Source organism: Variovorax sp. GW531-E2 (genome assembly GCF_059423125.1).
In genome coordinates this window covers 57672-167878 of the sequence record NZ_JBWKXQ010000006.1, presented here as the reverse complement: position 1 = coordinate 167878, position 110207 = coordinate 57672, and the positions used below count along the sequence as shown (strand labels likewise).

Annotated in this window: 106 protein-coding genes, 6 tRNA genes and 1 pseudogene (2 of these 113 cut by a window edge); 63 read left to right on the top strand and 50 right to left on the bottom strand. The window is 67.1% G+C overall.

The features are described 5' to 3' along the window. The 15 genes in view from AC07XP_RS06525 to AC07XP_RS06455 are tightly spaced (at most 57 nt apart) and all read left to right on the top strand, a layout consistent with a single transcriptional unit that may run on beyond the window. On the top strand, nt 1–611 hold the 3' portion of the coding sequence (locus AC07XP_RS06525) for an SDR family oxidoreductase (protein WP_095746378.1). The gene continues 124 nt to the left of window position 1, outside the view; 611 of the gene's 735 nt are visible here — the last part of the coding sequence; its start codon lies beyond the left edge, outside the window; the stop codon is at nt 609–611. Between the two features lie 57 nt (nt 612–668). Next, complete coding sequence (locus AC07XP_RS06520) at nt 669–1835, top strand: ABC transporter substrate-binding protein (protein ID WP_495264152.1); 1167 nt, start codon at nt 669–671, stop codon at nt 1833–1835. 37 nt (nt 1836–1872) lie between these two features. Next, nucleotides 1873–4329 (top strand): penicillin acylase family protein, encoded by a 2457-nt coding sequence (locus tag AC07XP_RS06515; RefSeq protein ID WP_495264151.1) that lies wholly within the window; start codon nt 1873–1875, stop codon nt 4327–4329. A 43-nt stretch (nt 4330–4372) separates the two neighbouring features. Further along, entirely contained in the window at nt 4373–5515 is a 1143-nt protein-coding gene (locus tag AC07XP_RS06510) for an ABC transporter substrate-binding protein (protein ID WP_062474995.1), read from the top strand. Between the two features lie 26 nt (nt 5516–5541). After that, entirely contained in the window at nt 5542–6861 is a 1320-nt protein-coding gene (locus AC07XP_RS06505; protein WP_495264150.1) for an aromatic ring-hydroxylating dioxygenase subunit alpha, read from the top strand. Continuing rightward, a complete protein-coding gene (locus tag AC07XP_RS06500; protein ID WP_495264149.1) occupies nt 6858–7322 on the top strand; it encodes an aromatic-ring-hydroxylating dioxygenase subunit beta in 465 nt (154 codons plus the stop codon). The genes AC07XP_RS06505 and AC07XP_RS06500 overlap by 4 nt, the downstream gene beginning before the upstream one ends. Before the next feature lie 39 nt (nt 7323–7361). Further along, on the top strand, nt 7362–8525 hold the full coding sequence (locus AC07XP_RS06495; protein WP_095746374.1) for an ABC transporter substrate-binding protein: 1164 nt from the start codon (nt 7362–7364) through the stop codon (nt 8523–8525). Between the two features lie 55 nt (nt 8526–8580). Then, entirely contained in the window at nt 8581–9636 is a 1056-nt protein-coding gene (locus AC07XP_RS06490) for a branched-chain amino acid ABC transporter permease (RefSeq protein WP_070062349.1), read from the top strand. Beyond that, nucleotides 9633–11420 (top strand): branched-chain amino acid ABC transporter ATP-binding protein/permease, encoded by a 1788-nt coding sequence (locus tag AC07XP_RS06485; protein ID WP_495264148.1) that lies wholly within the window; start codon nt 9633–9635, stop codon nt 11418–11420. Before AC07XP_RS06490 ends, AC07XP_RS06485 begins: the two co-directional genes overlap by 4 nt. Next, nucleotides 11417–12148, top strand: coding sequence for an ABC transporter ATP-binding protein (locus tag AC07XP_RS06480; protein ID WP_495264147.1), 732 nt, complete (start codon nt 11417–11419; stop codon nt 12146–12148). Before AC07XP_RS06485 ends, AC07XP_RS06480 begins: the two co-directional genes overlap by 4 nt. Beyond that, complete coding sequence (locus AC07XP_RS06475) at nt 12138–13724, top strand: ATP-dependent acyl-CoA ligase (RefSeq protein ID WP_495264146.1); 1587 nt, start codon at nt 12138–12140, stop codon at nt 13722–13724. The genes AC07XP_RS06480 and AC07XP_RS06475 overlap by 11 nt, the downstream gene beginning before the upstream one ends. A gap of 5 nt (nt 13725–13729) precedes the next feature. After that, nucleotides 13730–14479: an SDR family NAD(P)-dependent oxidoreductase gene (locus AC07XP_RS06470; RefSeq protein WP_495264145.1), complete on the top strand. Its 750-nt coding sequence runs from the start codon at nt 13730–13732 to the stop codon at nt 14477–14479. 53 nt (nt 14480–14532) lie between these two features. Further along, nucleotides 14533–15309 carry an SDR family NAD(P)-dependent oxidoreductase gene (locus AC07XP_RS06465; protein WP_070062353.1) on the top strand — a complete coding sequence of 259 codons (777 nt, stop codon included), beginning with the start codon at nt 14533–14535 and terminating at the stop codon, nt 15307–15309. Beyond that, nucleotides 15306–15839, top strand: coding sequence for a MarR family winged helix-turn-helix transcriptional regulator (locus tag AC07XP_RS06460; RefSeq protein WP_062473285.1), 534 nt, complete (start codon nt 15306–15308; stop codon nt 15837–15839). Before AC07XP_RS06465 ends, AC07XP_RS06460 begins: the two co-directional genes overlap by 4 nt. Then, entirely contained in the window at nt 15836–16303 is a 468-nt protein-coding gene (locus AC07XP_RS06455) for an acyl-CoA thioesterase (RefSeq protein WP_495264144.1), read from the top strand. Before AC07XP_RS06460 ends, AC07XP_RS06455 begins: the two co-directional genes overlap by 4 nt. Nucleotides 16304–16309: 6 nt before the next feature. Here AC07XP_RS06455 and AC07XP_RS06450 read toward each other — a convergent pair whose 3' ends face one another. Continuing rightward, a complete protein-coding gene (locus tag AC07XP_RS06450; RefSeq protein ID WP_495264143.1) occupies nt 16310–16726 on the bottom strand; it encodes a hypothetical protein in 417 nt (138 codons plus the stop codon). Nucleotides 16727–16729: 3 nt separating this feature from the next. Further along, nucleotides 16730–17059: a hypothetical protein gene (locus AC07XP_RS06445; protein ID WP_307694730.1), complete on the bottom strand. Its 330-nt coding sequence runs from the start codon at nt 17057–17059 to the stop codon at nt 16730–16732. Nucleotides 17060–17343: 284 nt separating this feature from the next. Between AC07XP_RS06445 and AC07XP_RS06440 the strand changes: the two genes are divergently transcribed. The 4 genes from AC07XP_RS06440 (at nt 17344) to AC07XP_RS06425 (ending at nt 18490) form a co-directional block, all read left to right on the top strand. Continuing rightward, a tRNA-Pro gene (locus AC07XP_RS06440) sits at nt 17344–17420 on the top strand. Nucleotides 17421–17561: 141 nt separating this feature from the next. Beyond that, nucleotides 17562–17774 carry a short-chain dehydrogenase gene (locus AC07XP_RS06435; protein ID WP_495264142.1) on the top strand — a complete coding sequence of 71 codons (213 nt, stop codon included), beginning with the start codon at nt 17562–17564 and terminating at the stop codon, nt 17772–17774. A gap of 35 nt (nt 17775–17809) precedes the next feature. Next, a tRNA-His gene (locus AC07XP_RS06430) sits at nt 17810–17883 on the top strand. 43 nt (nt 17884–17926) lie between these two features. Further along, entirely contained in the window at nt 17927–18490 is a 564-nt protein-coding gene (locus AC07XP_RS06425) for an HNH endonuclease (protein ID WP_062473294.1), read from the top strand. Nucleotides 18491–18618: 128 nt separating this feature from the next. Here AC07XP_RS06425 and AC07XP_RS06420 read toward each other — a convergent pair whose 3' ends face one another. Next, a complete protein-coding gene (locus AC07XP_RS06420) occupies nt 18619–18795 on the bottom strand; it encodes a hypothetical protein (protein WP_157627325.1) in 177 nt (58 codons plus the stop codon). A gap of 109 nt (nt 18796–18904) precedes the next feature. Here AC07XP_RS06420 and AC07XP_RS06415 point away from each other — a divergent pair, with 109 nt between their 5' ends. From AC07XP_RS06415 to AC07XP_RS06405, 3 genes are all read left to right on the top strand, one after another. Beyond that, a complete protein-coding gene (locus AC07XP_RS06415) occupies nt 18905–19318 on the top strand; it encodes a hypothetical protein (protein WP_495264141.1) in 414 nt (137 codons plus the stop codon). A 258-nt stretch (nt 19319–19576) separates the two neighbouring features. Next, nucleotides 19577–19858 carry a hypothetical protein gene (locus AC07XP_RS06410; RefSeq protein ID WP_495264140.1) on the top strand — a complete coding sequence of 94 codons (282 nt, stop codon included), beginning with the start codon at nt 19577–19579 and terminating at the stop codon, nt 19856–19858. A gap of 120 nt (nt 19859–19978) precedes the next feature. Continuing rightward, the gene (locus AC07XP_RS06405; protein ID WP_495264139.1) at nt 19979–21592 is read left to right on the top strand and encodes a DNA cytosine methyltransferase; all 1614 of its coding nucleotides are present in this window, start codon (nt 19979–19981) and stop codon (nt 21590–21592) included. A gap of 254 nt (nt 21593–21846) precedes the next feature. On the opposite strand, the gene AC07XP_RS06400 is transcribed toward AC07XP_RS06405, so the two are convergent. The 12 genes from AC07XP_RS06400 to AC07XP_RS06345 form a co-directional block, all read right to left on the bottom strand. Further along, nucleotides 21847–22305: a very short patch repair endonuclease gene (locus AC07XP_RS06400; protein WP_062473301.1), complete on the bottom strand. Its 459-nt coding sequence runs from the start codon at nt 22303–22305 to the stop codon at nt 21847–21849. A 54-nt stretch (nt 22306–22359) separates the two neighbouring features. Next, the gene (locus AC07XP_RS06395; RefSeq protein ID WP_062473303.1) at nt 22360–24129 is read right to left on the bottom strand and encodes an AIPR family protein; all 1770 of its coding nucleotides are present in this window, start codon (nt 24127–24129) and stop codon (nt 22360–22362) included. Between the two features lie 2 nt (nt 24130–24131). Continuing rightward, nucleotides 24132–25142 (bottom strand): PD-(D/E)XK motif protein, encoded by a 1011-nt coding sequence (locus AC07XP_RS06390; protein WP_495264138.1) that lies wholly within the window; start codon nt 25140–25142, stop codon nt 24132–24134. Beyond that, entirely contained in the window at nt 25126–28050 is a 2925-nt protein-coding gene (locus tag AC07XP_RS06385) for a Z1 domain-containing protein (RefSeq protein WP_495264137.1), read from the bottom strand. The genes AC07XP_RS06390 and AC07XP_RS06385 overlap by 17 nt, the downstream gene beginning before the upstream one ends. Then, nucleotides 28047–29540: an ATP-binding protein gene (locus AC07XP_RS06380; protein WP_495264136.1), complete on the bottom strand. Its 1494-nt coding sequence runs from the start codon at nt 29538–29540 to the stop codon at nt 28047–28049. The genes AC07XP_RS06385 and AC07XP_RS06380 overlap by 4 nt, the downstream gene beginning before the upstream one ends. Beyond that, the gene (locus AC07XP_RS06375; protein ID WP_495264135.1) at nt 29537–31921 is read right to left on the bottom strand and encodes a sigma-70 family RNA polymerase sigma factor; all 2385 of its coding nucleotides are present in this window, start codon (nt 31919–31921) and stop codon (nt 29537–29539) included. Before AC07XP_RS06375 ends, AC07XP_RS06380 begins: the two co-directional genes overlap by 4 nt. 372 nt (nt 31922–32293) lie before the next feature. Further along, nucleotides 32294–32369, bottom strand: a tRNA-Thr gene (locus AC07XP_RS06370). A 25-nt stretch (nt 32370–32394) separates the two neighbouring features. Next, complete coding sequence (locus AC07XP_RS06365; RefSeq protein WP_056571748.1) at nt 32395–33408, bottom strand: class 1 fructose-bisphosphatase; 1014 nt, start codon at nt 33406–33408, stop codon at nt 32395–32397. Nucleotides 33409–33431: 23 nt separating this feature from the next. Beyond that, nucleotides 33432–36131, bottom strand: a complete 2700-nt coding sequence (pepN, locus tag AC07XP_RS06360; protein WP_495264134.1) for an aminopeptidase N — start codon at nt 36129–36131, stop codon at nt 33432–33434. Further along, nucleotides 36115–36804, bottom strand: coding sequence for an HAD family hydrolase (locus tag AC07XP_RS06355; RefSeq protein WP_070062371.1), 690 nt, complete (start codon nt 36802–36804; stop codon nt 36115–36117). Before AC07XP_RS06355 ends, pepN begins: the two co-directional genes overlap by 17 nt. 3 nt (nt 36805–36807) lie before the next feature. Further along, nucleotides 36808–37912 (bottom strand): peptide chain release factor 2 gene (prfB, locus tag AC07XP_RS06350; RefSeq protein ID WP_095950518.1). Its coding sequence is split into 2 segments (ribosomal slippage): nt 36808–37830 and nt 37832–37912, totalling 1104 coding nucleotides; the frame shifts between segments, so codons are not numbered across the junction. A gap of 127 nt (nt 37913–38039) precedes the next feature. Continuing rightward, nucleotides 38040–38864, bottom strand: a complete 825-nt coding sequence (locus AC07XP_RS06345) for a MetQ/NlpA family ABC transporter substrate-binding protein (protein ID WP_062473315.1) — start codon at nt 38862–38864, stop codon at nt 38040–38042. A gap of 236 nt (nt 38865–39100) precedes the next feature. Here AC07XP_RS06345 and AC07XP_RS06340 point away from each other — a divergent pair, with 236 nt between their 5' ends. Genes AC07XP_RS06340 through AC07XP_RS06325 form a run of 4 tightly spaced genes read left to right on the top strand, consistent with a single transcriptional unit; the run spans nt 39101 to nt 41872 of the window. Then, nucleotides 39101–39970 carry a methionine ABC transporter ATP-binding protein gene (locus AC07XP_RS06340; RefSeq protein WP_307694721.1) on the top strand — a complete coding sequence of 290 codons (870 nt, stop codon included), beginning with the start codon at nt 39101–39103 and terminating at the stop codon, nt 39968–39970. Beyond that, nucleotides 39963–40625 (top strand): methionine ABC transporter permease, encoded by a 663-nt coding sequence (locus AC07XP_RS06335; protein WP_062473319.1) that lies wholly within the window; start codon nt 39963–39965, stop codon nt 40623–40625. Before AC07XP_RS06340 ends, AC07XP_RS06335 begins: the two co-directional genes overlap by 8 nt. A gap of 43 nt (nt 40626–40668) precedes the next feature. Further along, on the top strand, nt 40669–41493 hold the full coding sequence (locus AC07XP_RS06330) for a MetQ/NlpA family ABC transporter substrate-binding protein (RefSeq protein WP_070062374.1): 825 nt from the start codon (nt 40669–40671) through the stop codon (nt 41491–41493). Nucleotides 41494–41521: 28 nt separating this feature from the next. After that, nucleotides 41522–41872 carry a hypothetical protein gene (locus AC07XP_RS06325; protein ID WP_495264133.1) on the top strand — a complete coding sequence of 117 codons (351 nt, stop codon included), beginning with the start codon at nt 41522–41524 and terminating at the stop codon, nt 41870–41872. A gap of 42 nt (nt 41873–41914) precedes the next feature. Here AC07XP_RS06325 and AC07XP_RS06320 read toward each other — a convergent pair whose 3' ends face one another. Beyond that, a complete protein-coding gene (locus AC07XP_RS06320; RefSeq protein WP_062473324.1) occupies nt 41915–43216 on the bottom strand; it encodes a D-amino acid dehydrogenase in 1302 nt (433 codons plus the stop codon). 128 nt (nt 43217–43344) lie between these two features. Here AC07XP_RS06320 and AC07XP_RS06315 point away from each other — a divergent pair, with 128 nt between their 5' ends. Genes AC07XP_RS06315 through AC07XP_RS06305 form a run of 3 tightly spaced genes read left to right on the top strand, consistent with a single transcriptional unit; the run spans nt 43345 to nt 44721 of the window. Then, nucleotides 43345–43812 (top strand): Lrp/AsnC ligand binding domain-containing protein, encoded by a 468-nt coding sequence (locus tag AC07XP_RS06315; protein ID WP_062473326.1) that lies wholly within the window; start codon nt 43345–43347, stop codon nt 43810–43812. After that, complete coding sequence (locus AC07XP_RS06310; RefSeq protein WP_495264132.1) at nt 43809–44288, top strand: GNAT family N-acetyltransferase; 480 nt, start codon at nt 43809–43811, stop codon at nt 44286–44288. Before AC07XP_RS06315 ends, AC07XP_RS06310 begins: the two co-directional genes overlap by 4 nt. 31 nt (nt 44289–44319) lie before the next feature. Continuing rightward, nucleotides 44320–44721 (top strand): OsmC family protein, encoded by a 402-nt coding sequence (locus AC07XP_RS06305; protein WP_070062377.1) that lies wholly within the window; start codon nt 44320–44322, stop codon nt 44719–44721. A gap of 13 nt (nt 44722–44734) precedes the next feature. Here the strand turns inward: AC07XP_RS06305 and AC07XP_RS06300 are convergent, their stop codons facing one another. Continuing rightward, on the bottom strand, nt 44735–45088 hold the full coding sequence (locus tag AC07XP_RS06300) for a winged helix-turn-helix transcriptional regulator (protein WP_062473331.1): 354 nt from the start codon (nt 45086–45088) through the stop codon (nt 44735–44737). Between the two features lie 127 nt (nt 45089–45215). Here AC07XP_RS06300 and AC07XP_RS06295 point away from each other — a divergent pair, with 127 nt between their 5' ends. Beyond that, nucleotides 45216–46094: an NAD(P)-dependent oxidoreductase gene (locus AC07XP_RS06295; protein ID WP_095746355.1), complete on the top strand. Its 879-nt coding sequence runs from the start codon at nt 45216–45218 to the stop codon at nt 46092–46094. A 3-nt stretch (nt 46095–46097) separates the two neighbouring features. Here AC07XP_RS06295 and AC07XP_RS06290 read toward each other — a convergent pair whose 3' ends face one another. After that, entirely contained in the window at nt 46098–47288 is a 1191-nt protein-coding gene (locus AC07XP_RS06290; protein ID WP_495264131.1) for an alpha/beta hydrolase, read from the bottom strand. A gap of 115 nt (nt 47289–47403) precedes the next feature. Here AC07XP_RS06290 and AC07XP_RS06285 point away from each other — a divergent pair, with 115 nt between their 5' ends. The 3 genes from AC07XP_RS06285 to lpxO all read left to right on the top strand — a co-directional run bounded on the left by AC07XP_RS06285 (nt 47404) and on the right by lpxO (nt 50505). After that, nucleotides 47404–48087, top strand: a complete 684-nt coding sequence (locus AC07XP_RS06285) for a response regulator (RefSeq protein WP_062473337.1) — start codon at nt 47404–47406, stop codon at nt 48085–48087. After that, on the top strand, nt 48084–49514 hold the full coding sequence (locus AC07XP_RS06280) for a sensor histidine kinase (protein WP_495264130.1): 1431 nt from the start codon (nt 48084–48086) through the stop codon (nt 49512–49514). The genes AC07XP_RS06285 and AC07XP_RS06280 overlap by 4 nt, the downstream gene beginning before the upstream one ends. A gap of 94 nt (nt 49515–49608) precedes the next feature. After that, nucleotides 49609–50505: a lipid A hydroxylase LpxO gene (lpxO, locus tag AC07XP_RS06275; RefSeq protein WP_062473341.1), complete on the top strand. Its 897-nt coding sequence runs from the start codon at nt 49609–49611 to the stop codon at nt 50503–50505. A gap of 10 nt (nt 50506–50515) precedes the next feature. On the opposite strand, the gene AC07XP_RS06270 is transcribed toward lpxO, so the two are convergent. Then, nucleotides 50516–51208: a phosphatase PAP2 family protein gene (locus AC07XP_RS06270; RefSeq protein WP_495264129.1), complete on the bottom strand. Its 693-nt coding sequence runs from the start codon at nt 51206–51208 to the stop codon at nt 50516–50518. A 120-nt stretch (nt 51209–51328) separates the two neighbouring features. Between AC07XP_RS06270 and AC07XP_RS06265 the strand changes: the two genes are divergently transcribed. From AC07XP_RS06265 to AC07XP_RS06255, 3 genes are read left to right on the top strand one after another with little or no spacing between them, the layout of a single operon-like run. Beyond that, complete coding sequence (locus tag AC07XP_RS06265; protein WP_062473345.1) at nt 51329–52009, top strand: response regulator; 681 nt, start codon at nt 51329–51331, stop codon at nt 52007–52009. Further along, nucleotides 52006–53358 carry a sensor histidine kinase gene (locus tag AC07XP_RS06260; protein WP_495264128.1) on the top strand — a complete coding sequence of 451 codons (1353 nt, stop codon included), beginning with the start codon at nt 52006–52008 and terminating at the stop codon, nt 53356–53358. Before AC07XP_RS06265 ends, AC07XP_RS06260 begins: the two co-directional genes overlap by 4 nt. A gap of 16 nt (nt 53359–53374) precedes the next feature. Then, the gene (locus tag AC07XP_RS06255) at nt 53375–53596 is read left to right on the top strand and encodes an oxidoreductase-like domain-containing protein (RefSeq protein WP_095746351.1); all 222 of its coding nucleotides are present in this window, start codon (nt 53375–53377) and stop codon (nt 53594–53596) included. On the opposite strand, the gene AC07XP_RS06250 is transcribed toward AC07XP_RS06255, so the two are convergent. The 11 genes from AC07XP_RS06250 to AC07XP_RS06200 form a co-directional block, all read right to left on the bottom strand. Beyond that, a complete protein-coding gene (locus AC07XP_RS06250) occupies nt 53593–54969 on the bottom strand; it encodes a hypothetical protein (protein WP_495264127.1) in 1377 nt (458 codons plus the stop codon). The genes AC07XP_RS06255 and AC07XP_RS06250 overlap by 4 nt on opposite strands. 64 nt (nt 54970–55033) lie before the next feature. Next, entirely contained in the window at nt 55034–55852 is an 819-nt protein-coding gene (locus AC07XP_RS06245) for an aminoglycoside phosphotransferase family protein (RefSeq protein ID WP_495264126.1), read from the bottom strand. Continuing rightward, entirely contained in the window at nt 55852–56328 is a 477-nt protein-coding gene (locus AC07XP_RS06240) for a nucleoside deaminase (RefSeq protein ID WP_062473350.1), read from the bottom strand. The genes AC07XP_RS06245 and AC07XP_RS06240 overlap by 1 nt, the downstream gene beginning before the upstream one ends. Nucleotides 56329–56339: 11 nt before the next feature. Beyond that, nucleotides 56340–57110: an ABC transporter permease gene (locus tag AC07XP_RS06235; RefSeq protein WP_070062385.1), complete on the bottom strand. Its 771-nt coding sequence runs from the start codon at nt 57108–57110 to the stop codon at nt 56340–56342. A gap of 10 nt (nt 57111–57120) precedes the next feature. Then, nucleotides 57121–57984, bottom strand: a complete 864-nt coding sequence (locus tag AC07XP_RS06230; RefSeq protein ID WP_492745334.1) for an ABC transporter ATP-binding protein — start codon at nt 57982–57984, stop codon at nt 57121–57123. Beyond that, the gene (locus tag AC07XP_RS06225) at nt 57984–59018 is read right to left on the bottom strand and encodes an ABC transporter substrate-binding protein (RefSeq protein ID WP_062473355.1); all 1035 of its coding nucleotides are present in this window, start codon (nt 59016–59018) and stop codon (nt 57984–57986) included. Before AC07XP_RS06225 ends, AC07XP_RS06230 begins: the two co-directional genes overlap by 1 nt. A 155-nt stretch (nt 59019–59173) precedes the next feature. Then, on the bottom strand, nt 59174–60172 hold the full coding sequence (locus tag AC07XP_RS06220) for a TRAP transporter substrate-binding protein (protein WP_095746347.1): 999 nt from the start codon (nt 60170–60172) through the stop codon (nt 59174–59176). 55 nt (nt 60173–60227) lie between these two features. Next, entirely contained in the window at nt 60228–61493 is a 1266-nt protein-coding gene (locus tag AC07XP_RS06215; protein ID WP_062473357.1) for a TRAP transporter large permease, read from the bottom strand. 1 nt (nt 61494) lies between these two features. Continuing rightward, complete coding sequence (locus AC07XP_RS06210) at nt 61495–62112, bottom strand: TRAP transporter small permease (RefSeq protein WP_495264125.1); 618 nt, start codon at nt 62110–62112, stop codon at nt 61495–61497. Between the two features lie 38 nt (nt 62113–62150). After that, nucleotides 62151–63065, bottom strand: coding sequence for a dihydrodipicolinate synthase family protein (locus tag AC07XP_RS06205; protein WP_495264124.1), 915 nt, complete (start codon nt 63063–63065; stop codon nt 62151–62153). A 298-nt stretch (nt 63066–63363) separates the two neighbouring features. Beyond that, entirely contained in the window at nt 63364–64143 is a 780-nt protein-coding gene (locus tag AC07XP_RS06200; RefSeq protein ID WP_495264123.1) for an IclR family transcriptional regulator, read from the bottom strand. Nucleotides 64144–64302: 159 nt separating this feature from the next. On the opposite strand from AC07XP_RS06200, the gene AC07XP_RS06195 reads away from it, so the two are divergent. The 3 genes from AC07XP_RS06195 to AC07XP_RS06185 are packed head-to-tail and all read left to right on the top strand — an operon-like array spanning nt 64303 to nt 67852. Then, a complete protein-coding gene (locus AC07XP_RS06195; RefSeq protein WP_495264122.1) occupies nt 64303–65940 on the top strand; it encodes an OPT/YSL family transporter in 1638 nt (545 codons plus the stop codon). A 57-nt stretch (nt 65941–65997) separates the two neighbouring features. Continuing rightward, nucleotides 65998–67047 carry an S-methyl thiohydantoin desulfurase domain-containing protein gene (locus AC07XP_RS06190; protein ID WP_495264121.1) on the top strand — a complete coding sequence of 350 codons (1050 nt, stop codon included), beginning with the start codon at nt 65998–66000 and terminating at the stop codon, nt 67045–67047. Nucleotides 67048–67060: 13 nt separating this feature from the next. Further along, nucleotides 67061–67852 (top strand): aspartate/glutamate racemase family protein, encoded by a 792-nt coding sequence (locus AC07XP_RS06185; RefSeq protein ID WP_495264120.1) that lies wholly within the window; start codon nt 67061–67063, stop codon nt 67850–67852. 74 nt (nt 67853–67926) lie between these two features. On the opposite strand, the gene AC07XP_RS06180 is transcribed toward AC07XP_RS06185, so the two are convergent. Beyond that, on the bottom strand, nt 67927–70227 hold the full coding sequence (locus tag AC07XP_RS06180) for an NADP-dependent malic enzyme (RefSeq protein ID WP_070062392.1): 2301 nt from the start codon (nt 70225–70227) through the stop codon (nt 67927–67929). A gap of 220 nt (nt 70228–70447) precedes the next feature. On the opposite strand from AC07XP_RS06180, the gene AC07XP_RS06175 reads away from it, so the two are divergent. Further along, nucleotides 70448–71788: an NAD(P)/FAD-dependent oxidoreductase gene (locus AC07XP_RS06175; RefSeq protein ID WP_495264119.1), complete on the top strand. Its 1341-nt coding sequence runs from the start codon at nt 70448–70450 to the stop codon at nt 71786–71788. Between the two features lie 2 nt (nt 71789–71790). On the opposite strand, the gene AC07XP_RS06170 is transcribed toward AC07XP_RS06175, so the two are convergent. From AC07XP_RS06170 to gcl, 3 genes are read right to left on the bottom strand one after another with little or no spacing between them, the layout of a single operon-like run. After that, complete coding sequence (locus tag AC07XP_RS06170) at nt 71791–72702, bottom strand: 2-hydroxy-3-oxopropionate reductase (protein ID WP_062473371.1); 912 nt, start codon at nt 72700–72702, stop codon at nt 71791–71793. A gap of 23 nt (nt 72703–72725) precedes the next feature. After that, nucleotides 72726–73511, bottom strand: a complete 786-nt coding sequence (gene hyi, locus AC07XP_RS06165; RefSeq protein ID WP_495264118.1) for a hydroxypyruvate isomerase — start codon at nt 73509–73511, stop codon at nt 72726–72728. Nucleotides 73512–73528: 17 nt separating this feature from the next. After that, the gene (gene gcl / locus AC07XP_RS06160) at nt 73529–75322 is read right to left on the bottom strand and encodes a glyoxylate carboligase (RefSeq protein ID WP_159273301.1); all 1794 of its coding nucleotides are present in this window, start codon (nt 75320–75322) and stop codon (nt 73529–73531) included. Between the two features lie 111 nt (nt 75323–75433). On the opposite strand from gcl, the gene AC07XP_RS06155 reads away from it, so the two are divergent. Beyond that, a complete protein-coding gene (locus AC07XP_RS06155) occupies nt 75434–76336 on the top strand; it encodes a LysR family transcriptional regulator (RefSeq protein ID WP_159273302.1) in 903 nt (300 codons plus the stop codon). Between the two features lie 155 nt (nt 76337–76491). On the opposite strand, the gene AC07XP_RS06150 is transcribed toward AC07XP_RS06155, so the two are convergent. Together AC07XP_RS06150 and AC07XP_RS06145 are read right to left on the bottom strand one after the other, a co-directional pair. After that, complete coding sequence (locus AC07XP_RS06150; protein ID WP_495264117.1) at nt 76492–77847, bottom strand: LLM class flavin-dependent oxidoreductase; 1356 nt, start codon at nt 77845–77847, stop codon at nt 76492–76494. Continuing rightward, on the bottom strand, nt 77844–78677 hold the full coding sequence (locus AC07XP_RS06145) for a MetQ/NlpA family ABC transporter substrate-binding protein (RefSeq protein ID WP_495264116.1): 834 nt from the start codon (nt 78675–78677) through the stop codon (nt 77844–77846). The genes AC07XP_RS06150 and AC07XP_RS06145 overlap by 4 nt, the downstream gene beginning before the upstream one ends. 132 nt (nt 78678–78809) lie before the next feature. Here AC07XP_RS06145 and AC07XP_RS06140 point away from each other — a divergent pair, with 132 nt between their 5' ends. Then, on the top strand, nt 78810–79511 hold the full coding sequence (locus tag AC07XP_RS06140; protein WP_495264115.1) for an aspartate/glutamate racemase family protein: 702 nt from the start codon (nt 78810–78812) through the stop codon (nt 79509–79511). A 263-nt stretch (nt 79512–79774) separates the two neighbouring features. Here AC07XP_RS06140 and AC07XP_RS06135 read toward each other — a convergent pair whose 3' ends face one another. Next, complete coding sequence (locus AC07XP_RS06135) at nt 79775–80701, bottom strand: alpha/beta fold hydrolase (protein WP_495264114.1); 927 nt, start codon at nt 80699–80701, stop codon at nt 79775–79777. 118 nt (nt 80702–80819) lie between these two features. On the opposite strand from AC07XP_RS06135, the gene AC07XP_RS06130 reads away from it, so the two are divergent. The 4 genes from AC07XP_RS06130 (at nt 80820) to AC07XP_RS06115 (ending at nt 83452) form a co-directional block, all read left to right on the top strand. Next, on the top strand, nt 80820–81881 hold the full coding sequence (locus AC07XP_RS06130; protein WP_495264113.1) for an aldo/keto reductase: 1062 nt from the start codon (nt 80820–80822) through the stop codon (nt 81879–81881). A gap of 9 nt (nt 81882–81890) precedes the next feature. Then, nucleotides 81891–82382: a Cys-tRNA(Pro) deacylase gene (gene ybaK / locus AC07XP_RS06125; RefSeq protein ID WP_139702042.1), complete on the top strand. Its 492-nt coding sequence runs from the start codon at nt 81891–81893 to the stop codon at nt 82380–82382. 73 nt (nt 82383–82455) lie between these two features. Beyond that, a complete protein-coding gene (plsY, locus tag AC07XP_RS06120; RefSeq protein ID WP_062469978.1) occupies nt 82456–83091 on the top strand; it encodes a glycerol-3-phosphate 1-O-acyltransferase PlsY in 636 nt (211 codons plus the stop codon). A 7-nt stretch (nt 83092–83098) separates the two neighbouring features. After that, nucleotides 83099–83452: a RidA family protein gene (locus AC07XP_RS06115; RefSeq protein WP_070062404.1), complete on the top strand. Its 354-nt coding sequence runs from the start codon at nt 83099–83101 to the stop codon at nt 83450–83452. 19 nt (nt 83453–83471) lie between these two features. Here AC07XP_RS06115 and AC07XP_RS06110 read toward each other — a convergent pair whose 3' ends face one another. Together AC07XP_RS06110 and AC07XP_RS06105 are read right to left on the bottom strand one after the other, a co-directional pair. Next, nucleotides 83472–84116, bottom strand: a complete 645-nt coding sequence (locus tag AC07XP_RS06110; RefSeq protein ID WP_495264112.1) for a retropepsin-like aspartic protease family protein — start codon at nt 84114–84116, stop codon at nt 83472–83474. A 7-nt stretch (nt 84117–84123) separates the two neighbouring features. Then, a complete protein-coding gene (locus tag AC07XP_RS06105) occupies nt 84124–84609 on the bottom strand; it encodes a YajQ family cyclic di-GMP-binding protein (protein ID WP_095746332.1) in 486 nt (161 codons plus the stop codon). A 43-nt stretch (nt 84610–84652) separates the two neighbouring features. Here AC07XP_RS06105 and murB point away from each other — a divergent pair, with 43 nt between their 5' ends. Together murB and AC07XP_RS06095 are read left to right on the top strand one after the other, a co-directional pair. Further along, nucleotides 84653–85705, top strand: a complete 1053-nt coding sequence (murB, locus tag AC07XP_RS06100) for a UDP-N-acetylmuramate dehydrogenase (RefSeq protein WP_095746331.1) — start codon at nt 84653–84655, stop codon at nt 85703–85705. Nucleotides 85706–85736: 31 nt separating this feature from the next. Continuing rightward, nucleotides 85737–86570, top strand: a complete 834-nt coding sequence (locus AC07XP_RS06095) for a glycine-rich domain-containing protein (RefSeq protein ID WP_495264111.1) — start codon at nt 85737–85739, stop codon at nt 86568–86570. A 55-nt stretch (nt 86571–86625) separates the two neighbouring features. On the opposite strand, the gene AC07XP_RS06090 is transcribed toward AC07XP_RS06095, so the two are convergent. The 5 genes from AC07XP_RS06090 to AC07XP_RS06070 form a co-directional block, all read right to left on the bottom strand. Further along, nucleotides 86626–88296 carry a discoidin domain-containing protein gene (locus AC07XP_RS06090; protein WP_495264110.1) on the bottom strand — a complete coding sequence of 557 codons (1671 nt, stop codon included), beginning with the start codon at nt 88294–88296 and terminating at the stop codon, nt 86626–86628. Nucleotides 88297–88487: 191 nt separating this feature from the next. Further along, complete coding sequence (gene argG / locus AC07XP_RS06085) at nt 88488–89828, bottom strand: argininosuccinate synthase (RefSeq protein ID WP_495264109.1); 1341 nt, start codon at nt 89826–89828, stop codon at nt 88488–88490. A gap of 15 nt (nt 89829–89843) precedes the next feature. Then, a complete protein-coding gene (ppnP, locus tag AC07XP_RS06080; protein WP_062469962.1) occupies nt 89844–90170 on the bottom strand; it encodes a pyrimidine/purine nucleoside phosphorylase in 327 nt (108 codons plus the stop codon). Between the two features lie 126 nt (nt 90171–90296). Beyond that, nucleotides 90297–90944, bottom strand: a complete 648-nt coding sequence (locus AC07XP_RS06075; RefSeq protein ID WP_062469961.1) for a hypothetical protein — start codon at nt 90942–90944, stop codon at nt 90297–90299. Nucleotides 90945–91002: 58 nt separating this feature from the next. Continuing rightward, on the bottom strand, nt 91003–91356 hold the full coding sequence (locus AC07XP_RS06070) for an ArsC family reductase (protein ID WP_307696008.1): 354 nt from the start codon (nt 91354–91356) through the stop codon (nt 91003–91005). A gap of 36 nt (nt 91357–91392) precedes the next feature. On the opposite strand from AC07XP_RS06070, the gene folC reads away from it, so the two are divergent. The 11 genes from folC to AC07XP_RS06015 all read left to right on the top strand — a co-directional run bounded on the left by folC (nt 91393) and on the right by AC07XP_RS06015 (nt 100176). Next, the gene (folC, locus tag AC07XP_RS06065; protein ID WP_095950847.1) at nt 91393–92700 is read left to right on the top strand and encodes a bifunctional tetrahydrofolate synthase/dihydrofolate synthase; all 1308 of its coding nucleotides are present in this window, start codon (nt 91393–91395) and stop codon (nt 92698–92700) included. 72 nt (nt 92701–92772) lie between these two features. Continuing rightward, nucleotides 92773–93648, top strand: a complete 876-nt coding sequence (locus AC07XP_RS06060) for an SPOR domain-containing protein (RefSeq protein ID WP_495264108.1) — start codon at nt 92773–92775, stop codon at nt 93646–93648. A gap of 35 nt (nt 93649–93683) precedes the next feature. Beyond that, complete coding sequence (locus AC07XP_RS06055; RefSeq protein WP_070062414.1) at nt 93684–94169, top strand: CvpA family protein; 486 nt, start codon at nt 93684–93686, stop codon at nt 94167–94169. Between the two features lie 12 nt (nt 94170–94181). After that, nucleotides 94182–95684 (top strand): amidophosphoribosyltransferase, encoded by a 1503-nt coding sequence (gene purF, locus AC07XP_RS06050; protein ID WP_495264107.1) that lies wholly within the window; start codon nt 94182–94184, stop codon nt 95682–95684. A gap of 21 nt (nt 95685–95705) precedes the next feature. After that, the gene (locus AC07XP_RS06045; RefSeq protein ID WP_495264106.1) at nt 95706–96929 is read left to right on the top strand and encodes an O-succinylhomoserine sulfhydrylase; all 1224 of its coding nucleotides are present in this window, start codon (nt 95706–95708) and stop codon (nt 96927–96929) included. A gap of 11 nt (nt 96930–96940) precedes the next feature. After that, nucleotides 96941–98329 carry a glutamate--tRNA ligase gene (gene gltX, locus AC07XP_RS06040; RefSeq protein ID WP_495264105.1) on the top strand — a complete coding sequence of 463 codons (1389 nt, stop codon included), beginning with the start codon at nt 96941–96943 and terminating at the stop codon, nt 98327–98329. Nucleotides 98330–98365: 36 nt separating this feature from the next. Beyond that, nucleotides 98366–98441 (top strand) — tRNA-Ala (locus AC07XP_RS06035). 51 nt (nt 98442–98492) lie between these two features. Beyond that, nucleotides 98493–98568: transfer RNA gene (locus tag AC07XP_RS06030), tRNA-Glu, on the top strand. A gap of 69 nt (nt 98569–98637) precedes the next feature. Then, nucleotides 98638–98714, top strand: a tRNA-Asp gene (locus AC07XP_RS06025). Between the two features lie 219 nt (nt 98715–98933). Beyond that, nucleotides 98934–99305 (top strand): hypothetical protein, encoded by a 372-nt coding sequence (locus tag AC07XP_RS06020; protein ID WP_070062418.1) that lies wholly within the window; start codon nt 98934–98936, stop codon nt 99303–99305. Nucleotides 99306–99558: 253 nt separating this feature from the next. Further along, nucleotides 99559–100176: a DUF4337 domain-containing protein gene (locus tag AC07XP_RS06015; protein ID WP_495264104.1), complete on the top strand. Its 618-nt coding sequence runs from the start codon at nt 99559–99561 to the stop codon at nt 100174–100176. Here AC07XP_RS06015 and AC07XP_RS06010 read toward each other — a convergent pair. The 5 genes from AC07XP_RS06010 to AC07XP_RS05990 form a co-directional block, all read right to left on the bottom strand. Beyond that, complete coding sequence (locus tag AC07XP_RS06010) at nt 100173–101816, bottom strand: ATP-binding protein (RefSeq protein ID WP_495264103.1); 1644 nt, start codon at nt 101814–101816, stop codon at nt 100173–100175. The genes AC07XP_RS06015 and AC07XP_RS06010 overlap by 4 nt on opposite strands. A 169-nt stretch (nt 101817–101985) precedes the next feature. Further along, on the bottom strand, nt 101986–102249 hold the full coding sequence (locus AC07XP_RS06005) for a hypothetical protein (RefSeq protein WP_495264102.1): 264 nt from the start codon (nt 102247–102249) through the stop codon (nt 101986–101988). A 76-nt stretch (nt 102250–102325) separates the two neighbouring features. Next, on the bottom strand, nt 102326–102841 hold the full coding sequence (locus AC07XP_RS06000; RefSeq protein WP_062469933.1) for a hypothetical protein: 516 nt from the start codon (nt 102839–102841) through the stop codon (nt 102326–102328). Beyond that, nucleotides 102831–103781 (bottom strand): universal stress protein, encoded by a 951-nt coding sequence (locus AC07XP_RS05995; RefSeq protein WP_495264101.1) that lies wholly within the window; start codon nt 103779–103781, stop codon nt 102831–102833. The genes AC07XP_RS06000 and AC07XP_RS05995 overlap by 11 nt, the downstream gene beginning before the upstream one ends. 418 nt (nt 103782–104199) lie before the next feature. Continuing rightward, on the bottom strand, nt 104200–104823 hold the full coding sequence (locus AC07XP_RS05990; protein ID WP_495264100.1) for a TetR/AcrR family transcriptional regulator: 624 nt from the start codon (nt 104821–104823) through the stop codon (nt 104200–104202). A 110-nt stretch (nt 104824–104933) separates the two neighbouring features. On the opposite strand from AC07XP_RS05990, the gene AC07XP_RS05985 reads away from it, so the two are divergent. Then, nucleotides 104934–105743: a siderophore-interacting protein gene (locus AC07XP_RS05985; protein ID WP_495264099.1), complete on the top strand. Its 810-nt coding sequence runs from the start codon at nt 104934–104936 to the stop codon at nt 105741–105743. Nucleotides 105744–105758: 15 nt separating this feature from the next. Here the strand turns inward: AC07XP_RS05985 and AC07XP_RS05980 are convergent, their stop codons facing one another. Beyond that, nucleotides 105759–106769: an AraC family transcriptional regulator gene (locus tag AC07XP_RS05980; RefSeq protein ID WP_495264098.1), complete on the bottom strand. Its 1011-nt coding sequence runs from the start codon at nt 106767–106769 to the stop codon at nt 105759–105761. Nucleotides 106770–106953: 184 nt separating this feature from the next. Between AC07XP_RS05980 and AC07XP_RS05975 the strand changes: the two genes are divergently transcribed. The 3 genes and pseudogenes from AC07XP_RS05975 to AC07XP_RS05965 form a co-directional block, all read left to right on the top strand. After that, complete coding sequence (locus AC07XP_RS05975; protein ID WP_369629700.1) at nt 106954–107748, top strand: SDR family oxidoreductase; 795 nt, start codon at nt 106954–106956, stop codon at nt 107746–107748. Nucleotides 107749–107797: 49 nt separating this feature from the next. Then, nucleotides 107798–109045 (top strand): styrene monooxygenase/indole monooxygenase family protein, encoded by a 1248-nt coding sequence (locus AC07XP_RS05970; protein ID WP_495264097.1) that lies wholly within the window; start codon nt 107798–107800, stop codon nt 109043–109045. Between the two features lie 13 nt (nt 109046–109058). Then, a pseudogene (locus tag AC07XP_RS05965) lies at nt 109059–110207 on the top strand (styrene monooxygenase/indole monooxygenase family protein); its annotated part runs 90 nt beyond the window's last position; the annotation flags it as partial.

The following is a 110207-nucleotide window of genomic DNA, read 5'->3' as shown; positions in this document are numbered from 1 at the left end:
AGATCGATCACCCGAAGATGCACAGCCTCGAGGTCGACCTGGCCGACCGAGCCGCCACCGGCCAGGCCGTGCGCGAACTGGTCGAGCGCTTCGCACCGACCACGATCGTGCACAACGCCGGCGTGATCCGCGCCGCGCTGCTGCCCGACGTGAAGCTCGACGACCTCGATGCGCTGGTCGACCTGCACCTGGGCTGTGCCATCCAGCTCGTGCAGGGCGCGCTGCCCGCGATGCGTGCGCAGCGCTTCGGCCGCGTGGTGCTGCTGTCGTCGCGCGCCGCGCTGGGCCTGGCCACGCGCACCAGCTACTCGGCCACCAAGGCCGGCATGCTGGGCATGGCGCGCACCTGGGCGCTGGAGCTCGCGGCCGACGGCATCACGGTGAACGTGGTGGCGCCGGGCCCGATCCGCACCGACATGTTCTACGACGTGGTCGAGGCCGGCAGCGAGAAGGAGCGCGCGCTCGCGGCCTCGGTGCCCGTCAAGCGCCTGGGCGAATCGGCCGACGTGGCACGCGCCGTGCGTTTCTTCGCCGCGCCCGAGAACAGCTTCGTCACCGGCCAGGTCTTGTATGTCTGCGGCGGCACCAGCGTCGGCAGCCTCGCCCTCTAGTTTTCATTTCAGCGTCCGTTTCGTTCCGTTCAAAAACATCACCTCTGGAGCATCGCCATGAAAGTCCTGAACCGAATTCGCACCCTCGCGGCTGTTGTCGCAGGCCTCGGCGCGCTGAGCGCCGCCAGCGCGTGGGCCGCCGATCTCAAGGTCGGCTTCATCACCTCGCTGTCGGGGCCGGTGTCGTCGCTGGGCATTCCGTACGAAAAGGGCATGAAGGCCGCGCTCGCCTACAAGGCCGACCTGGGCGGCCGCAAGATCCAGCTGGTGCAGCTCGATGACGCGTCCGACCCCACCACGGCCGCGCGCAACGCACGCAAGATGATCGACGAGGACAAGGTCGACGTCATCATCGGCACGGCCGGTTCGCCCGGCGCGCTGGCCATTGCCGGCGTGGCGCGCGAAACCAAGACGCCGCTGATCTCCATCGCCAACGCCAACCTGCCGGGCGAGGAGGGCGCGTGGATGGTCACGCTGCCGCAGCCCGCGCCGCTCATGGTGAGCGCGGTGGTCGAGCGCATGAAGAAGTCGGGCGTGAAGACGGTGGGCTACATCGGCTTCTCCGACGCCTGGGGCGACCTGGTGTACGGCGCACTGCAAAAGAGCGCCGAGCCGGCCGGCATCAAGATCGTGTCGAACGAGCGCTATGCGCGCGGCGACGCTTCGGTGACCGGGCAGGTGCTCAAGATCGTGGCGCTGCGCCCCGACGCGGTGATCACCGGCACCTCGGGCACGCCGGGCGCGCTGCCGTATCTCGCGCTTTCGGAGCGCGGCTACAAGGGCCAGATCTACGGCATGCACGCGCTCATCAACCCCGACTTCGTGCGCGTGGGCGGTGCGTCGGTCGAAGGCCTGCTGGCCCCCACGGGCCCGGTGATCGTGGCCGAGCAGCTGCCCGCTGACAACCCGATCCGCAAGGTGTCGATGGACTTCCGTGCGGCCTACCAGAAGGCCAACGGCGCACCGCCGACCGACGCCTTCTCGGCCTACACCTTCGATGCATGGCTGGTGTACCTGGACGCCGCCCAGCGTGCGCTGGCCACCAAGGCCGAGCCCGGCACGCCGCAGTTCCGCCTGGCGCTGCGCGACGCCATCGTGAGCACCAAGGAGCTGGTGGGCACGCACTCGGTCTACAACTTCAAGCCCACCGAGCGCTACGGCTCGGACGACCGTTCGCGCGTCGTCGTGAAGCTCGAGAAGGGCCAGTGGAAGCTGGTGCCCTGAACGCCCTCGCGTCGATCCGATGAACGCCGCCCACCCCATGCACCCGCTGCTTCGTTCCCTGCGTCGCCGGCGCGCGACCGGCACCGTGCTGTTCGCCGCCGCGCTGCTGGCCGGCTGCGCCGCGACCGCCCCGGGCGGCAGCGGCGAGGTCACCATCAAGCGCGACCGCTACGGCGTGCCGCACGTCTACGCCAGCGACACGCGCGGCCTGTTCCACGGCTTCGGCTATGCCGTCGCCGAAGACCGGCTCTACCAGCTGGAGATGGCGCGGCGCTCGGGCAACGGCAGCGTGGCCGAGGTGCTGGGGGCCGAGTTCGTCGCGACCGACAAGGCCACGCGCTCCAACATCGATCCGGTGTCGATCCGCCGCCAGATCGATGCGCTGAACGCGGACGACCGCGCCATGTTCGAAGGCTACGCCGCGGGCGTCAACGCGCGCATCCGCGACGTGCTGGCCGACCGCGCGAAGTTGATGCCGCGCGAGTTCATCGACAACGGCTTCGAGCCGGCACCGTGGACCGCCGACGACGTGGCCATGGTCTGGATCGGCCTCATCCTCAACCGCTTCTTCGCGGGCACGGCCGAGGTGGCCAACCTCTCGCTGCTCAACCAGCTCAAGGCCGCGCGCGGCGACGTCGCCGGCCTGCAGCTGTACGAGCAGCTGCGCTGGCTCGAAGACCCGACCGCGCCGACCATCGTGCCGCGCGGCAACGCGAACCGGCTGGCGAGCGCCGAGCCCGGCGACGTCGCGCTCGCGCCGGTCTCCGCGCAGGCCGCGGCCGATTTCCGCGCCACGCAGGTCGCCCGCATGGGCCTGGCCGCCACCGAAGGCATGCCGACCGCCAGCAATGCGTGGGTGCTGGGCCCCTCGCGCACCAAGGAAGGCGTGGCCGTTTTGTACAACGGTCCGCAGCAGGGCTTCAACAACCCGTCGTTCGTGCACGGCATCGGCCTGCACGGCGCGGGCTACGACCTCACGGGCCTCACGCCCATCGGCCTGCTGCCGGTGCTGTTCGGCACCAACGGCACCATCGCCTGGGGCTCGACGGTGGGCTCGCTCGACACCAACGACATCTACCAGGAAGAACTGAACCCGGCCAACCGCCACGAATACAAATACGACGGTGCCTACCGCCCGATGACCCGGCGCACCGACGTCATCCGCGTGAAGGGCGCCGCGCCGCAGAGCGTGGACATCTACGCCACGGTGCACGGCTTCGTGCAGAGCTGGGACGTGGACAACGCCCGCGCCTACACCGCGCGCAGCACCTGGCAGGGCCGCGAGGTCGAGACCATGCTCGGCTGGGCGCGTGCCGCACGGGCGCGCGACTGGTCGGGCTTTCTCGCGCAGGGCGAGCGTGTGGCCGCGTCCATCACCTGGTTCTATGCCGACGTGGCGGGCAACATCGGCGCCGTGGGCCTGGGCCGCATGCCGCGCCGCCCGGCCACGCAGGACATCCGCTTTCCCGCGCGCGGCGACGGCAGCATGGAGTGGCAGGGCAGCCTGCCGTTCAGCGCCAACCCGCGCGCCTACAACCCCGCGCAGGGCTACCTCGCGAGCTGGAACAACCAGATCGCCGAAGGCCTGCGCGCGGATGGCGCGAACTTCTCACATGTCGACCGCGTGGCCGAAATCCATGCGCAGCTGCAGGGCACGGCCAAGCTGGGCGCCGACGAGGTCTGGCGCGTGAGCCAGGGCGCGGCATTGGCCGACCTGAACGCGCGCTACTTCGTGCCCCTCATCGTCGACGCGGCCAAGGGCCTGCCGGCCGGCGACCCCGCGCGCCGCGCGGCCGACCTGCTCGCCAACTGGGACCTGAAGAACCGCGTCGCCCCGGGCGGCGAGGTCTACGACAACCGCGCCACCACCGTGCTGCGCGCGTGGCTGGGTGCGATGTCGCGGCGCCTGCTGGCCGACGACCTGCCGCCGGCCGTGTTCGCCACCTACGCCAACCTGGGCTACCCCACGCTCACGCCGCGCGGTTCGCCGGGCAGCGCCCAGCCCGCGGCCGTGGCCAAGCTGCTGTGGAACGCGCTGAGCGGCCCGGCCTCGGGCGTGCCGCAGCGCCACGACTTCTTCAACGGACAAGACCCGCGCACGATGGTGCGCGCGGCGCTGACCGATGCGGTGGGCGAGCTGCGCACCCGCCTCGGGCCCGACATGGCCGCGTGGACCACGCCCGCGGTGCGGCACCGCTTCTCGCGCATCAACGCCATCGGCGTGCCGTGGGCCGGCGCGGGCGACGAGCCCGAGGTCAGCCCCTACATGAACCGCGGCACGCTCAACTACCGCGTCGTGCTGCGCCCGGGCGCGCTCGACATGTGCTCGGTCGCCGCGCCGGGGCAGAGCGGCTTCGTGAGCCCGGCCGGCGTGCGCGACCGCCATTACGCCGACCAGTTGGCGCTGTTCGAGCGCTTCGAATGCAAGCCGGAGCGGCTCACGCCCGCGCAGGTCGACGCCGACCTCGAATCGCGTCGCACCTTGCGCTACTGACCCGTCCCTCGTCCCCATTCCAACCCCCGAAGAGGAAGCTCCCATGAAGAAAATCTCCCGCCTTGGCCTCGCGCTGCTGGCCGCCTTCACCGCCGTCGGTGCGGCGGCGGCAGACCTCAAGATCGGCTTCATCAGCTCGCTCTCGGGGCCGGTCGCGGCGCTGGGCGTGCCCTACGAGAAGGGCATCCGCGCGGCCATCGCCGAGCGGCCCGAGATCGGCGGGCGCAAGGTGCAGCTCATCGTGCTCGACGACGCTTCCGACCCGACCACCGCCGGGCGCAACGCGCGCAAGCTGGTGACGGAAGACAAGGTCGACGTGCTCATCGGCACCTCGGGCGTGCCGGGCGCGATGGCCATCGCCTCGGTGGCGCGCGAGCTCAACACGCCGCTCATCTCGCCCACGCCCGTGACCATTCCGGGCGCGGACGGCGCATGGACCGTCACCGTGTCGCAGCCGTTCCCGCTCATGGTGGCGGGCGTGGTCGAGCGCATGCAGAAGTCGGGCGTGAAGACGGTCGCCTTCATCGGTTTTTCGGACGCGCTGGGCGACCTGGCCTACGACTCGCTCGTGAAGAGCGCCGCCACCGCCGGCATCAAGGTGGTGGCCAACGAGCGCTATGCACGCAGCGATTCCTCGGTGGCCGGGCAGATCCTGAAGATCGTCGCGGCGCGGCCCGACGCGGTGTTCGCGGGCAACTCCGGCACGCCGGGCGCGCTGCCCTACCTGGCACTGGCCGAGCGTGGCTACAAGGGCAAGATCTACGGCACGCACGGCCTCATCAACGCCGACTTCGTGCGCGTGGGCGGCACGGCCATCGACGGCCTGCAGGTGCCCAGCGGCCCGGTGCTGGTGGCCGACCAGCTGCCCGAGAGCAACCCCATCAAGAAGGTCGCGATGGGCTTTCGCGCTGCGTACCAGAAGGCGAACGGCGCGGTGCCCACCGATGCGTTCTCGTCGTACACCTACGACGCCTACCTGCTGCTCGCCGACGCGGCCTCGCGCACCAAGGGCGAGCCCGGCACGCCGCAGTACCGCACGGCGCTGCGCGATGCCATCGTGGGCACGAAGGAGCTGGTGGGCACGCACGGCATCTACACCTTCAAGCCCGACGACCGCTACGGCTCGGACCAGCGCGGCGTCGTGATCGTGCAGATGAACAAGGGCCAGTGGAAGCTCGTTCCCTGACCTCGGTCTAGCCAAAGCCCACCGCCATGACCGCCTACCGCAACCGCCCCGATCTCGTCGCGGCGCTGGTCCGCGACGACCGGGTGCACCGCGACCTGTACCTCAGCGACGAGCTGTTCGCGCTGGAGCAGGAGCGCCTGTTCGCCCGCACCTGGGTCTTCCTGGGCCATGCCAGCCAGGTGCCGGCGGCGGGAGATTTCGTCACGCAGGAGATCGCGGGCCGCCCGCTGCTCATGGTGCGCCAGCCCGACGGCGCGGTGCATGTCATGTACAACCGCTGCGCCCACAAGGGCACGCAGCTGGTGACCGACGAGAGCGGCAACACCGGCCGCTTCTTTCGCTGTCCGTACCACGCGTGGACCTACAAGCTGGACGGCGCGCCACTGGGCCTGCCGCTGAAGAACGGCTACGAGGGCACGCAGCTCAAGGCCTGCGAGTCGGGGCAGGGGCTGTCGGTGGTGAAGCACGTGAAGGTGTACCGCGACTTCGTGTTCGTGCGCTTGTCCGATACCGGTCCCTCGTTCGAGGACTACTTCGGCGACGTGCTGGGCGCGCTCGACAACATGGTCGACCGCTCGCCCGAGGGCAGGCTCACCATGGGCGGTGGCGTGCTGCGCAACATCGTCCATTGCAACTGGAAGATGTACCTGGAGAACATCAACGACACGGTGCACCCGATGTCGACGCACGAGTCGGCCACCAAGGCGGCCGAGGCGCTGTGGGAAGGGCATGCGCCCTCCGACCCCAAGCCGATGGCGATGGAGCAGATCCTGCCCTTCGGCTCGGGCTACGAGTTCTTCGACCAGATGGGCGGGCGCGTGTTCGCCAACGGCCACAGCGTGCTGGGCGTGAACTTCAGCATCCACTCCAACTACGCGCAGCTGCCCGAGTACGAGGCCGCGATGCAGGCCGCGCACGGCGCAGAGCGTGCCGCCGACATCCTGCAGCGCTCGCCGCAGAACTCGGTGCTGTACCCGAGCCTGTCGGTCAAGGGCTCGCCGCAGGCCATCCGCGTGATCCGTCCGCTGGCGGCCGACCGCACGCTCATCGAGGCCTGGAGCTTCCGCGCGGCCGGTGCGCCCGCGCTCTTGTTCGAGCGCGCCATGAGCTACAACCGGCTCGTGTTCTCGCCCATGTCGGTGGTGGCGCACGACGACGTGCACCTGTTCGAGAGCATCCAGAAGGGCTTGCGTGCCGGCGGCAACGAGTGGATCAGCCTGCACCGCAACCACGACCCGGCCGAGACGCAGCAGGCCACGGTGACCACCAACGGCACCAACGAGCTGCTCATGCGCAACCAGTTCCGCGCCTGGGCCCGGGCCATGACGCTGGAGGCGGCGGCATGAACGACCCGCGCGACTTCATCGCCCACGAGGCGGCCCTGCTCGACGCGCGCCGCTTCGACGACTGGCTGGCCCTGTTCGCCGACGACGGCCACTACTGGGTGCCGCTGCTCGGCGCGGCGCAGGCCGATCCGTTCTCGCACAACTCGCTGGCCTATGAAGACCGGCTGCTGCTGCAGCTGCGCGTGGAGCGCCTGAAGAACCCGCGCGCGCATTCGCAGCACCCGGCCAGCCACAGCCAGCATGTGCTGCAGCCCTCGCGCATCGAGGAAGAGGGCGCCGACGACGTGCGCCTGCGCACGCCTTTTCTCTACATCGAGGCGCGCGGCGACGACCAGATCCTGCTGAGCGGCACCGCCCGCCACCACCTCATTCACACCCCCACGGGCTGGTCCATCCGCGAGAAGCGCATCGACCTGCTCAACGCCACGCGCGCGTTGCCCGCGATCCAGTTGTTCATCTGAGTTTCTGTTCCTTCCATCCTTCCTCACTGGAGCTACGACATGAAGAACCTGATGCAGACCTTGACGCGCGGTGCCCTCGCCGCAGCGCTGACCGCCTGTGGTGTGGCGAGCGCACTGGCGGCCGACCTCAAGGTCGGACTCAGCGTGTCACTGTCGGGGCCCAACTCCTCGCTGGGCGTGCCGTATGCCAAGGGCATGCAGGCCGCGCTGGCCTACAAGGGCGAGGTCAACGGCCGCAAGATCCAGCTCGTGGTGCTCGACGACGGCTCCGACCCGACCACGGCCGGGCGCAACGCGCGCAAGCTCATCGAGGACGAGAAGGTCGACGTGCTCATGGGCACCTCGGGCGTGCCGTCGGCCATCGCGATGGCACAGGTGGGCAAGGAGGCGAAGACGCCCATGATCGGCCTCACGCCCATCCTGCTCGACCCCAACGAGAACCCGTGGGTCATGACGGTGGCGCAGCCCACGCAGCTCATGATCGACGCGGTGGTCGAGCGCATGAAGCGCAACAACGTCAAGACCGTGGGCTACATCGGCTTTTCCGACGCCTGGGGCGACCTGGTGTACGAGGCCCTCATGAAGGCCGCGCCGGGCGCCGGCATCAAGGTGGTGAGCAACGAGCGCTACGCACGCGCCGACGCCTCGGTGACCGGCCAGGTGCTGAAGATCGTGGCGCTGCGCCCCGACGCGGTGATGACCGGCGGCGCCGGCACGCCGGGCGCGCTGCCGTTCCTGGCGCTGCAGGAGCGCGGCTTCAAGGGCGGCGTGTACGGCCAGCACGGCCTGATCAACCCCGACTTCGTGCGCGTGGTCGGTGCGGCCGGCCAGAACGCGCTCATGCCCACGGGCCCGGTGATCGTCGCCGAGCAGCTGCCGGCCGACTACCCGACCAAGAAGATCGCGACCGACTTCCGCGCCGTGTTCCAGAAGGTCAACAACGCGCCCACCAGCGACGCCTTCTCGGCCTACTCGTTCGACGGCTGGCTGGTGTTCGTCGATGCCGCTTCGCGCGCCATGAAGAAGGCCGAGCCGGGCACGCCCGAGTTCCGCGTGGCGCTGCGCGACGCCATCTTCAGCACCAAGGAAGTGGTCGGCACGCACGGCGTCTACACCTTCAAGCCCGGCAGCCTGTACGGCGTGGACGAGCGCGCGCGCGTGATCGTCAAGCTCGACAACGGCCAATGGAAGCTCGCCCCTTGAATCTCCCGTTTTTCTTCACGACAACGACAACGATGACTCCGACAGAGGTTTTTCTATGAACTGGGACGTGGCATTGATCCTCGTCACCGACGGCCTGGCCAACGGTGCCGTCTATCTGCTGGCCGGGCTCGGGCTGGTGCTGATCTTCTCGGTCACGCGGGTGGTGTTCGTGCCGTTCGGCGACATCGCGGCCTTTGCCGCGCTGTCGCTGGCGGCCTTCGAAACCGGCCGCGTGCCGCCGACCATCGGCATGGTTGCGGTGCTGGCCGCGCTGGCGCTGGCCACCGAAATCGGCAGCCTGCTGCGGCGCGGCGAGGCCGCGCGCATACCCAAGGCGGTGCTGATGTGGGGCGTGCTGCCCGCCATTCCGTGCGTGCTCGCCTGGCTGGCGGCGCGGCCCGGCGTGCCAGTGGCGGTGCACATCGCGGTGGCCGTGCTGCTGGTGGTGCCCATCGCGCCGCTGCTGGCGCGTGTGGTGTTCCAGCCGATCGCCGACGCCTCGGTGCTGGTGCTGCTGATCGTGTCGCTGGCGCTGCACTTCCTTCTGTCAGGCCTGGGCCTGCTGTTCTTCGGGCCCGAGGGCTCGCGCACCACGCCGCTCACGAGCGCGGTGTTCACGCTGGGCGACGGCTTCACGGTCAGCGGCCAGGTGGTGCTGATGGTGGGGGCGGCCGTGGTGCTGAGCGGGCTGTTCTTCCTGGTGTTCGAGCGCACGGTGGCCGGCAAGGCGCTGCGCGCCACGGCCGTGAACCGCGTGGGCGCGCGGCTGGTCGGCATCCGGCCGGTGCGCACGGCGCTGCTGGCCTACGGCTGCGCCTCGCTGCTGGCGGGGCTCATCGGCGTGCTGATCGCGCCGGTGACCACCATGTACTACGACTCGGGTTTCATCATCGGCCTGAAGGCCTTCGTGGCCGCGATCATCGGCGGGCTCGTGAGCTACCCGATGACGGCCATCGGCGCGCTGGCGGTCGGCGTGGTCGAGAGTTTCGCGTCGTTCTGGAGCGGCGCGCTGAAAGACGTGATCGTGTTCAGCCTGCTGATACCGGTGCTCATGCTGCGCTCCTTCATGGCGGCCCATTCGGAAGAGGAAGAAGACGAGGTGGACCAATGAACGGCAACACCAAACGCATGGCGTGGATCGCGGCGGTGATCGTCGTGCTGGCCCTGGTGCCAGCCGTGGCGGGCAGCTTCACGGTTTCGCTGCTCAACGACATCGGCATAGGCGCGCTGGTGGCGCTGGGCCTCGTGCTGCTCACCGGCGTGGGCGGCGCCACCTCGTTCGGCCAGGCGGCCTTCGTGGGCATCGCGGCCTATGCCACGGCGTGGCTCACGACCGCGCAGGGCCTGTCGCCGTGGCTGGGGCTCTTGTTCGCGCTGCTGCTCACGGGGCTGTCGGCGCTGGCCATCGGCATGCTCACGCTGCGCCTGGGCGGGCACTTCCTGCCGCTGAGCACCATCGCCTGGGGGCTGTCGATCGCGATGCTGTTCGGCAACGTCGATGCGCTCGGGCGCCACACGGGCCTGTCGAACATCCCGGCGCTGCAGATCGGCGGCTGGTCGCTGGCCGATCCGCGCGCGATGTACTACCTGATCTGGGTGGTGGTCGGGCTGGCCTGCCTGTTCAGCCACAACCTGCTGCAGTCGCGCCCCGGCCGCGCGATTCGCGGGCTGCGCGGCGGCGCCACGCTGCTGGCCAGCGTGGGGGCGGATGCCTACCGCGTGCGGCTGTCGCTGTTCGTCACGGCCGCGCTGTTCGCGGGGCTGGCGGGCTGGCTCTATGCGCACATGAACCGCTTCGTGAGCCCGTCGCCCTTCGACGTGCGCATGAGCATCGAGTACCTGCTGATGGCCGTGGCCGGCGGGCTCGGGCAGCTGGCGGGCGCGCTGGTGGGCGCGGCGCTGGTGCTGGTGCTGAAGAACGGCCTGCAGGACGTGCTGCCGATGCTCACGCAGCGCGCCGGCCAGCTGGAGGCCGTGGCCTTCGCGGCGCTGTTCATCCTGCTGCTGCACTTTGCGCGCGGCGGCGTGATGGGTTTGCTGCGGCGCTGGACGCGCCGGCGCGTCGCGCCGCAGGGCGCCTCGCGCTACACCGGTGCGCCGGTCGAGCCGCTGCCGCACCGGCAGCTGCCGGCGCGCGGCACGCAGGTGCTGTCGGTCAACGGCGCCGTGAAACGCTTCGGCGGGCTGGTGGCGGTGAACGACGTGAGCTTCGACGTCAAGGCGGGCGAGATCATCGGCCTCATCGGGCCCAACGGCGCGGGCAAGTCGACCATGTTCAACCTGCTGACCTGCACGCTGCCGATGAGCGCGGGCCAGGTGCGCTTTCTCGAACACGACATCGCCGGCATGCCGCAGCGCGCGGTGGCGCGGCTCGGGCTGGCGCGCACCTTCCAGCACGTGAAGCTGCGCCCGCACATGAGCCTGCTGGACAACGTGGCGCTGGGCGCGCACTCGCGCACGCGCTCGGGCATCCTGAAGGCGGGCCTGCGGCTGGACCGCACGGAAGAAAGCCAGATCCTGCAGGAGGCGCAGCGCCAGCTCGACCGCATCGGCCTGGGCGACCGCGCGCACGAGCTCGCGGGCAGCCTGCCGCTGGGCACGCAGCGCATCCTGGAGATCGCGCGCGCGCTGGCCGCCGACCCTGTGCTGCTGGTGCTCGACGAGCCCGCGGCCGGCCTGCGTCGCAAGGAAAAGATGGCACTCGGTGACCTGCTGCGCAAGCTGCGCGAGGAGGGCGTGACCATCCTGATCGTCGAACACGACATGGACTTCGTGATGAAACTGGTGGACCGTTTGGTGGTGATGAACTTCGGCTCCAAGCTCGTGGAGGGCGTGCCGTCGGCGGTGCGCGCCGACGAGCGTGTGCAGGCGGCTTATCTGGGGAGCGTTGTATGACCGCGATGCTGGAGATTGGCGACCTGCATGTCTCGTACGGGCAGGTCGAGGCCGTGCGCGGCGTGTCGCTCGACGTGCAGCGGGGCCAGATCATCTCGGTGATCGGGCCCAACGGCGCGGGCAAGACCACGCTGCTGGCCGCGGCCATGGGCCTGCTGCCGTGCAAGGGAACGCTGCGCTTCGAAGGTGAAGACCTGCAGGGGCTCGATGTGGAGTCGCGCGTGGAGCGCGGGCTGTGCCTCGTGCCCGAGCGGCGCGAACTGTTCGGCGAACTCACCGTGCTCGACAACCTGCAGCTGGGCGCCTACGCCAAGCGGCTGCGCGGCGACGCGATGAAGCGGCAGCTGCAGTCGGTGTACGACCGCTTCCCGCGCCTGGCGGAGCGACGCACGCAACGCGCCGACACGCTCTCGGGCGGCGAGCGGCAGATGCTGGCGGTGGGCCGCGCACTCATGTCGGCGCCGCGCCTCTTGATGCTCGACGAGCCCAGCCTGGGCCTGGCGCCGCTGATCGTGCGCGACATCCTCACCATCGTGCGCAAGCTGCGCGACGACGGCGTGTCGATCCTGCTGGTGGAGCAGAACGCACGCGCCGCGCTCGAAAGCTCCGACGAAGGCTATGTGCTGGAGACGGGCGAGATCGCGCTGTCGGGTGCTTCCGGTGACCTCGCCAGCGACCCGCGCGTGCAGGCCACCTACCTCGGCGGAGGCACGCACGATGACGAGTGACCCGCGCGCGGTGCCGCCAGCGCAGCGCACGCTGCCCGCCATGCTGCAGCGGCAGGCGGCGCTGTTCGGCCGCCGCCCGCTGCTGCGCATCGCGGGCCGGCAATGGACGCACGCCGATGCGGCCGATGCGGCGGCCACGCGCGCCGGTGCATTGGCTCAGCATGGCGTGGCGCGCGGCGACCGCATCGCCGTGATGTGCGGCAACCGCATCGAGTTCCTCGACACCTTCCTCGGCGCGGGCTGGCTCGGTGCGTCGGTCGTGCCGGTCAACACCGCGTCGATGGGGCCGCAGATCGAGTACTTCCTCGCGAACAGCGAGGCGAAGCTGCTGGTGATCGAGGCGGGCTTTCTCGATCGGCTGGCCACGGCCGACCTGGCCCGCACGGCGCTGCGCGAGGTGTGGGTGGTCGGCGAGGCCGAAGCACCGTGGACGCCGCCCGCCGGCGTGCGCGTGTCGGCCTACCCGCCGGGCGCGCAGGCGCTGCCGCCCGCTGCGGTGCAGCCGGGCGACCCGCTCGCCATCCTCTACACCTCGGGCACCACGGGCCCGGCCAAGGGCGTGATCTGCCCGCAGGCGCAGTACTTCTGGTGGGGCGTGAACAGCGCCGAGGTGCTGGGCGTGGGCCGCGACGACGTGCTGTGCACCACGCTGCCGCTGTTTCACATCAACGCGCTCAACACCTTCGCGCAGGCCGCGCTCACCGGGGCCGAGGTGGTGTTCGAGTCGCGCTTCTCCGCCTCGGGCTTCTGGCCGGCGATGCGCGCCAACGGCGCGACCGTGGTCTACCTGCTCGGCGCGATGGTGCCGATCCTGCTGGCCCAGCCCGAAGGCGAGGGCGAGCGCAACCATCGCGTGCGCACCGGCCTCGGGCCCGGCGTGCCTGCGGCGGCAGGGCAGGCCTTCCAGGCGCGCACGGGCGTGGCGCTGCTCGAAGGCTACGGCTCGACCGAAACCAACTTTGCGATTGCCACCGCGCCCGATTCGCCGCGCGGCGGCGTCATGGGCTGGCTGCGCCCCGGCTTCCAGGCCTGCGTGGCCGACGAAGACGACGTGCCGCTGCCGCCCGGCGAGGCCGGCGAACTGCTGCTGCGTGCGGACGAGCCCTATGCCTTTGCCAGCGGCTACTTCCACATGCCCGAGAAGACCGTCGAGGCTTGGCGCAACCTGTGGTTCCACACCGGCGACCGCGTGGTGCGCGATGCCGACGGCGCGTTCCGCTTTGTCGACCGCATCAAGGACGCGATCCGCCGGCGCGGCGAGAACATCTCGTCCTTCGAGGTCGAGCAGGTGCTGCTGAGCCACCCCGGCGTGGCCTCGTGCGCGGTGTACCCCGTGCGCTCCGAGCTGGCCGAAGACGAGGTGATGGCCGCGCTGGTGGCGCGCGAGGGCGTGGCCATCGACCCGGCCGAGCTGGCGCGCTTCTGCGAAGGCCGGCTGCCGTACTTCGCCGTGCCGCGCTACATCGACCTCTTGCCCGACCTGCCGCGCACCGAGAACGGCAAGGTGCAGAAGTTCAAGCTGCGCGAGCGCGGCGTGGGGCCGCAGACCTGGGACGGTCGGCCCGCGAAGGCCTGAGTGGCATGACGCACGCCACCGCGCTTCCGCTGGCAGGCCGCGTGGCCTTCGTGACCGGCGCGGGGCAGGGGCTGGGTGCGGCCATCGCGCGCGGGTTGGCGCAGGCCGGTGCGCGCGTGGCGGTGGCCGACATCGATCAAGCCAATGCACAGGTCGTTGCCGCCGAAGTGAACGGCCTCGCATTGCCGCTCGACGTGCGCGACGAGCAGGCCTTCGGCGACCGTTTCGCACAGGCCGTGGCGCACTTCGGCGCGGTCGACATCCTGGTCAACAACGCGGCGCGCACGCCGACCACCTCGCTGTGGGACATCACGCCCGCCGAGTGGGACGACGTGCTCGCCATCAACCTGCGCGGCAGCTTCTTCGGCTGCCGCATCGCCGGAAGGCACATGCGCGAACGCGGCGCGGGCCGCATCGTCAACCTGGCCTCGCTGGCTGGGCAGCAGGTCAGCAGTGCCACCGGCGTGCACTACGCGGCCAGCAAGGCCGGCCTGCTGGCGCTGACGCGTGCCTTTGCACAGGAACTGGCACCGCACGGCGTGACCGTGAACGCGCTGGCGCCCGCCGCCATCGACAGCCCCGCGCTTGCCGCGCTGCCACCCGAGCGGCAGCAGGCGCTGAAGGCCGGCATCCCGCTCGGCCGCTTCGGCCTGGCCGACGAGGTGGCTGCCGCCGTCGTCTACCTGGCCTCGCCGGCCGCGGCCTTCATGACCGGGGCGACGCTCGACCTCAACGGCGGCCGTTTCATGCGGTAGCACCCTGCTGGTGCGCAAGCGGCTAAAATGATTCAGAACTAAACCATTCAGGTATGCACACAAATTCGCTCACTGGCCGTCATGCCCTCGTCACCGGCGCCGCTCGCGGCATTGGCGCAGAGATCGCCCGCACCCTTGCCGCCCAGGGCGCTGTGCTGACCTTGCTGGGCCGCGATGCGCAGGCCCTGCAGCGCGTGGCCGAGACCCTGGCGGGCAGCGGCCACGGCGTGGTGGCGGCCGACGTGGCCGACCCGCAGGCCGTGCAGTCGGCCTTCGCGCAGGCGCGGGCCGAGCGCGGGGCGGTGACCGTGCTGGTCAACAACGCGGGCGCCGCCGAGAGCGCGCCGTTCCTGAAGACCTCGGTCGAGCTGTGGCAGCGCATGCTGTCGGTCAACCTCACCGGCAGCTTCCTGTGTGCGCAGGCCGCGCTGCCCGACATGCTCGACGCCGGCTGGGGCCGCATCGTCAACATCGCCAGCACGGCGGGCCAGAAGGGCTACGCCTACGTGTCGGCCTACACCGCGGCCAAGCACGGCGTGATCGGCCTCACGCGCGCGCTGGCGCTCGAAGTGGCGCGCAAGGGCATCACCGTGAACGCCGTGTGCCCGGGCTACACCGACACCGACATCCTGCGCAACAGCGTCGCCAACGTGGTCGGCAAGACCGGCCGCAGCGAAGCCGATGCGCTGGCCGAGTTCTCCAGCGTGAACCCGCAAAAGCGCATCGTGCAGCCCGCCGAAGTGGCCGACGCCGTGCGCTGGCTGTGCGGCGAGGGCGCCGCGTCGGTCACGGGCCAGTCGATCTCCGTTTCCGGAGGAGAAGTCACATGAGTCGCAACGATGCCTCCCACGCCGTGCTGAGCGACGCCGAAGAACTCGGCCACGAAGCCCGCGCCGGCCATGAAGACCACGCCATGCTCAAGCTGTGGCTGCGCATGCTCGCGAGCACCACGCAGATCGAGGCCGAGATCCGGCGCCGGCTGCGCGAGCGCTTCGGCATCTCGCTGGCGCGCTTCGACTACATGGCGCAGCTGTACCGCTACGAAGACGGCCTGAAGATGCGCGTGCTCTCGCGCTACCTGATGGTGACCGGCGGCAACGTCACCGGCCTGACCGACGAACTCGAGCGCGAAGGCATGGTGGCGCGCGCGCCCAGTCCCGACGACCGCCGCGCCTGGATCGTGAGCCTCACGCCCGAAGGCCGCAACGCCTTCGAAGCCATGGCCACCGAGCACGAGCAGTGGATCCTCGAGATGTTCTCGGGCCTGGACATGAAGACCGTCAAGCAGATGCACAACCAGCTCGGGCTGCTGCGCGTGCACGTGATGCGCGGCGACGGCGCGGTCGAGGACCGCGCATGAGCGGCGAGGGCGGTGGTGTGGAGTTCCAGCGCCCGCGCCTGATTCGTTTTTCCGACTGCGACCCGGCGGGCATCGTCTTCTATCCGCAGTACTTCGTGATGCTCAACGGCCTGGTCGAAGACTGGGTGAGCGAGGGGCTCGGCGTGGGCTACCACGCACTGATCGGCGAGCGCCGCGTCGGCCTGCCGACCGTGAAGCTCGACGCCGACTTTCGCGCCGTGAGCCGCATGGGCGACCGCGTGATGCTCGGCCTGTCGGTGGCGCAGCTGGGCTCGCGCTCGATCACGCTGTCATTGCGCTGCTTCGAGCCCACCACGGGCGAGGTGCGCATGCAGGTGCGGCAGGTGCTGGTGACGACCTCGCTCGACACCCACCGTGCCATCGCCGTGCCCGACGACATGCGCGCGGCCATCCTGCGCGATGCGCCGGCGTTGGCTGCTGCCGAGCCTGCTGGCAAGGCCTGAGCAAGGCTAGGGCGCCGGCGCAGCGCCGTCGGCAGGCTCGAGCGCCTTCTTCTCCTGCGCGTGCTTCTTCAGCCAGCCGCTGAGTTCCCGCTTTCCCTTCGCATTGGCCTGGCGCCACGCCTCACGCGCGGCGGCCACGAAGCGTTCTTCCGCCGCATCGGGCGGTGCTTCAGAAGGCGGTGTGTTGTCTTTGTCGAGCCAGCCGGCGGCCACGTCGCAATGCCGCTCGATCTGCCGTGCGAGCTTGTCGCCGATGGGCCGCGCACTCTTGATCTGGCTCCACATGCTCGGAGAGATTTCGAGCTTGCGTGCGAACGCCTGGTCAAGCCCCTTGGCGGGCAGGCCCGCCGCGACGGCGTCCTCGAGAAAGCGGCGATGCAGCACAAGCGCATTGCGGCGGCGCGCGACGGTGGTATGGGGCACTGTTCAAAAACAACAACAAGACAAGAAAAGATTGTCCCGGTTGTTGACGTCGCCGTAAACACTCTTTACAGTTGCCTCCAATTCACGGCACCAGCCGTCCCTTTTTTCCAACCCCTTACAGCCGACAGCGGCAATTTTTGACCAGGAACCATCGTGAACACCGCACTGACCCTCACCAGCCATCGACCCGCCTCGGGCCGACCGCTCGTGCGCGTCGGGTTCTGCCATGGTTTCGACATGCCGTCGCCCCTGTCGTTGTCTTCGCACCTGAACACCGCGTACGCCGCCAAAGCCGCAGCCCGTCTGCGCGTGGGTGGTCAGTTCGAGGCTCATCAGGTGCCCCCGGGTGGAGGTCGCGCGTAGGCGCGCATCTCTCAAGCTCTCTCGCAAAGAGGCCCGGACACCGCAAGGTTCCGGGCCTTTTTGTTTTTGCCGCTTTCCATTTCGGGTGTGCCTTCACCCCACCGCCAGAAATTGCCGCGTCGACGGTCTGGCGGGATGTGCATGAGTTGATCACTCCTGTGCAGCGACGTTCGACGGGGCCGCGCCCAGCGCGCGGCCCGTCGCGTGAGGGCACAACCGAAATGGAAGCGCGGCAGGCTTTGTTTGTTTTTCTTCCGTGTGTGGCGCAGCCTGGTAGCGCATCTGGTTTGGGACCAGAGGGTCGCAGGTTCAACTCCTGCCACACGGACCACACCCGAGCGGGACCGGGCCATGCCAACGCGTGGCCCGCCCCGCGGAAACCGGCCGCAAAGATAGGGCGGCGCCGGAACCCGTCACCGGACATTTTTCAAGTCATTACTTTCTTTTTTCGTTACCCACCCAGGAGGCCCTCATGCGCAAGCGCAACTCACCGATCCGGATGATCGCCGTGCACCCGGCGCCGCTGCCGCGCAGGCACATGGTGTGGTCGCTGGCCCAGCGCTTCGGCGTGGGGTTCGGGCCGCGCTACGTGGCTGATCGCGCGTCGGCATTGCCGGGCGGCAGCGAGGCGTCGCTCGACAGCCTCGACCTCGACCAGCGCGTGCGCGCGTCGGGCGAGTGGTAGCAGTTCAGCACTGCTCGTCTTCTGTTTCTTCAATGGTGCGTGTAGCTCAATGGCAGAGCCGCGGGTTGTGGTCCCGCTGACAACGGTTCGATTCCGTTCGTGCACCCCATCCGTTCACCACCAGCCATCGCCGCGAAGGGAGGCGATTCGTCATGCATTCACACGTCCTGCAACTCGATATTCAGGGCACGCCGCAAGCCTGGATCTCGCTGGAGCAGGCGGTGTTGCACTACGCCACCGGCAACGTGGCCTGGGAAGACGGCGCGCTGCCGCTGGCCACGCTGCGTGGCGGCTTCAACGTGGCGCGCGGTGTGCAGTCGCGCATCGACGTCGCGCCCATCATCGCGCTGCGCGGTGCGTCGAAGATCAACCTCTTCGACGTCGTGCCCGGCGTGACCAAGGCCAAGCTGCTGCGCCGCGACCGCCACACCTGTGCCTACTGCGCGCAGGTGTTCGCCGACCGCGACCTGCAGTGCGAACACGTCATGCCCGAGTCGCGCGGCGGCCCGTGGAGCTGGACCAACCTCGTGAGCGCCTGCGCCGTCTGCAACAACCGCAAGGCCGCGCGCACGCCCGAAGAAGCCGGCATGCCGCTGGTCTACCTGCCGTACGTGCCGAGCCGCTTCGAGAACTTCCTGCTCGAAGGCCGCAACATCCGCGCGGACGTGCACGAGTGGCTGGCAAAGCGCCTGCCGCGCGGCTCGCGGCTGCAGTAGCGCCGCGCGCACAAAGAGAAAAGCCCGCTGCCCGTTGGATCAACGGACAGCGGGCTTTGCCTTGTGCGGCTCGCGGTGCGCGAGCGATGCGTGTGTGAGTGAATGAAGGCGCGAGTGGCTTGTTGTGTTCAGCGCCCCGCGCCGAAGAAGCTGTAAGCCACTGCTGTGGCTGCTGCGAGCCCGCCGAGCAAGATGAAGAGCACCTTCGTCGTACGGCGAGGGCCGCGCCGTGAACGGACCCAATGTTCCGGCCCGATCAGGTCGATCGGAACCGTGGGTTTGCCTATGTCGGATGCCTTTTCCATGCCAAGAAATATAGCGCAGGCGCCAAGGCAAGAAGTTACAACGGCTTTTTGGCCCCATCGCACCGTGGCCGCTTGCCGACACCAGACAGAAACGTGTGAAATATTCCTCATGAACCAACAAATCATTCTCGAGAGCCTGGTCCGCGCCCTGGAAAGCTGGGCCCGCAACGCCTCCGCGGCGGAGCTGTGGCGCGTGCACCGCGAGGGCGGCCTGGGCGCATCGATCCGCACCGAAGGCGAGAACGTCGTGCACGTGCGCATCGCGCTCGACGGCCCGCCCGATGCGCTGTCGAGCATCGGCAAGACCGACGGTCGCCTGCCCATGACCGAAGCGTTCAGAGGCGCCAACGGCGAAGCAGGGTGGGGCACCCCGCCACCGCAAGGCAGCGCCGAACGCGAGCAGTGGTTTCTGTCGAGCGACGTGGCGCAGGAGCAGGCGCGGCAGTATCTGTTGGCGGAGGTGGCGGCGCGACGGGATGCGTTGGTGCGGCGGGTGGAGGCTTGGGCTGCGGGTGCTGGTTGAGGCAGGCGAGTGGCTCGCAGGGCGATCGCCTTCGCGTGCGCCACTACAAGTCGACGCGAGTCCTCATTTGTTCACCGTGACAGGCTTCCGCTGACGCGCTTCTCTCCCTACATTTGAACGACCGCCGCGCCTCACGGCGGGACACCGATGCACACCGCAGCGATGTCGATGTGAGGCACAAAAGGCGACGGCCAGGGTGCGCTAACACCCTGACCGTCTGACCAATCGACGTGCAAACCCTTGGAAGAGGCACACCAAATGGCTGATCAAATTATCGCCGGGCAAACCACGCCCGAATCCCTCGGGGCAATCTGCCCCGACGCGGCCGACCTTCTAGAGAAGAAGCTGACCCAACTGCGGTCGTTGCTGAGCTGTTGCTATGGGGAGGAGCAGGAGTTGTTCGAGGCGATCGGGGCGAAGCACCGAGGCAACATCATGTGGATCGCTGCGGATCTGGCGACCGAGGCGGAAGAGCTTTCACAGGTACTGCTGAAAGGAATCGCGACGCTTGACGGGCCCTTGGGGCCTGAGATCGGATAGGAGAAGAATCGCTGGCCACGGAGCCCAGTTGTCGACCGCGGTGCCGGCGGTCCTGCTCTCTAGAATGCAGCCTCCGGCCCGCCGCAAGCAGATCAGTGCCGACCTTTTTCAGAAATTCGAATGCCGATTCCCATCATTGATCTTTTTGCGGGCCCAGGAGGCTTGGGAGAGGGTTTTTCTGCTCTCCAGGACCACAAGCAGCAGCCCGTCTTCGAAATTGGCCTCTCCATTGAGAAGGACGCCATTGCGCACCAGACGCTCACACTGCGCGCAGTGTTTCGGAAGCTTCGGGGGACGAAGGATCTAAGGCACTACTACAGCTACATCCGGGGCGAGATTGACGAAGCGACATTTCGACGGCAGCCCGCTGTTGCTGAGGCTTTTGTTCACGCTAGTCGCGAAGCTCGCTGCCTGGAGTTGGGGAAGTCCGATGAGACTGGCATCGACGACGAAATACGAACGGCCCTCAATGGTCGTGATACGTGGATATTGATCGGGGGGCCGCCCTGCCAAGCGTACTCACTCGCGGGGAGGTCGCGCCGGGCGCATGACAAAAGCTTCCAGAAAGACGAGAAGCATTTTCTGTACAGGGAATATCTTCGAATCATTCAGGTTCATCGGCCGACCATCTTCGTGATGGAAAACGTGAAGGGCCTGCTCTCTTCGCAGCACTCTGGCAGCTCGATGTTCGAGAGAATCATCGAGGACTTGTCGAAGCCCGCTGAAGGTGTGGAATACGAGATTCGGTCCTTCATCAAGAAGGGCGACAGCAAATCGCTGGAACCAACGGACTTCATCATTCAGGCCGAGCACTACGGCATTCCGCAGAGCAGACATCGAGTGATCCTGTTGGGTGTAAGGAAGGATGTGGGGGCCTCGCGGCATGAACTCCTTTCAAAGGTCGAGAAATCCGTGAGCGTGAAGCATGCAATCGATGACTTGCCGCGACTGCGAAGCCGTTTGTCGAAAGCCGACTCGTTGGAGGCCTGGAGAAGTGCAGTCCAGATGGCGCCCTCTTTCATGGAGGGATGGAACGTGGAGTACCAATCGGGCTTGACCGAGCTGATGCGTGTATCCGCTGCCGCGGCTCGGAGTCTGAGTGTCGGTGAAGCCTTTGTTCAGCGGAGCTACAGAAAGCCGAAGAAACCGACTGAGCTCCAGCTCTGGCTGCACGATGAAGAATTGGATGGGGTTTGCCAGCACGAAGCGCGATCACACATGGCGTCTGATCTGGCCAGGTACCTCTTTGCCGCCAGCTTCGCTCAGTCGCAAGGCTATTCCCCGCGATTGGACTGCTTTCCGCCCAAGCTTCTGCCCAACCACAAGAACGCGGCGAGCAATAGCACAACAGGGGTCATTCCTTTCAAGGATCGATTCCGCGTGCAGTGCGCGGGAGAGCCATCAACGACAGTGGTTGCGCACATCGCAAAGGATGGGCACTACTACATCCACTACGACCCCACTCAGTGTCGAAGTCTCACGGTGAGAGAAGCGGCTCGGCTTCAGACCTTCCCCGACAACTATTTCTTTGCTGGCAATCGAACCGAGCAGTACACGCAGGTCGGCAATGCCGTGCCTCCTTTGCTGGCCAACAAGCTGGCGAAGGTGGTGCGTGGTCTGTTGGCTGAACTGAATCGCGAGCAACGAAGGAAGCGCGCGGCCTTGGAGAAGAACTCCTCAACGCGATCTGGCGAGGATGAGCCAAGCAGGAGGCCTGCTCCTGCGATCGCTTGATTGGACCGACCAGCCACTCAACAGTGAGCTCTGGATCACTGTCTTGCCACGCCACGTACTGACGAACGATTGCACGACCTCATTCTTGCCGCCGATGGCGGCTGGTGCATGAGTCCCCGATAGTCCATCGTGCGGATCATTTCGATGAATGGAACGAGCCCGCCCATGTGGTCGCGAAGCAGTCGCCTGAGGATGGTCGCCAAATGGGCTTCGGCCACGTCTCTTAGGGCTTAGGCATTCGAATCGGCCATGGCTTAGCTCCGCGATGGGGCGCCGATCTCTCCGAGCTGGTCGCAGCCCTCGATCCACGAGCTCATGGCGGCTTGCAGGCCTGCGGCAATCTTGGCGTCGCGCGTTGAGCATTCCCAGACGCATAGCACTCGCCAGCCCAGCGCGTGGAGCTTTTCGACTGAGCGGCGGTCGCGTTCGACGTTGGTCTCGAGCTTGGCTTTCCAGAAGTCGGGTCGCGTTGAGGGCATCTTGGCGTATCGGCATCCCTGATGCTGGTGCCAGAAGCAGCCATGGACGAAGATGGCGACCTTGCGGCCGGGCATGACAATGTCGGGAGTGCCAGGCAGGTCGCGTCGATGCAGCCGGAATCGATAGCCCGAGGCGAACAGCAGCCGGCGGACAAGGAGCTCAGGCTGCGAGTTCTTGCCCTTGATGCCGGCCATCATCCGGCTGCGGTCGGCGGGGGAGACGACATCAACCATGGGCTTGTTCTGAGGAGGGAACACGCCGCATGATGGATCGGTGGCTTCGTAGGGCTACTTCACTTCCGGGATGTTGGTCGCTGGGGCGGAATAGCTCGCACCCATTACGGCCTCCTTGCATTCCGGCCGCTTGGCCCATTCGGAAACCATCTTGCCGCCGGCCGAGGAGTGCAGCACATCGTTGACCTCCTTGGCCCACACGGCGATTTGCGCGAGCAGTTCGGGAGAGGCCGCCTGCTTGACCCATATGCGGTCGAGGTCGATGCGGTCGCCGAGCTTCTCGGCTACCAGCGACACCGTGTAGGCGGTGACGTTGGCTTGGAAGGCTTGGAACATCGGCCGCAAGAGCTTTTGGGCGTCGCGGTAAATCTTGGCCTTGGCGATCATGGCCTTGAAGTCGACGACGGTCGGCAGCGGCGCCTCTTGCCCATCGACGGGCGTCAGGCCCGCCATGAACTTGTCGAAGTTCTTTTGCGAGCCGAGGCTGACGATGTCGGGCCTCTTGTCCCAGGCGGTGATGTATTTGGCCAAGTCGGTCTTCGTGACGCGGCGCGCCGTCGGGATGGCCTCCTTCAGGGCCTTGAGCTTGGCTGGTGTGGTCCCCTCGCGGGCAAGCAGCGTGTTGTAGCTGCCCGAAGCGCGCTCGTAAAACCACTGGCCCACGCCATCAGGGCAGTAGACTGAACGCGAGAGCTTCTCGATCTCGACGTGGAAGGGCTTGTTGGCCGACAAGTCCGATTGCCGCACGGCGTTCTGGCTGTTGGCGAAGCGGGAAATATCCGAGACGAGAGCTTCCTCCTTGGCCGAATCCTGGGCGCGCATCACGATGATCTTGGCGGGGACGCGCACGCGGCTCAGGTCCGTGTCGGGATACTTCTTCTTGGCGAAGTAGATCGAGGCGGTGGTCTGCCCACCGTTGACGATTTGCAGGCCTTTGAGCCAGGCAATGCCGGCCGAGCCGTCGCCAGGCTTGCCCAGGCGCATCTCGTCCGCAACGATCACGATGCCGTTGTTGTAGGCCATGAAGCGCTCGGGGGCTGAGCGCAGCGTGTTTTGGATGCCGGCGTTGACGCCCTTGCCTTTGACGCTCAGGAAAGAGCGGACGTTGGCCTCCAGCAGGCGCGCGCCGAACTTCTCGTAGAGCAGCCGAAGCGCCTCGGCCGGGATTGCCGTCAGAGCATAGTCGTAGTCGTCGTTCTCGCCTGGCACGAAGACGCAGGGCAGGGGCGCGCCGGACACCTCGGCGAAGTCGACCACAAGCTCGTCGCGTGGCTTGCCCTCGGACCAATGCCGGTGAAGCCGCTCGATGTCCATGACCTCTAGGCGCACGGCCTTCCCGCCTATATCGCGGGTCTTGAAGCTCTTGGATTTGGCGACGCGGTCGGTGATGACGTAGACGCGAACCTGCTCCAGGTCGTCGTAGATCGCCTGCAGCGTCTCGGCCAGCGAGCGCACGTCGCTTGACGGGTCCAGCTTGGGCGCCATCTTGCCCTCGGCGCACAGCGACAGAAAGCGCAGGCACTGCTCGACGGCGGTCTTGGTCTCGGAGTCCGGGACCGGCGTGGGAACATCGACATTCGCATAGAGGCTAACGAACAAGTCGAGTTGATCGTTTTCCTCCGAGAGCGAATAGCCGCTCAGGCGCAGGTTCGCGTTGCCGACCTTGCCCTCGAAGTGGCACTCGACGGGCTCGAAGGTCATGCCGATGTCCGACATGTGGTCCATCACAATGCCGGAGAAAACCAGCTCTTCATAGAGCGCGCCGTCTCGCATCTGCGAGCGGACGGCGGCCTGCGTCTCGCGCAGGAATTCAGGCAGATTCATTCTTAGATGGCTCCCATTTTCTTAAGTGCGCCCTCGGCGCCGACGTTGTCGCCGGGCGCCTTGTCGAGGTCGATTTCATAGATAGCTCTCATGATGCCCGCGGGCACTGTGCCCGAAGTCATTCGAGGGAAGTTGCCAGTGACCTCGACGACGCGCGTTCCCGCCTGCTCAAACTTCCTAGGGTAGCGGTCGGAGTGCGAATCGATATAGCCCGCAGCCAGCAGACGCTCGGCCAACAACCTCTCAGCCTCGCCGTCGCCCTTGATCGCCACACGCATTGCCTCGAGGATCTCTGGCAGGTTCTGTCCGCTTTCGATTTGCCGCAGGCGGGCGCCGGCCACAAACAGCGGCTGGCGCGTCGAGTCGTCGAGTTGCTCAAGCGAGCCGATCTTGGCGGGAAATCCAGCAGCCGACAGCGTGGTCTTGACCTCCAGGGCTCCTGTGCCGAGCTCAAAGTCTTGAATGCCGTCGAGCGGCCCCACCCATGATTCGATGGCGAGCGCCGAAGGGACGCCCGCATCAATGATGGCCCGCAGCAGCGTGAGCTCACCAATCAAGCCGATCTCGGCTTCGGGGCTGAGGACCTGCGTTCCCTTGCGCATGAACTCCTGCCAGGCCCCCACTCGTCCGATGAACACCCGCATGAGCTTTGCTTCATCGGCGCCGATGGCCACAGCGTCATCGAGAGCTCCGACGACGTCGCACGCCATGGCGGCGAAGAGTTCCGCGCTGCCAGCCGACTTTCGGGTCAGGGCGAGCCACAGCTTGCCATTGCCTTCGGGGTCGGCGCGCTCGACTGCGAAGCCTTGGCCCTCGGGGAGTTTGTCGGCTGCAGCCAGTTGCGCGGTGGGAAAGCCGACCAGGACCGCTTCGGCGTTGTCAGGCGAGCGCCGTCCGGCCATCAATTGAAGTGGGCCAGCGGAGGGTAGCGAGATGGCTTGCCATCCTGGCTCGGTGTCGGCGCTGGTGAGTGACGACCAAGCCAAGAGAAATTCGTTACTCGGACGGGCCATATTCCTGCATCCAATAGAGGAGGTTCACTTCGTATTCAACACGGATGCCGTTCTCGGCCGACGGGAAGGCGATGGCGAAGGCCATGATGGGCTTGTCCCAGCCGGGCACGATGAGGTTTTCAGGGAGCCTCTCCTTGCCCTTGTAGTAGGGGGCAAGAGAGTAAAGCAGCAGCAGGCCGCGATCCGCCTCGCCTCCAAGCCTGTCGCGCGCCTCGCGGATGCCCTTGCCGCTGGGGCTGTCAGGCATGTTGTTCCGGCCTCGGGCCGGTTCGGGCTTCCACGCCGCGCGGGTGCGAGCGAGAGCGTCGCGCCAAACGTTGTCGTCGAGGTCGATGCCTTCGTCCTTGGGGTCAGTAAGCACTCCAATGGCGAACATGGACGCATCCCTGGCCGCTGGTGGGTCCGGGTCGTCGGTCTTGCGCGTTTGGAAAGAGGTGACTTTGAAGTCACCGGGGAAAACATGCGTTTCGCCGATGCCTTCACCTCCGGTTAAAAGCGCCACGTTCCATTGCTCCAACTTGCCGATGTCGAGCATTTTCGTGATGAAGTCCGCGAGGACTGCCGCCTTGGCGCTGGTGGCATTTGGATGGGTCACATAGGAGCTCAGGAATGCGAGCACCTTCGGAGCTTCCACGTCCTGCCACAGGCGAGCGCCAGGCCAAGAGTCGGCGTCACCGTCGCGCGGATATTTTGGCCCCTCCACGAACTTCTTCCCGAGGGAACCGACCAGCGCGTCGGTCGCATCGAGGTTTGCCTGCTGAATCTTGGCGTCCCTGTGGAAGAGGATGGTTTGGGGCCGAGTGCCACTGTAGGTCAGCGACAGCGTCTGGGCGTTGCGCATCTTCAATGGTGAGGTGACCGTGAGGACCTCGTGCGACATGACCTTGAGTCCATACAGCTCTGGTGTGAGCTTGGCCTTTGCCATGAAGTCGAACTCTTCGCGCAGCTCCTCGGAGGCGTCGGCGATGTGGCCGAACCACTTCACCAAATCCGGCGACGTATAGAGGCGGCAGAGGTCCAAATATCCGGGCCGGTAACCAAACCAGCGGCCCATCTGCATCAGCGTGTCGTACATCTTCGTGGTGCGGACGAAGTAGCTCACGCACAGGCCTTCAAGGGTGAGGCCCCGCGCGAGCTTGTCGCCGCCGACGGCGATGACCTTCAACGCGGCGCCAGGCGTGGCGTAATCCAGAGCGTCCTTGGCCGTGCCATTGATCGAGCGGACGACGATGTCTTCGAGAACGTCCGGCAGCTTCGCAACCACCTCAACCCAGGAAGGCAGCTCAGGAGGCTGCTCTTCTCCGGGCGAGAGCTCGGTAACTTTGTCGCGCGTCGGGATGAAGTCGTCGTCCCAGAGCTTGCGCATTTGCACGAGCAACTCGTCCGCGTCACTGCCTCGGGTGATCTTCTGGCGCATGCGGCGCACCGTCTCCTCGACTTGCTCGCGCACGTGGTCCTGCACCGCCACATAGCGGGTGACGTGAATCAGCATGGAGCTGTGTTCGAGACCTTGGCCGCGCAGTTCGCGTGCCGCGCAGACAAGCACGAATGAATGGATGGCATTGCGAAGCGACAGCGGAATAGTCTCTTGCCCGTTGTGGACGGGGATGTGCGACTTCTTGTGCTTGGGCGGCATCCATCCAAGATCGGTCTCGGGGTCGTAGTGGTCCAAGATGCTGCGAGACAGCGGGAGAGCTCCCACACGGCCGTCCTTTGTCAACTTGCCGAACATGCGGGCGGGGCCGACGTAGTTCGACGGAGCGGCCAGGTTGATGATGAAGGCCTTCGGAAAGAGGTCAGGGCCTTCCAGGGTCGTGGCGCCCTTGTGATGGATGTAAATGTTGGCGAAAGGCGTCGCCGTGTAGCCGACATAGGCCTTCCGGGAGAAGGAGTGCAGCAATCGACGAATCAGGCTGTTGATGGTCTTGGGCGAATGCTCCTCGTCCGGCGTTCCGTCTTCATTGAAGGGTTGCTCCCCGGTATCCACAGAGGCATTGTCCGCTTCGTCATCGATCATCAGGAGTGGCAGCTTTGTCACAAGCTTCCAATCCGGCGTTTTTGGCAGCAACGGGCTGGGTGTGTCAGCGACCCGCGTCTGGATCCATTTCAGTAGCTCGGTGAGTACAGTCTTTTGCTTCTTCACCACGAAAACCCAGGGCCGCTCCTCGGGCGAGATGCCGTGAAAGTGCTTTGCGATGGCCTTGCTGAAATCGCCGTTTTCCGCCCGCGTCGTCGCCGAGTTGGTTTTGAGGTCTTCTCCGAATGCGGCCACGCCGATGGGCGCGCCAGGATCGCGGTCCGCCGTGGTCTCGTAGCCCAGGAACCCCTCCTCAAGGCGCATCTGGGTCTGCGAGCGCAGGTTGTTGTGCATGCCTGCCAGCACGATGATGATCTTGTAGCCTGCATCGGCGGCCTTGTTGATCAAGCCCGTGTAGTTGCTGGTCTTACCCGACTGCACATGGCCGACGACGAGCCCACGACGATCCCAGGAGTCCGTCCGCAAGGGGTCTTCGAGAAGCCCGAGGATGTCGTCCGTAGCCTCGTCGAGGCCATCGACGACCACGTCCGACAATTTCGATTCCTGGTAGTCGCGGTAGCGGCGCCAGTAATGCCAGTCCTTCTTGCGGGCGGCGTTGAGCCAATCGAAATGCCCGGTGTTGTCCTTGAGGGTGGTGGCCTTGCCCATCCGGTGGCTGAACCGCTGGATCAGCGTGGCGACCACCTTGGCCTCGTCCAAAGGAGCCGGTGGATCGCTGGCGAACATCGCGGCGGCCAACTTCACCTTCTCAGCGATGTACGCCGGTGTGATCTTTGACGAGTCTTTCTCCGCCTTCACCAGACGCTGCGCGGTGGCGATGACATCTTCAAGCAGCTGCACCTGCGCTGCGGCCTCTTCTGCTGCGGTCATTTCCTACTCCCTAGTTTTGCGACGAGCGCTGGGTATTTTTGAAACGGTTCTGTGCGCGACATCGACTTGCGTGCCTCCTCGAGGCTGAGGCCTTTACGTTCGATAAGGTCATCGAAGAGCACGCGCGCGACCTCGATCACTGCCGCATTGGGTTCGCCCTCGAAGCCCGTCCGTGGTGTTTCCTTGTTTTCGGCCGTGTCCAGCCAAATGCGCTGCACTGGCACGGTCTCTTCGATCACCCGAAGCATCGACTTGATCAATGGCGCAAGCGTCCCCGCGCTTTCTAGGACGGCAGTGACGGATGGGTGCGTTTCTTCAATCCGATATCGCATGCCCGCCTTGACGCGCTCGACACGCCACGCCTGTTCAATGGGGGTGTTCCCTTTCGCGGGCACTGGCGTGCCCCGATAGGCAAACACACGTCGAGCGCGCTCGCGAGTGTTCTCGGCCAAGAGGGTGAGCCAAGGCCGGAGCGAGACGGGCGGGCGGGCTGTGGATTTGCGAACGTCGATCTTCCAGTCGGCATCGGCAGTGTTCGGGATGTCTAGGCGAATGCGAGCGAGGCGGTGCGCCTCTTCGCGGTTCCACGCGCGAGAGTTGCCAAGGCCGAGCCAGCCACCTGCGACCAAGAGGCGCTCGTTGCGATAGACGTAAAACCCTTGCTGCGCGGTCCATCCGGCCGGGCCTGCGTTGTCGTCGAACTCAGCAGCGGCCAATTTGTCGCGATGGGGCAGGACATGGGCCTGCACCGTGACGGTTCCGTAATCAGTCGGATGGTTGGTTGGTGGCGATGTCCACGGCTTTGCGGGGTGGCCCATCATGAACGGGTCCCATGGCGCGACTGCCCGACCGTTCAGGAGCAATTTGAGCTTGGCGCGCGGCCCTTGGAGAAGGCGATGGAAGACCATCGCCAAATGAGACTCGACGGTGTCGATGAGGTCGTGGAAGTCGTCGGAGGTGTAGCCGGCGGTCACCACGCGGTCCATCGTCTCCCAGAGCACGACAGTGCCCGCCTTCTTGCCCTTCAAGCCCGCGATGAATGGCTTTGATCCTTGTGCAGGGCCTTCGAACAAGAGCCACCCGCCGTCGGGATTGGCGGCAAGCTCGTCGAGGTCCCAACGCAGGCAGCTTGTGGTCCCTTTCTTGACGGTGGCGACGGTGAGCCTGCGGCATTGGGAGAAAGATGCAGTTTTCAGGCCCATGCCGAAGCGCCCGAGGTCGTGGGCGGCCCGAGCATCCAGTGGGTTCTTGTCGCCTAGGCGCATGGCGCTCTCAAGCTCGGCGTCGTCCATGCCGCGTCCGTCGTCCAGGACAGTGATGCGGCTTGTTTGCCCATGCCAGGCGAAGTTGACGAGGACTTCTTTCGCACCGGCTGAGATGCTGTTGTCGATGATGTCTGCAAGAGCCGCGCCGGTCGAGTAGCCGAGGCCCCGCAGGGACTCGAGCATCGCCATGGCGCGTGGCGGTGCGCTTCTTGTTTTGGGTTTCATCGTTCGGACCCCTTCGGCGGCTTGGATCTCAGCGTCGTCTGCACTTCTGGCAAGGACTGTTCCGTGCTGGTGCTCGTTTCATCGTCTGAGCGCACATCGCGCTTGTTGTCTTCCGGCGCCGAGGCGCCGTTGAGTTCGCGTAAGAGCCCAATCAGCCGTGCGGGATGCTTCAACCTGCGCAGGGCCGCCGACTCAATTTGGCGAATGCGCTCACGTGTCACGTCGAGCCGCGCGCCAATCTCTTCAAGCGTCATCGGCTCTTGGATGCCGATGCCAAAGCGCATACGCACGATGCTCTCTTCCTTGGGTTTGAGGGTGCCTAGAAATTTGGCCACTGAGCCGATCAATTGCATGTCGTCGACGATGTCCATTGGGTCACGGGCCGTGAATTGGTCCTTGGCATCGGCGGCAATGAGATCGTCCAATGCCTCGATCTCCTGAAGCGGCAGCGGCTCCAGTGCTGCACGGTCGAGCGCCAGAACCTTCTTGATCGGCAGCTGCACCCGCGCGGCGATCTCATCGATAGTAGGGGCGTGTCCGTGCCTGAGCTCGAAGGCATGAGTGGCTTGCGCGATGCGCTGGGTCTTCTCGTAGACGTGGACCGGAAGGCGGATGGTTTTGCTCTTGTCGGCGACATAGCGCCCGACTTGCTGGCGTATCCACCAAGTGGCATACGTCGAAAACTTGAAGCCCCTGCGCCAATCGTAGCGATCCACCGCCTTGATGAGACCAATGTTCCCCTCCTGCAGCAGATCGTCCAAGGGTTGACCGCTGAAGAGATACTTTTTCGCGATGGAATGGACGAGCTTCAAGTTCGCGACGGCCATCTGGTCGCGCGCGCCGCGGTAGTCCTTCATCGCTTGCGCGAACGCAAAAGCAGGCTCGTGCTCCCCGGCCAAGTCGGAGTCGGCTAGTTCCAGAAGGAAGCTGCGGGTCAAGCCCAGCGAGGCGAGCGTGTCTCGGCAAGCACTCCATTCGGGGGTATCTTGCCTAGCGCCGGTGGCGAGGCCTGACAAGAGTTCAGCGTTGGTGCAGAACTCCGACAGCTCGTTGACGGATTCCTTGGCGTCAAGGTCAAGTTGAGAGTCGCCTTCGTCGCCAACGGCCTCGGTCGACAGATGGGAGTCGGCGGCGGGCTCGGGGCTTGGACTTGGTTCAGCGTCTTGAAGCTCGAGCTGCGGGCCGGAGGACAGCCAGCGCAGCGGCTTCGTGTTCGACGTAACCTTCTTGGCCGCGTCCAGCACTCTGTTGATGCCAGAAGGCCACAAAGCTAGCGCGTCGAGCGCTTTCGCCACGCCGTGCTCCATGGCTTGGCCCAGGGCGACCTCGGCCTCTGCAGTTAGAAGTGCCTCGCGCTGGAGTTCCCGCTGGTAGATGCGCAGGGGCTCATTGCGACGCCCGGCCAAGTCATCAACGAACGCTATTGCTTCGTTGACTACGTCTTCCTCATCAGGCTCCGTCTCAGGCGTGACAAACACCTCAAAGCTCTCGTGGGAGGCCGAATACTCGAACCGCTCGTCAGTCTCGGCGCCCAAGTCGTTGATAACCATGCACAGGAGCGCGCCAGCTTCCACGTTGGGCTCGCCATCGTCGCCAAGTGTCAAGTCCTCAATCGCTGAGTAAGGGACGCTGCCCTCGCGAACGGCGCGAAGCAAAACTAGGCGCAGCCGCTCACGAGCCTCGGTGTTGTCGGCCCGCGGGAGCGGCGTAGCCCGATTGGGCAGGAAAGTCTCAAAGTCTTCCCAGTCGGCGGACGTGTCGATGGGCTGGTGTTCGGAGATGGCGCTTTGGACTTCGAAGGCCGCAACCGAGAGCGCATGATCTCCCTCGGGTGGCGGCTGGTCCTCTTCGGCTTCCCATCCAGTCAAGTCGAACGCATTGCCATCCTCGCCGAAGGTCCACTCGATCATGCGGGAGGTATTAGCCTCAAGTCCTTTGCCAGAGGATCGTTCTGTGGGGTGGGCAGCATCGGCAAGGTGGCGGGCTGGCGGATTGTTGGTGGCCAACATTTCTTGCCTGTCGACCGCGACATGCGCGGGCTCACAAGAGACGTCCTCGCTATGCGAAGTCATCCGCGGTGTGCATGCGGCCTCAATGGCCGAAGCTGCGCCGAGGGCACCTGCAGCCCGCGCGATGCCGAGAGCGTTCCGTCCCGAAGGATCAAGCAGCTCGGCGTTGGCGCCGGCAGCAAGCAGGAGTTTGCAGATGGCTGGTTTATTGCGGGCTGCCGACAGCATGAGGGGGGTTTGACCCTTGTCGTCGCGCGCGTTTAGGTCGTCGCCGCGGTCGATGTGGACTTGGACTGCGGCCTCGACGCCCGCCACAACGGCTATTCTCAGAAATCTGCTCAGGAGAGGGGCATCTTGGGTAGCCGCTGTCATGCCCATGCTTCTTCCCGGAGTGCCTGAGAGGCGATCTCCGTGGTTAGCTGAAGATTTCCTCTATCCCCCGGTCCAAAGCGACGACTATGGCCGCGCAATGTAGTGATTTCTGCGGCCATTTCGGCTCTGTAGAATTTGAATTGTTACAAATTCTACAGCGATGGCATGCAGCAAATCTGCTCGTTTTCCAGGGGCTCGCCTTGCATAGCGCTCAATTGCATGTCTGCAGTGCGCTCTGATGCGGAAACAATGGTCAACAAGACCGTATCAACCTGAGCCTGGGTGAGTCGCACCACTTGGTGGTTTCAAGAAAGACTCACAGCTAGGCCAATGAGAAAAGCCCCTGACTCTTACGAATCAGGGGCTTTTAATTGGTGCCGGAGAGATGAATCGAACACCCGACCTTCTCATTACGAATGAGCTGCTCTACCGACTGAGCTACACCGGCGAAGCCTCAGATTATAGCCAAGAAATCAAGGCTTCTCGGCGTGGTACTGCGTCAAACGCTCCACTTCGTGACGCGAACCCAACATCACGCTCACGCGCTCGTGCAGTTTGGTGGGCTTCAGGTCGAGGATGCGCTGCTTGCCGTTGGTGGCGGCGCCGCCGGCCTGCTCGACGAGCCAGCTCATGGGGTTGGCCTCGTACATCAGGCGCAGCTTGCCGGCCTTTTCGGGCTCGCGCTTGTCCCACGGGTACATGAAGACGCCGCCGCGCATCAGGATGCGGTGCACGTCGGCCACCATGCTGGCAATCCAGCGCATGTTGAAGTCCTTGCCGCGCGGGCCTTCCTTGCCGGCCAGGCACTCGTCGATGTAGCGCTTCACGGGCTCGTCCCAGTGGCGCATGTTGCTCATGTTGATGGCAAATTCCTTGGTGTCGGCCGGAATCTGGATGTCTTCCTGCGTGAGCACGAAGCTGCCTTGCTCGCGGTCGAGCGTGAACATGGCCACGCCGTTGCCCACGGTGAGCACCAGGGTGGTCTGCGGGCCGTAGATGCAGTAGCCGGCGGCCACTTGTTGGGTGCCGGGCTGCAGAAAGTCGGCTTCCTGCACGCCGGGGGTGTCGTCGGGCTTCTTCAGCACGCTGAAGATGGTGCCGATGCTCACGTTGACGTCGATGTTGCTACTACCGTCGAGCGGGTCGAACATCAAGAGGTATTCGCCCTGCGGGTAGCGGTTGGGCACCACGTGGATGGTTTCCATCTCTTCGCTGGCCATGGCCGCGAGGTGGCCGCCCCATTCGTTGGCTTCAATGAGCACTTCGTTGGCGATGATGTCCAGCTTCTTCTGGATTTCGCCCTGGACGTTCTCGCTCTCGGCGGTGCCGAGCACGCCACCCAGCGCGCCCTTGTTGACGGCCTGGCTGATGCTCTTGCAGGCGCGGGCGACCACTTCGAGCAACAGGCGCAGCTGGCCGGGAATGAGGCCGTCGGCGCGTTGCTGCTCGACGAGGTAGCGGGTGAAGGAGATTTTTTGTTGAGCCATGGATCTTGTGGGGTTCGGTGGGTTCAGTTTCCGGCGAGGGCGCGGGTGACGACTTCGTGGGTGTCCTTGCTCAGGTCGGGCTTGGCGGCCACGCGGGCAATCGCTTCGCGTGCGGCACTGCGGTACGGCTCGGCCAGCTTGCTCCAGCGGTCGAGCGCGCGCGCCAGGCGTGCGGCCACCTGGGGGTTGATGGCGTCGAGCTCGATCACGCGCTCGCTCCAGAACACGTAGCCGGCGGCGTCGGCGCGGTGGAAGGCGCCGGGGTTGCCGCTGCAGTAGCTGAAGATCACGCTGCGCGCGCGGTTGGGGTTCTTCAGCGAGAAGTCGGGGTGCTTCATGAGCTGCTTGACCAGCGGCAGGATGTCGCCGCCGCGGTCGCTGGCGCCGGCTTGCAGCGAGAACCACTTGTCGATGACCAGCGCCTCGTCCTTGAACATGGCGTGGAAGCGCGCGAGCGCCTGCGCCGCCAGGGTGTGGCCCGACGACACGAGGGCGTTGAGCGCGTTGAAGCGGTCGGTCATGTTGCCCGCGTCCTTGAAGCGCTGCAGGGTCTTGCCGGGCCACACGGTGTCGCCCGAGGCGCGCGCCGCCAGGCACAGGAAGTTGAGCGCCATGCCGGCCAGCGCGCGGCGGCCCGACGAGGTCGGGTCGGGCGTGTAGGCGCCGGTGTCCTTGTTGTCTTCGTAGGCCTGTTCCCAGTCGGCGAAGAGGGCGGTGGCGAGCTGAGCGCGCATGGCTTCGCGCACCAGGTGCACGCGCTGCGGATCGACCACGTCGAGCTGTTCGGCGATGTAGGTTTCCGACGGCAGCGTGAGCACCAGTTCCTTGAAGGCGGCGTCGAGCTGCGGGTGGCGCAGCACGCCGCGCATGGCGTCGAGGTAGGCGTCGTTGAGCACCGGCGTGGTGTCGGTGGCGTGCGCGGCAATGGCTTGCAGCGCGGCGCGCAGGCCCAGGCGCTGGCCGGCTTCCCAGCGGTTGAACGGATCGGGGTCGTTGGCCAGCAGGGTGAGCAGCTGGGCGTCGGTGTACGCAAAGTCGAGGATCACCGGCGCGCTGAAGCCGCGCAAGATCGACGGCACGGGCTCGGCGTCCAGGCCCACGAAGGTGATCTGCTCGCCGGCGCGCGACAGCACGATGGTGCGGGTGCCGCGTGCCACGTCGCTTTCGCCCTCGAGCTGCATGGGCAGCTCGCGGCCGGTGGCGGCGTCGAGCAGGCCGATGTTCAGCGGAATGACGAAGGGTTCCTTGGTCTGCTGGCCCGGCGTGGGCGGGCAGCTTTGCACCACGCTCAGGGTGTAGCTGCGGTTCTGCGCGTCGTACACGCCGTGCGCGGCCAGGCGGGGCGTGCCGGCCTGGCTGTACCAGCGCTTGAACTGGGGCAGCAGGCGGGCCAGTTCGGAGTCGGGGTTGGCGTCGGCAATGGCCTGGGCGAAGTCGTCGCAGGTCACGGCCTGGCCGTCGTGGCGCTCGAAGTACAGGGTGATGCCCTTTTCGAAGCCCTGGCGGCCGACCAGCGTCTGCATCATGCGAACGACCTCGGCACCCTTTTCGTAGATGGTGACGGTGTAGAAGTTGCTGATCTCGATGTAGCTGTCGGGCCGCACCGGGTGGGCCATGGGGCCGGCGTCTTCGGGGAACTGGGCGGTGCGCAGCACGCGCACGTCCTCGATGCGCTTCACGGCGCGGGCCGAGGCGTCGGCGCACAGGTCCTGGCTGAACTCCTGGTCGCGGAAGACGGTGAGGCCTTCTTTCAGCGACAGCTGGAACCAGTCGCGGCAGGTCACGCGGTCGCCGCTCCAGTTGTGGAAGTACTCGTGGCCGACCACGCTTTCGATGTTGCTGTAGTCGGCGTCGGTGGCGGTGGCCTGGTTGGCCAGAACGTACTTCGTGTTGAAGATGTTCAGGCCCTTGTTCTCCATGGCGCCCATGTTGAAGTCGCTGGTGGCCACGATCATGAAGCGGTCGAGGTCGAGCGGCAGGCCGAAGCGGGCTTCGTCCCACAGCACGGAATTGACCAGCGAGTTCATGGCGTGCTCGGTCTTGTCGAGGTCGCCGGCGCGCACGTACACCTGCAGCAGATGTTCCTTGCCGCTGCGCGCTTTGATACGCTGCTCGCGTGCCACGAGCTTGCCCGCCACGAGGGCGAACAGGTAGCTGGGTTTCTTGAAGGGGTCGACCCACTTGGCGAAGTGGCGGCCCTCGGGCAGCTCGCCCTGGTCGACGAGGTTGCCGTTCGACAGCAGCACCGGGTAGGCGGCCTTGCTGGCGCGCAGCGTGACGGTGTACATCGCCATCACGTCGGGACGGTCGAGGAAGTAGGTGATGCGGCGAAAGCCCTCGGCCTCGCACTGCGTGAAGAAGGTGTCTTCGCTCACGAACAGGCCCATCAGCTTGGTGTTCTTGATGGGGCAGCAGGTGGTGAAGAGTTCGAGCTCGAACGCATCGGGCAAGCCGTCGATGACGAGCTGGTCGCCTTCCATGCGGAACGAGGCGCCCTGGCCGTTCACGAGCACGCGCGCCAGGTTGAGCTCGTCGCCGTCCAGGCGCAGCGGCTGGGCTGGCACCTCGGGGTTGCGGCGCAGCTGCATGCGGTTGAGCACGCGGGTCTTGGCGGGGTCGAGGTCGAAGGTCAGGTCGACGGTGTCGATCCAGAACGCCGGCGCGGCATAGTCTTCGCGGCGGATGGCAATGGGTTGCCCTTGGGCGTCACGCTGAAGCAGCATCGAGGGTCTCCAGAAAATTCGAATGAGCCAGTTCGTTGTAGTCGCGAACGGCGGCGATCACGTGGGGGCCAGCCAGCTCGGCGGCCGTATGGGTGCTGCACACGGCCACGGCGCGCATGCCGCCGCGGCGGGCCGCTTCGATGCCGAAGGGCGCGTCTTCGAAGACGATGCAGCGCTCGGGCGCCACGCCGATGCGGCGCGCGGCTTCCAGGAAGATCGCGGGCGTGGGCTTGCCCGAAAAGCCTTCGTCGCCGCCGACGATGGCCAGCGGCAGCGGGTCCATCTTCAGGCGCGACATGGCGAACGCGATGTTGTGCCTGTCGCCGGCCGTGCCCACCGCCACCTTCAGGCCGCGTGCCACCGCGGCCTTGGCGAAGGCGGTGAAGCCCGCCACTTCGGTGAAGTTGTCGTGAAAGAGCTCGCGGTAGATCTCTTCCTTCTCGTGGACCATCGCCTGGCACTCGGCATCGGAGAGCTCGCGTTCGAACAGCTCGCGCATGCTCTCGGTGCCGGTGCGGCCCGTGGTGCGCGCGAGGATCTCGCTCACGTCGAGCTGCACGCCGTGGCGCTGCGCGAAGGTCACCCACGAGCGCGCATGCCAGGGCATGGAGTCGATCATGGTGCCGTCCATGTCGAAGATCAGGGCTTCGACCCTGCCGGTGTTCAGGCTCATCGGTCAGACGCCTTGCTTGAGCGAGGCTTCGATGAACACGTCGAGGTCGCCGTCGAGCACCTTCTGCGTGGCCGAGACTTCGACGTTGGTGCGCAGGTCCTTGATGCGGCTGTTGTCCAGCACGTAGCTGCGGATCTGATGGCCCCAGCCCACGTCGGTCTTGCTGTCCTCGAGCTTTTGCTGTTCTTCCTGGCGCTTGCGCATCTCGTGGTCGTACAGGCGCGAGCGCAGGCGTTTCCACGCCACGTCGCGGTTGCTGTGCTGGCTGCGGCCGTCCTGGCACTGCACCACGATGCCGGTCGGGATGTGCGTCAGGCGCACGGCCGAGTCGGTCTTGTTGATGTGCTGGCCGCCGGCGCCCGAGGCGCGGAAGGTGTCGGTGCGCACGTCCGAAGGGTTGATCTCGATCTCGATCGAGTCGTCGATCTCGGGGTACACGAAGATCGAGGCGAAGCTGGTGTGGCGCCCGCCCGACGAGTCGAACGGCGACTTGCGCACCAGGCGGTGCACGCCGGTCTCGGTGCGCAGCAGCCCGAAGGCGTAGTCGCCCTCGACCTTGATGGTCGCGCCCTTGATGCCGGCGGTGTCGCCGGGCGTTTCGTCTTCGATCTGCGTCTTGAAGCCCTTGCGCTCGGCGTACTTCAGGTACTGGCGCAGCAGCATGCTGGCCCAGTCGCAGGCCTCGGTGCCACCGGCGCCGGCCTGGATGTCGACGAAGGCGTTCAGCGGGTCGGCCGGGTTGTTGAACATCCGGCGGAACTCGAGCTGCTTGATGTCGGCTTCGAGCGTGGCGGCGTCATCGGCAATGGCCTGCAGGCCATCGAGGTCGCCGTCTTCCTTCGACATCTCGAAGAGCTCGGTGTTGTCCGACAGCCCGTTGGTGAGCCGGTCGAGCGTGACGACCACGTCGTCGAGCGACTTCTTTTCCTTGCCCAGTTCCTGGGCCTTCTTGGGGTCGTTCCAGACGTTCGGGTCTTCGAGCGATGCGTTGACTGTCCTCAGTCGTTCAGCTTTGGCATCGTAGTCAAAGATACCTCCGTAAATCGACCGTACGGACGCTCAGGTCCGCGAGCATTGCGCCGATTTGGTTGATCTGTTCTGCGTCCATGGGGTGTCCTGACTGTGTGAGGTTGGTGTTCGGGGGAACCCGTCATTTTCTCACGGTCCGCCAACCCGCCAGGCAGCGCCCCTGTATTGCGCCTTCCCTCTCGGGGGGGAAGGCGCGGGGACCGAAATCAGAACGCCGGAATCAACGACCCCTTGAACTGCGTCTCGATGAAGCTGCGCACCTCCGGCGACTGGTAGGCCGCCACGAGGCGCTTGGCCCAGGGCTTGTCCTTGTCGGCGCGGCGCACGGCGATCAGGTTGGCGTAGGGGCTCTGGGCCGATTCCTTGATGACGGCGTCCTTGCCGAACGACAGGCCGGCCTTCTCGGCGTAGTCGTTGTTGATGGCGGAAATGGCCAGGTCGTCGAGCGAGCGCGGCAGCTGGGCGGCGTCCAGCGACACCAGCTTGAGCTTCTTGGGGTTGGTCACCACGTCCAGCGGCGTGGCGTTGTTGTTCTTCACGGCCTCGGGCTTGAGGGTGATGAGCTTGGCCTGTTGCAAGAGCAGCAGGGCGCGGTTGCCGTTCGAGGGGTCGTTCTGGATGCCGACCGAGGCGCCGTCGGCCAGCTGGTCGATCGACTTGATCTTGCGCGAGTAGAAGCCCAGCGGCGCGGTGATGGTCAGGCCCACGGGCACGAGGTCGAAGCCGCGCGCCTTGATCTGGTTGTCCAGGAAGGGCTGGTGCTGGAAGGCGTTGGCGTCCAGGTCGCCGGCGGCCAGCGCCGCGTTGGGCAGCTGGTAGTCGTTGAACACCACGACCTGGACGGTCAGGCCGTCCTTGGCGGCGACCTTCTTGACCACCTCGAACACCTGCTCGGCGCTGCCGACGGAAATGCCGACCTTGACGGTGTTCTTGTTGTCCTGCGCCAAGGCAGTGCTGCCGGCGAAAAGGGCGGTGACGAGGGTGGCGAGGGTGGCGAGCGTGAGGCCGCGGCGGCGGAAAGTGGAATGCATGGTGGCGCGAAATCGAAAGAAATGAAGGCGCCGAATGTGGCATTGCCGCCGCGGATCGGGAACGAACCAATCCTCATATCGATATGGCGTCCACTCGCTCCATGTGGTCTTTCTTATTTGATTTTTCATATAAGCACGAGCCGATTTGTTCGTTCCCTTTCGGCTTGTTTCTTTTCATACTCGGCACCTTTTTGCGAACCTGCGCGGTCGCGCCTGTGCGGCCCGCGCCTTCTTTCATGACCTTCCCTTCGCCTGATGCGGCACGCGGCAACGCGGCGCCGGTCATCCGTCTTCAATCGGTGCAGAAGTCGTTTGCCTTGCCCAGTGGCGAGGTGTTCGATGCCGTGCAATCGCTCTCGCTCGAGATCCAGCAGGGCGACGTGTTCGGCCTGATCGGCAAGAGCGGCGCCGGCAAGTCGACCTTGCTGCGCCTCATCAACCTGCTGGAGCGGCCCGATGCGGGCCGGGTGCTCGTCGGCGGGCGCGACCTCACGACGCTGTCGCGCCGCGAGCTGCGCGACACGCGCCAGAACATCGGCATGATCTTCCAGCAGTTCAACCTGCTGCAGAACGCCACGGTGTTCGACAACGTGGCCTTCCCGCTGAAGATCCACGGCCGCCACTCCAAGGCCGAGATCAACGAGCGGGTGCGCGAGTGCCTCGACCTCGTCGGCCTGGCCGAAAAGATCGACACCTACCCGGCCCAGCTCTCGGGCGGCCAGAAGCAGCGCGTGGCCATTGCCCGCGCGCTGGCGCCGCGCCCGCAGGTGCTGCTGTGCGACGAGCCCACCTCGGCGCTCGACACCGAAACCACCCGCGCGCTGCTCGAGACGCTGCGCGACATCAACCAGAAGATCGGCGTGACCATCGTGATCGTCACGCACGAGCTTTCGGTGGTCGAGGTGCTGTGCCGCAACGTGGCCATCCTCGAAAAGGGCCGTCTCATCGAGCAGTTCGCCGTCGATGCGCCGAGCGAGGAACGCAAGACCGCGTTGGGCCGCGAGATCGACGAACTGGTGCGCCGCCGCGAACGCGAGGCGCGCGAACCCGTGGCGCCGCGCGTGGCGACCGCACAGCGCAACGCGCAGGAGCTGGCCTATGTTTGAGAACATCACCCCCATCCTTCCCGAACTGTGGACGGCCACGGGCCAGACCTTCCTGATGCTGGCCATCGGCCTGTCGGCGGCGGTGCTCATCGGCGGGCCGCTGGGCATCCTGCTGTTCCTGCTGGGCCCGGGCCAGTCGCTCGAGAACAAGCCCGCGTTCCACATCCTCAACTGGATCGTGAACACGGTGCGTTCCTTCCCGTTCATCATCCTGCTGGTGGCGCTGGTGCCGTTCACGCGGATCATCGCGGGCACCTCCATCGGCCCGCTGGCGGCCGCGGTGCCGCTGTCGTTCGCGGCCATTCCGTACTTTGCGCGGCTGGTCGACCAGTGCCTGCGCGAGGTGCCGCGCGGCGTGATCGAGGCGGCGCATGCCATGGGGGCGTCGGAGCTGCAGATCGTCTGGCGCGTGCTGATCGTCGAGGCGCGCTCGGGCCTGGTGCTCGCGCTCACCGTGCTGGCCGTGAGCTTCCTGTCGTACTCGGCGATTGCCGGCGTGGTGGGCGGCGGCGGGATCGGCGACCTGGCGATCCGCTACGGCTACTACCGCTTCCAGACCGACGTGATGGTGCTCACCGTGGCGCTGCTCGTGGTGCTGGTGCAGATCCTGCAGTTCGTGGGCAACACCACGGCGCGCCGGCTCGACAAGCGTTGATGTCCCTTTCTCCTTTTTCTTCTCTCATCTTTCAGTTCATTCCATGAAAACCGCACTGCTGCGCCGTTCCGTCCTCGCCGTTTCCCTCGTCGCGCTGTCGCTCGGCGGCCTCTCGCTGTCGGCGCAGGCGCAGGACGCCAAGAAGAACCTCGTGATCGGCGGCACCGCCGGCTCCAACGCCGACCAGCTCAAGGCCGGCATCATTCCGATCCTCGAGAAGAAGGGCTACAAGGTGAAGCTGGTCGAGTTCAACGACTACGTGCAGCCCAACCTCGCGCTGGCCCAGGGCTCGCTCGACGCCAACTTCTTCCAGCATCGGGTCTACCTGCAGAAGTTCTCGGCCGACCAGAAGCTCGACCTCGCCGAGCTGGTGCAGGGCCCGATCGCGCCCATGGGCGTGTACTCGACCAAGCGCAAGACGCTGGCCGACGTGAAGGAAGGCGACCGCGTGACGCTGCCGAACGATCCGAGCAACCTGGCGCGCGCGCTGGTGCTGCTGGAGCAAAACAAGCTGGTCACGATCAAGGCCGGCATCGATCCGCTGCGCGCGTCCGAGAAGGACGTGGCCGAGAACCCGAAGAAGCTCAAGTTCATTCCGCTCGAGGCCGCGCAGCTGCCGCGTTCGCTGGGCGACACCGAGTACGCCATCGTCAACGGCAACTTCGCGATCTCGTCGGGCCTGAAACTCACCGAGGCCGTGGTGCTCGAGAAGACGCCCGACTACTACCTGAATGTGGTCGCCGTGAAGAGCGCCGACAAGAACGCCGCTTGGGCCAAGGACATCGCCGACGCCTACCGCTCGAAGGAATTCAAGACGGTGGTCGACAGCAAGTTCCAGGGCTACGCCAAGCCCAGCTTCCTGCAGTAATCGATCACGCTTCAGCGAAGGACGCTCCATGCCCGTGCTCGCCGTATTCGATGGCCAGGCCAACTGGCGCGACACGCACGTGTGCGACGGCTGGATCAGCGACCACCTCGCGCGCCACGGCGTGCGCTGGGGGCGCGGCGAGGCCGAAGGCCAGCGCGTGCTCGACAGCGCGGGGCTGTTCTATCTGCCGACGGCGGACGGGTATCTGGGGCTGTTGGTCGAAGGCGGGGAGTGGGTCGCCATGCCCGCCGAAGCGCCGCATTTCTTCGATGCGGGCGAGGCTGCTTCGCTCGAGGGGCTGCCCGCCGCGTTGCCGCGCTTCGAGGCCTTTGTCGAAGAGGTGCTCGCGATGACGGGCAACGAAACGAGCGACGAGTAGGTCAGCGCGGGCCCGGGCGGCCCGTCGCATCCCAGGCGTCGCTCAGGCCGGCGCCGTCGTCGGGCTCGGGCGCGCCGAACGCGACGGGCCTTGCGTGTAGCGGTCCATCGCCAACCCGTCCGTGCGGATCTCCGGCCGCTGGCCCGTCACCAGGTCCGAGATCAGCTTGCCCGAGCCGCAGGCCATGGTCCAGCCCAGCGTGCCGTGGCCCGTGTTCAGGAACAGGTTGGGGTAGCGCGTGGCACCGACGATGGGCGTGCTGTCGGGCGTCATCGGGCGCAGGCCGGTCCAGAAGCTGGCGTTGGGCAGGTCGCCACCCGGGAACAGGTCGCTCACGACCTTCTCGAGCGTGGCGCGGCGCGCCGGGTTCAGGCGCAGGTCGAAGCCGCCGAGCTCGGCCATGCCGCCCACGCGGATGCGGTTGTCGAAGCGTGTGACGGCCACCTTGTAGGTTTCGTCGAGCACGGTCGATTGCGGCGCGAGCGATTCGTCGAGCAGCGGCACCGTGAGCGAGTAGCCCTTGACCGGGTACACCGGAATGTCCAGGCCCAGCGAGGCGATGGCGGCGCGCGAGTAGCTGCCGAAGGCCATCACGTAGCGGTCGGCCGTGAGGATCTTGCCGGCACGCGTGCGCACGCCGGTGATGCGGCCGCCGTCGGTCTCCAGGCCGTCGATGGTCTGGCCGAAGCGGAAGTCCACGCCCAGGCCGTGCGCGATCTCGGCCAGGCCGCGCGTGAACAGGTGGCAGTCGCCGGTTTCGTCGTTGGGCAGGCGCAGGCCGCCCGTGAGGCGGTCGCGCGCGCCGGCCAGGCCGGGTTCGACGCGCGCCAGGGCGTCGCGGTCGAGCAGTTCATAGGGCACGCCGCATTCCTCGAGCACGGCGATGTCGCGCTGCACCGCGTCGAGTTGCGCCTGCGTGCGGAAGAGTTGCAGCGTGCCGCCGGTGCGGTGCTCGTACTGCAGGCCGGTGTCGGCGCGCAGCTGCTGCAGGCAGCCGCGGCTGTATTCGGCCACGCGCATCATGCGTTCCTTGTTGACCGCATAGCGCTCGGGCGAGCAGTTGCGCAGCATCGCGGCCATCCAGCGCAGCTGGAACAGCGTGCCGTCGGGTCGGATCGACAGCGGCGCGTGCTTCTGGAACATCCACTTGATCGCCTTCAGCGGAATGCCGGGCGCGGCCCACGGCGTCGAGTAGCCGGGCGACACCTGGCCGGCGTTGCCGAAGCTCGTTTCCTCGGCCGGGCCGGCCTGCCGGTCGAGCAAGGTGACTTCGGCGCCGGAGCGCGCGAGGTAGTACGCCGTGGTGGTGCCGATCACGCCGCCGCCGAGAACGATGACTTTCATGGTGTATCTGCTGATCTGAATGGAATGATGTGAATCTAAAGTGCACAATGCAGTGGATTTCATTGTTTTTGGGTCCTTGGCCGTGAAAATCACTGCCAAAAACCGTCCAAGGCCCCGCGCGGAGTGAAATGCCCGAACTCGACCGAATCGACCGCAAGATCCTCGACCTGCTGCAGCGCCAGGGCCGCATTTCCATGACCGAACTGGCCGAGCGCATCGGCCTGTCGGCCTCGCCCTGCGCCGAGCGCGTCAAGCGCATGGAGCGCGACGGCGTCATCACCGGCTACCACGCGCACGTGTCGCCCGAGGCGCTGGGCAAGACGCTGCTGGTGTTCGTGGAGATCAAGCTCTCGGCCAAGTCGGGCGACGTGTTCGACAAGGTCAAGCAGGAACTGCTGCACATGCCCGAGGTGCTCGAATGCCACCTGGTGTCGGGCAGCTTCGACTACCTCGTGAAGGCGCGCCTGAGCGGCATGAGCGAGTACCGGCACCTGCTGGGCGACATCCTCAAGAAGCTGCCGGTGGCGGCCGAGTCGCACAGCTACGTGGTGATGGAGGAGATCAAGGAAACGCTGATGCTGGCGGTGGACCGGTGAGCGCCGCCGTCGTTGCCATCCGGCCCTGGCGCCTGGCCGACTTCGACGCCGTGAAGGCCATCCTCGACGACACCTTCGCCAGCACCTGGCTGCCGCAGCTCACGCCCGAGGCCGCCAAGGCCTATGCCGACAGCGGCGAGCCCGTGGGCTACATCGACGAGAGCGGCCCGGCCTTCTTCGTGGCGGAACTCGACGGCGAAGTGGTCGGCATGGTGCACTGGGAACACGACTTCGTGCAGGCCCTGCACGTGCCCGCCGCGCACCAGCGCAAGGGCATCGCCCGCGCGCTCATGGCCTTTGCCGAAGCCGGCATGCGCGCCGACGGCGTGGCGCAGGCGCGGCTCGAGACCGACACCTTCAACACGCAGAGCCAGGGCCTGTATGGCGCGCTCGGCTACCGCGAGGCCGGCCGCTACCCCGACCTCGAATGGCACAGCGGATTCACGACCATCCTGTATGTGAAAGACTTGGCCTGAGCTTTCTTTTCACCCCTTCAAGGACATCGGCATGACCCTCTCGATCCGCCGCGACGGCACCACCGGCACGCGCCACATCCTCAAGATCCGCAACCACGAGATCCCGGTCGATGCCTCGCCCGCGGGCGGCGGCAGCGACGGTGGCGCCGAGCCGCACGACCTGTACGACGCGTCGCTGGCGGCCTGCAAGGCGCTCACGGTGCTGCTCTATGCGCGCCGCAAGGGCATTCCGGTGGAAGACATCGAGGTCGTGGTCGACCGCGACGACAGCGAGGAACGCAAGGGCATCTACCGCCTGAAGTCGGGCCTGCGCCTGACGGGCGACCTGACCGAGGCGCAACGCGACGAGCTGCTGCGCGTGGCGGGCAAGTGCCCTGTGCACAAGCTGATGACCGAGGTCAAGACAGAGATCGAGACCGGCTGGGCCGACTGAACGCGCTGCGTTCCTACTTGGCCGCTTCGGCCTGCTTGCGCGCCGCCGCCACGCGCTTGGCATAGCGGTCACCCCAATCGGCCAGCGGCCCCAGCGCCGCATTGAGCGTCGCGCCGAGCGAGGTCTCGGAATACTCGACGCGCGGCGGCACTTCGTGGAACACCTCGCGGTGCACGAGGCCGTCGGTTTCCATCTCGCGCAGCTGCTGGATCAGCATCTTCTCGCTGACCTCGGGCAGCAGCCGCTTCAGCTCGCCGAAGCGGTAGGGCTGCAGGTGCAGCTCCCACAGGATGACGGCTTTCCACTTGCCGCCGATGACCTCGAACGCGGGGCCGATGCCGCAGTTGTAGGGCTTCTTCGCTGCCATCTCTTGCTCCTTGTGGTTCCAATACTTCCTATTTGGTAAGTACCTTACTTTATCGTAGGTACTTGACCATGTGGAAGTGTAATTTCTACCATGCAGGCGTCATCAACCACCACTGCATCGGATTGCCATGAGCAACACCAACAAGGAAGTTTCGGTTCTGGGCCTGGGCGCCATGGGCGTCGTCATCGCGAGGCTCTTTCTCGACCAGGGCTACAAGGTCACGCTGTGGAACCGCTCGGCCGACAAGGCCGACGCGCTGGTCGCCCGCGGCGCCGTGCTGGCGCGCAGCGCGGCCGAGGCCTTGCGCGCGAGCCGCATGGCCGTGATGTGCGTGTACGACTACCGCGCCGCCGATGCGATTTTCGCGATGGACGGCGTGGCCGCCGCCATGGACGGGCGCCTGCTCGCGCAGCTCACCACCGGCAGCCCGAAGGACGCGCGCGAGGCCGAAGCCTGGGCGCATCGCCACGGCGCCGCGTACCTCGAAGGCGCGATCCAGGCCGCGCCGGACCAGATGGGCCGGCCCGACACACCGCTGCTGGTGTCGGGTGCGCAGGCCGTGTTCGCCGAGGCCGAGCCCTTGCTGAAGGTGCTGGCCGGCGGCATCGTCTACCTCGGCGAGAAAGCCAGCGCCGCCGCGGCCATGGACCTGGCCACGCTGTCCAGCATCTACGGCACGATGCTCGGTTTCCTGCACGGCGCGCGCATCGCCGAGCACGAAGGCTTCGACGTGGCCGAGTACGGCCGCATCGTGGCCGGCATCATGCCGACCTTCGCGGGCTTTCTTCAGCACGAGGGCGCGGTGATCCAATCGGGCGACTTCGCGATCACGCAGAGCCCGATGCGCATCTCGGTCGAGGCCACGCAGCGAATCCTGCAGACCGCGCAGGAGGCGGGCATCAACACCGAGTTCCCGGCCTTTGCCGCGGGCCTGTTCCGGCGCGCCGATGCGGCGGGGCTCGGCGGCGAGGAACTGGCGGCGCTGATCAAGCTGCTGCGCAAGTAAGGATCAGGCCCAGCGCATCGACTGGATCGCGCGCACCACCTCGGCCTCGCGTTCCATGAAGAAGTCGGTGTGGTTGCAGTGGTCCAGCGTGAGCCGGTGCGAGGTCTGCAGCGCGGTGGCCAGGCGGTCGGCGTCGGCGCGGCGCACGCGGCGGAAGATGCGCAGGAAGTCGGCGGCGTCCTGGCCGGTCTGCGCGTCGAGCGGCCGTTCGAGCCAGGGGAACAGGTCGCGCTGGTCGAACGGCAGCGCGGTCACCACCAGCGCCGGCGCGCGCACCGGCCGGTAGTCGGGCGAGAAGCGGTGGGCCGCGGTGTCCATCGCGGTCTCCACGGCGTCGGGCGTGTTGGGCCGCACGCTGCCGTCGGCCTGCACCTCGAGCGCGTCGCGCAGGTTGGCTTCGAGCGCCGGCCACCAGTTCTTCGACTTGCGCCGCAGGTACCCAATGGCCGCCTTCATCGAGCGCCCGTCCTCGGGCGTGGGCGCGGGCTCGTCGAGCCGGCGGTTCAGCGGCGGGTCTTCGCCGCCGGTGTCGGCGTCCTTCGTGTAGTCGAAGGTGGTATCGAAGTACACCAGGCCGCGCACCCGCTCGGGAAAGCGGCCCGCGAAGCGCGTGAGCTCGTTGCCGGCGATCGAATGGCCGCCGAGCACCACGCGCGTGAGGCCGAGCGCATCGCACAGCGCGGCCAGGTCGTCGACCAGCGTGTCGACTTCGTAGTGCTGCGTGGCGCTCTTCACCGGCAGCGGCTTGTCTGACAGGCCGTAGCCGCGCCGGCTCACCGCGAGCACGCGCGAGGCGGCGCCGGCCGCGACCAGCGCGGGCGCCAGGCTGTCGAAGCAGCGCGCGTTGCCGCCCAGGCCGGCGAGCAGCACGAGCACGGGACCGCCGTCGTCGCTGCGCTGCCAGTCGCGCACCTGCAGCGAGACCTCGGGCGTGCTCGACACCTTCACGCGGCGGTCGGTGGCCGCCACGGGAAGGTCGTTGCCGATGGGGGCAGTGCCGGCGTTGCCGCCGCCACCACCGCCGCCGCAAGCGGCCAGCCCGGCCGCGCTGCCCAGGAGCACGGCGCGCAGCAGGTCGCGGCGCTGGAAGTGAAGCGGGTTCGCCCAGTGCGGGCGAACCGTGGAAAGACAGGGGCGAGGCACGTCGATGCTCCAGGCATGAAGAAGAAAACAGGAGCCTTGCAGTGTGGGCATGCCGCCTGAAGAAGCCCTGCAGCCTTCATGAAGGCTTCCTGAAGCAGGGTGACGGGGTGTGGCAGATACTTCGGCCACTTCCCGGAACCGGGCTTGTTCGCTTGGAATCCTTCCCATGAATCTTTTGCTTGTTGAGGACGATCTTGATCTTGGCAACGGCGTGCGCATTGCGCTCGCCAACCAGGGCCTGGACGTGGTGTGGGTCCGCCGGCTCGACGACGCCTTGCGCACCCTCGACAACGGCGCCTTCGACATGGTGCTGCTCGACCTCGGCCTGCCCGACGGCGACGGGCTCGACCTGCTGCTGCGCCTGCGCCGCACCCGCCAGATCCTGCCGGTGCTGGTGCTGAGCGCGCGCGACGCGCTCAACGACCGCCTGCGCAGCCTGGACGACGGCGCCGACGATTACCTCGTGAAGCCCTTCGCGTTGGCCGAGCTGCTGTCGCGCGTGCGGGCCCTGGCACGGCGCAGCTACGGCTTCAACGACGAAACCATCCGCATGCGCGGCCTGGCGCTGCACGAACCCACGCGCGGCGTGATCGTCGACGGCGAGCCGGTGGAGCTGTCGCGCTGCGAGTTCGACCTGCTGGCGCTCCTGCTCAAGCGCACCGGCCGCGTGGTCACGCGCCGTGTGATGGAAGAGCAGGTGCTGCCCGGCGGCCAGGCCAACGGCAGCAACTCGCTCGAGGTGCATATCTCCAACCTGCGCAAGAAGATCGGGCAGGGCTACATCCGCACGGTGCGCGGCATCGGCTACGTGATCGACACGCAGTCGCTGGTGCGGAGCCCGTCGAAATGATGCGTCAGCTGGCGCGCGGCTGGAAGAACTGGAACCAGCCGTCCCTGATGCGCCGCCTGCTGGTGGCGCAGATGGCGGTGGTCGCGCTGCTGTGGACCTCGGCCGTGGGGCTGCTGCTGTACGACTCGTACAAGGACCCGGGGCTGCTCCGGTTCACCAGCATCTTCAAGGCGGCGATCTCCATCGCGCAGAAGCTCGAGGACCAACCCGAGCGGCAACGAGAGGCGCTCGAGGCCTTCGACGCCGCGCTCATCGAGGCGCTCAGCGATGGCGATGAAACCACTGAAGCCCTGGCGGTCATGCAGGTGTGGCAGCACGGCAAGCTGATCTACAACTCGCGCGCCGGTGTGCCCGTGCTGCTGAACTCGGTGCCCGACCGCAACGAGACCGTGGTCGCGGGCGGCCGCGAGTGGCGCGCGCGCACGATGGCCTCGCCCATCGCCGACACTCGCGTGGTGCTGGCCGAGCCCAGCGTGTGGCGGCTGGCCGTCACCGTGCTGTCGCGCGGCTACTACCTGCTGCCGCTGGTGATCAGCCTGCCGTTCCTGGTCTTTCCCGCCTGGCTGTCGGTGCGGCTGGCGCTGCGTCCGTGGCGGCAGGTGAGCCGCGAGACCGCCGAGCGTGGGCCCGACGACCTGACGCCGCTGTCGTATACGCCGCCGCACAAGGAGCTCAAGCCGATGGTGCAGAGCATCAACAGCCTGCTGCTGCGGGTGCGCGACAGCACCACGCGCGAGCGCAGCCTGATCGCTGACGCGGCGCACGAGCTGCGCACGCCGCTGGCGGCCATGCGCGTGAACGTCGAGGCGCTGAAGGAGCAGAGCAGCGACGAGGGCCAGCGCGAACTCATGGCCAACCTGCTGCGCAGCAACGATCGCGCGGCGCGGCTGGTGGGGCAGCTGCTGCAGCTCATGCGCAGCGACGCCGTCGCCACCAACGCGCTGCCGGTGATGCTGTCGCTCGACGGGCTGGTGCAGGACCGGCTGGCCATGATCGAGGGCCTGGCGCGTGCGCGCGGCGTGGAGCTCGAACTGGTGTGCGACGACGCCGTGCCGGTGCTCGGCGAGCGCGAAAGCCTGGTCTCGATGATCGACAACCTGATCGACAACGCGATCAAGTACAGCCCCTGCGGCGCGACCGTGACGGTGCACGTGGCGCGCGAGGGCGCACGGGCGCTGCTGACCGTGGCCGACACGGGCCCGGGCATTCCGCCCGCGCTGCGCGAGCGCGTGTTCGACCGCTTCTTCCGCAACCCCGACCAGACGCAAAGCGGCAGCGGGCTGGGCCTGGCGATCGTCAAGTCGGTGGTCGACCGGCACGGCGGCGAGGCGGTGCTGGGCGAGGCCCCGGGTGGAGGCCTGCTGGCCACGGTGCGGCTGCCGCTGGCACAGGCCGACGTGCCGCAGCCCTTGCTCGTCGGCGCCTGAGCCCGGGGGGAAAAGGCCCCGGCCGGGCTTGTTCCGGGGCAAGGATTTACACTAGCCGGCTCCCCCGGCGCTCGTCTACAGGACACTTTCACCAATGAAGTGGGTCATTCTTGCCATCTTCGTGCTCAGCGCACTCTACGTTCACTTCCGTGGCCAGGTCCGGCACAAGTTCTTCAGACAGCTCTCTGATCACTCGACCTTCCTGGCGCCGCTGAACGTCTTCATGTACCTTTTCTCGAAGGTGCCCGGTACGCCGTACCTGTCGCCCGCGCAGTTCCCCGAGATGCGCATCCTCGAGGAAAACTGGGAAGTGATCCGCGAGGAAGCGCTGGCCATGCGCAACGGCGGCAGCATCAAGGCCTCGAGCCAGTTCAACGACGTGGGCTTCAACTCCTTCTTCAAGAGCGGCTGGAAGCGCTTCTACCTGAAGTGGTACGACGAGGCGCACCCCTCGGCCGCCGTGCTGTGCCCGCGCACCACCGAGCTGCTCAAGGGCATCGGCACCATCAAGGCCGCGATGTTCGCCGAGCTGCCCCCGGGCAGCCGCCTCGTGCGCCACCGCGACCCGTTCGCCGGTTCGCTGCGCTACCACCTGGGCCTGTGGACGCCGGGTGTCGAAGGCTGCTACATCGACGTGGACGGCCAGCGCTACCACTGGCGCGACGGTGAGGCCGTGGTGTTCGACGAGACCTACATCCACTACGCCGAGAACACCACCGACCACGACCGCGTGATCCTGTTCTGCGACATCGAGCGTCCGCTGAAGTACCGCTGGGCCAGCGCCGTGAACCGCTGGTTCGCGAAGAACCTGCTGGCCGCCGCCGCTTCGCCCAACGATGCGGGCGACAAGACGGGCGGCCTGAACCGCGCCTTCAAGTACATCTACCAGATCCGCGTGGTCGGCAAGCGCCTGAAGGCCTGGGACAAGCGCGCGTACTACCTGGTCAAGTGGACGATCTTCGGCGGCCTCGCCCTCTGGATCTTCTGGTAACCGACGGCGCTCACGCCTCGGCCAGCACCAAGCGGGCACGCGGCGCGCGACGCCAGCACACGAGGCCCGCCAGCAGCACACCACCGAGCACGTCGAGCAGCACGTGCTGGCGCGTGGCCAGCGTCGAGTAGACGATTCCCACGGCCCACAGCACGTTCACCCATTGCGTCCACGCGGGCGCCTGCACGCTGCGCAGCTGGCGGCCGAGCCACACGGCCGCGAACACGGCAAAGGCCACATGCAGTGACGGGAAGGCATTGCCGCCCGCATCGGCGCTCTTGAGGAACTGCAGCGCCGGGTACTGCGACCAGTCGATCGCAAAGCTTGGCACCACCGTCGGAAAACACCAGAACACCGCCAGGCCGATGGCCGCCATGAGCGCGGCCCCGCGTGCGCAGGCCCACAGCTCGGCCTTGTTCTGCGTGAAGGCCGGCGCGAGCGAGATGTAGAACCACAGCGAGCTGTACAGCAGCATCGCGTCGTCGCTCACGCCCACCCAGTGGTCGATGGCGGTGAGCGGCATCACCGTCGGCACCGAGGGCGGGTGGTGCATCACCCAGAAGTACAGGACGAAGAAGCCCGAGATGCCGAGCGTGGTGCCGATCATCTTCACGACCCACAGCGTGGCGAAGCGCTGCCCCAGCGCCAGGTGCCAGGGCGTGACGGGGAGGGCGGCGGGGTTCGGGCGGGGGGGCAGCGTCACCGGTGCGCTTTCAGGAGAGGGAAGCGCCACAGCGTAGGCGCATGCATTGCGTGAACATTGCGTTACCTCATGTGGGGCTCTCTAGAATCACCCGCCTGTCCGGTCTCTCCCCATCCCCCCATGAGAATCCTGCTTGTCGAAGACGAAGCCGACCTGGCGCAGGCGCTCGCGTCGGCGCTGCGCCAGAACCAGGCGGTGGTCGATGTGGCGAGCTCGCTGCGCGCGGCCGAGGAGGCCGCGCTCGGCGCGCCCTACGACGTGGTCGTGCTCGACCGCGGCCTGCCCGACGGTGACGGCCTCTCGCTCGTCGCGTTCCTCGCGCAGAACCACATCGCCTGCGCCGTGCTCGTGCTCACCGCCATGACCGACGTGGCCGAGCGCGTGCTGAGCCTGGACGGCGGCGCCGACGACTACCTGGCCAAGCCCTTCTCGATGGACGAACTGCTGGCCCGCGTGCGCGCGCTGGCACGCCGCCCCGCGGTGCGCGCCAACTTCATCATGACGCTCGGGCAGCTGCGTTTCGACCACCACACGCGCCAGGCCCATGTGGGCGAGGCCTGCCTCACGCTGCCCCGGCGTGAGCTGCTGGTGCTCGAGACGCTGCTCGAGCACCGCGGCCGCACCGTGCTGCGCGAGGCGCTGCAAGACCGCGTGTACGGCCACAAGGACGACATCCAGTCGAACGCGCTCGACACGCACGTCTCGCGCCTGCGCTCCAAGCTCGACAAGGCGGGCGCGCAGGTCGAGATCCATGCGATCCGCGGTGTGGGCTACCTGATGTGCGCGCCGCAGTCGGCATGAGCCTCAGCTTGCTTTCGCTGCGCTGGCGGCTGATCTGGAGCCTGATCCTCTTGCAGGTGGTGGTCGGCCTGCTGGTGATGGGCGGCTTCCTCGGGCTGGCGTGGGCGTTGGGCCGCGTGGTCGACGAGACCGGCCACGAGACGGTGGCGGCCATCCAGCGCGCCTTGATGCGCGGCACCGACGGCCAGCTGGTGGTCGAGCCCACGAGCGCGCTGCGGCGGCTGCAGAAGGCCGACCCACAGTTCTGGTTCATCGTGCGCGACCCGCGCGGCGTGCAGCTGCGCCACGGCGAGGTGCCGCCCGCCTACTTGCGGCTGCTCGATGCGCTGGACGACACCGAGCGCGTGGCCATCGACCCCGAGAGCGACGGCACCCGCCCCAAGGCCCGCTTCGAGCGCATCGAATCGCGCGCCGGCCCGGTGGCCGTGATGGCGCAGACCGGCGGCCCGCTCACGGTGGAGAACACGCTCAAGGGCACCGGCATCGCCTTCCTGTTCCTGGTGGCGCCGATGGCGCTCGTGACCTGCTTGGGCGTGATCCTGGCGACGCCGTTCGTCGTGAAGCGCGGCCTGAAGGGCGTGGTGGCCACGGCGGAGCATGCCGAGGGCATCGACGTGCACGAGCGCACCACGCGCCTGCCGCTGGCCAACGTGGCCAGCGAGATCCGTCCGCTGGTCAACGCGGTCAACCGCGCCTTCGACCGGCTCAACGAAGGCTACGACCGGCAGGAGCGCTTCCTGGCCGATGCCGCGCACGAGCTGCGCACACCGATCACCACGCTGCAGATCCATCTCGAAGGCCTGCCCAACGACCCGCTGAAGATGAAGCTCATGCAGGCCTCAGCGCGGCTGGCCACGCTGGCCGAGCAGCTGCTCGACCTGCAGCGCCTGGACCACGGCCTGTCGCTGGACCAGCAGGTGGAGCTGAAGTCGCTGTGCGAGCGCGTGGCGGCCGACATCGCGCCGCTCGCCATCCGCAGCCGCTGCACGCTGTCGGTCGATGCACCGCAGCCGCTCACCGTGCGCGGCGATGCGCCCTCGCTGGAACGCGCGCTCACCAACCTGATCCAGAACGCCATCGAGCACGGCGGGCCGGGCTGCGACATCCAGGTGCGGCTGTGCGAGCCCTCGTGCATCGAGGTGCGCGACTCGGGCCCCGGCATCCCCGAGGCCGACCGCGAGCGCGTGGTGGCGCCGTTCCATCGGCTCGTGCCGCGCGGGCGCGGCGCCGGGCTGGGCCTGCACCTCGTGGCCGAGGTGGCGCGGCTGCACCGCGGCCAGCTGAGCATCGGCTCGAGCGAATCGGGCGGCGCGAAGATGCGGCTCGAACTGATGAACCTCGAGGCCTGAAGAAGACCCGTCCACCATGAACGCCATCGACCGGCTGCCCGAACCCACGAACCTTGCCGGCGCGCAAGCGCTGATCGCGCGCGTGCAGGCGATGCTCGATGCCGAAGGGGTGGCGATGCGTGCGCCGCCGCCGGAGCCCACCACCTGCTGCGGGCGTGGCTGCAATGGGTGCGTGTGGGAAGGGTGGCTGGCGGCGGTGGCCTATTGGCGGGATGAGGCGTCGCTGCGGTTGGGCTAGTAGAAGCGCGGCTGTCGCACCTTCATCGTTTCCGCACCTGGCAGATGGTCGGCAAACAGATGGGCTGCGACCAGGTAGCGTCCTACCACGCTGCGCAGATCGGGGGACTCGTACAACAGCGCTTCGGCCCAGTGGCGTTCGACGTACATCAGTTTGTAGCTCAGGCCTTCTTTCAGTAGGTAGTAGGAGCTGTCTCCGTTGGTTCGCTCGGCCCTGAGCTTGTCTTCGTACCAGCGGGTAGTCATTGCGTGATCCACCAGCGCTTCGATGTCGACTGTGAACACCGCGTGGCACTCTTCCGGTGTGAAATCCTCGAAGGACGTCCTATCGTCTTCTCCGTTGTAGGCCGTGCGGACCAGCTCCCATGCCGTGCCGTGCAGCAGGGCGTCGAGCTGCGCCGGGCGATCCGGTTGCTGCACTATTCGATAGGGCGTGATCAAGGGAGGCGTGGCGAGGCTGGTGACGTAGAACGGCTCGGTATCCATTTCCATGCTGGCGGATAGCGTCAGATACCACCGCTCTTGCGCCTCGCGCGGCGTCCGGCGCGTTGCCGTCAAGGTGCCGGCATAGTGCACGTGGCGCTCACCCGTACCAGCGAGCGTTGATGGCGTGCAGTCGGCGGTGTCCGTGGCCCACTTCTGATCCCTCACCGACCAACTGCCATCTCCCTTGTCGTTCACCGTCTGGACGATCAGGCGAGCGAAGATCTGGGGCGGCGGTTCCGCGGGTTGATCGCCCACCGACGCTGGCACCGTGGCATCCACGCGAAACGCCAGGGGTTCGCCGATGCGAAAGCGCTCGTCGCGACGGACATCGATCGCGTTCAGGGCTTGACGCGGTGGCACCGCAGTTCGGAAAAAGCCGTAGGCGGTCGACAGTGTCAGCACGGTGAAGACCGGAAACACCGGCAGCCCCACCAGCAGCCACAGCAGGTTCCAGCCTCCTTCCAACGACCAGCGCAGTGCGTTGAACCCGAAGGCGGCAAAGAAGGCCAGCACCGCCAGCGCGACCAGCGATCCCAGCCAGTCGGTGAGACGGGTCCGTTGGGGAGCATCTGAAGGCGGCGGCGCCGGAGACGTCCACGCCGTGTCATGCCGCTGCACGATGCGCGGCAGGCCGATCACGCGCGGATCGGGCAGTGGTGTCCAGAAGCTGTCGTCCTGCGCGGCCAGCGCGATCGTGCGGACGCCATCGCTGTGTTCCAGCTGCAGCGCTGCCTGCGCGACGCTGTCATGCGCCGTGTCATCGAAGCGCTGAGGACGCGCATCGGGCACGCGGTGGTAGCGGCGCCTCTCGACATCGACGATCAATGCGTCTTCACCCGCCGATGCCGCGTGAAAGCGCTCGTCAGAAGACGCAAGGCCTTCCGACATCGGCAGCGCCAGAACCCGCGCAAGGACGTCGAGGTAAGAGTGAGGGCAAGACATGCGTCCGAATCTAGCCGGCGATCCCGAGCGCCGCAGCCGCCAGCTGCGCCACCGCCAGCGTGCTCCCGGGCGCCTCGCCATCTTCCAGCATCCACACCGACGACAGCCCGGCCCACGCCAGCACCCATTGCAGCAGTCGCCGCTGCTCGATGCCCGTGGCCTCCGCGATGACCTCGATGCGGCGCGCGAAGCGCCCGGGCACCAGCGCACTCTCGCCGTCCGGGTTGCACAGGATGTTCGCGTGGTCGAAACCGCGCTCCCCGTGCAGGCCCTTGGGGTCGATGGCGAGCCAGCCGGCCGGGCCGAAGTCGAGCACATTGCCGTGGTGGATGTCGCCATGCAGCACGACCACCTCGCGCGGCGCGGCCAGCAGCTCGCGTGCGGTGCGTGCGCTGTGGTCGAAGACGCCGCCGTGCGTGGCCGCGCCGGCCCACAGCGATTCGAACCAGCGCGAGAGCGGAACCAGCGTCGGGGGCGGCGGCGTGTCGCGCGGGGCATGCAGGCGCGCGGCGGCGGCGCACAGGATGCGTGTGGCCTCGTCGTCGCGGCCGTCGTTCACCATCTGTGCAAGCGAAGCCGTGCCTTGCGCGCGCACCATCAGCAAGGCTTCGCCGTCATGGGCCAGCACGGGCGCGGCACCGTCGCCGTTCCACCAGGCCATCAACAGGCTGCCCGCCTGTTCCTCGGCCTCGTGTGAGAGCTTGAGCATGGCCGCCACGCCCTGCTGGCGCACGGGCAGCAGCGTGCCGCTCAGCGACGTGAAGGCCTCGCCGTCCGGCGTGAGATGCCAACGTTCCAGGTAAGGCGCGAACACGCCGTGCGGGTCCACTAGCGCGATTCCCAGAACCCTCGGTGCGTGGCGATCATCTCGTCGGCCACCTCGGGCACGGGGCCGATCACCTCGACGGGTTTCTGTCCGCGCGCGAAGACCTCGCGGCAGGGCAGGCTCAGCGTCGGGTTCTCGGGGTGGTCGCCGGTGAGCGCGAGCAGCGCGGATTCTTCCGCGCCGTACACGATGCGCCCGATGTTGGCCCAGTAGCTCGTGCCCGCGCACATGGCGCAGGGCTCGAAGGTGGTCACCAGCGTGCACTGCCACAGGTACTCGGGCGGCCAGTTCTGCGCTGCGTGGCGCGCGAGCGTGGCCTCCGCGTGGTGCACCGTGTCGATGTTGCCCTGCTCGGCGAGGACGGTCTCGCCGTCGGGTGCGACGAGCACGGCGCCGAAGGGGTGGCGGCCCATGGCCATGGCGCGTCGCGCCACGGCGTCGGCGCGACGCAGCGCGCGGGTGATCTGTTCGGGGGTCATGCCCCCATTATTTATGCGTTCTGCGAACCGCGGTGTGCCCAGCCTGTGGTGTGCTTCTCGATCAGGCTGAAGAGTTCGTACATGATCATCGCCATCGCACCCACCACCATCAGGCCCGCGAAGGCCAGGCCCATCTGCATGGCCGAGCCGGCCGAGATCAGCAGGTAGCCGATGCCTTCGTTGGCGGCCGTCATCTCGCTCACCGTGGTGCCGACGAAGGCCAGCGTGATTGCCACCTTCAGCGAGCCGAAGAAGTAGGGCATGGAGCGCGGCAGGCCGATCTTGACGAGCACGTCCCAGCGCTTGGCGCCCAGCACGCGCAGCACGTCTTCCAGCTCGGGTTCGAGCGTGGCCAGGCCGGTCGCGATGTTCACCATGATCGGGAAGAAGCTGATCAGAAACGCCGTGAGGATCGCCGGCCCGATGCCGATGCCGAACCACACCACCAGGATCGGCACGAAGGCCGCCTTGGGCAGGGCGTTGAAGGCCGTCATCAGCGGATAGATCGCCGCATAGGCCAGGCGCGAGCTGCCGATCACGAAGCCCAGCAGCACGCCCACCACGATCGCCAGGCCGAAGCCGGCCATCGTGACCCAGAAGGTGCGCCACGCGTGGCCCGCGATGATTTCCTTGAACTCCCAGAACTGCTCCCAGATGCGCAGCGGGCTCGGAAAGATGAAGTCCGACACGCCGAAGCCCGCGCAGATCACCTGCCACAGCAGGAGCACCGCCACGAGCAGCAGCCACGGCGACCAGCGCTCGAGTTGTTTGCTGTTTTTCATCGCCGGCTCCTCAGTGCGCTGCCGCCGCCGCAGCAGCGGAGGGGGTGGTGGCGTTGCCGCGGATGGCGCCGATGTGGCCGCGCAGTTCGAGCACGATGTCGGTGAACTCCTTGGTGTAGGTCAGCTCCAGCTCGCGCGGGCGCGGCAGGTCGATCTCGCGCTTCACCACGAAGCGTCCGGGGCTCTTGCTCATCACGTACACCGTGTCGGCCAGGAACACCGACTCGCGCAGGTCGTGCGTGACCAGGATCACGTTGAACTGCTGCTCGGTCCACAGGTCGCGCAGGATGCACCACAGCTCTTCGCGCGTGAAGGCGTCGAGCGCGCCGAAGGGCTCGTCCAGCAGCAGCATCTTGGGCTCGTGGATGAGCGCGCGGCAGATGCTCGCGCGCTGCTGCATGCCGCCCGAGAGCTGCCACGGAAACTTGTCTTCGTAGCCGCCCAGGCCCACCTTCTGCAGCAGGCGGCGGGCGCGCTCTTCGTATTCCTTGCGTTTGGCCTTGAAGTTCGAGCGGTAGGGCTCGACGATTTCCAGCGGCAGCAGCACGTTGTCGACCGTGGTGCGCCACGGCAGCAGCGAGGGCGCCTGGAAGGCCATGCCCGAGATCTTCAGCGGCCCGGTCACGGGCTGGCCGTCGATGCGGATCTTGCCCATCGAGGGCATCTTCAGCCCCGTGGTGAGCTTCATGAAGGTCGACTTGCCGCAGCCCGAGGGGCCGACGATGGCGATGAACTCGCCGCGCGTCACTTTCAGGTCGATGGCCTCGACCGCGAAGTGGTTGGCGCGCAGCAGCTCTTCGTTGTAGGCGAGCCAGACGTCCTGAAAATCGACGAAGGGGGCGGCCGCGTCGGGTGTCGTTGCGCCGGCCGCCATCACTTGCGCAGGATTCCGCTGAGCTCGGCCGCGGGCGGGAGCATGGCCGCGGTCCACACGGCGTCGGGGCTCACGCGCGTCTTGGTGTTGAAGGCATCGGAGACCTGCGAGGCCATGAGCGACATGCGGCCCGCGTTGACGGCGCCGAAGCCGTCGGTGCGCGCGTCGGCGCTGTTGATGACGGTGTCGATCGCCAGCTGCAGGCGGCGCGTCTCGAGCTTGCTGTCGATGATGCCGTCACGCGCCTTCACCGACTCGATGCCCAACGCCGGGTTGGCGATGACTTCCTTGGCGCCCTTGGCGAAGGCCGAGAGGAACTTCTTCACTGCCGCCGGGTTGTCCTTGAGCAGCTTGGGCGAGGCGATGATCACGTTGCCGTACAGCTTCACGCCGTAGTCGGGGTAGGGCAGGATCACCACGTCGGCCGCCTTGGCGCCGCGCGCTTCCAGGTTGAGCAGCGAGGTGAAGGTGAAGCCCGTGATGGCGTCGATGTCGCCGCGCACCAGCATGGTCTCGCGCAGCGTCGGGTCCATGGCGGTCCAGTTCACGGCGCCGATGTTGTTGGCCTTGGCGAAGATCGGGAACGCGCGGCGGCCGGCGTCGAACACCGGCGCGCCGAGCTTCTTGCCGGCGAGGTCGGCCGGCTTGGTGATGCCGCTCTTCTTGAGCGCCATGACCGAGGCCGGCGTGTTGTTGTAGACCATCATCACGGCCACCGGCTTGTTCGGGCTGTCGGGGTTGTTGGCGTGGAACTCCATCAGCGCTGCCAGGTCGGCAAAGCCCATGTCGTAGGCGCCCGAGGCCACGCGCGTCACGGTGCCGCCCGAGCCGTTGCCGGCGTCGATGGTCACGTCCAGGCCGGCGGCCTTGAAGTAGCCCTTGGCCGCGGGGTGCAGGAACAGCGCGGCCGGTCCTTCGAAACGCCAGTCGAGCTGGAACTTGATCGGCGTCGGGCTCTGGGCCATGGCCGAAGACAGGCCGAAGCTGAGGGCCGAGGCGGCGAGGAAGGACTGGATCAGTTGACGCTTGTTCATGCGGGTTCCGTGAATGTGAATGCTTCGGCATTCAAGCAAAAACGGTGCCCGCACGCGATTGGTGCGAACCCTTCCGGTGAATCACCGAGGTGCGCGGTGCGCCCAGGGCGTGTGCGGCGTGCACCGCGCCTGGGAATTGCGGCCTCGGGCCGCCGTCAGAGCGCGGCGCCGATCTTGCGCAGCTCGGCAATCTGCGGCGCCTTGGGCAGCCAGACCTTGTCGAACTCGGCGATGACCGGCGCGGGGTTGTAGTTGGTGGCGCTCTTGATCGCGATGCCGCTGGCCTTGAACTTGTCGATGAGGCCGAGCTCGGTGGTCACGATGTCCTTGATCTGCGCGTCGAGCTGCTGCTTCACGAGGTCGGTGATGAGCGCCTTGTCCTTCGCATCGAGCGTCTGCCAGATGCGGCCCGACACCAGCGGTGCGAAGGGCATGAACAGCGCGTTCATCGGCAGCAGCGTTTTCGAGACGCGGTCGAAGCGCTGGTTCCACGAGAACTCGATGTCGGCTTCGAGCCCGTCGACCTGGCCGTTGGACATCGCGTCGAACACGCCCGGTGTGGGAATGGGCGTGGGCGCAGCGCCCAGCAATTGGTAGAAGTCGCGGTACACCGGCGTGGGGTTGATGCGCAGCTTCATGCCCTTCAGGTCGGTGGGCGAGGCGATGTCCTTGGTGGCGAACACCACGCGCATGCCGGTGATGCCCCAGCCCAGGCCGATGGTGCCGGTCTCGCGCGGCAGCACGTCGAGCAGCTTGAGCGCCGCGGGCGTGCGCACGAGCGAGGCGACGTTGGTGGTCGAGCGCACGAGGTAGGGCGCGTTGATGGCCGCCACGCTCGCCACGCGCGAGCCGAGTTCGGCCGCCTGGATCCAGCCCATGTCGAGCGCGCCCGACTGCAGCTGCTGCATCATGGCCGACTCGTTGCCGAGCTGGCCCGAGTGGAACACCGTGGCGCTCAGGCGGCCGTCGGTGGCTTTCTTGAGTGCTTCGCCGAAGCTCACTGCGGCGCGGTTCCACGAGTGCCCCGCGGGCGTGATGAGGCCCAGGCGGAATTCCTTGGCGGCGGCGGCACGCGACACGGTGCCGAAGAGGGCGGTCGACGCGGCGGCGGTGCCGGCGGCGGCCTGGACGAACTGGCGGCGGGAGAGGGCCATGCGAAGCTCCTGTGGGGTGAGGTGAAGGGAAGCGAGAGAGAGATCGGTTCAGCGCTTACTTGATGAGCGCCAGCGAAAGACTCGGGAACAGCGACAGCAGCACCAGCGCCACGCAGCAGATCAGGAAGAAGGGCAGCGTGACGATGAACATCTTTCCGGGCTTGGCCCCGGTCACCGCCGAGGCCACGAAGAAGCTCAGCCCCACCGGCGGCGTCATCAGCCCGAGCACGAGGTTGATGACCACCACCACGCCGAAGTGGCGCGGGTCGATGCCGTAGATCTCGGTCGCGATGGGCAAGAGGATCGGCACGGTCATGATGAGACCGGGAATGCCGTCGATCACGGTGCCGATCACCAGCAGGATCACGTTCACCAGCAGCAGGAAGGCGATCGGGTCCTTCGCCACGGTCTGTATCCATGCGGCCGTGGCCTGCGGCACCTTGCCGTAGATCAGCAGCCACGAGAACACCGCGGCGGCCGCCACCAGGAACAGCACCACCGCCGAGTAGATCGCCGACTTGAGCAGGATCTGCGGAATCATCGCGAAGCGGAATTCCTTGGTCACATAGCGACCCACCAGCACCGCGGCCACCGCGCCCACCGCCGCCGATTCGGTGGGGTTGGCCAGCCCGCCGAGGATCGAGCCGACGATCACGATGGGAATGAGCAGCGTCGGGCAGGCCGTGAGGATCGTGTGCAGCCGCTGGCGGGCGGTGCGCTTTTCGGTGCGCGGGTAGTTGTAGATCACGCCCATGCCGGCGATCACGATGAAGAACAGCACCGTGAGGATCACGCCGGGGATGATCCCTGCGATGAGCATGTCGCCCACCGCCACCTGCGCGAGCACGCTGTACACCACGAACATCACCGAGGGCGGAATGATCGGGCCGAGCATGCCGCCGTACACCGTGATGCCGGCCGCGAAGGTCTTGTCGTAGCCCTGCTTCTCCATCTCGGGCACCATGATCTGGCTCATGATCGCCACCTGCGCGGTGGCTGAGCCGATGATCGACGACACCAGCATGTTCGCCAGGATGTTCACGTAGGCCAGGCCGCCCTTCACCGAACCGATGAAGGCCAGCGCGAGGTCGACGAGGCGCCGCGTGATGCCGCCGCCGTTCATGATCTCGCCGATCAGGATGAACAGCGGAATCGCGATGAGGCTGTAGCTGTCGACGCCGCCGAACATCTGCACCGGGAACGACTGGAACAGCACCGTGTCGCCCGAGTTGAGGATGTAGACGATGCCCGACAGGCACAGGCAGGCACCGATCGGCACGCCGACCAGCATGATCAGCAGGAAGAAGGCAGAGGTCAGCATTTCAGTTCACGGCGTCCGCGTTGGCGACATGGAACTCGTCGTGCGTGCGCTTGGGCTGCAGGCCGAGGTCTTCGAGGAGGTTGGCCAGCGCATGCACGCTGAGGGTGAGCGCGAAGATCGGCAGGATCAGCTGCACCACCCACGTCGGCCAGTCGAGCGTCTGCGTGCGCTCGGTGTAGAGAAAGTTGAAGCTCTCGGCCGCGAATTCCTTCGCGTCGAAGCCGTGGCGCACGATGCCGGCCGGGTCCATCCACAGCCAGCACATCGCGAGCAGGGCCAGCCCGAGCAGCAGCACGCCGCCCGAGGCGCTGGCCTTGGCGACGCGCACGGCCCGCGTGCCGAGCTTGTCGGTGAGCAGCGTCACCGCAAAGTCCAGCCGCAGCCGCGTCATCGCCGACGCACCGATGAAGGTGAGCCAGACCACGCAGTACACCGAGGCCTCGTCCACCCAGTAGAGCGGAAAGCCGCCGTAGCGCGTGACCACGTTCAGCAGCACCAGCACGATGAGCAACCCCATGAGGCTGCTGAGCAGGTGGCGCTCGCAGCGCAGGACGAAGTCCGACGCGTCGAGCACGCGGCGGGACAGGCCGCCGCTTCCTTTCAAGGCGTTTTCTTGCATGGTGTTCTGGGCCTTGCGGTGCGTCGTGCGCGCGGCGATTACATGACCGACTGGTACTGCGCGGGCCGCGTGGCCAGCGCCTTGGTGACGACCTTCTCGATGAAGGCGCGCTCCTCGCCGATGAGCGGCAGGCGCGGGCGGCGCATGTGCTCGGTGCCCACGCCGACCAGCAGGTCGATGAGCTTGAGGTTCTGCACCAGCTTGGTCGACACGTCCAGGTGCAGCATCGGCGTCATCCACTGGTACAGCTTCAGGGCTTCGGCAAACTTGCCGGCCTTCATCAGGTCGTACAGCGCCACCGTCTCGCGCGGGAAGGCGCAACCGACACCGGCCAGCAGGCCGTCGCAGCCCAGCGCCAGGCCTTCGTACGCCAGGTCGTCCACGCCCAGGAACAGCTGGTAGCGGTCGCCCACGGTGTTGCGCAGGTCGGTGATGCGGCGGATGTCGTCGGTGCTTTCCTTGATGGCGGCGATCCATTCGCAGTCGGCCAGCTCGACCATGTGCTGGGGCTTGAGGTCCACGCGGTAGGCCACCGGGTTGTTGTAGACCATGATGGGTTTCTGGGCCGCGTTGGCGATGGTGCGCACGTTGAGCATCGCTTCGCGCGCGTCGGCCACGTAGATCACCGAGGGCATGACCATGTAGCCGGCCACGCCCAGCTTGTTGGCGCCGTCCACGTAGCGCAGGGCTTCGCGGGTGCTGGTCTCCGACACATTGGCCAGCACGGGGATGCGGCCGTCGGCGGCTTCCAGGGCGATCTTCGCCACCTGCAGCTTTTCTTCCAGCGTCAGCGTGCTGGCTTCGCCGAGCGAACCGCAGGTGACGAGGCCATGGATGCCGTTGCGGATCTGGAAGTCGATGTGGCGGGCGGTGCCCTCGGCGTCGATGCTTTCGTCGGCGTGGAACTTGGTGGTGATGGCGGGGAAGATGCCTTGCCAGCGGGGATTGCTCATGGACGTGTACCTCGAAAAAAAGAAGAAAAGGGCGCTGCGGACAGCGGTCGAAACCAGGGCTTGAAGGCTTGGTTTTTAAATATATTAGTAAGATATGAGAAATATCTGCTCAGGGTATTAGCAGATTGCATGCCAGCCGAAATGGTGGTTAGAGGCTTCTGGAAAGGGCGATCGGGCGCCTGGAAGCACCGCCTTGGCGCACCCTGCGCACCGAGGCGCCTCACGATGCGGCAGGCGAAAAAAAGCCCCGCAGCGGCGAACGCGGCGGGGCGTGCGGCTTGCGCCGGCGCCGGCGTGGCTACGTCAGCGCGGCGGTCGCCCCGAAGCCCAGCCAGTACGGATCGCCCACGCGCTTGCCCACGCTGCTGGCGGCGTCGCGCACGGTGGCGCCGAAGCGTTCCACCAGCGCCTCCGACAGCTGCTCTGCAGGCAGCGCGATGCCGAAGGCGTAGGTCTGCCGCGTGGCGGGGTCGAGCACCGCCGACGAGATGCCCGCCACGTTGGTCACGTACTCGCCGCGCGACAGGGCCCAGCCCGTGTCGCGGATCACGGCCAGGCGCGCGAGCAGGTCCTTGCGCGTCTTCGGGGCGTGGCCGCGGCCCTGGTCGAGCTTGGTGCCGATCAGGGCGCTCACTTCGTCGTCGTCCAGGCGGGCCAGCAGCGCGCGGCCCATGGCGCTGGAATAGGCGGGTGCGCGGCTGCCCGGCGGCGTGTAGATCTGCAGCGCACCGGCGCCGGTGCGCATCTGGATCACCAGCGTGTCGGTGCCGTCGAGCACGTTGATGTAGCCCGTGCAGCCCGTCTCGCGCACCAGCGCGTCGAGCGCCTCCTCGACCAGCGAGGCCGTGTTGCGCGAGGCGCGGAAGTGGTACGAGGCTTCCATGATCACGCCGCCCGGGCGGTAGGCGCGCGTGGCCGCGTCGCGGTCCAGGAAGCCGTAGCCGGCCATCATGCTCAGCGTGCGCGAGGCAGAGCTCTTGGGCAGGCCCAGCTCGGTCACGACGTCCGTCACCGTGATGTCGCGACGCAGCCGCGCGATCAGCTTCAGGACGTCCATGGCGTTGGCAAGGGTGCTCATCGTGTTCGGTAGGTTGGGGTGGGAATCATAGGTTCGGTGTCGGTGCGTCTTTCGGCCGACCCGGGTGAACGCCCGCTTGACAGCCGAAAGTACGGTTTTATCATTCAGTTCAAGTTTATTGGACATGGTTCCAAAATATGGAACTAACAAGGAATGACCATGCACCATGAAGTGACCGCCGTCGCGCCGCTGGAAGACAAGGGCGCCGGGCACACCGCATTGCCGCCGGCCGCGCTGCATCCCAAGGCGCTCGCGCCCGCCAACCTGATCCTCACGGTGGTGCTCAGCGTGTTCGGCGCCATCGTCGGCATCCAGATGCTGGCCAGCCTGGGCATCACGCCGAGCACCTCGCTGATCGGCGCGCTCGCGGCCATGACGCTGGCGCGCGTGCCGCTGGCCATGTTCCGGGGCTTCCGTTCGGTGCATGCGCAGAACCTGGCGCAGACGAGCATCTCGTCGGCCACCTTCGGCGCGGCCAACAGCCTGTTCCTGCCGATCGGCATTCCCTTCCTGTTCGGCCTGCCGCAGATGGTGGTGCCGATGCTCATCGGCGTGAGCCTGGCGATGCTGCTCGATGCCTGGCTGCTGTACCGCATGTTCGACACGCCGGCCTTCCCGGCGAAGAACCCGTGGCCGCTGGGCATCGCCGCGGCCGAGGCCATCAAGGCGGGCGACGGCGGCGGCAAGCAGGCCTGGCTGCTGCTGGGCGGGCTGGCCACCGGCGTGGCGGGCGCGGTGTTCAAGCTGCCGATGTCGGCCTTCGGCGTGGCGCTGATCGGCGGGCTGGGCGCCATGACCGCCTTCGGCATCGGGCTGCTGGTGCGCGGCTATTCGGCGCCGCTGTTCGGCTTCGACATCGGCACGCGCTACGTGCCGCACGGGATGATGATCGGCGCCGGCCTCGTCGCGCTGGTGCAGGTGGCGCGCGTGGTGCTGAAGAAGCACGGGCGCGCGGCCGACGGCCCCGCCACGACGAAGGAAGCGCTGGCCGAGGCGCGCGGCGCCAGCGTGCTCGGCCGCTCGCTCAAGCTGGGCGGCGCGGGCTACCTCGCGATCATGGTGCTGCTGTGCGCGGGCACCGGCATCTACACCGGCATGTCGCCCGGCATGCTGGCCTTGTTCATCGTGTACGGCACCTTCGCGGCCTTCGTGCACGAACTCATCGTGGGCATCGCGGCCATGCACTCGGGCTGGTTCCCGGCCTTCGCGGTGGCGCTGATCTCGCTGCTGCTGGGCATCCTGATCGGCTTTCCGCCCGAGGCGCTGGTGGTGCTGGCCGGCTTCTCGGCCGCCACCGGCCCGGCCTTTGCCGACATGGGCTATGACCTCAAGGCCGGCCACCTGCTGCGCGGCGAGGCCTCGGGCTCGGCCTTCGAACTCGAAGGCCGGCGCGAACAGATGATCGCCGGCATGGTCGGCTTCAGCGTGGCGATCGTGGTGGTGGCTTGTGCCTACCCGCTGTTCTTCGCCAACCACCAGACCGCGCCGATCAACGCCGCCACGTGGCCGCGATCAAGGCCGGCATCTCGGGCGAGACCGCGCGCAACCTGGCGCTGTGGGCCGTGCCCGGCGCGCTGCTGCAGCTGGCGGGCGGGCCGCGCCAGCAGCTGGGCGTGCTGTTCGCCACCGGCCTGCTCATCGCCAGCCCGATGGCCGGCTGGATGGTCGCGGCCGGCATCGCCTGCCGGCTCGCGGTGCATGCCGTGCTCGGCGCCGCCGCGCGCGAACGGCTCGAGGTGTTCGCCGGCGGCGTCATCGCGGGCGACGCGCTTTACAGCTTCTTCTCGGGCGCGGTGAAGAGCCTGCGCAAGTAGTTCTCCTTCTTTCCTTTCATCACACACAGGAATCGAATCCATGAAACGCAATCTGACCAGCGACGACGTCCGCGCGGCCATCTGGGGCGGCGCCATCCTTGGCGGCGGGGGCGGCGGGCTCATCGCGGCCGGCGAGCGCGCCGCGCGGCTGGCGCTGCAGGTCGGCACGCCGCAGCTGTGGAGCGTCGACGAGTTTGACGACGCCGCGCTCACCGCCACCATGGCCCTGGTGGGCGCGCCGGCCGCGCCCGATCCGCACGTGCAGCCGGCGCACCTTCTGCGCACGCTGGACCTGCTGCGGCGCGAGCTGCCGGCGGGCCAGAAGCTGGTGGCGCTGCATGCCAACGAGAACGGCGCCGAGACCACGGTCAACGGCTGGTTCCACGCCGCCATGACCGGCCTGCCCGTGATCGACCTCGCGTGCAACGGCCGCGCCCACCCTTCGAGCGTGATGGGCGCGCTGGGCCTGCACACCGAGCCCGACTACCTCTCGGTGCAGGCCTACGCGGGCGGCGAGCCGCACCGCTATGTCGAAGGCGTGGTGTCGGGCCGGCTCGAACAGACCTCGGCCGTGGTGCGCCGCGCCTCGGTGGAGGCGGGCGGCCTGGTGGCCGTGGCGCGCAACCCCGTGACCGTGGGCTACGCGCGCCAGCACGGCGCGCCGGGCGCCATCAGCCACGCCATCGCGCTGGGCCAGACCTTTCTCGATGGCGGCGTCGATGCCGTGGCCCGTTCGCTCGACGGCCGCCTCGTGGCCGAGGGCACGGTGCGCAGCTACCGCTGCGAGCAGCAGGAAGGGCTGGACGTCGGCGTGGTCGAACTCGACGACACGGCCGGCACCACGCTGCGCTTCATCAACGAGTACATGCTGCTGGCGCAGGGCGGCGAGCGCATCGCGCGCTTTCCCGACCTGATCATGACCTTCTCGGACGACGGCCAGCCCGTGGTGTCGGCCCATGTGCGCCAGGGCGCGCGGCTGCGCGTGCTGGTGGCGCCGCGCGCGCGGCTGCTGCTGTCGCGCACCATGTTCATGCCCGAGCTGTACCGGCCGCTCGAGAAGTCGCTGGGCGAAGCCTTCGCGCCGGCCTGAACGGAGAAGCCACATGACACTGCGCATCCGCTGGATCCGGGCCGTCGGCAACGACACCTACAACGCGCGCTTCGCGCAGGAGTTCGCCGAGGTGAAGAACCCCGGCACCGAGGTCGAGGTGGTGTCGCTGCGCAACGCCTCGGTGCAGCACCACGTCGAGTACCAGAGCTACGAGGCGCTGCTGGGCGCCGACATCGTGCGCGCCGTGCGCGACACCGCGCAGCAGGGCTTCGACGCCGTGGTGGTCGGCTGCTTCTACGACCCGGTGCTGGTCGAGGCGCGAGAGATCTCCGGCCAGACGGTGGTGGTCGCGCCCTGCCAGGCCTCGTTCGAGGTCGCGTCCAACCTGGCGCAGAAGGTGTCGGTGATCGTGGGGCGCCGCAAGTGGGTGCCGCGCATCGAGGCGCGCGTGCGCGAGTACGGCCATGCGCACCTGATCGCCTCGTTCCGTGCACTGGAACTCGGCGTGGAAGACTTCCAGCGCGACCGCGGCGAAACCGTGCGCCGCATGATCGCGCAGGGCCGCCGCGCCATCGACGAGGACGGCGCCGAGGCGCTCATCCTGGGCTGCACGCTCGAGTTCGGCTTCTACCGCCAGCTGCAGGACGCGCTGGGCGTGCCCGTCATCGATTCGGCACTGGCCGCCTTCAAGCGTGCCGAGGCGCTGGCCGATACGAAACAGCGTTTCGATTGGAAGCCCAGCCGCGTCGGCGGCTGCGAGCCGCCGCCCGAAGACAAGGAGCTGCTGGCCTGGAACGTGTTCGACCCGGCGGACGTGCCCGTGGTGTCCCGCGTGCGCGCCTGAGCATTGCGCCATGAAAAACGCCCCGCCGCGGAGACCGCGACGGGGCGTTGTGTTTCATGGAGGAAACGTCGGCGTCAGTCCTGGGACTTCACCTTCGCCACGGCCAGCGCCGTCATGTTGATGATGCGGCGCACCGTCGCCGAAGGCGTCAGCACGTGGGCCGAGCTCGCGCCACCCAGCAGGATCGGGCCCACCGTGATGCCGTTCGCGCCCGTCATCTTCAGCACGTTGTAGAGGATGTGCGCCGAGTCGAGGTTCGGGCACACCAGCAGGTTGGCCTCGCCCGTGAGCGTGGTCTCGGGCAGGGCGGTGCGGCGGATCTCGTCGGACAGCGCGGCGTCGCCGTGCATCTCGCCGTCGCACTCGATGTCGGGTGCCATCTGCGAGAACAGGTCGCGCGCCAGGCGCATCTTGCGCGCCGAGCCGCGGCTGGAGGTGCCGTAGTTCGAGTGCGACAGGAAGGCCACCTTCGGCGGCAGGCCGAAGCGGCGCACCTCTTCGGCGGCCATCACGGCGATGCTGGCCAGCAGTTCGGCGCTCGGGTCTTCGTTCACGTTGGTGTCGGTGATGAACACCGTGCGCTTTTCGAGCGTGAGCGCGTTCAGCGTGGCGAAGCCGGGCGCGCCGCGCTTCAGGCCGATCAGGTTGCGGATGTGCTCCAGGTGCACGTCGAAGCGCCCGACCAGGCCGCAGATCATCGCGTCGGCATCGCCCAGGTGCAGCATCAGCGCGGCGATGGTGGTGTTGGAGCGGCGCACCATGGTTTTGGCGGCCTCGGGCGTCACGCCGCGGCGGCCCATGAGCTTGTGGAAGCTCTCCCAGTAGGTGCGAAAGCGCGGATCGTCTTCCGGGTTCACGATCTCGAAGTCGGTGCCGGGGCGGATGTGCAGGCCGGCCTTCTGGATGCGCGCCTCGATCACCGCGGGGCGGCCCACCAGGATGGGCTGGGCCAGGCCTTCGTCGACCGCCCACTGCGCGGCGCGCAGCACGCGCTCGTCCTCGCCCTCGGCGTAGGCCACGCGCTTGGTGGTGGAGATTTTTGCGGCGCTGAACACCGGGCGCATGAACATGCCCGTCTGGTAGACGAAGCGCGTCAGGTGCTGGCGGTAGGCCTCCATGTCCTCGATGGGGCGCGAGGCCACGCCCGAAGCGGCGGCCGCCTTGGCCACGGCCGGCGCGATGCGCAGGATCAGGCGCGAGTCGAAGGGCTTCGGGATGATGTAGTCGGGGCCGAAGGCCAGCTCCTGGCCGGCATAGGCGGTGGCCACTTCTTCGCTGATGTCGGCCTTGGTGAGGTCGGCGATCTCGCGCACGCAGGCCAGCTTCATTTCTTCCGTGATCTTGCTCGCGCCGCAATCGAGCGCCCCGCGGAAGATGTACGGGAAGCACAGCACGTTGTTGACCTGGTTCGGGTAGTCCGAACGGCCCGTGGCGATGATGCAGTCGGGGCGCACGGCCTTGGCCAGCTCGGGGCGGATCTCGGGCTCGGGGTTGGCCAGCGCCAGGATGATCGGCTGCGTGCCCATGGTCTTGACCATCTCGGCGCTCATGACGCCGGGGGCCGAGCAGCCCAGGAACACGTCGGCGTCCTTCACCACGTCGGCCAGGGTGCGCGCACCGGTGTCCTTCTGGGCGTAGCGGGCCTTCGATTCGTCGAAGCCGCCTGCGCGGCCCATGTAGATCAGGCCCTTGGAGTCGCAGGCGTAGATGTTGGCGGGCTTGGCGCCCAGGCCGACCATCACGTCCAGGCAGGCGATGGCGGCAGCGCCGGCGCCCGAGACGGCGATCTTGACGTCCTCGATCTTCTTGCCGACCAGCTCCAGGCCATTGAGCAGCGCCGCGGCCGAGATGATGGCCGTGCCGTGCTGGTCGTCGTGGAACACGGGGATGTTCATGCGCTCGCGCAGCTTCTTCTCGATGTAGAAGCATTCAGGCGCCTTGATGTCCTCGAGGTTGATGCCGCCCAGCGTGGGCTCCAGCGCCGCGATGATGTCGACCAGCTTGTCGGGGTCGTTCTCGGCCAGCTCGATGTCGAACACGTCGATGCCGGCGAATTTCTTGAACAGGCAGCCTTTGCCTTCCATCACGGGCTTGGAGGCCAGCGGGCCGATGTTGCCCAGGCCCAGCACGGCGGTGCCGTTGGTGATGACGCCCACGAGGTTGCCGCGGGCGGTGTATTCGGCCGCGAGTGCGGGATCTTCCGCAATGTCGAGGCAGGGGTAGGCCACGCCCGGCGAATAAGCCAGCGACAGGTCGCGCTGGTTCAGCAGGGGCTTGGTGGGGGTGATCGAGATCTTGCCCTTGACGGGCGAGCGGTGGTATTCGCGCGCTGCTTCTCGAAGTGCTTCTTCAGCGGGGGACAGGGATGCAGCCATTTGAAAAGTCTCCTAGGTTCTGGCGGGCAATGAGGCTACCGCAAAAGCGCGGCCTCTTCTCTCGGGGGGAACGACGAGACCCTCTATCTTCCGCCTGATCGAGAGGGTCTGCCGACTCGCTAAACTTCAACACCCCCGTTTCCGGGGGGCAAATCCGTGCCGCACGGGCGGTGCGGCGAACCAACGTCCACAACCACAGAACAACACGGAGGGACATCGAATGACACCCGGACCTTTCACCGGCACCGAGCCGGATGTCGTGGTCATCGGCGGAGGCCCTTCGGGCTCCACGGTGGCCGCCTTGCTCGCAGACAAGGGCCACGACGTGGTGCTGCTCGAGAAGGCGCAGCACCCGCGCTTTCACATCGGCGAATCCTTGCTGCCGATGAACATGCCGCTGTTCGACCGGCTTGGCGTGCGCACCGAGGTCGAGGCCATCGGCCTGCGCAAGCACGGCGCCGAGTTCGTCTCGCCCTGGCATGACCACAGCAGCCACTTCGACTTCGGCCAGGCGATGGACAAGAGTTTTCCCTATGCGGTGCATGTGCGCCGTTCGGAATTCGACGAGCTGCTGTTCCGCCACGCCGGCAAGCGCGGTGCGCGCACCTTCGAGGGCCGGCGCGTCACCGGCGTCGACATGGACGCGGGCAAGGGAACGCCCGACAACCGGGCGCTGGTGAAGGTCAAGGCCGACGACGGCACCGAGACCGAATGGCGCCCGCGCTTCGTGATCGACGCCAGCGGGCGCGACACGCTGCTGTCGAACCAGTTCGACGCCAAGCAGCGCAACCGCAAGCATGCGAGCGCGGCGCTCTATGGCCACTTCGCCAACGCCGAGCGCCGGCCGGGCCGCTTCGAGGGCAACATCTCGCTCTTCTGGTTCGACCACGGCTGGTTCTGGTACATCCCGCTGAAGGACGGCACCGTGAGCGTCGGCGCCGTGGCCTCGCCGGCCTACTTCAAGCGGCGCCAGGGCGCATCGCTCGAAGACTTCCTGATGCAGACCATCGCGCTGGCGCCCAAGCTGGCCGCGCGGCTGAAGAACGCCACGCTCATGGAAGGCGCCACCACCACCGGCAACTACGCCTACGACTCCAAGTTCTGCCGCGGCGACCGCTTCATGATGGTGGGCGACGCCTACGCCTTCGTCGATCCGATGTTCTCCTCGGGCGTGTACCTGGCGATGAACAGCGGCTTCGAGGCCGCGACCTGCGCCGACCACTGGCTCAAGGGCGAGGCGAAGGAGGCCGAGAAGGCCTTCCGCCATTACGAGAAGGTGATGAAGCACGGGCCGAAGATGTTCTCGTGGTTCATCTACCGCATCACCTCGCCCGCCATCCGCCGCCTGTTCATGGCGCCGCGCAACATCTGGCGCATGCAGGAGGCGCTGCTGTCCATCCTGGCCGGCGACCTGTTCCGCAACACGCCCATCGGGCCGCGCTTCTGGGGGTTCAAGGTGACGTACTACGCGTCGTGCATCGGCATCCTGCCGCAGGCCGTGAAGACCTGGGCATGGCGCCGACGCAACCTGAAAGAGTCTCTGGAGACTGCAAAGACCTAGTTTCAGTCGGGAGTCACGGTGTGCTGGGCGAGGGCTTCCAAAGCCTTCACCAGCGCCGAGTGATCCAGCTGACCGTAGCCCATCGCCGCGCAGGCGTTCATCAGCTGCGCTGCGTTCGCGGTCTGCGGCAGCGCAACACCCAGCGAACGGGCGCTCTGCATCGCCAGGTTCAGGTCCTTCTGGTGCAGCGAAATGCGGAAGCCCGGCGCGAAGGTGCGCTTGATCATGCGTTCTCCGTGCACTTCGAGGATGCGCGAGCTGGCGAAGCCACCCATCAGTGCCTGGCGCACCTTGGCCGGGTCGGCGCCGGCCTTCGAGGCGAACACCAGGGCTTCGCTCACGGCCGCGATGTTCAGCGCCACGATGATCTGGTTGGCCACCTTGCAGACCTGGCCGTCGCCCGCGCCGCCGACCAGCGTCACGTTCTTGCCCATCTTGTCCAGCAGCGGCTTCACGCGGCCGAAGGTGCCTTCGTCGCCGCCGCACATGATCGTCAGGCTCGCGGCCTTGGCGCCCACTTCGCCGCCCGAGACCGGCGCGTCGATGTAGCCGGCGCCCAGCGCCACGATGCGGCGCGCGAATTCCTTGGTGGCGATCGGGTCGATGGAGCTGCAGTCCACCACGATCTTGCCCTGCGAACCCTTCAGGCCGTCGGCCACGCCTTCCGCGCCGGGGGCACCGAACAGCACCTTCTCCACGTCCGGGGTGTCGGGCACCATGATGAAGACGATGTCGGCCTTGCGCGCCACTTCGGCGGCCGAGCCGCAGATGGTGGCCTTGGAGACGAAGGGCTCCGGCGTGTTGCCGTGCGTGTTCACGAAGAGCTCGTGGCCTGCGTCGAGCAGGTGGCCCGCCATGGGCGCGCCCATGATGCCCAGGCCGATGAATCCGATTTTTTGTGCTGCAGTGGTCATGTCTCTGTTTCCTTCGTGAACGTTCATTGCTTCTTCGTGAGGGCTTCGCGCCAGCCCAGGCCTTCCACCGTGGTGGCGCGGGGCTTGTATTCGCAGCCGATCCAGCCGTCGTAGCCCAGCGCATCGATGTGCTGGAACAGCCACGGGTAGTTGATCTCGCCCGTGCCCGGCTCGCCGCGGCCCGGGTTGTCGGCCAGCTGGATGTGGCCGATGCGCGCCAGCTGCTTGGTGAGCGTGTTGCCCAGCTCGCCTTCCATGCGCTGTGCGTGGTAGATGTCGTACTGCACGCGCAGGTTGTCCGAGCCCACCTCGTCGATCAGTGCCAGCGCCTGGTCGGTGCGCGTGAGGAAGAAGCCGGGGATGTCGAAGGTGTTGATCGGCTCGATCAGCAGGCGCAGGCCCGCGGCTTCGAGTTCGCGCGCTGCGAGGCGCAGGTTCTCGACCACGGTCTTGTGGGCGGCGTCGGTGCTCACGCCCGCCGGCACCTTGCCGACCAGGCAGTTGAGCTGCGGGCAGCCCAGCGCCGTGGCGTAGTCGATGGCCAGCGCGATGCCTTCGCGGAACTCGCCGGTGCGGTCCGGGTGGCAGGCGATGCCGCGCTCGCCCTTGTCCCAGTCGCCGGCCGGCAGGTTGTGCAGCACCTGCTGCAGGCCGTTGGCGCGCAGGGCCGCTGCCAGTTCCTTCTTGTCGAAGGGGTAGGGGAAGAGGTACTCCACCGCCTCGAAGCCGGCCTTGGCGGCCGCCTCGAAGCGCTGCATGAACGGCAACTCGGTGAAGAGCATCGTGAGATTGGCTGCGAACTTGGGCATGTCTCTTGTCTCCTCGGTCAGTCCAGCATCGCCACCGCGAGGGCGGTCGGTGCGTCGGCCGTGCTTTCGGCCAGCGGTTCGAATTCGTTGATGGCGTCGATCTCGGTGCCCATCGCGATGTTGGTCACGCGCTCGAGCATCACCTCGATGACGACCGGCACCTGGAACTCGGCCATGAGCGCCTCGGCGCGGGCGATGGCGGGCGCCATCTCTTCCTGCTTGTGCACGCGGATCGCCTTGCAGCCCAGGCCCTCGACCACCTTGAGGTGATCGACGCCGTAGCTGCCTTCGATGCCGGCGTCGGCCGGTGCGTTGATGTTGTCGAAGGCCAGCTGCACGCAGTAGTCCATCTCGAAGCCGCGCTGCGACTGGCGGATCAGGCCGAGGTAGGAGTTGTTGACCACGATGTGCAGGTAGGGCAGCTTGAACTGCGCGCCCACGGCCAGCTCTTCGATCATGAACTGGAAGTCGTAGTCGCCCGAGAGCGCGACGATCTTGCGCGTCGGGTCGGCGGCGCGCACGCCCAGCGCGGCGGGAATGGTCCAGCCCAGCGGGCCGGCCTGGCCGCAGTTGATCCAGTGGCGCGGGTTGTACACGTGCAGGAACTGCGCGGCCGCGATCTGCGACAGGCCGATGGTGCTCACGTAGCAGGTGTCGCGCTCCAGGTGGTTGTTCATGCACTGGTACACGCGCTGCGGCTTCATCGGCACGGTGTCGAAGTTGGTCTTGCGCAGCAAGGTCTTCTTGCGCTCGCGGCATTCGCCGGCCCAGGCGCCACGGTCGGTGAGCTTGCCGGCGGCCTTCATTTCCTCGGCCACTTCGACGAAGAGCTCGAGCGCGGCCTTGGCGTCGGAGACGATGCCGAAGTCGGGCGTGAACACGCGGCCGATCTGCGTGGGCTCGATGTCCACGTGCACGAAGGTGCGGCCCTTGGTGTAGACGTCGACCGAACCGGTGTGGCGGTTGGCCCAGCGGTTGCCGATGCCCAGCACGAAGTCCGAAGCGAGCACGGTGGCGTTGCCGTAGCGGTGACTGGTCTGCAGGCCGCACATGCCGGCCATGAGCGGGTGGTCGTCGGGAATGGCGCCCCAGCCCATGAGCGTGGGGATCACCGGCACGCCGGTGGCTTCGGCAAAGCGCACGAGCAGCTCGGACGCGTCGGCGTTGATGATGCCGCCGCCAGCCACGATCAGCGGGCGCTCGGCCGCCTGCATCATGCCGATGGCCTTCTCGATCTGGGCGCGCGTGGCGGCCGGCTTGTAGGGCTTGAGGGGCTCGTAGGCGTCGATGTCGAACTCGATCTGCGCCATCTGCACGTCGAAGGGCAGGTCGATGAGCACGGGGCCCGGGCGGCCCGAGCGCATGAGGTGGAAGGCCTGCTGGAACACCTGCGGCACCTGGCCGGGTTCGCGCACGGTGACCGACCACTTGGTGACGGGCTTGGAGATCGACTCGATGTCGACCGCCTGGAAGTCTTCCTTGTACAGGCGGGCGCGCGGTGCCTGGCCGGTGATGCAGAGAATGGGAATGGAATCGGCCCAGGCCGAGTACAGGCCCGTGATCATGTCGGTGCCCGCCGGGCCCGAGGTGCCGATGCACACGCCGATGTTGCCGGCCACGGCGCGGGTGTAGCCCTCGGCCATGTGCGAGGCGCCCTCGACGTGGCGCGCGAGGATGTGCGAGATGCTGCCGCGCTGGCGCAGGGCCGAGTACAGCGGGTTGATCGCCGCGCCCGGCACGCCGAAGGCCTGCGTCACGCCTTCTTTTTCCATCACCAGAACTGCGGCCTGGACCGCTGTCATCTTTGCCATTTGAAAGTCTCCTTGAGGTGGCCTCACTGTAGGAAGCGGGGCGCATTCCAAGAAGACGGCTGGGGGCCATAAAACCTATTCCGTGGTGGAATAACTGGCTACCATCCGGCCATGGACCGTCTACTGGCAATGGAAATGTTCGTGCGGGTCGTCGAGACGGGGAGCTTCTCGAAGGCGGCGCGCGAGTTCAACACCACGCAACCCACCGTGACCAAGCAGGTCGCGGCCACGGAGGCGCGCCTGAAGGTGCGGCTGCTCAACCGCAACACGCGCGGCGTGAGCCTCACGGAGCCGGGTGCGCTGTACTACGAGAAGTGCAAGACCATCGTGCGCGACGCCGAGGAGGCCGACAGCATCGTGCAGCTGCGCCAGAACCAGGCGCAGGGGCTCTTGCGCGTGGGCACGTCGGTGGCCTTCGGGCGGCGCGTGGTGGTGCCGCTGGCGCTGGAGTACATGCGCCGGCATCCGCAGGTGCAGCTGGACCTGAGCTTCGAGGATCGCTATGTCGACCTCATCGCGCAGGGCATCGACGTGGCGATCCGCATGGGCAAGCTGGCCGATTCGTCACTGGGGGCGCGCTACCTGGGCGCGAATCCGTGGGTCATGGTGGCGTCACCGGCGTACCTGAAGAAGCACGGCACGCCCAAGCGTGCGCAGGACCTGAGCGCGCATGTGGCGCTGATCTACAGCAGCGTGGTGGGCGATGAGTTCTGGCGCATGCACACGCCGCGCGGGGAGCCGGTGACGGTGCCGGTGTCGGGGCGCTTCCGGTCGAACAACCTGTCGGCTGTGCTGGCTGCGGCGCGTGATGGGTTGGGGATCGCGTTGATGCCGCGCTATGTGGCGAGTGAGTCGCTGGCTGCTGGCAAGGTGAACGCCGTACTGGGGGATCATGCGTTGCCTGAGCAGGAGATCCACGCGGTGTTTCCCTCACCGAAGTTGGTGCCTGGGAAGGTGTCGGGGTTCGTGGCGTTTCTGCAGGGGCGCTTCGACGAAGGGTGGTGGGAGGCCTGAGCCGGCTGTTCAGGGCGCGTGCCCAGGCCACCGGGTACTTCCCTCCGCGAATGTCCCCCGGCCTGCGGCCTCCTCCTTGATTTCGCTGCGGGAAGCACCCAGTGTCCTGGGCACAGGGCACGCTGTGGGTGTTCGCGCTGTGTGAGCGGCTGCCTTCAGGCTGCAAGCCGTTGTGCCGCCCGCCCTGCGGGTCGGGCCAGCCCCAGGTGATCGCGCAACGTGCGCCCCTCGTATTCCGTGCGAAAGAGGCCTCGCTTCTGCAGGATCGGCACCACGCCATCCACGAAGTCCTGCAGCCCATGCGGCAGCGCGTCTGGCATCAGGTTGAAACCATCGGCCGCGCCGCCCTTGAACCAGCGTTCGATGTCGTCGGCGATCTGCTCGGGCGTGCCGACGATCACGCGGTGCCCGCCGCCGCCCGCGAGTTCGCGGATCAGCTGGCGCACCGTGTAGCCGTGCGTGCGCCCGGCCGCGACCACGGCGTTGAAGAAGGTGTGGTTGCCGTTGCCATTGCCGGGCAGCGGCAGGTCGTCGGGCAGGCGCTCGTCGAGCTTCAGGCGGTCGGGCGTGATGCCCAGCGTGCCGGCCAGGCGCGTGAGGCTGTAGTCCCAGGGGATCAGGTCGACCAGCGCGTCGCGGCGGCGAAGCGCCTGCGCTTCGGTGGCGCCGACGATGGTGGTGAGGCCGGCCAGCACCTTCACCGCGTCGGGGCCGCGGCCCAGCTCGGCGGCGCGGGTCTTGAGGGCGCGTGCGTAGGCTTGCGATTCTTCGAAGGATTGCGAGGCGGAGAACACGGCTTCGGCGTGGCGCGATGCGAGCTCGCGCCCGTCGGCCGAGGCGCCGGCCTGCACCAGCACGGGGTGGCCCTGCGGCGGGCGCGGCAGGTTGAGCGGGCCCTGCACCGCGAAGTGCTCGCCGCGGTGCGCGAGGGCGTGCACCTTGGCGGGGTCGATGAAGCGGCCGGCGGCCTTGTCGCCGACGAAGGCGTCGTCTTCCCAGCTGTCCCACAGCGCCTTGACGATGTCGGCGAACTCGGAGGCGCGGGCGTAGCGCTTGGCGTGGTCGGGCGTGGTGTCCAGGCCGAAGTTGCGCGCCGAGGGCAGGTCGGCCGTGGTCACCATGTTCCAGCCGGCACGGCCGGCGCTCACGTGGTCGAGCGTGGCGAAGCGGCGTGCGAGGTTGTAGGGCTCGTTGTAGCTGGTGGAAGCGGTGGCGATGAGGCCGATGTGCGTGGTCGCGGCGGCCACGCAGGCCAGCAGGATGGTGGGCTCCAGCGCGGTGATCGGGCGGAAGTGGATCTGGTCGACGATGGCCGCGTTGTCGGCCAGGAACACGGCATCGAGCTTGGCCGCCTCGGCGATCTGCGCGGTGCGGATGTAGTGCTGGATGTCGGCGAAGGCCCACGGGTCGCTCTCGGGCAGGCGCCAGGCCGAAGGCACGAAGCCCGAGTGCAGGATGTTGACGTTGAGGTGCAGCTGCCTGCGCGGCGTGGAGTTGTTGTGATTGCTCATTGGCTGAAATAGTCCGGCAGCCGGTAGCCCGCCCACACGGGGTTGGCCTTGAAGAACTTCTGGAACTCGGGCGACTGGTAGGCGGTGGCGATGTCCTTCGCGAACTTCGCGTGCTCGTTGCTGCGCTTGACGGCCACCACGTTGACGTAGGGCAGCGTCATGTCTTCGAGCTTCAGCGCCTCGGTGAGCTTCAGGCCCGAGGCCACGGCGAAGTTGCCCTGCACGGCCGCGAGGTCGGCATCGGCCAGCGAGCGCGGCGCCTGCGCGGCGTCCAGCGGCACGATCTTCAGGCGCTTGGGATTGCTCGCGATGTCGCGCTCCGACACGCTCAGCGGGCTCACGCCCGGCTTGAGCGTGACCCAGCCGATGGCCGCGAGGATGTTGAGCGCGCGCGCCGCATTCACCGGGTCGGCGGGCAGCGTGACGGTGGCGCCGTCGGGCACGGCGTCGAGCGTCTTGTGGCGGCGCGAATACAGGCCCATGGGCGGCGTCGGCACATGCACCACGGGCACGAGGTCGAAGCCCTGCTGCTTGTTGGTGGCGTTCAGGTACAGCGAGTGCTGGAAGATGTTGGCGTCGATCTGCCCGCGCTCCACCGCGTCGTTGGGCTGCACGCCCTGGCTGAACTCGACGTACTTGATGCTGTAGCCCAGCTTCTTCAACTGGGGCTCGATGCCGTGGGTGAAGGCGTCGCGGTAGGGGCCCGGCATGAAGCCGACGCGCAGGTCGTCCGCGCGGGCGGGAGAAAGCAGCAGCAGGCTCAGTGCGAGTCCGCCGGACAGCGGGGCAAGGCGGCGCAGCCACGAGGGCGTGCGCGAAAGGGAAGGCATGGCGACAACTCCGGGAGACGGCAAGGGGAGTCGGGCACTCTAGGACGCACGCCGCGCGCCGCGAACGAAGATTTGCGCGCTTGCATATCCGCAGGCCGGATAAACCGCGCCGGCTTTTGTAGGATGCGCCCCATGACCCTGCACATCGGAATCGTCGGCTGCTCCGCCGAAGGCGCGGCCCTTTGCTACAAGACCATCTGCATCGAGGGCGCAGCGCTGCTCGGCCCGCACGCGCACCCCGAGGTGTCGATGCACACGCCTTCGCTCGCGGAGTACACGCGCTGCCTGGACGCGGGCGACCTGGCGGGCGTGGGCGAGTTGATGCTCGGCTCCGCGCACAAGCTCGCCGCGGCGGGCGCGGATTTCCTGATCTGCCCCGACAACACCATCCACCAGGCCTTCGACCACGTGGCGCTGCGTTCGCCGCGGCCCTGGCTGCACATCGCCGAGGTGGTGGCCGACGAGGCCGTGCGCCGGGGCTTTCGCCGCATCGGCATCACGGGCACGCGCTGGCTGACCGACAGCGAGGTGTATCCCGAGAAGCTTTCGGCGCGCGGCCTGGAATACGTGCGACCCACGATCGAAGAGCGCGCCGAGATCGGCCGGATCATCATGGACGAGCTGGTCTGCGGCATCTTCAGGCCCGAGGCCGTGGCTACCTTCCAGCGCGTGATGCAGCGCCTGAAGGACGAGGAGGGCTGTGACGCGGTCGTGCTCGGCTGTACCGAGATCCCGTTGATCATGAGCGATGCGAACTCGCCGCTGCCGACGCTGGATTCGACGCGGCTGCTGGCGCGCGCGGCCTTGCGCCGCGCCACGCAGAAGGCCGACTAGGGCCTGTTCACCCTATTTCTGGCGTCGCGTTGGCTGGCAAAGGGGCTGGCTGCAAGGCGCCCGTGCGCAGCAAGGCTGAAGCCTTGCAAGCGCGGGCAACGCCGCAGACGGCCCCTTTGCCAGCCAACCCGAAGGGAAGGTCTGCCACGGCGGGCCACTCGGCGTTGCGCTCCTTGCGTGTGCGCATGCACACGCGGCGTCACGCGCCTTGATTGGCCCGCCGTGGCAGACCTTCGCGACGCCAGAAATAGGGTGAACAGGCCCTAGGCCAGGAAGTCCTCGATCAGCTGCGCCACGCGCTGCGGCTGGTCGTGGTGCAGCATGTGGCCCGCGTCGTCGAGTTGCTCGATGCGCACCGAGGGCACGGACTTCAGCCGCTCATGGAATTCGGCGAGTGTGTAGCGCGCCTTCCACCAGCCGTGCAGGCTGTCGTCCGAGGCCTCGACCATCAGCGTCGGCGCGGTGATGCGCGCATAGAGCGCGAGGGCTTCGTCGACGCGGAAGATGTTGGCGTTGACGATCTTGTGCGCGGCCTCGCCGAGGATCTGCCAGCGCGCGCTGCCGTCGGGCTGGGCCTGCGGCGCCGACCAGTGGCCGGCCAGCCAGTCGGCCTTGTCCTGCGTGAGGCGCGGGTTGGTCTTCATGAGGCGGCGCGCCACGCCGTCCACCGCCGAATAGCCCGCGAGCGCCTTCTCGCCGCGGTGCAGGCCCTTGAGCTCGTCGATCCACTGGCCGTAGCGCGCGGGCGCCTCGGCGGGCTGGCGCGCGGGCATGCCGAAGCCTTCGAGGTTGGCAAGGCGGCGGATGCGCGCCGGGCGCACGCCCGCGTAGTGCATGGCGACGTTGCCGCCCATGCTGTGGCCGACGAGGTCGACCGGGCGGGCATCGTCGCCCTCGCCGGCGTAGTGGTCGAGCAGCCATTCGAGGTCGGCCAGGTAGTCGGGCAGCCAGTAGTTGTCGACGCCGCCGCCGTCGGTGAGGCCGAAGCCGCGCCAGTCGGGGGCGATGATGAAGCGGTCGTCCTTCAGCGCATCGACCACGAACTGCCAGGAGGCCGCCACGTCCATCCAGCCGTGCACCAGCACCAGCGGCGGGCGCTCGCTCGACGGTTGCCCCCAGAGGCGGACGTGGTAGTTGAGGTTGCGCACGGGCACGAATTCGCTGCGCGAGGGGCGGAGGGCTTGGTACATATGGCGCTCGATGATACGGAGAGGCCGCGTCGCGCGCAGTCCGCCACAGGACAGGGCGGCGCTCGGTTTCTCGGGGCCGGGGCAGCGCCTGCCGCGCGGGCGCGCTAGCATTCCGCGCATGAAAAAGATTCCACTCGGTCAGAGCGACCTCCACGTCACCCCGATCTGCCTCGGCACCATGACTTTCGGCGAGCAGGTCGACGAGCCCACCGCCCACGCCGTCCTGAACCGTTCGCTCGAGCGCGGCGTCGACTTCATCGACACGGCCGAGATGTACGCGGTGCCGGCGCGCAAGGAAACCTGCGGCGCGACCGAAACCATCATCGGCCACTGGTTTGCGGCCAACCCCGGCACGCGCCAGAAGATCACGCTGGCGACCAAGGTGGCCGGCCCCTCGCGCGGCATGCCCTGGGTGCGCGAAGGCACGGGCATGACGGCGGCCGACATCGAGGCCTCGTGCCACGGCAGCCTGCGCCGCCTGCAGACCGACGTGATCGACCTGTACCAGATCCACTGGCCCGAGCGCCACGTGCCGGTGTTCGGCAACATCCACTACAACCCCGAGAAGGAAACCTCGCAGACGCCGATCCACGACCAGCTCGAAGCGCTGGGCAAGCTGGTGAAGGCGGGCAAGGTGCGCACCATCGGCCTGTCGAACGAGACGCCCTACGGCGTGCACGAGTTCGTGCGGCTGGCCGAGCAGCACGGGCTGCCGCGCGTGGTGTCGGTGCAGAACGTCTACAACCTGGTGAGCCGCGCGCACGAGAACGCGCTCGACGAGACCATGCACCGGCTCGGCGTGTCGCTGCTGGCGTACTCGCCGCTGGCCTTCGGCCTGCTGACGGGCAAATACGACCAGAGCGGCATCGAGGGCCCCGACGCGCCCAAGGGCGCGCGCATCTCGAGCTACGAGTCGGTGCGCAAGCAGCGCTGGGGCAAGCCCGACGCGCTGCGCGCGGCGCGACGCTACAACCAGCTGGCGCGCGACCACGGCCTGAGCCCGACGCAGCTCGCGCTGGCCTTCTGCTACACCAAGTGGCAGGTGGCGAGCACGATCATCGGCGTGACCTCGGTGGCGCAGCTCGACGAAGACCTGGACGCCTACGGCACGACGCTGTCGGCCGAGGTGCTGGCCGAGATCGACAAGATCCGCCTGGACATTCGCGACCCCGCCGCCTGACCTGAGCAAGTGAGCAAGAAAGCCCACGTTTCCGAGACGCCCGCCACCCAGCTGCTGCGGGCGAACAAGGTCGCCTTCACCGAGCACCCCTACGAGTACCAGGAGCACGGCGGCGCCCAGCACAGCGCGCAGGTGCTGGGCTTCGACCCGTTCACCGTGGTCAAAACGCTGGTGATGCAGGACCAGGACGCCAAACCGCTGATCGTGCTGATGCACGGCAACCGCACGGTGTCGACCAAGAACCTCGCGCGGCAGATCGGCGCCAAGTCGGTCGAGCCCTGCAAGCCCGAGGTGGCGCAGCGCCACAGCGGCTACATGGTGGGCGGCACCTCGCCCTTCGGCACGCGGCGCGAGATGCCGGTCTACATCGAGTCGAGCGTGCTCGAACTGCCGAAGATCGCGATCAACGGCGGGCGGCGCGGCTACCTCGTGGGCATCGATCCGCAGGTGTGCGTGACGCTGCTGGGCGCCAAGCCCGTGCAGTGCGCGCTGGCAGAATAGCCGGCGTTTGCCTTTTCCCGCCGGGCATGCAGGCCGGCGGCGCACAACAACAATCCGTTCCCCGGAGACCGCCTTGAGTTTCGATCTGCCTTCCCTCCTTGCCATCGTGGCGTCGTACCTGATCGGTTCGCTGTCGTTTGCGGTCATCGTGAGCAAGTCGCTCGGCATGGCCGACCCGCGCAGCTACGGCAGCGGCAACCCCGGCGCCACCAACGTGCTGCGTTCGGGCAACAAGGGCGCCGCGCTGGCCACCTTGCTGCTCGATGCAGCGAAGGGCTGGCTGCCGGTGTTCCTGATCCGCCAGTTCGGCGCGCAGTGGGGGCTGGGCGAGGGCGTGGCGGCGCTGGCGGGCCTGGCGGCCTTCCTGGGCCACCTGTACCCGGTGTTCTTCGGCTTCCAGGGCGGCAAGGGCGTGGCCACGGCGGCCGGCGTGCTGGTGGGCATCGCACCCTGGCTGGGGCTGGCCACGGGCGCGACCTGGCTGATCATCGCGATCTTCTTCCGCTATTCGTCGCTGTCGTCGCTGGTGGCGGCGTTCTTTGCGCCGGCCTACTACCTGCTGGGTGGCAACATTGCGTGGCCACTCGACCGCACGGTGCTGATTGCGATCATCATCATGAGTCTGCTGCTGATCTGGCGGCACCGCGAAAACATCCGCCGGCTCGCGGCCGGCACGGAGTCGAAACTCGGCTCGAAGAAAAAGGCTTGAACTCACCATGGCATCCATCACCCGCTTCCACGTCGGCCCGCGTCTGTCCGAGACCGCGGTGCACAACGGCACCATCTACCTCGCGGGCCAGGTGCCCGACGACACCACGCAGGACATCCGCGGCCAGACCGCGCAGGTGCTCGGCATGGTCGACCGCCTGCTGGCCGAGGCCGGCAGCGACAAGTCGCGCATCCTCATGACGCAGATCTTCCTGGCCGACATCGGCGACATCGGCGCCATGAACGAGGTGTGGGACGCGTGGATTCCGGCCGGCAACACGCCGCCGCGCGCGACCGTGGAGGCCAAGATGGCCAATGCGGCCTACAAGATCGAGATCGTCGTCACGGCCGCGCAGGCCTGAGGCCGGATCGGGAGCGGTCTCAGTACCGCTTCTCGAGAATCATCTCGTCGGCATCGCGCCGCATCGAGAAGCGGTTGAGAAAGCTGTTGCCCAGCAAGACGAAGGGCATGGGTTGCTGCGAGACGATGGCGTCGATGTCGTAGACCTCGACGTCGCCCACGCGCACGCTCTGCAGCCGCAGCCTGTAGCCCGCAGCGTTGCCGTTGGCCGTGCGCATCTGCACCGGCTGCCCCTTGCTGTAGTCGAGCCCGATGCGCTGGGCATCGACCGCCGACAGCGCGATGGTGGTCGCGCCCGTGTCGAGCATGAAGGTGACGGCGCGGCCGTTGATCTGGCCTTGCGTCATGTAGTGGCCCCGGCTGTCGGCTTGCAGCACGATGCGGTTGCCACCGTTGCCGGCAATGCCGCCCCGGCCGATGCTCACGGGCGAATCCATGCGCAGTGAGAAGCGCTTGCCCGCCGATTCGACCACCGCCTGGTCGGCCTGCAGCGACACCAGCTTGACGCCCTGGAAGGTCTCCCCGACCGCCACCGTCTTGGGCGGCGCGCCGTTCACGATGAGGATGGCGCGGCTGCCGATGGAGCCGGTCAGCGTGACCGAGTCGGCGGCGTGCGCCGCCATGGCCGCGGCCGCCCACAGCGCCGCGACGAGGAGCGCCTTCATGCGCGGGTCAGTCGCGGAAATTGTTGAAGGACAGCGGCATGTCGGGCACGTCCTTCTTGATGAGGGCCATGGCGGCCTGCAGGTCGTCGCGCTTGGCGCCGGTGATGCGCACGGCGTCGCCCTGGATCGCGGCCTGCACCTTGAGCTTGCTGTCCTTGACGATGCGGGTGATCTTCTTGGCCTGCTCGCTCTCGATGCCGTTCTTGATCTTGATGACCTGCTTGACCTTGTCGCCGCCCATCTTCTGGACGTCGCCCTTGTCGAGAAAACGCACGTCGACGTTGCGCTTGGTGAGTTTGTTGCGAAGGATGTCTTCGACCTGCACGAGCTGGAACTCGGCGTCGCCGATCATGGTGATCTCCTTGTCCTTGAGCTCGACGGCGGCGGCGGTGCCCTTGAAATCGAAGCGCGTGCCGATTTCCTTGGCGGTGTTTTCGACCGCATTCTTCACTTCGGGCAGATTGGGCTCGCAGACGGTATCGAAAGACGGCATAGGCTCTCCTGGACGCACGGGGACTGAATGCGACAATTCTCCCATGATCGTGGAGTCCAATGTCCCGCTGCAGCCCTACAACAGCTTCGGCATCGTCGCGCGCGCGCAGCACCTGGCGCGCATCACCAGCGAGGCCGACCTGGCCGCGCTGCACGCCGATCCGGCCTGGCGCGACGAACCCCGTTTCGTGCTCGGCGGCGGCAGCAACATCGTGCTCACGGGCGACGTCAAGCCACTGGTGCTGAAGGTCGAAATCAAAGGTCGCCGGCTGGTCGAAGAGACGCCGCGTGCCTGGATCGTCGAGGCCGGCGCCGGCGAAACCTGGCACGACACCGTCGAATGGATGGTGCGCAGCGGCTACCCGGGGCTGGAAAACCTGGCGCTCATTCCCGGCACCGTGGGCGGCGCGCCGGTGCAGAACATCGGCGCCTATGGCGTCGAGCTGCAGGACCGCTTCGACTCGCTCGACGCCTTCGACCTCGAAACCGGCCGCGCCTTCACGCTCGACGCGGCGCAGTGCGCCTTCGGCTACCGCGACTCGGTCTTCAAGCACGTGCGCAGCGGCCCGAACGATTTCGGCCTGGCGGGCCGCGCGGTCATCACGCGGGTGCGCTTCCGGCTGCCCAAGCCCTGGAAGCCGGTGGTCGGCTACCTCGACCTCGAGCGCAAGATGGAAGAAACCGCCAACTTCACGCCGAGCGCGGTCGACATCTTCGAGTGGATCTGCGCCATCCGCCGCGCCAAGCTGCCCGATTGGCGCGTGCTGGGCAACGCCGGCAGCTTCTTCAAGAACCCGACGGTCACGCCCGAACAGTGCGCCGACATCATTGCGCGCGACCCCAAGATCGTTCACTACCCGATGGACGACGGCAGCATCAAGCTCGCGGCCGGCTGGCTCATCGACGCCTGCGGCTGGAAGGGCAAGTCGGTGGGCAACGCCGGCGTGTACGAAAAGCAGGCGCTGGTGCTGGTTAACCGGGGCGGCTCGGCCAACCCGGTGACGGGCGGCGAGGTGATGACGCTGGCCAAGGCGATCCAGACCAGCGTGTACGAACGCTTCGGCATCCGGCTGGAGCCGGAACCCGTGGTGGTCTGACCCCGCCGACACCCCGCACACCGCCGCGCGCATGGAGCTCGACTTTCTTCACCTGAACTTCCGACGCCGCATCGCGGTTGCCCTGTGGGCCCAGCGGCTCACCGTCGTGGGCGGCATCGCCTGGCTGCTCTTCGGGTGGCACAACGGGGCCGGGTCGGTGGCCTTCGTGCTGTTCGCCGGCTTTGCCTTCGTAGCGACGCTCGCCTGGGTCGAGAAGAGCATGCGCCGCCAGTTCATCCGCGAGGCCCGGCTGCCGCCGTTCCTCATCGGCAAGCTGCGCGCTGCGCACCCGCAACTGAGCCCGCGCGACGCCGAGCTGGTGCTGCGCGGGCTGCGGCAGTTCTTCATGGCGCACCTGCGCAGCGACCGGAAGTTCGTGGCCATGCCTTCGCGGGTGGTCGACACGGCCTGGCACGAGTTCATCCTGCACACGCAGGCCTACCAGACCTGGTGCCAGGCGGCCTTCGGCGGCATGCTGCACCACAGCCCGGCCGAGGTGCTGGGCAAGGATGCGCGGCGCAACGACGGCCTGCGCCGCACCTGGTACTGGGGCTGCAAGGAAGAGAGCATCGACCCGCGCAAGCCGGCGCGGCTGCCGCTGCTGTTTGCGCTGGACATCAAGTTCGCGATCGCGGGCGGGTTCCACTACATCCCCGATTGCCGGGCGGTCGAGCGCGAAATCGGCTCCGACGCGCACTGCGGCACGAGCTTCGGCGATTCGTCGTCCGATGGCGGCAGTTCGGGCGATGCCGGGGGCTTCGGCGGCAGCGAATCGAGCGATGGCGGATCCTCTGGCGATTCATCCTCTTCGGGCAGCGATGGCGGTGGAGGCTGCGGGGGCGGATGCGGCGGTGGCGGCGACTGATCTCACAGCGCGCCAGCAAGCCGCCGCATGACAGAGACGGACGAGAAAGATCGCCTTACGGTCCGTTGTAGTTCCACAGATCGCCCTCACGCACCGTGACAAGCGGGCTGGTGTACAGCAGCGTCTGGCCGTCGGTGTCGTAAATCTTGAAAATTCCGGTCTCAATCTTGTTGCTCATGGCCAGCCGGGAGTTTTTCATTCCGAATCCGGTGCTCACATCCCAGGTCACGTAATTGTTCTGGAAGACCACCTTCTTCTGAAGCCAACGGGCAAACAGGCGATTTCGACTAGGCGCCGCAGGATCGCAATCCGCGGCACATGCGCCGTACAACATCCCGTACACGCGTGCGCCATCCTGCACCCAGCCGCATGTGATCATCATCTTGTCTTCGTTGCTGTAGCTGCTGAAGGCAACCCGGGTAGGGCCGAGATTGCTCAGGCTCGTGCTGGTGGACATCCACAAATCGGAATGCCCCATGTGATAGCACGACAGATAGTGGGTCGTGCCGCCGTACGAAAAAGCTTTGACATCGTTCAATGCTCGCATCGGCTCCTGCTGGGCGCGATTGACATAAGCGAAGTTCACGCCGTCGGTGCTCGTGGCGTGCTCCACGCCAGGATTGGTGCTCGACTCCATGAAGTAGTAATGCCAAACCGAATTGGCATCCTTGATGATGGGATTCACACCGTTGTAATCACCGGCCGTCCAGTTCGGATAGCCCGTGACATTGATCATGCTGGAGCCTCCTGTAGTTGGATGCCAATTTGCTCCGTCGCCTGAAGTGGCATAGCCGGTCTTGTTGAGATTGTCGGACCGCATGCATGTATAAGTCATGCGCCAATCTCCCGGAGCGACTCGTACTACTGACTCATTTCCCACATTCAGGCAGGTGCCGTGATCGATCTGCATATAGTGTGCGTCGAAGCTGAGGAAATCGTCGAAAGAGACGGTGGTGTAGATGCGATCGTAGAGTGGAGGGGAGACGCCGTCCCAGCCGTGAAAGTAGATCCGCCAGACGGATCCGCTCAATTGGACCGCCTGAGGGGAGTAGATATTCCGGTAGAGGCCCGGGTTGGGTGCAATCATCGACGAACCTCGTTCGTCGTAGTTCCAGTTGCCAAGCCGATTGGGGTTGAACGCGTTGGGCTGGATGCCTGCTATCTGCGTCTTGTTCGGCAAGGCGGGTGCGTTGTTGCCTCCAAACGAGAGTTGATTGAAACCGGTGTCGCTTCCGGCCTTGACTTCGGCCAGTTGAAAAACTGAACTTCCTAGGTCATCGGCTCCCAGTTTGCTGGCGACAATGTGGATTCCGTCTGCCTGATTGACGGTGGGAATCGGAATGACAATCCAGTCGCATCGACTGGGTCGTGGGTAGTTGACATAATTGCCAATCTCCACCCAGCTTGTTCCGTTGGAATAATAGATTTTGAAATCGACCGGAAACCCGAGTGCAGTACAGGCAGCCGAATAGCGCGGCAGCAGCTTTACATAATTGACGCTTTGAAACCCGGACCACCAGAAAGCGATCGCCTCGCTGACCGCAGGAGACGAATGGGTATTGCTGCTCCAGACGGTAGAGCCGTTGCCATCATAGGCTGCCGCGACAGGCCATAGCTGACTCGAACTGTTGGCGGTCATGGTTGGATAGTCCGCCGAATGCACCGGATTCAAAAGCAAAAAAAACAGTGCGAATGCGGCGAGGATCAGTTGACATGATCGATTCATTCGATTTCCTCCTCATGTAGATACCGTATTCTGAATGGATATGAGCGAGCCGATCAATGAATCATTGGCGGCGCAGTCACCGTCAGCGGAGACCCGTACGGAGCACACGAAGCTACGGCCTTGCCGGAATCGACGGCCCCATAAAAAAAGGCCCCGCGGGGCCTGTCGTCATTTCAGCGCAGAGGGCTTGCTCAACTCGCGTCGCCGTCGTTCGCCAGCTTCGGCAGCGAGGCGCCTTCGCCCGACGACAGCAGGCCGACCTGCGTGTAGATGGCGAGCTTTTCGCGCGTGTCGACGATGTCCAGGTTGCGCATCGTGAGCTGGCCGATGCGGTCCAGCGGCGTGAACGCGCCTTCGACCTTTTCCATGCTCAGGCGCTCGGGCTTGTAGGTGAGGTTGACCGATTCGGTGTTCAGGATCGAGTAGTCGTTGCCGCGGCGCAGCTCGACCGTCACTTCGCCGGTGATGGCGCGCGCCACCCAGCGCTGGGCCGTTTCGCGCAGCATGATGGCCTGCGGGTCGAACCAGCGGCCCTGGTACAGCAGGCGGCCCAGGCGGCGGCCGTTGTCGCGGTACTGCTCGATGGTGTCTTCGTTGTGGATGCCGGTGACCAGGCGCTCGTAGGCGATGAACAGCAGCGCCAGGCCGGGGGCCTCGTAGATGCCGCGGCTCTTGGCCTCGATGATGCGGTTCTCGATCTGGTCGCTCATGCCCAGGCCGTGGCGACCGCCGATGCGGTTGGCTTCGAGGATCAGCTCGACCAGGTTCGTGTAGCGCACGCCGTTCAGCGCGACGGGCACGCCTTCCTCGAAGCGCACCGAGACGGTTTCGCGCTTGACTTCGACTTCGTCCTTCCAGAAGGCGACGCCCATGATGGGCTGCACGATCTGCATGCCGCTGTTCAGGTGCTCGAGGTCTTTCGCTTCGTGCGTGGCGCCCAGCATGTTCGAGTCGGTCGAGTAGGCCTTTTCGGACGACATCTTGTAGGCGAAGCCGGCCTTCTGCATGAACGCCGACATTTCGGCGCGGCCGCCCAGCTCGTCGATGAAGACCTGATCGAGCCAGGGCTTGTAGATCTTCAATGCGGGGTTGGTGAGCAGGCCGTAGCGGTAGAAGCGCTCGATGTCGTTGCCCTTGTAGGTGCTGCCGTCGCCCCAGATGTGGACGTCGTCTTCCTTCATGGCCGACACCAGCATGGTGCCCGTTACCGCGCGGCCCAGCGGCGTGGTGTTGAAGTAGGTCACGCCGGCGGTGGTCACGTGGAACGCGCCGGCCTGCAGGGCGGCGATGCCTTCGTTGGCCAGCTGCGCGCGGCAGTCGATCAGGCGGGCGTTCTCGGCGCCGTAGAGCATCGCCTTGCGCGGGATCTCGTCGTAGTCAGGCTCGTCGGGCTGGCCGAGGTTGGCGGTGTAGGCGTAGGGGACCGCGCCCTTGAGCTTCATCCAGTGCAGCGCCGCGCTGGTGTCCAGGCCGCCGGAGAAGGCGATGCCGACCTTCTGGCCGGCGGGAACGTTTTGGAGAATGGTCGACATGTCAGGGGTTCCGTTTCAACCGAAGTGGCAGATGTAGCTGTAGGGCTCGCCGCTCACGCGGATCTGGAAGCTGGAGTTGCCCGGGATGCTGAACTTCTGGCCGGGGCCCGAGGCGATCCATTCGCTGGTGCCTGCGAGCTGGTATTCGCAGCTGCCGCCGGTGCCTTCCATGATTTCAGGCGCGCCGGTGTTGAAGGTGAGGGTGGAGGGCAGGACCACACCGACCGATTTCTTGGTGCCGTCCGCCAGGGTGAGGTTGTGGCTCACGCACTTGCCGTCGAAATACACATTGGCCTTGGTGGCCACTGCGGCGCTGTTGATGGTGTCGGTAGTCGTCGTCATTGGATGGATGGCGCCGGCGCCTGCGCGTTCGGCGGATCGAGGGACGCGCCGCGGCAGCAGCACCCCCGGGGTTGGAGAAGCCCTCGATTTTAGGGGCTCGGGCGAGCCGGCCCGCCGTGGGGGAACTCAGTAGCGCCAGCCGTGGCGATGGCCGCCCCATCCGCGATAGCCACGGTAGTAGCCGCCACCGCCCCAGCCGCGCGAATAGCCCAGGTTCAGCGAGATGCCGACCGGCGGGTAGACGTAGGGCTGCGCATAGGGGTAGGTGTAGGCGGGCTGCACGTAGACGGGCGGGGCATACACCGGGGCCGGCTGCACGTAGACCGGCGCGGGCGCGTTGGACACCACCACGCCGGGTTCGGGCACGACGCTGTCCCAGGGGGAGTTGGCACCTTGCTGGTACTGCCCCTGTTGCGGGTACGGCTGGTACTGCTCCTGGTACTGCGGGCCGTTGTTGGCCTCGACTGGGTAGGGCTGCAATTGCGACTGGGGCTGGACCGGCGCGGTGGTTGCGCCCGACGTGGTCACGCCGTAAGCGCTGGCCTGGATCGGGATGGTGGCGCCCGGCCGGCTGGTGGTGCGGGTCGTGTACTGGCGGCCCTGGTATTCGTAGGTGACGTTGTAGCTGACGTCGCTGCCGGTCGTTTCGCGGATCGGCGTGGCGGAAATCACGCGCGCCTGGACCACTTGCTGGGCCTGCACGACGCTGGCGCCCGTGGCCAGCAGGCCGGCCGCCGAGAGCCCCGTGAGGATGCGAAAAACGTGTCTGTTCATGGTGTTCTCTCCTGCAGATCGGGGTTGGAGGCCGGCCGGCGGGACGGGGTTCCGGGGTTTACACGGCGTTCACAGCCCAGCTCGACGCGTCGAAACCTGTCGTTACGCCGGTTTTCGGGCCCCAGTCGACCACCGGCCGCTTGATCAGGCTGGGGTTGGCCAGCAGCACGGGGCGGGCCGAAGCGGCGTCGACCACCGCGTCGCGCGTGGCCTCGTCCAGCTTGCGCCAGGTGGTGCCCTTGCGGTTGACCAGTGCCTCCCAGCCGGGGGCCTGGAGCCAGCGGTCGAGCTCGGCCTCGGGCACGCCCTGTTTCTTGAAATCGTGGAAGGCGTAGGCCACGCCATGGTCGTCGAGCCAGGCGCGGGCGCGCTTGACGGTGTCGCAGTTCGGAATGCCGTATAGGGTTGTCATGGTCGCCATGATGCCGCGAGCGGCGGGTCGGCGACAATGCCGGCCTCCATGGAAACCCTGAACGACTGGCTCGCGCGCGCCGAGCACCTTCATCCCGACAAGATCGAACTCGGGCTCGATCGCGCCAAAGAAATGGCGCAGCGTCTGGGCCTGCGTTTCGACTGCCCCGTCATCACGGTGGCGGGCACCAATGGCAAGGGCTCGACCTGCGCCATGCTCGAATCGATCCTCACGCACGCGGGCTACCGCACGGCCGTGTTCACCTCGCCGCACCTGGTGCGCTTCGAGGAGCGGCTGCGGCTCAAGGGCGAGGCGGTCGATGCTTCCAAACTGATAGCAAGCTTCGAGGTGGTGGAAAAGGCCCGTGGCGACATGGCCCTGACCTACTTCGAGTTCACCACGCTCGGCATCCTGCATTGCATGATCCAGGAGAAGCCCGACGTGGCGATCCTCGAGGTCGGCCTGGGCGGCCGGCTCGACGCGGTGAACATCATCGACGCCGACTGCGCGGTCATCACCAGCATCGACCTGGACCACATGGAGTACCTCGGCCCCGACCGCGAAAGCATCGGCTTCGAGAAGGCCGGCATCCTGCGCGCCGGCAAGCCCGCCATCGTGAGCGACCCGGTGCCGCCGCAAAGCGTCATCGACCACGCCAACGCCATCGGCGCCGACCTGTGGCGCTTCGGGCACGACTTCAACGTCTCGGGCGACAAGCAGCAATGGGGCTGGTCGGGCCGGGGGCGGCGCTACAGCGGGCTGGCCTATCCGGCGCTGCGCGGCGCCAACCAGCTGCTCAATGCGGCGGGCGTGCTCGCGGCGCTCGAGGCGCTGCGCCCGCAGCTGCCGATCACGGCGCAGGCGGTGCGCAATGGGCTCGCGATGGTCGAACTGCCGGGCCGCTTCCAGATCGTGCCGGGCGAGCCCACGCTGGTGCTCGACGTGGCGCACAACGCCCACGCCGTCGCGGCGCTGGCCGAGAACCTCGACGCCATGGGTTTTTCGCCCACCACGCACGGCGTGTTCGGGGTCATGGCCGACAAGGACCTCGCGCCCATCCTGGCGCGCATCGGGCCGCTGATCGACCGCTGGTACTTCACCGACCTGCCCACGCCGCGCGCCGCCAAGGCGGCCGATCTGCTGGCCGCGTGGCAGGCCCAGAACACGCGCAAAGACGCTTCCGGCAGCGTGCACGCGAGCCCGATGGACGCCCTGCGCGCGGCCATCGAGCAGGCAGGTGCCACTGATAGAATCGTGGTCTTCGGATCGTTCTTCACCGTGGGTGGCGTCCTCGAAAACGGCACCCCCCGGCTGCAAGCCAAACACCTGCTGCCAGGCGGCTGATCGTCGGGCTGTCCACACCCATCCGGCACCATCGGGCACCACCTCGCTGCACTCCTCCAGGGATCGAACTTCATGGCGTTTTTCAAGTTCCGCGCGCGCGGCCCACAAGGCAACGAAGGACGCAGCGCCCCCGCGGCGGTGCCGGCGGAAAGTGTCGAATCCATGCGCCGGCGTGCGCGCCATCGGCTGCTCGGCGCGGCGGTGCTGGTGCTGGTCGGCGTGATCGGCTTCCCGCTGCTGTTCGACACCCAGCCGCGCCCCGTGCCGGTCGACATCCCGATCGAGATTCCCGACCGCAACAAGGCCAAGCCGCTGCCCGTGCCCGCCACGCCGGCGCCCGCGACGAGCAGCGCGCCTTCGTCGTCGTCCGACGGCAGCTCCCGCGTGGCGGCAGCCTCGTCGGCCGGAGGCATGATCACCGAGACCGCCGACGGCACCGTGATCGAGCCCGGCGCGTCCGTGCCCGCCACCCCGGCGGCGCCCAAGCCCGCCGTGGAGCCGAAGAAGCCCGAACCCAAGCCGGAACCCAAACCCGAGCCGAAGCCCGAACCCAAACCGGAACCCAAGCCGGAGCCGAAAAAGCCCGAACCGAAGCCCGAGCCCAAGCCGAAGCCGGAACCCGCCAAGCCCGCCGCGAACGCCGACGACGGCGCCCGCGCCCGCGCGCTGCTCGAAGGCAAGCCGCCCGCCGCCGCGCCCAAGCCGGCCGCCGACGACAACGGCCGCTTCGTCGTGCAGGTCGGTGCTTTCGCCGATGCCGACAAGGCGCGCGAAGTGCGCCAGAAGCTCGAGCGCGCCGGCCTCAAGACCTACGTACACGTCGCCAAGACGACCGACGGCGAACGCACGCGTGTGCGCGTCGGGCCGTTCGCCTCGCGTGCCGAGGCCGAGAAGGCCGCGGACCGGGTCAAGGGCTTGTCTTTGGCCGCAGCCATCCTCACGTTGTAAGCACCGCCGTCGCCCGCTGCCTGTAGTTCATTGCCGTGGCCCTGCTCGACTGGATCGCCATCGCGCTCATCGTGCTGTCGATGCTGTTCGGGCTGGTGCGCGGCCTGGTGTTCGAAGTGATTTCGCTGATCGGGTGGGTGGCCGCCTTCATCGTGGCCCAGTGGGTGGCCTCCGACGTGGCGGCCTGGCTGCCGTTCGGCGACCCGCAGGCCACCTGGCGCTACCCGCTGGCCTTCGTGCTGGTGTTCGTGGCGGTGGCGTTCGGCGTGGGGCTGGCGGCAGCCCTCACGCGCAAGCTGATCGCCGCGGTCGGCCTGCGGCCGGTGGACCGGATTTTGGGAGCAGCGTTCGGCGCGGCACGGGGGGCGGTGGCCCTGCTCGTGCTGGCGGTCGTTGTTCATTTGCTGGCGTTGAGCGACAGTGCCTGGTGGCACGAATCGCGCAGCGCCATTGTTCTCGATGCGGCATTGCAGGGCCTCAAACCCTCGCTGCCTGAAAAGTTGGCAAGCTACCTGCCCTGAGAGGAATCGTTCATGTGTGGAATCGTCGGCGTTGTCAGCAACGCACCCGTCAACCAGCTGCTCTATGACGCGCTGCTGCTGCTGCAGCACCGCGGCCAGGACGCGGCCGGCATCGTGACCTTGCTGGAACGCAAGTTCTTCATGCACAAGGCCAAGGGCATGGTGCGCGACGTGTTCCGCACCCGCAACATGCGCGCGCTGCCGGGCAACGTGGGCCTGGGCCAGGTGCGCTACCCGACCGCCGGCAACGCCTACAGCGAGGAAGAGGCGCAGCCCTTCTACGTGAACGCGCCCTTCGGCATCGTGCTGGTGCACAACGGCAACCTGACCAACGCGCACGCCTTGCGCGCGGAGCTGTTCTCCACCGACCACCGCCACACCAACACCGAGAGCGACTCCGAAGTGCTGCTCAACGTGCTGGCCCACGAAATCGAGCGTTCCTCGCGCGGCGTGCCGCTGCATCCGGCCGAGGTGTTCGCCGCCGTCAAGAACGTCTACAAGCGCCTGCGCGGCTCGTACGCCGTGGTCTCGCTGATCGCCGGCCACGGCCTGCTGGCCTTCCGCGACCCCTACGGCATCCGCCCGCTGTGCATGGGCCGCAACGCCGACGGCACCGTCATGGTGGCCAGCGAATCGGTCGCGCTCGAAGGCTCGGGTCACGTGTTCGAACGCAACATCGAGCCGGGCGAAGCCGTGTTCATCGACCTCGAAGGCAACGTGCACTCGATGCAGTGCGCCGAGGGCGCGTCGCTCAACCCGTGCATCTTCGAGTTTGTGTACCTCGCGCGTCCCGACTCGGTGCTCGACGGCATCTCGGTCTACCAGGCACGCCTGAACCTGGGCGAAACGCTGGCCAAGCGCGTGGTCTCGACCGTGCCGCCGAACCAGATCGACGTGATCATCCCGATTCCCGAGTCGAGCCGCCCGAGCGCCACGCAGCTCGCGCACCTCCTGGGTATTCCGTACCGCGAAGGCTTCGTGAAGAACCGCTACGTGGGCCGCACCTTCATCATGCCGGGGCAGGGCGTTCGCAAGAAGTCGGTGCGCCAGAAACTCAACGTGATCGGCAGCGAGTTCAAGGGCCGCAACGTGCTGCTGGTCGACGACTCCATCGTGCGCGGCACCACCAGCCGCGAGATCGTGCAGATGGCGCGCGACGCCGGCGCGCGCAAGGTCTACCTGGCCAGCGCCGCGCCGCCGGTGCGCTACCCGAACGTCTACGGCATCGACATGCCGACCAAGGACGAACTCGTGGCGCACGACCGCACCGTCGAGGAAATCCGCGAGCTCATCGGCTGCGACGCGCTGATCTACCAGGACGTCGACGCCATGAAGCGTGCCATCGGTTCGCTCAACCCGAAGCTCGCCGGTTTCGACGCCTCGTGCTTCGACGGCGTGTACGTGACCGGTGACATCGACACCGAAGCCATCTCGCGCATGAACGGCAACCGTCCGCGCATCGAGGAAAACGAAGAAGACGCTTCGCGCCTCGCCCTGCCGAACCCCAGCGAGTAAGAGAAAGAAGAGAGGGCCGACGTGAGCCAAGACGAACGCACCTTGCCGCCCGGCCTGCACCGCGACACCCTCGCGCTGCGCACCGGCCTGGCGCCCAGCCAGCACGGCGAGCACTCGGAGGCCCTGTTCCTCACGAGCGGCTTCGTGCAGCCCGACGCCGAAACCTCGGCCCGCCGCTTCGCCGGCACCGAGGCCGGCTTCACCTACTCGCGCACCTCGAACCCGACGGTCGCCAGCTTCGAGCAGCGCCTGGCCGCACTCGAAGGCACCGAGGCCGCCATCGGCGCCTCCACCGGCATGGGCGCGATCCTCATGATGTGCATGGGCCTGCTCAAGGCCGGTGACCACGTGATCTGCTCGCGCTCGGTGTTCGGCTCCACGCTGAACCTGTTCGGCAAGGAGTTCGCCAAGTTCGGCGTCGAGACCACCTTCGTCTCGCAGACCGACGTGGCCGAGTGGCGCGCCGCGCTCAAGCCCAACACCAAGCTGCTGTTTGCCGAGACGCCGACCAACCCGCTGACGGAAGTCTGCGACATCCAGGCACTGGCCGACCTGGCCCACGGCGTGGGCGCGCTGCTCGCGGTCGACAACTGCTTCTGCACGCCGATCCTGCAGCGGCCGGCCGAGCTGGGCGCTGACCTCATCATCCATTCGGGCACCAAGTACCTCGACGGCCAGGGCCGTGTGATGGCTGGCGCGATCTGCGGTCCGTCGAAGCTCATCGTCGATGTCTTCGGCCCCGTGGTGCGCACCGCCGGCATGGCGCTGTCGCCATTCAATGCGTGGGTCGTGCTCAAGGGCATGGAAACGCTCGGCATTCGCATGAAGGCGCAATGCGCGAACGCGCTGGCCGTGGCGCAGTGGCTCGAGCAGCAGCCCGGCATTGCGCACGTGTACTACCCCGGTCTTGCCTCGCATGGACAGCACGAACTCGCGATGCGCCAGCAGTCGGGGCGGGGCGGGGCGGTGGTGTCGTTCGACGTGGTCGGCGACACGCCTGACGCCGCGCGCGCCAACGCCTTCCACGTGATCAACAGCACGCGCGTCGTGAGCATCGCCACCAACCTGGGCGACACCAAGACCATCATCACGCACCCCGGCACGACCTCGCACGGCCGCCTCACCGAAGTGCAGCGCCAGGCTGCCGGCATCAGCCAGGGGTTGATCCGCCTCGCGGTCGGCCTCGAATACATCGACGACATCACGGCCGACCTTTCGCGCGGCCTGAGCACCCTGACTTCCTGATTTTTCATTTCATGACCGGCAAAGTTCGCACCCGCATCGCACCGTCTCCCACCGGCTTCCTGCACCTGGGCACGGCGCGCACCGCACTCTATTCGTGGGCCTATGCGCGCCACCACGGCGGCGAGTTCGTGCTGCGCATCGAGGACACCGACGTGGCCCGCTCCACGCAGGACTCGACCGACCAGATCCTCGCGTCGATGCACTGGCTCGGCCTCGACTACGACGAAGGCCCGATCTACCAGATGCAGCGCCTCGAGCGCTACCGCGAAGTCATCGCGCAGATGCTCGCGGCCGGCACCGCCTACCACTGCTATTGCACACCGGCCGAACTCGACGAGATGCGCGAAGCGCAACGCGCGCGCGGCGAGAAGACGCTGTACGACCGCCGCTGGCGTCCGGCGCCCGGCAAGGTGCTGCCGCCCGTGCCCGAAGGCGTGCCGCCCGTGGTGCGCTTCTGCAATCCGCCCGAAGGCGACGTGACGTGGAACGACCTCGTCAAGGGCGAGATCACCATCAACAACCGCGAGATCGACGACCTGATCATCCTGCGTCCTGATGGTGTGCCCACCTACAACTTCGCGGTGGTGGTCGACGACTGGGACATGAACATCACGCACGTGTTCCGCGGCGACGAGCACATCAACAACACGCCGTGGCAGATCAACATCTTCCGCGCGCTCGGCGCACCGCTGCCGCAGTTCGGCCATGTGCCCGTGATTCTTGGCGACGACGGACAGAAGCTCTCGAAGCGCCGCGGTGCCGTGAGCGTCACCGCGTACGAGGACAACGGCTACCTGCCCGAAGCCATGCTCAACTACCTCGCGCGCCTGGGCTGGAGCCACGGCGACGACGAGCTCTTCACGCGCGAGCAGATGGTGAGCTGGTTCGACGGATCGCACCTGTCGAAGAGCCCCGCGCAGTGGGATGCGGCCAAGCTTGCATGGGTGAATGCGCAGTACATCAAGGCCAGGAGCGGCGACGAGCTCGCGCCGCTTGTTGCAGCGCAGTTGCAAAAGCGCGGCATCGTCGCCGATGAGCGTCTGCCTGCGATCTGTGCGCTCTTCAAAGACCGTTGCGACACCACGGTGGCGCTCGCTGGTTGGGCTGCGGCCTTCTATGCGGACATCGAAGTGAGCGATGCAGACCGCGCGCAGCACATCACCGATGCAGTGAAGCCCGCGATCGCAACACTCGTTGAAAAATTGATGACGGTCGCCTGGGAGAGGGCCGAAATCGCAGTTATGATCAAGGAAGTCCTCGCGACACACGCGCTGAAAATGCCCGTGTTAGCGATGCCAGTACGAGTGCTTGTGATGGGAACATCGCAGACACCGTCCCTCGATTCAGTGCTCGAAATTTTTTCCCGCGAAAAAGTTATCGAGCGATTGAAAAAGGCCTGAAAAATCGGGCTATAATTCGAGGCTCGACACCCACACGGGGGTATAGCTCAGCTGGGAGAGCGCTTGCATGGCATGCAAGAGGTCATCGGTTCGATCCCGTTTACCTCCACCATCAAAGTGTCGAGTAGGTTAGAGATGCTGATCGCAGCACGTCCAAGGTTTTGACCCTATCGTCTAGAGGCCTAGGACACCACCCTTTCACGGTGGCTACCGGGGTTCGAATCCCCGTAGGGTCGCCAGTTTCACTTCGGTGAAGTCGGCACGAGTCGTCAACACTCGGTTCCGCAAGGAACGAACGTTGTCTACCAGGAGTGGTAGTTCAGTTGGTTAGAATACCGGCCTGTCACGCCGGGGGTCGCGGGTTCGAGTCCCGTCCACTCCGCCAAACACAAGCCCCAGTAGCAGTTCTGCTACTGGGGCTTTTTGTTTTGCTCCGGGGCTTGGGCGCGGATTGGCATTTGTTCCAGGGATTCCGGCTAACCCCACCACTACCAGCTGGCAGCGTGACATTTGGGAACGTTCTTCACCGTGGCGATGTACGCGCCGCCGCAAGGCCAGGCGTTGGTTGTGCATCAGGGCTATTTCTCGCCCTCCAGGAGATGAAATGACTTTTCCCCGAGCCACTCTCAAGCTGGGTTTCGCAGGTCTCGTTGCTGCCGCAGCCTTGTTCACCGCTGCATCGGCCAGTGCGGCCACCAGTTGGTCCATTGGCGTCAACCTGCCTGGCGTGGTCGTGAGCGAGCCCGCACCGGTCTACTACGAGCCGGCGCCTGTCTATTCGAGGCCAGCCCCGACCTACTACCAGCCCGCACAGCCGGTCTACTCCGCCCCGGCACCTGTCTACTACGAGCCTGAATCCCGTTGGGAAGAGCGTCGCGCGCAACGCTGGGAGGAACGGCGCGCAGAGCGCCGTGAATGGCGTCGCCGGCAGTGGGAGCGCGAGCAGCACCGTCGCTACTACGAGGATCGCGACTGACATCGGGAACGTCGATCCCTGCGAATCTGCCGGACCTGGCATCAGTGATCTGCGGCCAGGCCCGGCTCGCACGCACGCGCGGTTGACCTGAGCGCAGCGCGTTTCCGGAGCGCAGCCACGCGCTCACGGCGGTTGCCTGCGAGCCCTGCGCCTCCGCAGGGCCGACAGGACTTTCCCCGAGCCATCGACGCATGAAGTCCGGGCATACTCGCGCGCCCTCCAGATTTCCAACAACAACGCCTAGAAGAACTTCATGTCAGGACACGGCTTTCACGTGCATGGTCCGCACGATCACGAACTCGAACATGCCGCCTCCGGCGGCCACGGCCACGGCCATGAGGGTGCAGCCTCTTCAGCGAAAGGCATGAGCACGACGGGAAAGATCGCTGTGAGCACCGCTGCCATTGCGACGGCGGGCGCGATCTTCGCGTACATGGGCGGGGCCACGCAGGCGAACGCCGGCCTCTACAAGAACAACGCGGCCATCAAGAAGACCGAGGCTTCGAATCAGTGGAATTACTTCCAGTCGAAGAGCACCAAGCAGGCGCTGGCGGAGTTCGCACGCGACACCGCCACCGACGACGGCCGTCGCCAGGGCTGGCAGGTGAAGGTCACCCGCTACGAGCAGGAGAAGACCGAGATCCAGGCCGCCGCCAAGAAGCTGGAGGACGAGGCCAGCCGCTGGGACGCGCAGTCCGAGACGCAGATGCACCAGCACCACCGCTGGGCGCAGGCCACCACCGTGCTGCAGGTCTCCATCGCGCTGGCGGCCATTGCGCTGCTCACCCGGAAGAAATGGCTGGAGCGCGCCATGTACGGCGTCGCCGTCGCGGGCGTGGCGATCGGCGCGCTGGCGGCGCTGCACATCTAGGACTTGGCGGGGCGGTTCACCAGCGCGTGAATCCCGCGCAGGTCCAACCGCTCCAGCAGGTCGACAAGCAGAGCCAGGAACGGCGCGTAGGCGGCTTCGTCGGCGTGGCGTTCGATCCAGTGCTCGATGTCCGTGACGCGACCCTGAAGCGCCAGACTGGCGAGTTCGTCCAGGGCGCGATCCTCCGGCATGGCATGTCGGGGCATCGCGGGCGTCGGTGATGCTTCGCCAGGCGCGGTCTCCCGCTGCGCGACGACGGGCCAGTCCGCTTCGGAGGCATCGACCGGCACCGACAGCGTGAAGGAGAACGTCGCACCCTGACCGGCCACGCTGGCCACGCTCAGCGTTCCGCCCATGGCCGAGACGATGCGCTGCGCGATGAACAGGCCCAGTCCCGTGCTGCCGCTCGCGGGGTGCATCTGTTGGAAGGCGCCGAAGATGTCGATGTTGCGGCTCATGTCGATGCCGATCCCGGTGTCACTGACAGCGAAGCTCAAGACACAGACGCGCCCCTCTGGCCTGGCCGTGACCGACAAGGTCACCACACCGTCGCGCGTGAACTTGGCGGCGTTGGACAGCAGGTTCAGCAGCACCTGCTGCATGCGCTTTCCGTCCAGGCCGATCTCTCGGGGCATTCGCTCGGAAGGACGGTAGCGAAAGCGGTTGTTCCGCTGCGCGCACAGGGCGACGGCGTAGTCGGAAATGTCGTCCAGCAGGCGCGGCAGGTCGGTGGTGACGGGGTGGACCGTCAGCGGTTGCAGCTCTGCCTTGGCGTACTCCAGCAGTTCGTCGATCAGGTGGAGCTGGTACTTGACGCTGCGCTGGATGGTCAGCAGGTGCTTGCGCTGCGTGTCGTGCGCATCGGCGAGCAGGAGAGACGCGTACCCGCCGATCGTCGCAAGCGGTGCGCGCAAGTCGTGGCCGATGTAGCCCAGGATCTCGACTTTCTGATGGGCCTTGGCCTCGATGTGGGCAAGGGCCGCGCGCAGATCGGCATGCAACGCGGCGGCGTGCATGTTGCCGAACGCGAGCGCGTAGCCGATGTGGGTCAACTTCAAGCCGAAGGCCAGCAGGGTCTGGAAATTGCCCGACGCCAGAAAATCCTGTGGCACGGGAAAGAAGGGCGTGCCGACCAGGCGTGCGCCATGGACCAGCAACGCCAGCAAGGCGACGACGACCACTTCGGGGTTGCTGTTTCCCCCGCGCCCACGACCCATCGTGCACAGTGCCTGGAGGGTCATCAGGGCGATCACCGACTGGGCCGCGCCGTACACGTAGACACGCGCCGAGGTGTCGTACGTGACATAGGAGAAGCAGGCCAGCAATGCCACTTCCACGGCCAGTACCCCTGCCATCCAGGGCAGCCACGCGCGGCGCCGATCGAAGAACAGGCAGATGCCCACGTAGAACAGGACCGAACTCAGTGTCGTGAGGAAATTCCCGAGGAGGATGGAGAAGAAGTCGGGGATCCTGTCCCGCAGGATGAGCAGCAAGGCGCCGATCCCGAAGACAAGGAAGCCGACGCCCCAGACCAGCAGATAGCGCGCGCGTCCCTTCGCCCACAGCGCCAGCATGCCGGCGGCAAGGACAAACTCCGCCAGCGCCGTGAAGAACGCAGCAGTTCCCAGATTCAGATTCATTTGGACTTCGATCGACGCTTGGCGATGCGCGTCGCTCCGAGGGGAGTCCGATTCTGCGGAGGATCTCGTCAGCCGCCTTTGCCTGGCGGTGCGCCGGTTTTGATCGGGCGCCCTGTCCGGTCATTGACCGGTTCGCGCCTTCCCAGGTTGCGCGAGTTCAGGCGCAGCGCTACCCCAGCAGCAGGACCTGCGTGCCGTCGGAGGCCACCATCACGCCCGGCGAGGCCGCATCGATCTCGATGCGGATGCCCATGTGCAAGGCCGGGTCCAGGGGGCGCTGGCGGCCCGCGTTGAAGAGCGCCACGTCGCGCAGGTAGGTGTCGTGCTGCGCAATGTTCAGCACGAACTTCTCCGGATAGGCGCCGGTCGCGTTCAGGTGGTCCGAGAATTTCTCGGTCATCGTGAAGAAGAGGAACAACGGGTTGTCGGCCATGCCGCAAATCTAGCCGCGCAGGCCGAAATCCGGCTACCGGGTTTGTGGGAGGGGACGAGGCGCCTGGTCGCAGCCCTCAGGCCATCCCGTAGCGCAGCAGCCAGTTCCAGATCACCGCCGAGCCGTTCGACATCGCCAGTGCCGACTTCGCGTAACCCATGAGGTCGGCCAGCCGCACCTCGGCGCGGATCACGACGTCGTGGCGCTGCAGGTCTTCTTCCTTCACGTCCGCGCGGCGCCGGTCGAGCTCGTCGCGCAGCACGGTGGCGTAGGCGCGCGGGCTCTTCAGGCGCAGGAACATGATCGGCTCGACCACCGCGTCGAGCGCGGGATCGACGAAGGTGTGGATCTCGGGTTCGCGCGAGACGACCTGGTCGCCGTGCGCGTCGCGGATCAGCTGCTGGGCTTCTTCGAGCGCGGCCTCGTTCGCCGCGTAGATCCGGCCGCCGCGTCCTTCGCAGATGAACACGTACTGGTCGGGGCGCGAGAGCCAGTCGACCGGCCCGCGCTGGGCGAAGACGGCCAGGCCTTCGGCGCCGGGCAGCAGCGACTGGCGCAGCGGGTACTTGGTGAGGGGGTCTTCAGCGAACATCTTGCAGCTTCCTCGAAATGACGAGCGACGGGGTGTCGGCGCGGCGGTCCGCGGGCACGACCAGCACGTCGCCCGTGGCCCAGCACAGCACGCGCTGCGCCACGCTGCCGAACAGGAAGTCGGCCAGCGGATGGGCGCGGCGCTTGCCGACCACCAGCAGCTCGGCGCGCGCATGCTGCTGCTGCACCGTGGCCTGCCGCGCCGGGTCGCCGCGGCCGATGGCCGACAGCACGCGGTTGCGCCGCGCGCTCGACGAGTCGGTGAGCGAGAACAGCCGCTCGCGCGCCTGCCGCATGCTGTCGTGGCGGTAGGTCTTGATGGCGTGCTCGGACACTTCGGCGTAGCGCAGCTTGCTCTCGTGCATCGTGTTGAGCGCGTGGAACAGCTCCAGCGCGGCGTCGGGGTCCAGTCCGTGGGCCAGGCTCACGAGCTCGCGCGAGGCGGGCGTGAAGTCGACGGCCACGAGGATGCGGCTGTAGCGCAGGCGCGTGTCGAGCCGCGTCACGAGCACCGGGCAGCGCAGCTGCCGCAACAGGCGCTCCACGGGCTGGCCGGTGAAGAAGGCGGCGGGCGAGCGGTCGCGTTCGTGGCTCAGCACCACGAGGTCGACGTAGCGCGCCTCGTCCACGATCTGCGCGAGGCCGCCGCCCGGCCCCGCGACCTGCTTGACCAGCACATCGAAGCGCGAGGCCATGGCGCGGGCCAGCCCCGCGAGGGCGGTCGCCGCCTCGGCGTGCGCGAGCGGCGCCAGGTCCGCGGGCGCGTACACGAGCTTCAGCAGCGCGCCGTGCTCGGCCGCGAGCAGGGCGGCGCGTTCGACCGCGCGGTTGCCGCGCGCCGACAGGTCGGTGACGGCGAGGATGGATTGAAAAGACGGCGTGCTGGATGCGACGCCGCCTCCGGGAAGGGCGTGCTCCCGCTGAACCTGATGATGATGCATGACGCACTCCAGTCGAACGCGACCCCGGATGACGGGGGCGCAGCCGCGCGGGGCAGGTGCCCGGCGGTCGATGGTTTGCGCTGAAAAGAGAGAGGGGAAAGAGGCGGACCGCCGGGCTCAGGAATGTGCGGGCGTCTGCTGGGCCGCCGCTGTCATCCGCGCCCACGCAGGCGTGCAACCGCCGGGGCGGGACGTCAGGGTGTGGAGGAAGGGCTGGGCGTTCATGCGGGGGAGTCTAGGCCGGATGCGGCCGAATCCGCTCAGTACCCGCACAACCTTTGCCAGATTGGAGCCGCGCGGTGCAGGGCGTGCGCGGTTGGGCTTCCCATTTTTCCTTTTCATTTGTCATGCGCAGGAGGGGACGTGTTTCCGTGTCTGTCCCCGTCTTCCTGGAGGTTCACGCATGAGATCCCACTGTCTAGCGCCCGGCCGGGCCGCAGAGATAGCCCATGAGCGCATCGACGATCGAGGCCTCGAGCGCGGCCGGCTCGAACTGCGCGGGCGGCTCGATGATGGCCGCATGCACCAGCGTCTCCATGATCTGCAGCACCACCCAGGTGGCGAGGTCGAGGTTGCGCGGCGCGAGCTCGGGGCGGTGCTCGTCCAGCAGCTGGCGCACGCGCCGGAAGATGTCGTGGTCGGCCGCACTCTCTTCGCGCGGCGCATCGAAGAAGGGAAACTCCTTTTCGAGCACGCGATGCAGCGCCGGGTAGAGCGCATGCGCCGCGAGCAGCGCGCGCACCATGGCCTGCACGCGCCCGCGCAGGCTGCGCGCACGCGAGGCGGCCAGCACCTCGTCGATCACCGCGTACATCTGACCCGCGTGCCGCTCGTGCAGCGCCGTGATCAGCGAGTCCTTGTTCGGGAAGTACTGGTAGAGCGAACCCACGCTCACGCCGGCGCGTTCGGCGACCACGTTGGTGTTGGTGCCGGCATAGCCGCGTTCTCCCAGAACGCGAGCTGTGGCTTCCAGAATGACCTCGACCATCTGCTGGGAGCGCGCCTGGCGCGGCGCCTTTCTTGGCTGGGGAAGGGATTTCATCGGGCGTTCCGAATGCGAGTTTTCAATGCGAGTGAAGGCTCGTATTCTAAGAAAAACCGAGCAAATGCTCGCATTCAAGAGTTCGCAACATCCGAATCGATACACACACCATGACAGCCAATGCCTCCGAGGCCCACGCGCCGCGTGCGTTGCCTTCCGCCTTCCCGCTCCTGCAGCCAATCGCCGAGGTCCCACCCGAACGAGGCACGCGGCTGGACGCCCATGTCCTCCAGTGCCGCCTCGTGACGCCGCACATGCGCCGCATCACCCTCGGCGGCCCGGATGTCGCGGCCTTCTTGCGCCACGCGGCAGCCGACCAACCCGGCGCCTGGGTGAAGGTGTTCGTGCCCGGCGGCGAAGGGCGGGCCTATACCCTTCGCCGCATCGACCGCGTCGCCGCCACGCTCGAGCTGGACTTCGTGCTGCACGGCGACAGCGGCCACGAAGGCCCCGCTTCGGCCTGGGCGGCACGGGCGCAGCCGGGCGAACGCATCGGCTTCGCCGGGCCGCGCGACGGCGGTTTCGCGCTCCCGGACGACGCGCGCTGGGTGATGCTGGCCGGCGACGCGACCGCGCTGCCTGCGATCCAGTCGATTGCCGCGACCCTCGGGCCGGAGATCCGCCTCAAGACCTATGTCGAAGTGCCCACGGCGGCCGATGTGCAGGAGATCCGCAGCCAGGCCGTGCTGCGCACCTGCTGGCTCACCGGCGATCCGGCCGAGCCGGGGCTGGCGCTGCAACAGCAGCTGATGCACCGGCCGCAGCCGGCGGGGCCCGGTTACATCTGGCTGGCGGGCGAGTCGGGCGTGGTGCGCACGTTGCGCGCCCATTTCCTGAACGACCAGGGCCTGGCGCGCACGCGCCTGACCGCCAAGGGTTACTGGAAGCACGGCGAGGCCGACCACCGCGACCGGGCCTGAGCCCGACGCGCCGGGTCAGTGTTCCGCCGGTGCGTGGCGCGCGCGGGTGTCCGAGGGCCGCTCGCCGAAGCGTGCGCGGTACTGGGCGGCGAAATGGCCCAGGTGAAGGAAGCCGTATTTTTCCGCCACGTCGCGCACGCCAATCTGCGTCGACGCGGCCTGCAGCTCGGCGCGCACCCGGTCCAGCCGCAGCTCACGCAGGAACTCCATCGGTCCCTGGCCCGCATGCTGGCGGAACGCGATCTGCAGGGAGCGTGCGCTGCAGCCGGCCTCGCGGCACACGTCGGCCAGCGACAGCGGCTGCTCGGCGTGCGCGGCCATGAACTCCTGCGCCTTGCGCACCGCGCGTGGCAGCAGGTGGCGCTGCGCGTCGCCGGCCAGGGCGCGCGAGTGGTTGTGGCCCGCCGACATCAGCAGGCTCGACATCAGGTACTCCTCGGCATGCTCGGCCAGGCGCCCGCCGCCTTGCAGTGCATTGCCGGCATCGAGCGTGAGCCGCAGGTAGTCGATGAAGTGCACCAGCGGCGCGAGCGCGGGGTTGTCCAGCGGCACGCCGAGGTCGAACACCAGGTGCTGGCGCACGGGCGCCTGCAGCAGCGCCTCGAGCCGCGACAGCAGCGCCGCGCGCGCGATCCGCACGATCAGGTGCGGGCTGTCGTCGGCCCAGCGCATCGACAGCAGTTCGGTGGGCGAGGGCAGCGAGGCGACGCGCGGCGTGGCCTCGACCTGCTGGCCGCCGCAGCGGATGTCGGCGCCGCCGCGCAACGGAATCTGCAACAAGAAGAAGTCTTGCAGGTAGCCCGGGTCGATCTGGACGCCGGGACCGTATTGCACGTAATTGAGGCTCACATCGCGGTGCAGCCGCGCGCTGTGGTGGCAGGCGTCCAGTTCGGTGCGTGGGCGCAGCATCGTGAGGCCGTGGGGGCAGAACACGCGGGCCACGCTCTCGCGTGCCTCGTCCATGTCGTGGCTCTCGAACAAACGGTAACGCTGCAGCGGCAGCCGGGGGGCGGTGGCGGTTTCCATAGGGAAGCGGGCAGACCGTAGCAAAAAGCCTTCCAGCCCACAATTCGGGCCGTCCCTTGGAACCCCCGAAAAAACCTGCGCGGCAGGGACAGCGCCTGCGTTTTCCGGATCGGCCGGCGAGGCCCGGCGCTCTACCTTTGGCCCATTCGCCGAACCGGCGATTCAACCGAGGAGAGCAAGCGTCATGTTCAAGGGACTCGAAGGCAAAAGCGCCATCGTCACGGGTGGTTCGACATTGATAGGCGCCGGCGTGGTGCGCGCCTTTCACGCGGCGGGCGTGAAGGTGGTCATCGCCGACATCGACGCCGACAAGGGCCAGCCGCTGGCCGACGCGCTGGGCGCCGGGGTGCGCTTCGTGCGCACCGACATCACCGACGACGCGCAGGTGAAGGCCTGCGTCGACGAGGCCGCGGCCCGCCACGGCGGCGTGCACTTTCTGGTGAACCTGGCGTGCTCGTACGTGGACGACGGCTTCAAGTCGCCGCGCGCCGACTGGCTCACCTCGTTCAACGTGAACGTGGCCAGCGCCGTTGCGATGCTGCAGGCGGCGCACCCGCACATGGTGGCGGCCGGCGGTGGGGCGGTGGTCAACTTCACCAGCATCTCGTCGCGCGTGGCCCAGACCGGGCGCTGGCTCTACCCCGTGAGCAAAGCCGCGATGGCGCAGCTCACGCGCAACATGGCGATGGACCTCGCCCCCGACCGCATCCGCGTGAACAGCGTCTCGCCGGGATGGACCTGGTCGGCCGTGATGGACCAGCTCACGGGCGGCGACCGCGCGCGCACCGACCGCGTGGCCGCGCCCTACCACCTGCTGGGGCGCGTCGGCGACCCCGACGAGGTGGCGCAGGTGGTGCTGTTCCTGTGCTCCGAGCACGCGAGCTTCGTCACCGGCGCCGACTACGCGGTGGACGGCGGCTACTCCGCCATGGGCCCGGAGCAGGCCGTGCCGGCCATTCCCCGCCTGATGGAACCCTGATCTGCATCGACAACAACACCCCCACGAGACAACACAGAAGGAGCAAGCCATGAAGCGAATCGCCATCGTCGGCGCAGGCCAGTCGGGCCTGCAACTGGGACTGGGCCTGCTGGACGCAGGCTACGAGGTCACCATGTACAGCAACCGCACGGCGGACGACATCCGCCAGGGCAAGGTCATGTCGAGCCAGTGCATGTTCCACACCGCGCTGCAGGTCGAGCGCGACCTCGGGCTCGACCATTGGGCCAGCGACTGCCCCACGGTGGACGGCATCGGCTTCGCCGTGCCGCACCCCGAGCAGAAGGGCGCCAAGGCCATCGAATGGGCGGCGCGGCTGAACTCGAGCGCGCAGTCGGTCGACCAGCGCGTGAAGGTGCCGGCGTGGATGGCGCTGTTCCAGCAGAAGGGCGGCGAGCTGGTCTTCAAGGACGCCGGCATCGACGACCTCGAGGCCTGTACCCGCAGCCACGACCTCACGCTGGTGGCCAGCGGCAAGGGCGAGATCTCCAAGCTCTTCGAGCGCGACGCCGCCAAGTCGACCTACGACCAGCCTCAGCGCGCACTGGCGCTCACCTACGTGAAGGGCATGCGCCCGCGCACGCCGTACTCGGCCGTGTGCTTCAACCTGATTCCGGGCGTGGGCGAGTACTTCGTGTTCCCGGCGCTCACCACCACGGGCCCGTGCGAGATCATGGTGTTCGAAGGCGTGCCCGGCGGCCCGATGGACTGCTGGACCGACGTGAAGACGCCGCAGGAGCACCTGGCGCGCAGCAAGTGGATCCTCGACACCTTCACGCCCTGGGAGGCCGAGCGCTGCGCCGACATCGAACTCACCGACGACAACGGCATCCTCGCCGGCCGCTTCGCGCCCACCGTGCGCAAGCCCATCGCCACGCTGCCTTCGGGCCGCAAGGTGCTCGGCCTGGCCGACGTGGTGGTGCTCAACGACCCGATCACCGGGCAGGGCTCGAACAACGCGGCCAAGTGCGCCGACACGTACCTGAAAAGCATCCTGGCGCGCGGCGAGGGCGCGGCCGATGCGCCGTGGATGCAGCAGACCTTCGACCGCTACTGGTTCGGCTATGCGCAGTGGGTCACGCGCTGGACCAACATGCTGCTCGCACCGCCGCCGCCGCACGTGCTCAAGCTGCTCGGCAGTGCCGGCGCCGTGCCGCCGATGGCCAGCGCCATCGCCAACGGCTTCGACGATCCGCGCACCTTCTTCCCGTGGTTCGCCGACCCGCAGGAGGCCGATCGCTACCTCGACACCTGCGCGGCTGCTGCGGCAGCTGCGTAGGCGGAGCCAGCGCATGACACGACGCGTGGCCATCGTCGGCGCCGGCCAGTCCGGCATGCAGCTCGCACTGGGCCTGCGGGCGAAAGGGTACGCCGTGACGGTGTATGCGAACCGCACGGCGCAGGAGATCTTCGACGGGCCGGTGATGTCCAGCCAGTGCATGTTCGAGACCGCGCTGCAGACCGAGCGCGAACTGGGGCTAGACAGCTGGGCCGACACCTGCCCGGTGGTCGAGGGCATCGGCATGTCGGTGCGCAGCCCGGAAGGCCAGCGCGCCATCGCGTGGGAGGCCAGGCTCGACGGCCCCGCGCAGTCGGTCGACCAGCGCCTGAAGATCTCTGCGTGGATGCAACTCTTCGAGGCGCGTGGCGGCCGCCTCGTGCACCAGGACGCGGACATCGACACGCTGGAAGAATGCGCGCGCACGCACGACCTCGTGGTCGTCGCAAGCGGCAAGGGCGAGATCTCGGCGCTGTTCCCGCGCGATGCGGCGCGCTCGCCCTTCGACGCGCCGCAGCGCGCGCTGGCGCTCACCTACGTGAAGGGCATGCGCCCGCGCGAGCCGTTCGCGGCCGTGAGCTTCAACCTCATTCCGGGTGTCGGCGAGTACTTCGTGTTCCCCGCGCTCACCACCAGCGGCCCGTGCGAGATCATGGTGTTCGAAGGCGTGCCCGGCGGCCCCATGGACTGCTGGGACGACGTGAAGACGCCGCAGGAACACCTGGCGCGCAGCAAGCAGATCCTTGCCACCTTCCTGCCGTGGGAGGCCGAGCGCTGCGAACACATCGAGCTCACCGACGACCACGGCGTGCTGCGTGGCCGCGTCACGCCCGTGGTGCGCCACCCGGTCGCCACGCTGCCCTCGGGCCGCCCGGTGCTGGGGCTCGCCGACGCCGTCGTGCTCAACGACCCGATCACGGGGCAGGGCTCGAACAACGCGGCCAAGGCGGCCGACATCTACCTCAAGCGCATCCTCGAACATGGCGACGCGCCTTTCGATGCCGCGTGGATGCAGCAGACCTTCGACCGCTACTGGGAGGGCTACGCGCGCTGGGCCACCGACTGGACGCACAGCCTGCTCACGCCGCCCGCGCCGCACCTGCAGAAGCTGCTGCAGAGCGCCACGCACAGGCCGGCCGTGGCGAGCGCGGTGGTCAACGGT

Excerpts from the sequence above, each read along its gene's own strand:
- AC07XP_RS06365 (WP_056571748.1), bottom strand. The coding sequence starts at position 33,408 with ATGGCTCAACAAAAAATCTCCTTCACCCGCTACCTCGTCGAGCAGCAA.
- AC07XP_RS06130 (WP_495264113.1), top strand. The coding sequence starts at position 80,820 with ATGAAAAAGATTCCACTCGGTCAGAGCGACCTCCACGTCACCCCGATC.
- AC07XP_RS06225 (WP_062473355.1), bottom strand. The coding sequence starts at position 59,018 with ATGAACAAGCGTCAACTGATCCAGTCCTTCCTCGCCGCCTCGGCCCTC.
- AC07XP_RS06265 (WP_062473345.1), top strand. The coding sequence starts at position 51,329 with ATGAGAATCCTGCTTGTCGAAGACGAAGCCGACCTGGCGCAGGCGCTC.
- AC07XP_RS06295 (WP_095746355.1), top strand. The coding sequence starts at position 45,216 with ATGAGCAACACCAACAAGGAAGTTTCGGTTCTGGGCCTGGGCGCCATG.
- AC07XP_RS06300 (WP_062473331.1), bottom strand. The coding sequence starts at position 45,088 with ATGGCAGCGAAGAAGCCCTACAACTGCGGCATCGGCCCCGCGTTCGAG.
- AC07XP_RS06000 (WP_062469933.1), bottom strand. The coding sequence starts at position 102,841 with ATGTTCGCTGAAGACCCCCTCACCAAGTACCCGCTGCGCCAGTCGCTG.
- AC07XP_RS06445 (WP_307694730.1), bottom strand. The coding sequence starts at position 17,059 with ATGAGCCTCGAACTGACCACCCACGCGCAGACGGGCTGCGGCTTTGGC.
- AC07XP_RS06395 (WP_062473303.1), bottom strand. The coding sequence starts at position 24,129 with ATGAATCTGCCTGAATTCCTGCGCGAGACGCAGGCCGCCGTCCGCTCG.
- gcl (WP_159273301.1), bottom strand. The coding sequence starts at position 75,322 with ATGGCAAAGATGACAGCGGTCCAGGCCGCAGTTCTGGTGATGGAAAAA.
- AC07XP_RS06515 (WP_495264151.1), top strand. The coding sequence starts at position 1,873 with ATGCACCCGCTGCTTCGTTCCCTGCGTCGCCGGCGCGCGACCGGCACC.
- AC07XP_RS06195 (WP_495264122.1), top strand. The coding sequence starts at position 64,303 with ATGCACCATGAAGTGACCGCCGTCGCGCCGCTGGAAGACAAGGGCGCC.
- pepN (WP_495264134.1), bottom strand. The coding sequence starts at position 36,131 with ATGCTGCTTCAGCGTGACGCCCAAGGGCAACCCATTGCCATCCGCCGC.
- purF (WP_495264107.1), top strand. The coding sequence starts at position 94,182 with ATGTGTGGAATCGTCGGCGTTGTCAGCAACGCACCCGTCAACCAGCTG.
- AC07XP_RS06250 (WP_495264127.1), bottom strand. The coding sequence starts at position 54,969 with ATGTCGGAAGGCCTTGCGTCTTCTGACGAGCGCTTTCACGCGGCATCG.
- AC07XP_RS06500 (WP_495264149.1), top strand. The coding sequence starts at position 6,858 with ATGAACGACCCGCGCGACTTCATCGCCCACGAGGCGGCCCTGCTCGAC.
- AC07XP_RS06375 (WP_495264135.1), bottom strand. The coding sequence starts at position 31,921 with ATGACAGCGGCTACCCAAGATGCCCCTCTCCTGAGCAGATTTCTGAGA.
- AC07XP_RS06435 (WP_495264142.1), top strand. The coding sequence starts at position 17,562 with ATGCGCAAGCGCAACTCACCGATCCGGATGATCGCCGTGCACCCGGCG.
- AC07XP_RS06110 (WP_495264112.1), bottom strand. The coding sequence starts at position 84,116 with ATGAAGGCGCTCCTCGTCGCGGCGCTGTGGGCGGCCGCGGCCATGGCG.
- AC07XP_RS06385 (WP_495264137.1), bottom strand. The coding sequence starts at position 28,050 with ATGACCGCAGCAGAAGAGGCCGCAGCGCAGGTGCAGCTGCTTGAAGAT.
- AC07XP_RS06140 (WP_495264115.1), top strand. The coding sequence starts at position 78,810 with ATGACCCTGCACATCGGAATCGTCGGCTGCTCCGCCGAAGGCGCGGCC.
- AC07XP_RS06325 (WP_495264133.1), top strand. The coding sequence starts at position 41,522 with ATGCCCGTGCTCGCCGTATTCGATGGCCAGGCCAACTGGCGCGACACG.
- AC07XP_RS06060 (WP_495264108.1), top strand. The coding sequence starts at position 92,773 with ATGGCGTTTTTCAAGTTCCGCGCGCGCGGCCCACAAGGCAACGAAGGA.
- AC07XP_RS06135 (WP_495264114.1), bottom strand. The coding sequence starts at position 80,701 with ATGTACCAAGCCCTCCGCCCCTCGCGCAGCGAATTCGTGCCCGTGCGC.
- AC07XP_RS06505 (WP_495264150.1), top strand. The coding sequence starts at position 5,542 with ATGACCGCCTACCGCAACCGCCCCGATCTCGTCGCGGCGCTGGTCCGC.
- gltX (WP_495264105.1), top strand. The coding sequence starts at position 96,941 with ATGACCGGCAAAGTTCGCACCCGCATCGCACCGTCTCCCACCGGCTTC.
- AC07XP_RS05975 (WP_369629700.1), top strand. The coding sequence starts at position 106,954 with ATGTTCAAGGGACTCGAAGGCAAAAGCGCCATCGTCACGGGTGGTTCG.
- AC07XP_RS06405 (WP_495264139.1), top strand. The coding sequence starts at position 19,979 with ATGCCGATTCCCATCATTGATCTTTTTGCGGGCCCAGGAGGCTTGGGA.
- AC07XP_RS06400 (WP_062473301.1), bottom strand. The coding sequence starts at position 22,305 with ATGGTTGATGTCGTCTCCCCCGCCGACCGCAGCCGGATGATGGCCGGC.
- AC07XP_RS05985 (WP_495264099.1), top strand. The coding sequence starts at position 104,934 with ATGACAGCCAATGCCTCCGAGGCCCACGCGCCGCGTGCGTTGCCTTCC.
- AC07XP_RS06280 (WP_495264130.1), top strand. The coding sequence starts at position 48,084 with ATGATGCGTCAGCTGGCGCGCGGCTGGAAGAACTGGAACCAGCCGTCC.
- AC07XP_RS06005 (WP_495264102.1), bottom strand. The coding sequence starts at position 102,249 with ATGGCCGACAACCCGTTGTTCCTCTTCTTCACGATGACCGAGAAATTC.
- AC07XP_RS06335 (WP_062473319.1), top strand. The coding sequence starts at position 39,963 with ATGTTTGAGAACATCACCCCCATCCTTCCCGAACTGTGGACGGCCACG.
- AC07XP_RS06240 (WP_062473350.1), bottom strand. The coding sequence starts at position 56,328 with ATGACCCCCGAACAGATCACCCGCGCGCTGCGTCGCGCCGACGCCGTG.
- AC07XP_RS06095 (WP_495264111.1), top strand. The coding sequence starts at position 85,737 with ATGGAGCTCGACTTTCTTCACCTGAACTTCCGACGCCGCATCGCGGTT.
- AC07XP_RS06260 (WP_495264128.1), top strand. The coding sequence starts at position 52,006 with ATGAGCCTCAGCTTGCTTTCGCTGCGCTGGCGGCTGATCTGGAGCCTG.
- AC07XP_RS06355 (WP_070062371.1), bottom strand. The coding sequence starts at position 36,804 with ATGAGCCTGAACACCGGCAGGGTCGAAGCCCTGATCTTCGACATGGAC.
- AC07XP_RS06090 (WP_495264110.1), bottom strand. The coding sequence starts at position 88,296 with ATGAATCGATCATGTCAACTGATCCTCGCCGCATTCGCACTGTTTTTT.
- AC07XP_RS06510 (WP_062474995.1), top strand. The coding sequence starts at position 4,373 with ATGAAGAAAATCTCCCGCCTTGGCCTCGCGCTGCTGGCCGCCTTCACC.
- AC07XP_RS06150 (WP_495264117.1), bottom strand. The coding sequence starts at position 77,847 with ATGAGCAATCACAACAACTCCACGCCGCGCAGGCAGCTGCACCTCAAC.
- AC07XP_RS06015 (WP_495264104.1), top strand. The coding sequence starts at position 99,559 with ATGTCAGGACACGGCTTTCACGTGCATGGTCCGCACGATCACGAACTC.
- hyi (WP_495264118.1), bottom strand. The coding sequence starts at position 73,511 with ATGCCCAAGTTCGCAGCCAATCTCACGATGCTCTTCACCGAGTTGCCG.
- AC07XP_RS06185 (WP_495264120.1), top strand. The coding sequence starts at position 67,061 with ATGACACTGCGCATCCGCTGGATCCGGGCCGTCGGCAACGACACCTAC.
- AC07XP_RS06290 (WP_495264131.1), bottom strand. The coding sequence starts at position 47,288 with ATGCCCACACTGCAAGGCTCCTGTTTTCTTCTTCATGCCTGGAGCATC.
- folC (WP_095950847.1), top strand. The coding sequence starts at position 91,393 with ATGCCGGCCTCCATGGAAACCCTGAACGACTGGCTCGCGCGCGCCGAG.
- ppnP (WP_062469962.1), bottom strand. The coding sequence starts at position 90,170 with ATGACGACGACTACCGACACCATCAACAGCGCCGCAGTGGCCACCAAG.
- AC07XP_RS06190 (WP_495264121.1), top strand. The coding sequence starts at position 65,998 with ATGAAACGCAATCTGACCAGCGACGACGTCCGCGCGGCCATCTGGGGC.
- AC07XP_RS06205 (WP_495264124.1), bottom strand. The coding sequence starts at position 63,065 with ATGAGCAATCCCCGCTGGCAAGGCATCTTCCCCGCCATCACCACCAAG.
- AC07XP_RS06520 (WP_495264152.1), top strand. The coding sequence starts at position 669 with ATGAAAGTCCTGAACCGAATTCGCACCCTCGCGGCTGTTGTCGCAGGC.
- AC07XP_RS05980 (WP_495264098.1), bottom strand. The coding sequence starts at position 106,769 with ATGGAAACCGCCACCGCCCCCCGGCTGCCGCTGCAGCGTTACCGTTTG.
- AC07XP_RS06490 (WP_070062349.1), top strand. The coding sequence starts at position 8,581 with ATGAACTGGGACGTGGCATTGATCCTCGTCACCGACGGCCTGGCCAAC.
- AC07XP_RS06480 (WP_495264147.1), top strand. The coding sequence starts at position 11,417 with ATGACCGCGATGCTGGAGATTGGCGACCTGCATGTCTCGTACGGGCAG.
- AC07XP_RS06235 (WP_070062385.1), bottom strand. The coding sequence starts at position 57,110 with ATGAAAAACAGCAAACAACTCGAGCGCTGGTCGCCGTGGCTGCTGCTC.
- AC07XP_RS06115 (WP_070062404.1), top strand. The coding sequence starts at position 83,099 with ATGGCATCCATCACCCGCTTCCACGTCGGCCCGCGTCTGTCCGAGACC.
- AC07XP_RS06460 (WP_062473285.1), top strand. The coding sequence starts at position 15,306 with ATGAGTCGCAACGATGCCTCCCACGCCGTGCTGAGCGACGCCGAAGAA.
- AC07XP_RS06410 (WP_495264140.1), top strand. The coding sequence starts at position 19,577 with ATGGCTGATCAAATTATCGCCGGGCAAACCACGCCCGAATCCCTCGGG.
- AC07XP_RS06475 (WP_495264146.1), top strand. The coding sequence starts at position 12,138 with ATGACGAGTGACCCGCGCGCGGTGCCGCCAGCGCAGCGCACGCTGCCC.
- AC07XP_RS05995 (WP_495264101.1), bottom strand. The coding sequence starts at position 103,781 with ATGCATCATCATCAGGTTCAGCGGGAGCACGCCCTTCCCGGAGGCGGC.
- AC07XP_RS05990 (WP_495264100.1), bottom strand. The coding sequence starts at position 104,823 with ATGAAATCCCTTCCCCAGCCAAGAAAGGCGCCGCGCCAGGCGCGCTCC.
- murB (WP_095746331.1), top strand. The coding sequence starts at position 84,653 with ATGATCGTGGAGTCCAATGTCCCGCTGCAGCCCTACAACAGCTTCGGC.
- AC07XP_RS06155 (WP_159273302.1), top strand. The coding sequence starts at position 75,434 with ATGGACCGTCTACTGGCAATGGAAATGTTCGTGCGGGTCGTCGAGACG.
- AC07XP_RS06340 (WP_307694721.1), top strand. The coding sequence starts at position 39,101 with ATGACCTTCCCTTCGCCTGATGCGGCACGCGGCAACGCGGCGCCGGTC.
- AC07XP_RS06455 (WP_495264144.1), top strand. The coding sequence starts at position 15,836 with ATGAGCGGCGAGGGCGGTGGTGTGGAGTTCCAGCGCCCGCGCCTGATT.
- AC07XP_RS06415 (WP_495264141.1), top strand. The coding sequence starts at position 18,905 with ATGAACCAACAAATCATTCTCGAGAGCCTGGTCCGCGCCCTGGAAAGC.
- lpxO (WP_062473341.1), top strand. The coding sequence starts at position 49,609 with ATGAAGTGGGTCATTCTTGCCATCTTCGTGCTCAGCGCACTCTACGTT.
- AC07XP_RS06020 (WP_070062418.1), top strand. The coding sequence starts at position 98,934 with ATGACTTTTCCCCGAGCCACTCTCAAGCTGGGTTTCGCAGGTCTCGTT.
- AC07XP_RS06380 (WP_495264136.1), bottom strand. The coding sequence starts at position 29,540 with ATGAAACCCAAAACAAGAAGCGCACCGCCACGCGCCATGGCGATGCTC.
- AC07XP_RS06345 (WP_062473315.1), bottom strand. The coding sequence starts at position 38,864 with ATGCATTCCACTTTCCGCCGCCGCGGCCTCACGCTCGCCACCCTCGCC.
- AC07XP_RS06390 (WP_495264138.1), bottom strand. The coding sequence starts at position 25,142 with ATGGCCCGTCCGAGTAACGAATTTCTCTTGGCTTGGTCGTCACTCACC.
- AC07XP_RS06420 (WP_157627325.1), bottom strand. The coding sequence starts at position 18,795 with ATGGAAAAGGCATCCGACATAGGCAAACCCACGGTTCCGATCGACCTG.
- AC07XP_RS06315 (WP_062473326.1), top strand. The coding sequence starts at position 43,345 with ATGCCCGAACTCGACCGAATCGACCGCAAGATCCTCGACCTGCTGCAG.
- AC07XP_RS06425 (WP_062473294.1), top strand. The coding sequence starts at position 17,927 with ATGCATTCACACGTCCTGCAACTCGATATTCAGGGCACGCCGCAAGCC.
- AC07XP_RS06470 (WP_495264145.1), top strand. The coding sequence starts at position 13,730 with ATGACGCACGCCACCGCGCTTCCGCTGGCAGGCCGCGTGGCCTTCGTG.
- AC07XP_RS06320 (WP_062473324.1), bottom strand. The coding sequence starts at position 43,216 with ATGAAAGTCATCGTTCTCGGCGGCGGCGTGATCGGCACCACCACGGCG.
- AC07XP_RS06210 (WP_495264125.1), bottom strand. The coding sequence starts at position 62,112 with ATGCAAGAAAACGCCTTGAAAGGAAGCGGCGGCCTGTCCCGCCGCGTG.
- AC07XP_RS06305 (WP_070062377.1), top strand. The coding sequence starts at position 44,320 with ATGACCCTCTCGATCCGCCGCGACGGCACCACCGGCACGCGCCACATC.
- AC07XP_RS06215 (WP_062473357.1), bottom strand. The coding sequence starts at position 61,493 with ATGCTGACCTCTGCCTTCTTCCTGCTGATCATGCTGGTCGGCGTGCCG.
- AC07XP_RS06330 (WP_070062374.1), top strand. The coding sequence starts at position 40,669 with ATGAAAACCGCACTGCTGCGCCGTTCCGTCCTCGCCGTTTCCCTCGTC.
- AC07XP_RS06170 (WP_062473371.1), bottom strand. The coding sequence starts at position 72,702 with ATGACCACTGCAGCACAAAAAATCGGATTCATCGGCCTGGGCATCATG.
- argG (WP_495264109.1), bottom strand. The coding sequence starts at position 89,828 with ATGTCGACCATTCTCCAAAACGTTCCCGCCGGCCAGAAGGTCGGCATC.
- AC07XP_RS06465 (WP_070062353.1), top strand. The coding sequence starts at position 14,533 with ATGCACACAAATTCGCTCACTGGCCGTCATGCCCTCGTCACCGGCGCC.
- AC07XP_RS06200 (WP_495264123.1), bottom strand. The coding sequence starts at position 64,143 with ATGAGCACCCTTGCCAACGCCATGGACGTCCTGAAGCTGATCGCGCGG.
- AC07XP_RS06075 (WP_062469961.1), bottom strand. The coding sequence starts at position 90,944 with ATGAACAGACACGTTTTTCGCATCCTCACGGGGCTCTCGGCGGCCGGC.
- AC07XP_RS06220 (WP_095746347.1), bottom strand. The coding sequence starts at position 60,172 with ATGGCCCTCTCCCGCCGCCAGTTCGTCCAGGCCGCCGCCGGCACCGCC.
- AC07XP_RS06180 (WP_070062392.1), bottom strand. The coding sequence starts at position 70,227 with ATGGCTGCATCCCTGTCCCCCGCTGAAGAAGCACTTCGAGAAGCAGCG.
- AC07XP_RS06285 (WP_062473337.1), top strand. The coding sequence starts at position 47,404 with ATGAATCTTTTGCTTGTTGAGGACGATCTTGATCTTGGCAACGGCGTG.
- AC07XP_RS06175 (WP_495264119.1), top strand. The coding sequence starts at position 70,448 with ATGACACCCGGACCTTTCACCGGCACCGAGCCGGATGTCGTGGTCATC.
- AC07XP_RS06230 (WP_492745334.1), bottom strand. The coding sequence starts at position 57,984 with ATGGCGGCCGGCGCAACGACACCCGACGCGGCCGCCCCCTTCGTCGAT.
- AC07XP_RS06105 (WP_095746332.1), bottom strand. The coding sequence starts at position 84,609 with ATGCCGTCTTTCGATACCGTCTGCGAGCCCAATCTGCCCGAAGTGAAG.
- AC07XP_RS06255 (WP_095746351.1), top strand. The coding sequence starts at position 53,375 with ATGAACGCCATCGACCGGCTGCCCGAACCCACGAACCTTGCCGGCGCG.
- AC07XP_RS06485 (WP_495264148.1), top strand. The coding sequence starts at position 9,633 with ATGAACGGCAACACCAAACGCATGGCGTGGATCGCGGCGGTGATCGTC.
- AC07XP_RS06495 (WP_095746374.1), top strand. The coding sequence starts at position 7,362 with ATGAAGAACCTGATGCAGACCTTGACGCGCGGTGCCCTCGCCGCAGCG.
- AC07XP_RS06145 (WP_495264116.1), bottom strand. The coding sequence starts at position 78,677 with ATGCCTTCCCTTTCGCGCACGCCCTCGTGGCTGCGCCGCCTTGCCCCG.
- AC07XP_RS05970 (WP_495264097.1), top strand. The coding sequence starts at position 107,798 with ATGAAGCGAATCGCCATCGTCGGCGCAGGCCAGTCGGGCCTGCAACTG.
- AC07XP_RS06070 (WP_307696008.1), bottom strand. The coding sequence starts at position 91,356 with ATGACAACCCTATACGGCATTCCGAACTGCGACACCGTCAAGCGCGCC.
- AC07XP_RS06010 (WP_495264103.1), bottom strand. The coding sequence starts at position 101,816 with ATGAATCTGAATCTGGGAACTGCTGCGTTCTTCACGGCGCTGGCGGAG.